Annotated in this window: 96 protein-coding genes, 1 tRNA gene and 1 riboswitch (1 of these 98 cut by a window edge); of the genes, 29 read left to right on the top strand and 68 right to left on the bottom strand. The window is 70.7% G+C overall.

All coding sequences use genetic code 11. The features are described 5' to 3' along the window. A protein-coding gene (locus ACLF6P_RS23455; RefSeq protein ID WP_415952637.1) for a peptidoglycan recognition protein family protein crosses the window boundary here: on the bottom strand, positions 1-1167 show its 5' portion. Its footprint begins 276 nt before the window's first position; only the first 1167 of its 1443 coding nucleotides appear in the window; its start codon is at positions 1165-1167; its stop codon lies beyond the left edge, outside the window. Between the two features lie 127 nt (positions 1168-1294). On the opposite strand from ACLF6P_RS23455, the gene ACLF6P_RS23450 reads away from it, so the two are divergent. From ACLF6P_RS23450 to ACLF6P_RS23440, 3 genes are all read left to right on the top strand, one after another. After that, positions 1295-2050 (top strand): TIGR03089 family protein, encoded by a 756-nt coding sequence (locus ACLF6P_RS23450; protein WP_415952635.1) that lies wholly within the window; start codon positions 1295-1297, stop codon positions 2048-2050. A gap of 270 nt (positions 2051-2320) precedes the next feature. Beyond that, the gene (locus ACLF6P_RS23445) at positions 2321-3517 is read left to right on the top strand and encodes an LCP family protein (RefSeq protein WP_415952633.1); all 1197 of its coding nucleotides are present in this window, start codon (positions 2321-2323) and stop codon (positions 3515-3517) included. Positions 3518-3756: 239 nt separating this feature from the next. After that, positions 3757-5469 (top strand): LCP family protein, encoded by a 1713-nt coding sequence (locus ACLF6P_RS23440; RefSeq protein WP_415952631.1) that lies wholly within the window; start codon positions 3757-3759, stop codon positions 5467-5469. 72 nt (positions 5470-5541) lie between these two features. Here the strand turns inward: ACLF6P_RS23440 and ACLF6P_RS23435 are convergent, their stop codons facing one another. Further along, entirely contained in the window at positions 5542-7344 is a 1803-nt protein-coding gene (locus ACLF6P_RS23435; protein ID WP_415952629.1) for an LCP family protein, read from the bottom strand. 324 nt (positions 7345-7668) lie between these two features. On the opposite strand from ACLF6P_RS23435, the gene ACLF6P_RS23430 reads away from it, so the two are divergent. Then, positions 7669-9390, top strand: a complete 1722-nt coding sequence (locus ACLF6P_RS23430) for an LCP family protein (RefSeq protein ID WP_415952627.1) — start codon at positions 7669-7671, stop codon at positions 9388-9390. A 79-nt stretch (positions 9391-9469) separates the two neighbouring features. On the opposite strand, the gene ACLF6P_RS23425 is transcribed toward ACLF6P_RS23430, so the two are convergent. After that, on the bottom strand, positions 9470-10789 hold the full coding sequence (locus ACLF6P_RS23425) for an LCP family protein (protein WP_415952626.1): 1320 nt from the start codon (positions 10787-10789) through the stop codon (positions 9470-9472). Positions 10790-11003: 214 nt separating this feature from the next. On the opposite strand from ACLF6P_RS23425, the gene ACLF6P_RS23420 reads away from it, so the two are divergent. After that, positions 11004-11552 (top strand): acyl-CoA thioesterase, encoded by a 549-nt coding sequence (locus ACLF6P_RS23420; RefSeq protein WP_415952624.1) that lies wholly within the window; start codon positions 11004-11006, stop codon positions 11550-11552. A gap of 142 nt (positions 11553-11694) precedes the next feature. Here the strand turns inward: ACLF6P_RS23420 and ACLF6P_RS23415 are convergent, their stop codons facing one another. Beyond that, positions 11695-13194: an LCP family protein gene (locus tag ACLF6P_RS23415; RefSeq protein ID WP_463315326.1), complete on the bottom strand. Its 1500-nt coding sequence runs from the start codon at positions 13192-13194 to the stop codon at positions 11695-11697. Between the two features lie 163 nt (positions 13195-13357). On the opposite strand from ACLF6P_RS23415, the gene ACLF6P_RS23410 reads away from it, so the two are divergent. Then, positions 13358-14410 carry a glycosyltransferase family 2 protein gene (locus ACLF6P_RS23410; RefSeq protein ID WP_415952622.1) on the top strand — a complete coding sequence of 351 codons (1053 nt, stop codon included), beginning with the start codon at positions 13358-13360 and terminating at the stop codon, positions 14408-14410. A 122-nt stretch (positions 14411-14532) separates the two neighbouring features. Here ACLF6P_RS23410 and ACLF6P_RS23405 read toward each other — a convergent pair whose 3' ends face one another. Further along, positions 14533-15690, bottom strand: coding sequence for an acyl-CoA dehydrogenase family protein (locus ACLF6P_RS23405; protein ID WP_415952620.1), 1158 nt, complete (start codon positions 15688-15690; stop codon positions 14533-14535). A 217-nt stretch (positions 15691-15907) separates the two neighbouring features. On the opposite strand from ACLF6P_RS23405, the gene ACLF6P_RS23400 reads away from it, so the two are divergent. Next, positions 15908-17230 carry a UDP-glucose dehydrogenase family protein gene (locus ACLF6P_RS23400; RefSeq protein ID WP_415952618.1) on the top strand — a complete coding sequence of 441 codons (1323 nt, stop codon included), beginning with the start codon at positions 15908-15910 and terminating at the stop codon, positions 17228-17230. Positions 17231-17388: 158 nt separating this feature from the next. On the opposite strand, the gene ACLF6P_RS23395 is transcribed toward ACLF6P_RS23400, so the two are convergent. The 4 genes from ACLF6P_RS23395 to ACLF6P_RS23380 form a co-directional block, all read right to left on the bottom strand. Continuing rightward, a complete protein-coding gene (locus ACLF6P_RS23395; RefSeq protein ID WP_415952677.1) occupies positions 17389-18606 on the bottom strand; it encodes a membrane dipeptidase in 1218 nt (405 codons plus the stop codon). A gap of 312 nt (positions 18607-18918) precedes the next feature. After that, positions 18919-20181, bottom strand: a complete 1263-nt coding sequence (locus ACLF6P_RS23390; RefSeq protein WP_415952617.1) for a dipeptidase — start codon at positions 20179-20181, stop codon at positions 18919-18921. Positions 20182-20344: 163 nt separating this feature from the next. Continuing rightward, on the bottom strand, positions 20345-20917 hold the full coding sequence (gene purE, locus ACLF6P_RS23385; protein WP_415952615.1) for a 5-(carboxyamino)imidazole ribonucleotide mutase: 573 nt from the start codon (positions 20915-20917) through the stop codon (positions 20345-20347). Further along, positions 20914-22053 (bottom strand): 5-(carboxyamino)imidazole ribonucleotide synthase, encoded by a 1140-nt coding sequence (locus ACLF6P_RS23380; protein ID WP_415952614.1) that lies wholly within the window; start codon positions 22051-22053, stop codon positions 20914-20916. Before ACLF6P_RS23380 ends, purE begins: the two co-directional genes overlap by 4 nt. 127 nt (positions 22054-22180) lie before the next feature. Here ACLF6P_RS23380 and ACLF6P_RS23375 point away from each other — a divergent pair, with 127 nt between their 5' ends. Continuing rightward, positions 22181-22672, top strand: a complete 492-nt coding sequence (locus ACLF6P_RS23375; RefSeq protein WP_415952613.1) for a GtrA family protein — start codon at positions 22181-22183, stop codon at positions 22670-22672. A gap of 28 nt (positions 22673-22700) precedes the next feature. Here ACLF6P_RS23375 and ACLF6P_RS23370 read toward each other — a convergent pair whose 3' ends face one another. Both ACLF6P_RS23370 and ACLF6P_RS23365 read right to left on the bottom strand, forming a co-directional pair. Next, positions 22701-23975 (bottom strand): ATP-binding protein, encoded by a 1275-nt coding sequence (locus tag ACLF6P_RS23370; RefSeq protein WP_415952612.1) that lies wholly within the window; start codon positions 23973-23975, stop codon positions 22701-22703. A 71-nt stretch (positions 23976-24046) separates the two neighbouring features. Continuing rightward, the gene (locus ACLF6P_RS23365) at positions 24047-24724 is read right to left on the bottom strand and encodes a response regulator transcription factor (protein ID WP_415952610.1); all 678 of its coding nucleotides are present in this window, start codon (positions 24722-24724) and stop codon (positions 24047-24049) included. Positions 24725-25372: 648 nt separating this feature from the next. Here ACLF6P_RS23365 and ACLF6P_RS23360 point away from each other — a divergent pair. Next, a complete protein-coding gene (locus tag ACLF6P_RS23360; RefSeq protein WP_415952608.1) occupies positions 25373-26890 on the top strand; it encodes a peptide MFS transporter in 1518 nt (505 codons plus the stop codon). Positions 26891-27265: 375 nt separating this feature from the next. On the opposite strand, the gene ACLF6P_RS23355 is transcribed toward ACLF6P_RS23360, so the two are convergent. The 8 genes from ACLF6P_RS23355 to ACLF6P_RS23320 all read right to left on the bottom strand — a co-directional run bounded on the left by ACLF6P_RS23355 (position 27266) and on the right by ACLF6P_RS23320 (position 34270). Continuing rightward, complete coding sequence (locus tag ACLF6P_RS23355; protein ID WP_415952606.1) at positions 27266-27739, bottom strand: MarR family transcriptional regulator; 474 nt, start codon at positions 27737-27739, stop codon at positions 27266-27268. Beyond that, on the bottom strand, positions 27736-28230 hold the full coding sequence (locus ACLF6P_RS23350; protein WP_415952605.1) for a MarR family winged helix-turn-helix transcriptional regulator: 495 nt from the start codon (positions 28228-28230) through the stop codon (positions 27736-27738). The genes ACLF6P_RS23355 and ACLF6P_RS23350 overlap by 4 nt, the downstream gene beginning before the upstream one ends. 163 nt (positions 28231-28393) lie before the next feature. Next, on the bottom strand, positions 28394-29749 hold the full coding sequence (locus tag ACLF6P_RS23345) for a hypothetical protein (RefSeq protein ID WP_415952604.1): 1356 nt from the start codon (positions 29747-29749) through the stop codon (positions 28394-28396). Continuing rightward, the gene (locus ACLF6P_RS23340) at positions 29746-30909 is read right to left on the bottom strand and encodes a hypothetical protein (RefSeq protein WP_415952675.1); all 1164 of its coding nucleotides are present in this window, start codon (positions 30907-30909) and stop codon (positions 29746-29748) included. The genes ACLF6P_RS23345 and ACLF6P_RS23340 overlap by 4 nt, the downstream gene beginning before the upstream one ends. 79 nt (positions 30910-30988) lie before the next feature. Beyond that, positions 30989-32035 carry a COG1470 family protein gene (locus ACLF6P_RS23335; protein WP_415952603.1) on the bottom strand — a complete coding sequence of 349 codons (1047 nt, stop codon included), beginning with the start codon at positions 32033-32035 and terminating at the stop codon, positions 30989-30991. A 101-nt stretch (positions 32036-32136) separates the two neighbouring features. After that, positions 32137-32868, bottom strand: coding sequence for an LPXTG cell wall anchor domain-containing protein (locus ACLF6P_RS23330; RefSeq protein ID WP_415952602.1), 732 nt, complete (start codon positions 32866-32868; stop codon positions 32137-32139). 317 nt (positions 32869-33185) lie between these two features. Beyond that, the gene (locus ACLF6P_RS23325; protein ID WP_415952601.1) at positions 33186-33680 is read right to left on the bottom strand and encodes an ATP-binding protein; all 495 of its coding nucleotides are present in this window, start codon (positions 33678-33680) and stop codon (positions 33186-33188) included. Positions 33681-33901: 221 nt separating this feature from the next. Beyond that, positions 33902-34270 carry an STAS domain-containing protein gene (locus ACLF6P_RS23320; protein WP_415952600.1) on the bottom strand — a complete coding sequence of 123 codons (369 nt, stop codon included), beginning with the start codon at positions 34268-34270 and terminating at the stop codon, positions 33902-33904. Positions 34271-34522: 252 nt separating this feature from the next. Between ACLF6P_RS23320 and ACLF6P_RS23315 the strand changes: the two genes are divergently transcribed. After that, on the top strand, positions 34523-35575 hold the full coding sequence (locus ACLF6P_RS23315) for an RNA polymerase sigma factor SigF (protein ID WP_415952599.1): 1053 nt from the start codon (positions 34523-34525) through the stop codon (positions 35573-35575). A 144-nt stretch (positions 35576-35719) separates the two neighbouring features. On the opposite strand, the gene hutI is transcribed toward ACLF6P_RS23315, so the two are convergent. The 4 genes from hutI to hutU form a co-directional block, all read right to left on the bottom strand. After that, a complete protein-coding gene (gene hutI, locus ACLF6P_RS23310; RefSeq protein WP_415952598.1) occupies positions 35720-36895 on the bottom strand; it encodes an imidazolonepropionase in 1176 nt (391 codons plus the stop codon). A gap of 53 nt (positions 36896-36948) precedes the next feature. After that, entirely contained in the window at positions 36949-38280 is a 1332-nt protein-coding gene (locus ACLF6P_RS23305) for a formimidoylglutamate deiminase (protein ID WP_415952673.1), read from the bottom strand. Between the two features lie 74 nt (positions 38281-38354). Continuing rightward, on the bottom strand, positions 38355-39572 hold the full coding sequence (locus ACLF6P_RS23300; RefSeq protein ID WP_415952671.1) for an allantoate amidohydrolase: 1218 nt from the start codon (positions 39570-39572) through the stop codon (positions 38355-38357). A 17-nt stretch (positions 39573-39589) separates the two neighbouring features. Then, positions 39590-41281 (bottom strand): urocanate hydratase, encoded by a 1692-nt coding sequence (hutU, locus tag ACLF6P_RS23295; RefSeq protein WP_415952597.1) that lies wholly within the window; start codon positions 41279-41281, stop codon positions 39590-39592. A gap of 135 nt (positions 41282-41416) precedes the next feature. Here hutU and ACLF6P_RS23290 point away from each other — a divergent pair, with 135 nt between their 5' ends. Then, positions 41417-42772, top strand: a complete 1356-nt coding sequence (locus ACLF6P_RS23290) for a type III PLP-dependent enzyme domain-containing protein (protein WP_415952596.1) — start codon at positions 41417-41419, stop codon at positions 42770-42772. 103 nt (positions 42773-42875) lie between these two features. Here the strand turns inward: ACLF6P_RS23290 and ACLF6P_RS23285 are convergent, their stop codons facing one another. The 3 genes from ACLF6P_RS23285 to ACLF6P_RS23275 form a co-directional block, all read right to left on the bottom strand. Beyond that, positions 42876-43250, bottom strand: a complete 375-nt coding sequence (locus tag ACLF6P_RS23285) for an LPXTG cell wall anchor domain-containing protein (protein ID WP_415952595.1) — start codon at positions 43248-43250, stop codon at positions 42876-42878. Continuing rightward, a complete protein-coding gene (locus ACLF6P_RS23280) occupies positions 43247-44500 on the bottom strand; it encodes a M14 family zinc carboxypeptidase (protein ID WP_415952594.1) in 1254 nt (417 codons plus the stop codon). Before ACLF6P_RS23280 ends, ACLF6P_RS23285 begins: the two co-directional genes overlap by 4 nt. A gap of 85 nt (positions 44501-44585) precedes the next feature. Further along, positions 44586-45419: a MurR/RpiR family transcriptional regulator gene (locus tag ACLF6P_RS23275; RefSeq protein WP_415952593.1), complete on the bottom strand. Its 834-nt coding sequence runs from the start codon at positions 45417-45419 to the stop codon at positions 44586-44588. Positions 45420-45564: 145 nt separating this feature from the next. Here ACLF6P_RS23275 and ACLF6P_RS23270 point away from each other — a divergent pair, with 145 nt between their 5' ends. After that, entirely contained in the window at positions 45565-45993 is a 429-nt protein-coding gene (locus ACLF6P_RS23270; protein ID WP_415952592.1) for a hypothetical protein, read from the top strand. 177 nt (positions 45994-46170) lie between these two features. Then, positions 46171-46857 (top strand): maleylpyruvate isomerase family mycothiol-dependent enzyme, encoded by a 687-nt coding sequence (locus tag ACLF6P_RS23265; protein ID WP_415952591.1) that lies wholly within the window; start codon positions 46171-46173, stop codon positions 46855-46857. A 51-nt stretch (positions 46858-46908) separates the two neighbouring features. Here the strand turns inward: ACLF6P_RS23265 and ACLF6P_RS23260 are convergent, their stop codons facing one another. Next, the gene (locus ACLF6P_RS23260; RefSeq protein ID WP_415952590.1) at positions 46909-48036 is read right to left on the bottom strand and encodes an SGNH/GDSL hydrolase family protein; all 1128 of its coding nucleotides are present in this window, start codon (positions 48034-48036) and stop codon (positions 46909-46911) included. Positions 48037-48218: 182 nt separating this feature from the next. Here ACLF6P_RS23260 and ACLF6P_RS23255 point away from each other — a divergent pair, with 182 nt between their 5' ends. The 3 genes from ACLF6P_RS23255 to ACLF6P_RS23245 all read left to right on the top strand — a co-directional run bounded on the left by ACLF6P_RS23255 (position 48219) and on the right by ACLF6P_RS23245 (position 52277). Then, positions 48219-49607, top strand: coding sequence for a cystathionine beta-synthase (locus ACLF6P_RS23255; protein WP_415952589.1), 1389 nt, complete (start codon positions 48219-48221; stop codon positions 49605-49607). 306 nt (positions 49608-49913) lie between these two features. Continuing rightward, positions 49914-51134 carry an acetyl-CoA C-acetyltransferase gene (locus ACLF6P_RS23250; RefSeq protein ID WP_415952588.1) on the top strand — a complete coding sequence of 407 codons (1221 nt, stop codon included), beginning with the start codon at positions 49914-49916 and terminating at the stop codon, positions 51132-51134. 243 nt (positions 51135-51377) lie between these two features. Beyond that, a complete protein-coding gene (locus ACLF6P_RS23245) occupies positions 51378-52277 on the top strand; it encodes a hypothetical protein (protein ID WP_415952587.1) in 900 nt (299 codons plus the stop codon). A 94-nt stretch (positions 52278-52371) separates the two neighbouring features. On the opposite strand, the gene ACLF6P_RS23240 is transcribed toward ACLF6P_RS23245, so the two are convergent. Beyond that, a complete protein-coding gene (locus ACLF6P_RS23240; RefSeq protein WP_415952586.1) occupies positions 52372-52776 on the bottom strand; it encodes a hypothetical protein in 405 nt (134 codons plus the stop codon). A 117-nt stretch (positions 52777-52893) separates the two neighbouring features. Between ACLF6P_RS23240 and ACLF6P_RS23235 the strand changes: the two genes are divergently transcribed. After that, complete coding sequence (locus ACLF6P_RS23235) at positions 52894-53124, top strand: DUF4287 domain-containing protein (RefSeq protein WP_415952585.1); 231 nt, start codon at positions 52894-52896, stop codon at positions 53122-53124. A 101-nt stretch (positions 53125-53225) separates the two neighbouring features. On the opposite strand, the gene ACLF6P_RS23230 is transcribed toward ACLF6P_RS23235, so the two are convergent. After that, positions 53226-54116 (bottom strand): Bax inhibitor-1/YccA family protein, encoded by an 891-nt coding sequence (locus ACLF6P_RS23230; RefSeq protein WP_415952584.1) that lies wholly within the window; start codon positions 54114-54116, stop codon positions 53226-53228. Positions 54117-54322: 206 nt separating this feature from the next. Here ACLF6P_RS23230 and ACLF6P_RS23225 point away from each other — a divergent pair, with 206 nt between their 5' ends. Then, a complete protein-coding gene (locus ACLF6P_RS23225; protein WP_381671703.1) occupies positions 54323-54397 on the top strand; it encodes a 50S ribosomal protein bL37 in 75 nt (24 codons plus the stop codon). Between the two features lie 177 nt (positions 54398-54574). On the opposite strand, the gene ACLF6P_RS23220 is transcribed toward ACLF6P_RS23225, so the two are convergent. From ACLF6P_RS23220 to ACLF6P_RS23200, 5 genes are all read right to left on the bottom strand, one after another. Further along, positions 54575-55747, bottom strand: a complete 1173-nt coding sequence (locus ACLF6P_RS23220) for a YeiH family protein (RefSeq protein ID WP_415952583.1) — start codon at positions 55745-55747, stop codon at positions 54575-54577. A gap of 135 nt (positions 55748-55882) precedes the next feature. Continuing rightward, on the bottom strand, positions 55883-56611 hold the full coding sequence (locus ACLF6P_RS23215; protein WP_415952582.1) for a hypothetical protein: 729 nt from the start codon (positions 56609-56611) through the stop codon (positions 55883-55885). A gap of 89 nt (positions 56612-56700) precedes the next feature. Beyond that, positions 56701-57321: a hypothetical protein gene (locus ACLF6P_RS23210; protein WP_415952581.1), complete on the bottom strand. Its 621-nt coding sequence runs from the start codon at positions 57319-57321 to the stop codon at positions 56701-56703. Between the two features lie 151 nt (positions 57322-57472). After that, on the bottom strand, positions 57473-59887 hold the full coding sequence (locus ACLF6P_RS23205; protein WP_415952580.1) for a hypothetical protein: 2415 nt from the start codon (positions 59885-59887) through the stop codon (positions 57473-57475). Between the two features lie 662 nt (positions 59888-60549). Further along, a tRNA-Leu gene (locus tag ACLF6P_RS23200) sits at positions 60550-60632 on the bottom strand. 374 nt (positions 60633-61006) lie between these two features. Between ACLF6P_RS23200 and ACLF6P_RS23195 the strand changes: the two genes are divergently transcribed. Together ACLF6P_RS23195 and ACLF6P_RS23190 are read left to right on the top strand one after the other, a co-directional pair. Continuing rightward, positions 61007-61819 carry an ABC transporter ATP-binding protein gene (locus tag ACLF6P_RS23195; RefSeq protein WP_415952579.1) on the top strand — a complete coding sequence of 271 codons (813 nt, stop codon included), beginning with the start codon at positions 61007-61009 and terminating at the stop codon, positions 61817-61819. 44 nt (positions 61820-61863) lie between these two features. Then, the gene (locus tag ACLF6P_RS23190) at positions 61864-64419 is read left to right on the top strand and encodes an ABC transporter permease (protein ID WP_415952578.1); all 2556 of its coding nucleotides are present in this window, start codon (positions 61864-61866) and stop codon (positions 64417-64419) included. A gap of 76 nt (positions 64420-64495) precedes the next feature. Here ACLF6P_RS23190 and ACLF6P_RS23185 read toward each other — a convergent pair whose 3' ends face one another. From ACLF6P_RS23185 to ACLF6P_RS23165, 5 genes are read right to left on the bottom strand one after another with little or no spacing between them, the layout of a single operon-like run. Continuing rightward, positions 64496-65287, bottom strand: a complete 792-nt coding sequence (locus ACLF6P_RS23185) for a hypothetical protein (RefSeq protein ID WP_415952577.1) — start codon at positions 65285-65287, stop codon at positions 64496-64498. 35 nt (positions 65288-65322) lie between these two features. After that, the gene (locus tag ACLF6P_RS23180; protein WP_415952576.1) at positions 65323-67062 is read right to left on the bottom strand and encodes an ABC transporter permease; all 1740 of its coding nucleotides are present in this window, start codon (positions 67060-67062) and stop codon (positions 65323-65325) included. Further along, complete coding sequence (locus ACLF6P_RS23175) at positions 67059-67949, bottom strand: ABC transporter ATP-binding protein (RefSeq protein ID WP_415952669.1); 891 nt, start codon at positions 67947-67949, stop codon at positions 67059-67061. The genes ACLF6P_RS23180 and ACLF6P_RS23175 overlap by 4 nt, the downstream gene beginning before the upstream one ends. 14 nt (positions 67950-67963) lie before the next feature. Beyond that, positions 67964-68803, bottom strand: a complete 840-nt coding sequence (locus ACLF6P_RS23170; protein WP_415952575.1) for a cupin domain-containing protein — start codon at positions 68801-68803, stop codon at positions 67964-67966. After that, positions 68800-69429: an RNA polymerase sigma factor gene (locus ACLF6P_RS23165; protein ID WP_415952574.1), complete on the bottom strand. Its 630-nt coding sequence runs from the start codon at positions 69427-69429 to the stop codon at positions 68800-68802. The genes ACLF6P_RS23170 and ACLF6P_RS23165 overlap by 4 nt, the downstream gene beginning before the upstream one ends. Positions 69430-69841: 412 nt before the next feature. On the opposite strand from ACLF6P_RS23165, the gene ACLF6P_RS23160 reads away from it, so the two are divergent. After that, positions 69842-70141, top strand: coding sequence for a hypothetical protein (locus tag ACLF6P_RS23160; protein WP_415952573.1), 300 nt, complete (start codon positions 69842-69844; stop codon positions 70139-70141). 137 nt (positions 70142-70278) lie between these two features. Here ACLF6P_RS23160 and ACLF6P_RS23155 read toward each other — a convergent pair whose 3' ends face one another. Both ACLF6P_RS23155 and ACLF6P_RS23150 read right to left on the bottom strand, forming a co-directional pair. After that, complete coding sequence (locus ACLF6P_RS23155; protein WP_415952572.1) at positions 70279-70563, bottom strand: DUF397 domain-containing protein; 285 nt, start codon at positions 70561-70563, stop codon at positions 70279-70281. Beyond that, positions 70523-71371, bottom strand: a complete 849-nt coding sequence (locus tag ACLF6P_RS23150; RefSeq protein WP_415952571.1) for a helix-turn-helix domain-containing protein — start codon at positions 71369-71371, stop codon at positions 70523-70525. The genes ACLF6P_RS23155 and ACLF6P_RS23150 overlap by 41 nt, the downstream gene beginning before the upstream one ends. Before the next feature lie 81 nt (positions 71372-71452). Between ACLF6P_RS23150 and ACLF6P_RS23145 the strand changes: the two genes are divergently transcribed. Beyond that, complete coding sequence (locus ACLF6P_RS23145; protein WP_415952570.1) at positions 71453-71878, top strand: ATP-binding protein; 426 nt, start codon at positions 71453-71455, stop codon at positions 71876-71878. A 21-nt stretch (positions 71879-71899) separates the two neighbouring features. Here ACLF6P_RS23145 and ACLF6P_RS23140 read toward each other — a convergent pair whose 3' ends face one another. Genes ACLF6P_RS23140 through ACLF6P_RS23130 form a run of 3 tightly spaced genes read right to left on the bottom strand, consistent with a single transcriptional unit; the run spans position 71900 to position 75030 of the window. Then, positions 71900-72409 (bottom strand): hypothetical protein, encoded by a 510-nt coding sequence (locus ACLF6P_RS23140; RefSeq protein ID WP_415952569.1) that lies wholly within the window; start codon positions 72407-72409, stop codon positions 71900-71902. Between the two features lie 3 nt (positions 72410-72412). Next, complete coding sequence (locus ACLF6P_RS23135) at positions 72413-74527, bottom strand: hypothetical protein (RefSeq protein WP_415952568.1); 2115 nt, start codon at positions 74525-74527, stop codon at positions 72413-72415. Positions 74528-74547: 20 nt separating this feature from the next. After that, entirely contained in the window at positions 74548-75030 is a 483-nt protein-coding gene (locus ACLF6P_RS23130) for a hypothetical protein (protein ID WP_415952567.1), read from the bottom strand. Between the two features lie 161 nt (positions 75031-75191). Here ACLF6P_RS23130 and ACLF6P_RS23125 point away from each other — a divergent pair, with 161 nt between their 5' ends. Then, entirely contained in the window at positions 75192-76292 is a 1101-nt protein-coding gene (locus tag ACLF6P_RS23125) for a MerR family transcriptional regulator (RefSeq protein WP_415952667.1), read from the top strand. Positions 76293-76369: 77 nt separating this feature from the next. Here the strand turns inward: ACLF6P_RS23125 and ACLF6P_RS23120 are convergent, their stop codons facing one another. Next, positions 76370-77767: a class I SAM-dependent methyltransferase gene (locus ACLF6P_RS23120; protein ID WP_415952566.1), complete on the bottom strand. Its 1398-nt coding sequence runs from the start codon at positions 77765-77767 to the stop codon at positions 76370-76372. A gap of 189 nt (positions 77768-77956) precedes the next feature. Here ACLF6P_RS23120 and ACLF6P_RS23115 point away from each other — a divergent pair, with 189 nt between their 5' ends. Further along, the gene (locus tag ACLF6P_RS23115) at positions 77957-78496 is read left to right on the top strand and encodes a hypothetical protein (protein WP_415952565.1); all 540 of its coding nucleotides are present in this window, start codon (positions 77957-77959) and stop codon (positions 78494-78496) included. Between the two features lie 123 nt (positions 78497-78619). Here the strand turns inward: ACLF6P_RS23115 and ACLF6P_RS23110 are convergent, their stop codons facing one another. The 13 genes from ACLF6P_RS23110 to ACLF6P_RS23050 form a co-directional block, all read right to left on the bottom strand. Beyond that, positions 78620-80023 carry an NAD(P)/FAD-dependent oxidoreductase gene (locus ACLF6P_RS23110; protein WP_415952564.1) on the bottom strand — a complete coding sequence of 468 codons (1404 nt, stop codon included), beginning with the start codon at positions 80021-80023 and terminating at the stop codon, positions 78620-78622. Between the two features lie 408 nt (positions 80024-80431). Further along, complete coding sequence (locus tag ACLF6P_RS23105; protein WP_415952563.1) at positions 80432-81361, bottom strand: Ppx/GppA phosphatase family protein; 930 nt, start codon at positions 81359-81361, stop codon at positions 80432-80434. After that, the gene (locus ACLF6P_RS23100) at positions 81358-81888 is read right to left on the bottom strand and encodes a DUF501 domain-containing protein (RefSeq protein WP_415952562.1); all 531 of its coding nucleotides are present in this window, start codon (positions 81886-81888) and stop codon (positions 81358-81360) included. The genes ACLF6P_RS23105 and ACLF6P_RS23100 overlap by 4 nt, the downstream gene beginning before the upstream one ends. Positions 81889-81988: 100 nt before the next feature. Then, complete coding sequence (locus ACLF6P_RS23095; RefSeq protein ID WP_415952561.1) at positions 81989-82483, bottom strand: FtsB family cell division protein; 495 nt, start codon at positions 82481-82483, stop codon at positions 81989-81991. 155 nt (positions 82484-82638) lie between these two features. Next, positions 82639-83925 (bottom strand): phosphopyruvate hydratase, encoded by a 1287-nt coding sequence (eno, locus tag ACLF6P_RS23090; RefSeq protein WP_415952560.1) that lies wholly within the window; start codon positions 83923-83925, stop codon positions 82639-82641. 313 nt (positions 83926-84238) lie between these two features. After that, positions 84239-84940 (bottom strand): transglycosylase family protein, encoded by a 702-nt coding sequence (locus tag ACLF6P_RS23085; RefSeq protein WP_415952559.1) that lies wholly within the window; start codon positions 84938-84940, stop codon positions 84239-84241. A gap of 3 nt (positions 84941-84943) precedes the next feature. Further along, positions 84944-85112, bottom strand: a riboswitch (cyclic di-AMP (ydaO/yuaA leader). Positions 85113-85318: 206 nt separating this feature from the next. Then, positions 85319-86647 carry a transglycosylase family protein gene (locus tag ACLF6P_RS23080; RefSeq protein WP_415952558.1) on the bottom strand — a complete coding sequence of 443 codons (1329 nt, stop codon included), beginning with the start codon at positions 86645-86647 and terminating at the stop codon, positions 85319-85321. Between the two features lie 216 nt (positions 86648-86863). Continuing rightward, a complete protein-coding gene (locus tag ACLF6P_RS23075) occupies positions 86864-88195 on the bottom strand; it encodes a cytochrome P450 family protein (RefSeq protein WP_415952557.1) in 1332 nt (443 codons plus the stop codon). Beyond that, entirely contained in the window at positions 88192-89211 is a 1020-nt protein-coding gene (locus ACLF6P_RS23070) for a nucleoside triphosphate pyrophosphohydrolase (protein ID WP_415952556.1), read from the bottom strand. The genes ACLF6P_RS23075 and ACLF6P_RS23070 overlap by 4 nt, the downstream gene beginning before the upstream one ends. A 101-nt stretch (positions 89212-89312) precedes the next feature. Beyond that, positions 89313-90002 (bottom strand): SurA N-terminal domain-containing protein, encoded by a 690-nt coding sequence (locus tag ACLF6P_RS23065; RefSeq protein ID WP_415952555.1) that lies wholly within the window; start codon positions 90000-90002, stop codon positions 89313-89315. 269 nt (positions 90003-90271) lie between these two features. After that, positions 90272-91792 carry a protein kinase domain-containing protein gene (locus ACLF6P_RS23060; RefSeq protein WP_415952554.1) on the bottom strand — a complete coding sequence of 507 codons (1521 nt, stop codon included), beginning with the start codon at positions 91790-91792 and terminating at the stop codon, positions 90272-90274. Beyond that, a complete protein-coding gene (locus ACLF6P_RS23055; RefSeq protein WP_415952553.1) occupies positions 91789-92592 on the bottom strand; it encodes a hypothetical protein in 804 nt (267 codons plus the stop codon). Before ACLF6P_RS23055 ends, ACLF6P_RS23060 begins: the two co-directional genes overlap by 4 nt. Positions 92593-92813: 221 nt before the next feature. Then, positions 92814-94847, bottom strand: coding sequence for an N-6 DNA methylase (locus tag ACLF6P_RS23050; RefSeq protein WP_415952552.1), 2034 nt, complete (start codon positions 94845-94847; stop codon positions 92814-92816). Positions 94848-95065: 218 nt separating this feature from the next. Between ACLF6P_RS23050 and ACLF6P_RS23045 the strand changes: the two genes are divergently transcribed. Continuing rightward, a complete protein-coding gene (locus ACLF6P_RS23045) occupies positions 95066-95839 on the top strand; it encodes a hypothetical protein (protein WP_415952551.1) in 774 nt (257 codons plus the stop codon). A 144-nt stretch (positions 95840-95983) separates the two neighbouring features. Further along, a complete protein-coding gene (locus ACLF6P_RS23040; protein ID WP_415952550.1) occupies positions 95984-96763 on the top strand; it encodes a hypothetical protein in 780 nt (259 codons plus the stop codon). A 70-nt stretch (positions 96764-96833) separates the two neighbouring features. Here ACLF6P_RS23040 and ACLF6P_RS23035 read toward each other — a convergent pair whose 3' ends face one another. Together ACLF6P_RS23035 and ACLF6P_RS23030 are read right to left on the bottom strand one after the other, a co-directional pair. Then, positions 96834-97583, bottom strand: coding sequence for an N-acetyltransferase (locus ACLF6P_RS23035; RefSeq protein ID WP_415952549.1), 750 nt, complete (start codon positions 97581-97583; stop codon positions 96834-96836). Positions 97584-97638: 55 nt separating this feature from the next. Next, on the bottom strand, positions 97639-98451 hold the full coding sequence (locus ACLF6P_RS23030) for an HNH endonuclease family protein (RefSeq protein WP_415952548.1): 813 nt from the start codon (positions 98449-98451) through the stop codon (positions 97639-97641). A 215-nt stretch (positions 98452-98666) separates the two neighbouring features. Here ACLF6P_RS23030 and ACLF6P_RS23025 point away from each other — a divergent pair, with 215 nt between their 5' ends. Further along, on the top strand, positions 98667-98834 hold the full coding sequence (locus ACLF6P_RS23025; RefSeq protein WP_415952547.1) for an antitoxin: 168 nt from the start codon (positions 98667-98669) through the stop codon (positions 98832-98834). Between the two features lie 163 nt (positions 98835-98997). On the opposite strand, the gene ACLF6P_RS23020 is transcribed toward ACLF6P_RS23025, so the two are convergent. The 3 genes from ACLF6P_RS23020 to mfd are packed head-to-tail and all read right to left on the bottom strand — an operon-like array spanning position 98998 to position 103292. Then, positions 98998-99405, bottom strand: a complete 408-nt coding sequence (locus ACLF6P_RS23020; RefSeq protein WP_415952546.1) for a hypothetical protein — start codon at positions 99403-99405, stop codon at positions 98998-99000. Next, a complete protein-coding gene (locus ACLF6P_RS23015; RefSeq protein WP_415952545.1) occupies positions 99402-99701 on the bottom strand; it encodes a hypothetical protein in 300 nt (99 codons plus the stop codon). The genes ACLF6P_RS23020 and ACLF6P_RS23015 overlap by 4 nt, the downstream gene beginning before the upstream one ends. 54 nt (positions 99702-99755) lie before the next feature. Beyond that, entirely contained in the window at positions 99756-103292 is a 3537-nt protein-coding gene (mfd, locus tag ACLF6P_RS23010; protein WP_415952544.1) for a transcription-repair coupling factor, read from the bottom strand. A 213-nt stretch (positions 103293-103505) separates the two neighbouring features. Between mfd and ACLF6P_RS23005 the strand changes: the two genes are divergently transcribed. Continuing rightward, on the top strand, positions 103506-105110 hold the full coding sequence (locus ACLF6P_RS23005; protein ID WP_415952543.1) for a DUF2079 domain-containing protein: 1605 nt from the start codon (positions 103506-103508) through the stop codon (positions 105108-105110). A gap of 63 nt (positions 105111-105173) precedes the next feature. Here the strand turns inward: ACLF6P_RS23005 and ACLF6P_RS23000 are convergent, their stop codons facing one another. Both ACLF6P_RS23000 and ACLF6P_RS22995 read right to left on the bottom strand, forming a co-directional pair. Further along, positions 105174-107747 (bottom strand): ABC transporter permease, encoded by a 2574-nt coding sequence (locus ACLF6P_RS23000; protein WP_415952542.1) that lies wholly within the window; start codon positions 107745-107747, stop codon positions 105174-105176. Further along, positions 107744-108532, bottom strand: coding sequence for an ABC transporter ATP-binding protein (locus ACLF6P_RS22995; RefSeq protein ID WP_415952541.1), 789 nt, complete (start codon positions 108530-108532; stop codon positions 107744-107746). Before ACLF6P_RS22995 ends, ACLF6P_RS23000 begins: the two co-directional genes overlap by 4 nt. A gap of 349 nt (positions 108533-108881) precedes the next feature. On the opposite strand from ACLF6P_RS22995, the gene ACLF6P_RS22990 reads away from it, so the two are divergent. Beyond that, positions 108882-110441: an MDR family MFS transporter gene (locus ACLF6P_RS22990; protein ID WP_415952540.1), complete on the top strand. Its 1560-nt coding sequence runs from the start codon at positions 108882-108884 to the stop codon at positions 110439-110441. Positions 110442-110504: 63 nt separating this feature from the next. Here ACLF6P_RS22990 and ACLF6P_RS22985 read toward each other — a convergent pair whose 3' ends face one another. From ACLF6P_RS22985 to ACLF6P_RS22975, 3 genes are all read right to left on the bottom strand, one after another. Continuing rightward, a complete protein-coding gene (locus ACLF6P_RS22985; RefSeq protein WP_415952539.1) occupies positions 110505-110933 on the bottom strand; it encodes a nuclear transport factor 2 family protein in 429 nt (142 codons plus the stop codon). Between the two features lie 143 nt (positions 110934-111076). Then, positions 111077-112000: a cellulose-binding protein gene (locus tag ACLF6P_RS22980; RefSeq protein ID WP_415952538.1), complete on the bottom strand. Its 924-nt coding sequence runs from the start codon at positions 111998-112000 to the stop codon at positions 111077-111079. 204 nt (positions 112001-112204) lie between these two features. Beyond that, positions 112205-113788 (bottom strand): SUKH-4 family immunity protein (locus ACLF6P_RS22975; protein ID WP_415952537.1); only part of this gene is annotated, 1584 nt, incomplete at its 5' end.

The following is a 113788-nucleotide window of genomic DNA, read 5'->3' as shown; positions in this document are numbered from 1 at the left end:
CGCGATGCCCATGCTGTTGGAGTTGAAGCCGAGCGTGTGCGCGCCCCGGACCGGCTTGGTCACGCCGCCCGCGCGCCCTTCGTAGATGTTGCCGCACTTGTCGACGACAAAGTTGTAGCCGAAGTCCCGCCAGCCGAGGCTCTTGACGTGATAGCGGTAGATACTGCGCATCACGGATGGGGCCTGTGCACAGCGGTAGTTGTTGCCGGTGGCGCTGTGGTGCACGAAGGCGAGCTTGACCGTCTTCGTATAGGCGAAGTTCCGTTCCCGGAGCGACTCGTCGGCTCCCCAGCCCTTGCGGGTGACGATCCGCGGGCGCGGCCCGATGTACGGCTTGGCCTTGACCTCGCCGCGCGCTCCGAGCAGATCCGCCTCGGTCTGCGCCTTGGACAGGGCGGGGATGGCGGTGGCGCCCATCGGCGCGAGTTCCGCGTTGACCGCCGAGCTGGCGGCCCCCTCCACGGTGAGCACCCCGCGCGGGCCGTCGGCGGGCGCGCCGTTCGGCGGGGCGGGTTCGTCGCCCGGGCTGATGAGTTCGAGCCGCATGTTCTCCGGCAGTGCGGGGGCGGCCGCGCGGTCGGTGGGCTTCTCCGCCGTGACCCTGAGCTCGACGCCGTCGGAGGCACCCACCCACAGCGGGGCAGTGGCGCCGCGGACCTCGCCCGAGTCGCGTTCGGATGAGCCGAGGTCCGGGGCGTGTTCGTTGTGGGTGATGAGTTCCTGCCAGTCACTCCACTTCCGGGTGCCGGCGTCGCGGGTACGGACCTGGACCTGGCCGTGCAGTTCGGCCTCGGGGTTGTCCCAGACCACGCCCACGAGGGAGAACGGCAGGACTTCGCGCCGTTGGACGCCTTGCGCGGAGCTCGCGCCGAGCGAGCGTTCGGAGCCGAGGGGCTTCAGGGGCAGCGACTGGGTCGAGCCGGCTTCGGCTGAATCGGCCGCTGCCGCTGTGTCTGCCGCAGTGCCTGCCGCTGACTCTGCCGCTGTCTCTGCCGCTGTCTCTGCCGCTGTGTCTGCCGTACGGGCGGAGGCGTCCGACGACTTGGCCGCTTCAGCCGTACGGGCCGGGACCGCCGGTGACTCGGTCGCGCTCGCGGGCACGGCGAGCGGCAGGGACAGGGCCACGGCACAGGCCACACCGATCGAGGAAGCAAGATATGCACGCATGGGTCGATGGTGGGAGGAAGGAGACGTACCCGCATGTTGTGGGCGCAAGGGAACTGACGGTCCGTCGGTCCGGACGGTGTACCGCCACGCCGGACCCGGGCCGCCGTGCGCGCGTAGGCTTGGCGCCGTGAACGCGACCGACCGCACCCCCGCCGACCTGCTGCGATCCGCGCTCGCCGCGGATCCCGGCCGTCCCCTTGTGACCTTCTACGACGATGCGACCGGTGAGCGGGTCGAATTGTCCGTGGCCACCTTCGCCAATTGGGTGGCGAAGACCGCCAATCTGCTCCAGGGCGAGCTGTCCGCCGAGCCCGGCGACCGGCTCGCGCTGCTGCTGCCCGCGCACTGGCAGACGGCGGTCTGGCTGCTCGCCTGCTCGTCCACCGGGGTGACGGCGGTGGTGGGTGGCGATCCCGCCGAGGCCGATCTCGTGGTCAGCGGGCCCGACACGTTGGAGGTGGCCTCGAGCTGTTCCGGTGAGCGGGTCGCTCTTGCGCTGCGGCCGCTCGGCGGGTGCTTTCCGCAGCCGCCGGAGGGATTCCTCGACTACGCGGTCGAGGTGCCGGGGCAAGGGGACCAGTTCGCGCCCTTCGCGCCCGTATCGCCGTCGGACGAGGCGCTCGTCGTCGGTGATACGGAGCTGACGGGGGCCGAGGTGGTGGAGCGGGCGCTCGCGGATGCGCGCGGGCTCGGGCTCGGGCCCGGGGAGCGGGTGCTGTCCGGGCTCTCGTACGGGAGCTGGGACGGGCTGTCGGCGGGGCTGTTCGCGCCGTTGGTGAGCGGGGCGTCGGTGGTGCTGTGCCGGAATCTGGACCGGCTCGGTGCGGAGGATCTGGCCAAGCGGGTGGAGAGCGAACGGGTGACGGTGCGGCGGGAAGGGTGAGGCCCGGGGCCGATCGAGCGCGGCACCGACAGGGCCCGGCGCGGATACGACCCGGCGCGCATACGACCCTGGGTGGATACACCCCGGGGTGGATACGACCCGGGGTGGATACGACCCGGGGTGGATGCCCGGACAGGTGTGCTCACTCCGGTGGCGTAGCGGGTGGGGGTGTGCGCAGGCGGAGGGTTCGGGAATCGGGCCATGGTCTAGGAAGCGCCCCGCACGGGGCGCGCCGGCTGTGCCGCCCATGCCCTGAGGGGGGACCCCGACGTGACCGACTCCGCAGGCCCGCCCGATGTTCCGGACCAGTCCGCGGAGGACGCTCACACGTCCCGGGCGACCGGTCCGCGGTGGGTTCGGTGGATCGCCCTCGCCGCCGCCGTTGTCGTGCTCGGCGTCGCGGGTGTCGGCTGGGGGATCTATCAGCGGCTGCAGGGCAACATCACCCGGGACCTCACCGCCGCCGAGGAACTGGCGCGCTATGAACGCGAGCGGCCCCCGCCCGCGAAGCACAACGCGCAGAACATCCTCCTGATCGGCTCCGACACCCGTATCGGCGAAGGCAACGACCGGTACGGCAAGGACTCGGGCACGGACGGCGGCCGCTCCGACACCACGATCCTGCTGCACTTGGCCGCCGACCGTAAGAGCGCCACCGCCGTCTCGCTGCCGCGCGATGTGATCGTGGACATCCCGAGCTGCCGCACGGAGGACGGCACGCGGACCGAGGAGCGGTCCGCGCAGTTCAACTGGGCCTTCGAGTGGGGCGGCGCGGCCTGCACGATCCGGACAATCGAGCGGCTCACCGGCATCCGGATCGACCATCACATGATCGTGGACTTCCGCGGCTTCAAGAAGCTGGTGGACGCGGTGGACGGCGTCGAGGTGTGCCTGAAGGACCCGATCGACGATCCGGCCGCCCGGCTCAGGCTGCGGGCGGGTCGGCAGAAGCTGAACGGGGAGCAGGCGCTGGGCTTCGTACGGGCACGCAAGACGCTCGGCGACGGCAGCGACACCGAGCGGATGGACCGCCAGCAGGCCTTCCTCGCCGCGCTGGCCGGCAAGCTGCGCGACAGTGGCGTCCTGCTGAATCCGGTCCGGCTCTACCCGGTGCTCGACGCGGCGACCTCCTCGCTGACCACCGATCCGGCGATCGCCCGACTGACCGATCTGTACGAGCTGGTGCGCAGCATGCGGGACATCCCCGCGGACCAGGTGCGGTTCCTGACCGTGCCACGGCGCTCCTACGCGTACGACGCGAACCGGGACGAACTCGTACAGCCGGACGCCGACCGTCTCTTCGAGCTGCTGCGCGAGGACGCCCCGCTGCACGTGGCGAAGGACGCATCCGCGACAGGAGATGACAACGAACCAGGCGAATCACCCGAAGGTGCCCCTTCCGCCGCCCCCACCTTCCGCGGCAGCACGGCCGCCGGGTCCGTCTGTTCAGTGCCGACTGCGCCATAGGTGAGTAAAGGGATCCCAAAGCACCAAGGGCCGTTGACCTTGTATTGGGGCATATTGCCCGGTTGTAAGCGGCGTGGAATGCGTCACCGCCGTCGCCCTGCGCGGATCCGGGCGGATAGTGTGAGCGATCCGGTGCACCCCTGCGATCAAGCAGCGCCCTGCACCCGTGCACCACAGATCGACCGGACGCCTTGAAGGGGGAAGGCGCCGCGTGGCCCCGACGGAGGACTCAAGCAACCGTGGACGCGCAAGGCCGCAGGCGGGCAGAGGACATCGACCCCGCAGACCAGTGGGTACTCAACCCGCAGACCGGCGACTACGAACTGCGACTGACCCCCTCCGCACCGGAGTCGGGCATCCCCTCGCCGCGGCGCATGACGAACGCCGCGCCCCCGGCCCAGGGCCGCACCCGCCAGGCACCTCCCGGGCGCCGGCCGCAGCAGCGGCCCCCCGGTGACGTACCGGGGCAGCGCAGGCGTCGGCCGGGCGAGGAGCCGCTCGGCCCGGGGCGGCGCAGACCGAAGCAGAGGAAGAAGTCCAGGGGCAAGAAGATCCTGCTGTGGACGGGCGGCACCCTGGCGTTCCTGCTCGTCGGCGGCGCGGCCACCGCGTACTTCTACATAGAGCATCTGAACGACAACCTGACCACGGTCTCCGACGACGGTGCGGGCACGGGCGGGTTCAGCAAGGACAAGGCGATCAACGTACTGATCGTCGGCACCGACAAGCGCACCGGCAAGGGCAACGAGGGCTACGGCGATGCCGGCAGCCCCGGGCACGCGGACACCACGATCCTGCTGCATGTCTCCAAGGACCGTTCCAACGCGACGGCGCTGAGCCTTCCGCGCGACATGATCGTCGACATCCCGGACTGCCCGACGACGCAGGAAGACGGCACACAGAAGAACATTCCGGGCGAGCAGGGCAAACGCTTCAACATCAGCCTCGGCCAGTCGGGGCGTACGCCGAGCTGCACGATGCGTACGGTCACCGAGCTGACCGGCATCAAGCTCGACCACTTCCTCGTCGCCGACTTCAACGCCGTCAAGACCCTGAGCAGCGCGGTCGGCGGCGTGGACGTCTGCCTCGCCAAGCCCATAAAGGACCCGGACTCCCATCTGGATCTGCCCAAGGGCACCAGCACGGTCGAGGGCGACGACGCGCTCGCGTTCGTCCGCACCCGGCACGCGGTGGGCTTCGGTTCCGACCTCGACCGCATCAAACTGCAGCAGCAGTTCCTCAGTTCGCTGATGCGCAAGATGAAGTCGAAGATGACCAGCCCGACGACGATGATGGACCTGGCCGACTCCGCCACGAAGGCGCTCACCGTCGACGACAAGCTCAGCGATGTCTTCAAGCTCCGCGATCTCGGCATGGAGCTCGGCAAGGTGGATCTGAAGCACATCAGCTTCACCACCGTCCCGGTCGTCGACAACACCGACGGCGCCACCGTCCTGGTCAACGAGGCCAAGGCGAACCCGCTGTTCGCGGCCATCAAGAACGACGTGTCCCTGACCGCGACCGCCAAGAAGAAGAAGGACGCGCAGGCCGCACGCCTCAAGGGCCCCAAGTCCGCGGCCGCGGACGTCCGCGTGAACATCTACAACGGCGGCGCCCCACAGGGCGCGGCGAGCAAGACACTCACGTACGTGCAGAACGAGCACGGCATGAACAAGGCAAGCCAGCTCGGCAACCACGAGCCCAAGCAGGCCAAGACCACCCTCGAGTACGCGCCCGAACAGGCCGACCAGGCACGCAAGCTGGCCGAGGTCCTGAAACTGCCGGGCTCGGCGCTCAAGGAAGGCGAGAGCCAGACGAACGACCAGGGCCTGCCCGCGATCGTCCTGATCCTCGGCGCCGACTTCTCCGAGCCGGGCACCGCGGTGGGCGCCCCGGCCGCGCCGAAGGACCTGGACAAGACCGAGGCCGACAAGAAGACCTGCGCGAAGTGACCCTGCCCCGCCGTCGTCGTCGACTCCCGTTGACGACGACGGCGGGGCACGGGCAGGGCAGGGCAGTCCGGGCTACCAGCGGTAGGGGGCGTATACGTCCATACACGCCCCGGAGTCGCCCCCCATGGTGAGCTTCGCCGACTCGGGCGCCTTGTTCTCCCCCGGCTTCGCTGCCTTCGGGTACGCGTTGCTCTCACGCCAGTCCGCACCGATCACCAGCTCGAGCTTCCCGGTGCCCTTCACCTGCTTGACCGCGCCGGACGGGAGACCGATCTTCTTCGCCAGCGCGAGCGCGGTCGCCCGCTCCTCCGCGCTGCCGTAGTGCAGGGTCGTGTCGGCCTGCGGCCGCGGCGTGGTGTCCACTTCCGCCTGGGTCCAGCCCAGCGTCTGCAACTGCTCCGTGATCGAAGAGGCCCTGCCCGGCACCGGCTGCTGACTGCCGGCGCCCGTGCCGTTGAACACCGCGACGGGCACCTCGGCGGCCGGCTGTGGGGTCCCCTTCGTGGTGGGGCTCTTGTCCGCCTTCTTCTTGTCCTTGCCGTCGAACGCGGTGTCGCTGCGCAGCAGCTTCCAGATCTTCTCGGCCTCCGGCTCGTTGAGCAGCAGAGTGGCCTCGGGGTTCCGCGGGTCCTCCCGGACCGGGATCGTGGTCATGGAGATCCGGTCCGTCGGCACCTTCTGCAGCTCCTGTGCGAGGCTGTACAGCTTCTTGACGCTGCCAAGTCCTTCCTTGTCCACCGTCAGCGCCTTGGTGGCGGCCTCCGCAAGGTCCATCAGCTGGCCCGGGTCGGTGAGTTTCGTGCCCTTCTTGAGCTCCCGCACCATGGCGTTCATGTACTGGTGCTGGGCCTCGGCACGCTTGACGTCGCTGCCCCAGGCGTATCGGGTACGCAGCCACTGCAGCGCCTGCTCACCCTTGACGTCGTGGGTGCCCTTGGTGAGCCGCAGACCGGACTTCTTGTCGTACACATTGTCCTTGACACACACCGGCACCCCGCCGACGGCGTCGGCCATCGAGACGACCCCCGCGAAGTCGACCATCATGAAGTGGTCGATGTGGACACCGGTGATCCGGGTCCAGGTGGCTACCGTGCACCCCGGGCCGCCGTGCTGCAGGCTCTCGTTGATCCGGGCGTAGTCCTTCGCCGGGTAGAGCCTGCCGTCCTCGTCCCTGCACTCCGGAATGTCGATCATCGTGTCGCGGGGAATGCTGACGACGGACATGTTGCTGCGGTCCGCGGACACGTGCATCAGCATCTGCACATCCGCCCTGGGCGGCTCATCCGCCGTGTCCCGGGCGCCACCGAGCTGCTGGTTCTCCTCGGACGACCGACTGTCCGATCCGAGCAGCAGAATGTTCAACTCGGTCTGGCCGAACTCGTTCGGCGGGTTCTTCTCGACCTGCGTGCCGGTCCCGAGATTGAGCGGCTTCTTCTCGATGTTGTTGTTGAGGTGCTGGTAGTACAGCCAACCGCCACCGCCCGCCACGAGTATGAGGAACGACAGCGTGCAGACGCTCCACAGCACCCAGCGGCGGCGGCGCGGGGCGGCCCGGCGCCGCCTGGAGCGGCCGCCTCCGCCTGGTGAACTCCCGCCTCGCTCAAGTGTCCCGCCGCGCTCAAGCGTCCCGCCGCGCTCATACGAACTCCCGTCGCGCTGCCGGGGTACGGAAACGGCCGGGCCGGTCGACCCTTCCGCGTAGAGACTGTCGTCCCAGCCGAAGTCGGTCGCTCTGTCGCCGGGCCCTTCCGCTCCGCCGCCGCGTATGCCGCTGCCTCCGTCACCACGCACGTCACCACGCACGCCACCGCGCCCCGCGTTCCTGGCCGGACCGGGCTTCCTGCTGGCGGCTTTGTGTCTGGTCAACCCGCGCACTCCCTTGTCATCGCCCCGTGCTCGCTGGTTTGACGCGTGAGAGTGGGCGAAGGTTGCCCTCTCGGAGCCGGCCACGGGACCGCCGGGTCGCAGGCCGCTCACATTATCCCGACGCTTCGGCTCCCTGTGGCGCCCGGTGCCCGCGGCAGCTGTGACGCCCGGTCCCCGCGGCAGCGGAGCGTTCCCCGGATCACACGGGAAGGGCCAAGATCCGGAAAAGACTCGCGGCACGTGAACAACCCTTGGGGCATCTGAGAGGTCTGCCGTTGCAGACGATTTCACAGGTGGGGGTCACATGGTGCGCCGCCCCGGGAGGGAACGGGCATGACGCAGAACGATGTGTACGGCAGGGGTGACCAGCAATCCCACGCACCGCAGCCGCCTGAGGCGGGCTGGGACGGCCCTGCGCGGGAGAAGCCCCACCCGCACGCGGAACCCCACGTACCCGGCCCCCGCAGGCCCGGCACGGACGGGAACCGCCGCCCCGGCGCCCGGGCCGGGACGCGGCCCCCCGGCCCGGGCGAGCCCGCCACCCGGCGCGACCGCCGGCTGGCGGCACGCAGGCCCCGCAGCCGCCGACGGCGGATCCTGCGCTGGGTGGCGGCGGTGTTCGCCTTCCTGATACTCGGGACGGCAACGGCCGGCTACCTCTACTACCGCCATCTCAACAACAACATCCAGACTGCGCCGATGCCCGACGAGGACGGCCGGGCGCCGAAGGCCACGCCCAACGCGGCCGGGCAGACGCCGCTGAACATCCTGCTGATCGGCTCGGACGACCGTAACTCCGCGGAGAACCTGCGGCTCGGCGGCCACAAGGAGAGCGTCGGCGCCAAGCCGCTCGCCGATGTGCAGATGCTGCTCCACCTCTCCGCGGACCGCAGCAACATGTCCGTGGTGAGCATGCCGCGGGACACCCTGCTCGACATCCCGGAGTGCAAGGACCCGGAGACCGGGGAGACCTTCCCGGCGCTGACCCGGAAGCCGACCAACGAGACCCTCGGCCGCGGCGGCGCCGCGTGCACCGTCCTGACCTGGGAGAAGTTCACGGGGATCCGTATCGACCACTTCATCGTGGTCGACTTCACCGGTGTCGTGTCGATGGCGGACGCGATCGGCGGTGTCCCGGTCTGCGTGGACGCCAACATCCACTCCCGCAACCGGTCCGGCGAGGGCTCCGGCCTCAAGCTGGAGGAGGGCACCACCTCGGTCAAGGGCGAGCAGGCCCTGCAGTGGCTGCGTACCCGCTACGGCTTCGAGGACAACACCGACATCGCGCGGGCCAAGGCCCAGCACCTGTACATGAACTCGATGGTCCGCGAGCTCAAGGCCAGCGCCCGGCTCACCAATCCGACCGAGATGCTGAAGCTCGCCGAGGCCGCCACGACGGCCCTCAAGCCCGACGAAGGCCTCGACTCGGTCGAGAAGCTCGCCTCCCTGGGCGGCGAGCTGAAGAAGGTGCCGACCAAGCGGATCAACATGACGACCATGCCGTTCAACTACGTGGGATCGAAGGTCGAGCCCAAGCCGGGCGAGGCCGAGGACCTGTGGGAACTCGTCCGCGACGACATCGCGCTCGACGGCAAGGACGCCAAGAAGAAGAACAAGGAGAAGCTCTCGGACGACCCTGCGGCCGCCCCCGCCGAGACCGGCGTCGTCGTCCACAACGCCACGGGCGGCGACGGCCTCGCTCCGCTGCCGGGCCGGGCCGGCGCGGTCGCCGAACTGCTCAAGGCCGAGGGCTACACCCTCGCGGCCGCCGAGCGGTCCGCACCCGGCGCCGATGTGGAGCAGCCCCGTACGGTGATCCACTTCCCGAGCCCCGAGCTCGAAGGGGATGCCCAGGCGCTCGCCAAGGCCCTCGGGCTGCCGCTGAGTTCGGTCAAGAAGTCCACCGAGGTCTCGGCCGTCACGCTGACCGTCGGCGCGGACTGGCGCGAGGGCGAACGGCCCGTGAAGCAGGCGCCGAAGGCCCCTCCGAGGGAGAAGATCGAGAACGGCGCGGACAAGGGCTGCATGAAGGTCAACCCTCGCTACACCTGGTAGCGCACCCCCGTACCCGCACAAGGAGAGCCCCGGCCGGATCACTCGGCCGGGGCTCTCCTTGTGCGTTCGTGCCGCGCGGCTACTCGGTGACCGTGACCTTCTCGTCGTTCTTCAGCTGTTCCACCAGCTGCTTCACCTTGGCCTTGTCCCAGACCAGGTTGCTGCCGCGGTTGCCCGAGATCGGCATGTTCATCGACTGGCCCTCACCGCCGGAGACGCTCTTCATCGCCCAGAACATCTCGGCCACGTCGAACAGGCCCATGTCCTTGTCGACGATCAGGGTGTCGAGGCCGGCGCCCATCGTGGGGTAGAGCCTGAAGGGGTTGAGGACCGTGGACGGGGTCGCCGACTGCTCGGCGAGGGCCGCGAGGAACTTCTGCTGGTTCTTCGTACGGTCCAGGTCACTGCCCGGGAAGGCCTTGCGGGTACGGACGTAGGCAAGGGCCTCCTCGCCGTTGAGGGTCTGCCGGCCCGCCTCGAAGTCCGCTCCGGCGTCCTTGTCCTTGAAGGCCTTCGGGATGTCGATCTCGACCCCGCCGACCGCGTCGACGATCTTCGCGAAGCCGCCGAAGCCGATCTCCGCGTAGTGGTCGATCCGCAGACCGGTGTTGTGCTCGACGGTGCGGACGAGCAGTTCCGGGCCGTCCTCGGCGTAGGCGGCGTTGAGCTTCACGCGGCGGCCGGTGTTCGGGAAGAGCTTGCCGGACTCGGAGCCCTTGAAGGAGGGGATCTCGACGTCCGAGTCGCGGGGCAGGGAGACCATCGTGTTCCCGTTGTCGCCGACGTGCAGCAGGATCATCGAGTCGGTGCGCTTGCCCTCGGCGGAACCGGTGTGCAGGCGCTTGCGGTCCTCGGCGGACAGGCCCTCGCGGCTGTCGGAGCCCACGATCAGGTAGTTGGTGCCCTTGCCGGCCTCCGGGCGCTCGATGACCTTGGACAGGTCGACCTCCTGGCGCAGCTTGGAATTCGCCCAGAAGTACGTGCCCACGGACCACAGCAGCATGACCACGAGCAGTGTGATCGCGCCTGTCTTGATCCGGCGGCGCCAGTCCGGGGCGCCCCGGCCGGGCCGGTACGCGCCGTCGTCGCCGCCGCGCCCACGGCCACCGCCACCGCCGTAGACCTGGCCGTCGCTGTAGCCGCTGTCGTAGCCGCCGCGTCCGTCGTCGTACCGGTCGTCGTACCCGTTGCCGTGGGACTCGCCCCGGCGGTCGTCGTAGCCGTGCGTGGGCTGCGAGGGAACGCCGTACGGCGGCGACTGCGGCCTGGGGGGCCGGCCGGGCTGGGGACCGCGCTGGACATGACGCATCGTGCGCGCGCCCTCGGGCTGCGCACTGCTCGCGCCGCGCCCGTAGCCACGGCTGCGGTCTTCATTCCACCCCTGGGGCCAGTCATTCATGCCCACAGTGTGCCGGTCCCCTTGTTACGGGGAGCAAGGGATGCGGGTAAACCGGGCCAGGGCTGTTGCATACCTGACACAAAGCGCCCGGTACGCGCGCCGGACACAGAGCGCCTGGGGGACCCGCGCCGGACACAGAGCGCCCGGAGGGAGCGCGCCGGACGCAAAGCGCCCGCGACCAGGGCTGACGCGGAGCGGACATAGAGTGGAGGACATGACAGACCAGGCCCCGCAGCCCGAGGCGGAGATTCCGGGCAAGCCGACCGCGGCTTCCCGGACCACCCTCAGCCACATCATGACCCACAACGACACCAACCTTCTGGGGACGGTGCACGGCGGGGTGATCATGAAACTCGTCGACGACGCCGCGGGTTCAGTGGCCGGCCGGCACTCGGGCGGGCCGGCGGTGACGGCCTCGATGGACGAGATGGCCTTCCTCGAACCGGTACGGGTCGGGGACCTCGTCCATGTGAAGGCGCAGGTCAACTGGACGGGCCGTACCTCGATGGAGGTCGGCGTACGGGTCCTGGCCGAGCGCTGGAACGAGTCGACGCCGCCGCAGCAGGTCGGCTCCGCCTACCTCGTCTTCGCCGCCGTCGACGCCGAGGGCAAGCCGCGCCGCGTCCCGCAGGTGCTCCCGGAGACCGAGCGCGACCGTCGCCGCTACCAGGAGGCCCAGATCCGCCGCACCCACCGCCTCGCGCGCCGCCGCGCCATCATGGAGCTGCGCGAGAAGCGCGCGGCGGAGGGCCTTGACGACTGACGGTCCCGGGGCGTGGTGCGAAAGTCGCTTCGTTCGCCCGCAGGGCAGAAGCGATCTTCGCAACACGACCCAGGCGGCCGGGGGTTCCGCTGACGGCGGGAGGGGCCGGCAGGTCCGACGACCGCGGGAGCGGCCGCCTCCCTCAGTCCTTCCCGCATACCACCTGGTCACCGGTGACAACACCGAACTCGCCCTGGTCGGCGTCCTGGGCGCGCACCTTGCGCACCCCCGCGTAGTCCGGGCCCGCCGTCACCTTCAGCGTCCCGCCGAGCCCCTTGACCGCCTTCAGCCGCGATCCGGGCAGCGCGGTGGTCAGGGCCCGGGCCGACCGGTCCCAGCGGGGGTCGTACTCGACGAGGGTCCGCTCGACCGGCGTGGCATCGAGGGGCGCGCCCGTCGTACGGAAGCCGGTCTTGCGCAGGGCCTTGTCGACGCGTCCGCCGAGCCCGTCGACGGAGGTGCCGTTGGCGACCTGCACACGAATCTGCTGCGGTGCCACATCCACCAGGATCGCCTTGTTCTTCTTGCGCAGCGGCGCGAGCGGCCGGTCCTCGCGCAGCGCGTCGAAGATCCTCCGGGAGCGCTCCGGATCCCATTTCAGGGTCGATCCGATGCCCTTCACCTTGTGGTTCATCTCGCCGATGGGCACCGAGGTGAACTCGGAGGAGGCGGGTGTGAAGCCGCGCATCGCCCGCCCGAGGTCCAGCATCTCGTCGGTGCCGAAGGAGCGGTCGGCGCGCACCGAGCCGAGGACGGTCCGGGTCACGTTGCGGAATTTGACCGGGTTGAGGAGCACCCCGGACGAGGTCGCCTTCGCGATGACGGCGGCGAGGAAGCGCTGCTGGCGCTGCATCCGGCCGAGGTCCGCGGCCCCGTCGACATGGCGGGAGCGCACGTACTGCAGTGCCTCGCCGCCGCTCAGACGGTGCCTGCCCGCAGCGAGGTCGAGGCCCGTGTACGAGTCCTTCATCGGGCTCGTCGTGCAGATCTCCACGCCACCGAGGACGTCCACGGTCTTCATGAAGCTCGTGAAGTCGACCTCCAGATAGTGGTCGATCTTGACCTTGGTCATCCGCTCGACCGTGCGCACGGTCAGCTGGGGCCCGCCCTCCGCATAGGCGGCGTTCAGCTTGATCGGGTGCGCGTGGTGCCTCTCACGGCTGTTGCGGTCGGTGTGCGCGGGCGCCACGGCGTACGAATCGCGCGGCAGGCTGACGATGCTGGCGCGGTTCCCGTCCTCCGAGATGTGCACGATCATGATCGTGTCCGTGCAGTTGCAGGGCGCCCCGCCGAGCCGGTACGCGCGCCGCTCCTGCTCGGTGATCTTGTTGCGGCCGTCCGTGCCGACCAGGAGCACGTTCATGCCGTCGCTCGCGGAGGGACGATTCTTCATGTCCTTGAAGGGGTCGACCCGGTCGATCCCGGTGTCCAGGCCCGTCACCAGGACATGCCCGATCCCGGCCGTCGCGAGCACCGCCACAGAGAACGTGGTCGCCATCCGCATCGCCCAGCGCGGCCGCCGCCCGGGCCTCCTGCGCCGCACGGGCGGCGGCTGCCGCACCCCGGACCGTACGGACTGCCGCGCTCCCTGTCGTGGTCCTCGCCGGGGAGGTCGGGCGGGGCTGGGCGGCGGCACGGGCACAGGGGGACACCTCTCCGCGGCGGTGCGTGGTGCACACAGCGGTGGTACGTGGTGCACACAGGCGCAGGGACGGTACAAACGTAGGCCCATACGAAATGCGGCCCGGGGAGGCGGCCCGGGGGCCGCACCACCGTGTCCCCCGTTCGCGGTAACGTGACGGGTGATGAGCGAGAATCCCCGGCCGGGTCGCCGGCCGACCGCCGAGCAGCCCCCCGCCGTATCCGTGATCATGCCGGTCCTCAACGAGGAGCGGCATCTGCGCGGTGCCGTCCACGCGATCCTGGAGCAGGAGTACGCGGGTGAGATGGAGGTGGTGATCGCGCTCGGCCCGTCCACCGACCGCACCGACGAGATCGCCGCCGAGCTCGTACGCGAAGACCCCCGCGTCCACACGGTGCCGAACCCGACGGGCCGCACGCCCGCCGCCCTGAACGCGGCGATCAAGGCCTCCCGGCACCCGATCGTGGTACGCGTCGACGGCCACGGGATCCTCTCACCGAACTACATCGCCACCGCCGTCCGCCTCCTGGAGGAGACCGGTGCGATGAACGTCGGCGGCATCATGCACGCCGAGGGCGAGAACGACTGGGAGCACGCGGTCGCCGCCGCGATGACCTCGAAGATCGGCGTGGGCAACGCCGCCTTCCACACCGGCGGCGAGGCGGGCCCCGCCGATACCGTGTACCTCGGCGTCTTCCGGCGCGAGGCGCTCGAACAGCAGGACGGCTACAACGAGGAGTTCATCCGCGCCCAGGACTGGGAGCTGAACTTCCGTATCCGCGAGGCCGGCGGCCTCATCTGGTTCTCGCCGGAGCTGAGGGTCTCCTACCGGCCGCGCCCCTCCGTGAAGGCGCTCGCCAAGCAGTACAAGGACTACGGCCGCTGGCGCCATGTCGTCGCCCGCTACCACGAGGGCTCCATCAACCTGCGCTACCTCGCCCCGCCGACCGCCGTCTGCGCGATCGCGGCCGGACTGGTCGTGGGCGCGGCGCTCACCCCACTCGGCTTCGTCATCCCCGGCGGCTACCTCGCCGCAATCACCGCGGGCTCCCTGCCGGCCGGCAAGGGGCTGCCGCTCAAGGCCCGCCTGCAGATCCCGGTGGCGCTCGCGACGATGCACATGTCGTGGGGCTACGGCTTCCTGACCAGCCCCAAGGCCCTGGCCAGGAAGGTCATCGCCTCGCGCCGGCCCGCTGTGCTGCGCGAGAACGCCTGAGCGGGTCCGCGGCCCGCCGCTGATCCGCGGCCCGCAGCACGCGCGGCCCCCGCAGCTGATCCGCGGCACACAAGCGTGAAGGGCGCCCGAAGGCGCCCTTCGACGGATCAGCTCGCAGAGGGTCAGGGCAGGTTGCGCGCCATGACGATCCGCTGGACCTGATTCGTACCTTCATAGATTTGCGTGATCTTGGCATCACGCATCATGCGCTCCACCGGGTAGTCACGGGTGTAGCCGTAGCCGCCCAGGAGCTGGACCGCGTCCGTGGTGGCCTCCATCGCGACGTCCGAGGCGAAGCACTTGGCGGCCGCGCCCAGGTACGTGAGGTCGGCGTCGCCGCGCTCGGAGGCGGCGGCGGCCTGGTAGGTGAGGGCGCGGGCCGCGGAGATCTTCATGGCCATGTCGGCGAGCATGAACTGGATGCCCTGGAAGTCGCCGATCGGCTTGCCGAACTGCTTGCGCTCCTGGACGTAGCCCTTGGCGTAGTCGAGGGCGCCCTGGGCGATACCGAGGGCCTGGGCCGCGATGGTGATGCGGGTGTGGTCCAGGGTCTTCATGGCGGTCGCGAAACCGGTGCCCTCCTCGCCGATCATGCGGTCGGCGGGGATGCGCACGTTGTCGAGGTAGACCTCGCGGGTCGGGGAGCCCTTGATACCGAGCTTCTTCTCCGGGGCGCCGAAGGAGACGCCCTCGTCGCCCTTCTCGACGACGAAGGCCGAGATGCCCTTGGAGCGCTTCTCCGGGTCCGTCACGGCCATGACCGTGTAGAACTCGGACTCGCCCGCGTTGGTGATCCAGCGCTTGACGCCGTTGAGGACCCAGTAGTCGCCGTCGCGTACGGCCTTGGTCTTCATGCCGGCGGCGTCCGAACCGGCGTCCGGCTCGGAGAGGCAGTACGAGAACATGCCCTCGCCCTTGGCCAGCGGGCCCATGTACTTCTTCTTCAGCTCCTCGGAGCCGGAGAGGATCACCGGGAGCGAGCCGAGCTTGTTCACGGCGGGGATCAGTGAGGAGGAGGCGCAGACTCGGGCGACCTCCTCGATGACGATGACGGTGGCGAGCGCGTCGGCACCGGCGCCGCCGTAGGCCTCGGGGACGTGCACCGCGTGCAGATCGTTGGCGACGAGCGCGTCATGGGCCTCCCGCGGGAAGCGGGCCTCCTCGTCGACGGCGGCCGCATGCGGAGCGATCTTCGCCTCGGCCAGCGCGCGGACGGCCTCGCGGAGCATGTCGTGCTCCTCGGCCGGACGGTACAGGTCGAATTCGGGCTGTCCTGCCAAGGTTGTCCACTCCCACGCTGAGTCGGGCTGAGTCGGTACGAGTCAATGCGGGCTAATGCGAGTTAATTACCGCTAAGTAGCCTGTGCAGGTTCCACGATAGCGACCGGGCGCGCTTCCGGTGCGGCTCCAGTGAGCAATGCCACCCCGGACATCCGGCTCGCGCGCGCGGATATGCTCGGGACGGCCAGCCCCCCAGCACGTCCAGGAGCACCGCGTATGTCCCTCAAGATCACTGTGATCGGCACCGGATATCTCGGTGCGACGCATGCAGCGGCGATGGCCGAGCTGGGCTTCGAGGTGCTCGGGCTCGATATCGCCCCCGAGAAGATCGAGTTGCTCGCGCAGGGCCGGGTGCCCATGTACGAGCCGGGCCTGGAGGAGCTGCTCGCCAAGCATGTCGAGGGCCTCGAAGGGTCGAGCGGGCGACTGCGGTTCACCACTTCGTGGGAAGAGGTGGGGGACTTCGGCGATGTGCACTTCGTCTGCGTCAACACCCCGCAGCGGCAGGGTGAGTACGCCTGCGACATGAGCCACGTGGACGCCGCCTTCGCCTCACTCGCCCCCTTCGTACGGGAGGGCTCGCTGGTCGTCGGCAAGTCGACGGTGCCGGTCGGTTCGGCGGCGCGGCTCGCCATGCTGCTGCCCGAGGGCGTGGAGCTGGCGTGGAACCCGGAGTTCCTGCGCGAGGGCTTCGCCGTGAACGACACGCTGCACCCCGACCGGCTCGTGGTGGGTGTGGCGAGTGAGCGGGCGGAGAAAATCCTGCGCGAGGTGTACGCGGCGCCGATCGCCGAGGGCTCGCCGTTCGTCGTCACGGACTTCCCGACCGCGGAGCTGGTGAAGACCTCCGCGAACTCCTTCCTGGCGACGAAGATCTCCTTCATCAACGCGATGGCCGAGGTCTGCGAGGCCGCCGACGGCGATGTGGTGAAGCTGGCGGAGGCGATCGGCTACGACGAGCGGATCGGCCGGAAGTTCCTGCGGGCCGGGATCGGCTTCGGCGGCGGCTGTCTGCCGAAGGACATCCGGGCGTTCATGGCGCGCGCCGGTGAGCTGGGGGCGGACCAGGCGCTGACGTTCCTGCGCGAGGTCGACTCGATCAACATGCGGCGGCGCGGGCACATGGTGGAGCTGGCGCGCGAGGCGGTCGGCGGTGCGTTCCTGGGCAAGCGGGTCGCGGTGCTCGGCGCCACGTTCAAGCCGGACTCCGACGACGTACGGGACTCGCCCGCGCTGAACGTGGCCGGGCAGGTGCATCTGCAGGGCGGCCAGGTCACGGTGTACGACCCCAAGGGCATGGACAACGCCCGGCGCCTGTTCCCGACGCTCGGCTACGCCGAGACCGCGCTCGGTGCGGTGCGGGGCGCCGATGTCGTACTGCACCTCACGGAGTGGCGGGAGTTCCGCGAGCTCGACCCGGCGGCGCTGGGCGCCGTGGCGGCCGAGCGGATCATCCTCGACGGGCGCAACGCGCTGGACCCGGAGCGGTGGCGCGAGGCTGGGTGGACGTACCGGGCGATGGGGCGGCCGGTTGCTTGAGCGGGGCCGGGTACAGCTGGACAGACCCCGCCCTCCCTGGGGGCCGAGCCCTTTTCAAGGCTACCGCTCCCCACTGACAGTCCCGGCTGACAGTCCCGGCTGACAACGCCCGCCGACAACGCCCCGCGCTCAGCCTCCCAGGCGCTCCACCGTCGCGCTCAGCCGTCCAGGCGTTCCACCGTCGCCGTCGACGGTGGTCTGCGCTGCTGGGCCGCGCGGGCCGTGAAGTCCGTGTCCCTGAGAATACGTTGGGCGTTGCCCCAGGTCAGAAGCGCGAGGTCGGGTTCGGGCCAGCCGCGGCGCAGTAGTTCGGCGATCAGGTCCGGGTAGCGCGAGGTGTCCTCGACGCCCTCGGCCGGCTGCTCCTCGGTGTCGTGCGCGCCGGAGAGCGCGACGCATGCGGGGCCCGCCACCTCGCGTACGTGGTCGAGGTGGTCCGCGACATCGGTGAGCGCCGGGCCGGTGCGGGCGCCCGCGCACGGGACCATGCACAGGCCCTTGTGCGTACGGAGGGCGGCGAGCGTCTCGTCCGTGAGGTTGGCCGGATGCGGGGTAAGGGTGGCGGCGCCCGAGCGGGAGAAGACCACCGGGGCCTTGGAGACGGCGAGGGCGCGTTCGGCCGTACGGGGTGAGCTGCCGCTGAGGTCGAGGAGGATGCCGAGGCGGTTGCACTCCCGTACGACCTCCTCACCGAAGCGGCTCAGGCCTTGATCACCGGCCCAGTGCGTCCCGTACAGGGCGAGGCTGCGGACGCCCAGCGCGTGCAGGGCGCGCAGGGTGGCGAGCGAGTCCGCGAGTGAGACGGCCTCCGCCGGGCCGAGCAGGCAGGCGATGCGGCCGTACGCGCGGGCGTCGGCGGCATCCGAAGGGGTGCGGGCCAGGCGCAGGGACTCGCGGTTGGCGTCGATGACGCGGGTGGCGAGGTCGACGAGGGTGAGGGTGGTGGGCAGGGCGCGCCCTCCGCGGTGCTCCTCGGGGAGCGCGAGGGACCAGAACATCGCGCCCACTCCGCCCATGCGCAGACGCGGGATGTCGGTGCGCAGGCTGCTTTCGCCCAGCTCCAGGTCGTACCAGCTGAGCTGGTGCAGGGCCCTGGGGAGGCCGCTGTGGCCGTCGGTGACGGGGTGGTGGGTGAGGAGGGTCTGGGCGGTTGCCCGGGGGGACGGGGGTTCTGTCGGGAGCTGTGTCCGAGGCTGTGTCGGGGGTTCGGCCGGGGGTTCCGTCGAGGGTTCTGTTCGGGGTTCGGCCGGGCCCGCGTGGGGTGCCTGCGGCTCGGGGAGCGTCTGCTCGGCAAGGGCCGGCGGTGTACCGGTCCTGGGCTCGTCCAGTTGGACGGCCTCTCCTGAGGCCGTCGAGTCAAGGTGCAGATCGGCCATGGGGACTCCGGTCACGTGGGGCGCGTACAGCCCACCGTGGCATGCGGTCGCCGGTCCGACCCGTCGGCTGGTGCGTCCGGGGTACGTGGGCTTACGCCCCACCCCCCCCCGTGGGCACCCCCCGGGGGGGTGGGGCCCAGTGGCGGGCGGGCCTTCTGTGCGAAGCACCCCACGGGTGGGTTGGGCCAGATGTGCGATGCGCCCACGGGTGGCTGAGCCACCCCGGGGGCTTCGCCCGCTGGCCCCCCTGTCGCGCTGAACGCGCTCGTCCTCAAACGCCGGAGGGGCTGGAATGCTGGACCGAGCCCGTCCTCAAACCCCAGCCGGGCTGGAGGTGCCGTCCAGGTCGGTCAGGGTCGCGTTGGACGGGCCCCGGCGGGACTGCAGGTCCTCGGCGACGGATTCTGCGTCTCGTAGGGCGCGGACCGCGTTGGACCAGGTCAGCTTGGCGAGGTCGGGGGTGGACCAGCCGCGGTGGAGGAGTTCGGCGATGAGGTTGGGGTACCCGGCCACGTCGTCGAGGCCGGACGGCGTGAACGCCGTGCCGTCGTAGTCGCCGCCGATGCCGATGTGGTCGATGCCGGCCACCTCGCGCATGTGGTCGAGGTGGTCGGCGACGGTGGCGACCGTCGCGACCGGGCGCGGGTTCGCGGCCTCGAAGGCGCGGTGGATCGCCATCGCCTCGGGGGTGGTGTCGAGGTGGTGGCGCCCGTGGGCGCGCATGTTCTCGTCGGCGGCCTTCGTCCAGGCGACGGCCTCGGGGAGGATGAACTTGGGCACGAACGTGGCCATCGCCACGCCCCCGTTCGCGGGCAGCCGCTCCAGGACGTCGTCGGGGATGTTGCGCGGGTGGTCGCAGATCGCGCGCGAGGAGGAGTGGGAGAAGATGACCGGCGCGGCGGACTCGTCGAGTGCGTCGCGCATCGTCGTGGCCGCGACGTGGGAGAGGTCGACGAGCATGCCTGTGCGGTTCATCTCGCGGACCACTTCACGGCCGAAGGCCGAGAGACCGCCGACGCCCACCGAGTCGGTCGCCGAGTCCGCCCAGGCGATGTTGTCGTTGTGCGTGAGCGTCATGTAGCGCACGCCGAGCGCGTACAGCGCGCGCAGGGTGGCCAGGGAGTTGTTGATGGAGTGGCCGCCCTCGGCGCCCTTGAGGGAGGCGATACGGCCTTCGCCGCGGGCCTTCTCCATGTCGTCGGCGGTCAGCGCGCGGACCAGGTCCTTCGGGTACGCGGCCAGCAACTGGTCCACGCAGTCCATCTGTTCCAGCGTCGCGCTGACCGCGTCCTCTCCGGCCATGTCGCTGCGTACGTACACCGACCAGAACTGCGCTCCGACGCCGCCGGCCCGCAGGCGCGGAAGGTCGGTGTGCAGCCTGCCGCGCTGGTCGCGGGCGATGTCGAACTTCCCGAGGTCGTAGCGCGCGTGCTCGCGCAGCGCCCACGGCAGGTCGTTGTGCCCGTCGACGACGGGATGTTCGGACAGCAGGTCCAGGGCCTGGGAGAGGTACGGGGAAGGATCCGGCGAGCGGTGCGGCGGGCGGTCGGCGGAGGCGGGGTCCGGGGAAGTCATGGAGACAACCTAACCGGGGCGACGTGACGTCCCCGGTCGCGGCCTCCGCACCTCCCGGGTCCATGCGTCCGCACCTCCGGGGTCCATGCGTCCGCACCTCCGGGGTCGATGCATCCGCACATACCCGAACCCGGCGTTCGTGCTTCCCCGGCCCCCGCGGCCGCTACTTCGTGAAGCCGAAGGCCCCGTTGCCCACCGCCTTGGCGCGCAGCCGGCGGCCCTTCTCGGTTGCCTGTTCGCCCAGCTCCTGCTGGAACTCGCGCATGCGGGAGAGGAGTTCCGGATCGTGCGCGGCGAGCATGCGTGCGGCGAGCAGTCCGGCGTTACGGGCGCCGCCCACGGAGACGGTGGCGACGGGAACGCCGGCCGGCATCTGCACGATGGAGAGGAGGGAGTCCATGCCGTCGAGGTATTTCAGCGGCACGGGTACGCCGATCACCGGCAGCGGGGTCACCGAGGCGAGCATGCCCGGGAGATGGGCCGCTCCCCCGGCTCCGGCGATGATCGCCTTGAGGCCGCGGTCGGCCGCTTCCTCGCCGTACGCGATCATCTCGCGCGGCATCCGGTGTGCGGAGACGACGTCGACCTCGTAGGGGATCTCGAATTCGGCGAGCGCCTGCGCGGCCGCCTCCATGACGGGCCAGTCGGAGTCCGAGCCCATGACGATGCCGACGACGGGCCCGGCGGCGCGCTCGCCGGACCGGCCGTCGGCGCCGTTCTCGCTGCGTTCGCTCATTCGGTGATCGTTCCTCGCAGGTAGCCGGCCGCGTGGTGCGCGCGCTCCAGCGCGTCGTCCAGGTCGTCGCCGTAGGTGTTGACGTGGCCGACCTTGCGGCCGGGCTTCACGTCCTTGCCATACATGTGGATCTTGAGCTGGGGGTCGCGTGCCATGCAGTGCAGGTACGCGGAGTACATGTCGGGGTAGTCGCCGCCGAGCACGTTCGCCATGACGGTCCACTTCGCGCGCGGGCGCGGGTCGCCGAGCGGCAGGTCGAGCACGGCGCGTACGTGGTTGGCGAACTGGGAGGTGACGGCGCCGTCCTGGGTCCAGTGCCCGGAGTTGTGGGGGCGCATCGCGAGTTCGTTGACGAGGATCGCGCCGTCGGCGGTCTCGAAGAGTTCGACGGCGAGGTGGCCGATGACACCGAGTTCGTCGGCGATGCGCAGGGCCAGTTCCTGGGCCTCGACCGCGAGTTCCGCAAGGAGGTCGGGGGCGGGGGCGATCACCGTGTCGCAGACACCGTCGACCTGGCGGGATTCGACGACCGGGTAGGCGACGGCCTGCCCGTGCGGGGAGCGGACGACGTTGGCGGCGAGTTCGCGTACGAAGTCGACCTTCTCCTCGGCGAGGACCGGGACGCCGGCCTTGAAGGGCTCGGCGGCGTCCGCCTCGGAGCGGACGAACCACACGCCCTTGCCGTCGTAGCCGCCGCGGACCGTCTTGAGGATGACGGGGAAGCCCCCGCCCTCCTCGGCGAAGGCGCGGACATCCGCCGCGTCGCGCACGATGCGGTGGCGCGGGCAGGGCGCGCCGAGCGCGGTGAGGCGCTCGCGCATCGCGCCCTTGTCCTGCGCGTGCCGGAGCGCCTCGGGCCCGGGGCGTACGGCGATGCCGTCGGCCTCCAGGGCGCGCAGGTGCTCGAGCGGCACATGCTCGTGGTCGAAGGTGATCACGTCACAGCCGCGCGCGAACTCGCGCAGCGTGGCCAGGTCGCGGTAGTCGCCGATGACGACATCGCCGACGACCTGCGCCGCGGAATCCGTGGGGGTGTCACTGAGGAGCTTGAACTTGATGCCGAGCGGGATGCCTGCTTCGTGCGTCATGCGCGCGAGCTGCCCTCCGCCGACCATGCCGACTACCGGGAACGTCACATCCTCCAGAGTAAAGGGCCTCCGGATACGTAGTGACCTACGAGTCCTGCGTCACATCTCACAGTCTGGTTAGCATGGCGTGCACGACCGGACGGGGGAGACCACGGAACGAGGCTGAACGACCACCATGAGCAATCGGGGCGCCCTGCGCGCACACTCCTTGCGCGCACGGCTGGACCGGCTCTGGCGGGAACTCATGAAGTTCGGCGCCGTGGGCGGGGTCGGCATGCTCGTCAACCTCGGCGTCTTCAATCTGCTGCGGCACACCACGGAGATTCCGGTGGTGCGCGCCTCGATGATCGCCACGTTCGTGGCCATTTGCACGAATTACATCGGCTTCCGGTATTTCACCTACCGGGATCGCGACAAGAGCGGCCGCACGCGGGAGATGGGTCTGTTCTTCCTGTTCTCCGCCGTGGGGCTCGTGATCGAGAACGGCGTGCTGTACGCGGCCACGTACTGGGCGGGCTGGGACACTCCGCTGCAGTCCAACGTGTTCAAGTTCGTCGGGATCGGGGTCGCGACGCTGTTCCGGTTCTGGTCCTACCGCACCTGGGTGTTCCGGACGCTGCCGCCCGAGACGGCGGAGAGCCGACCGCGCGCCTCCGCCACTCTCTGACCGTGCGAGGTCATCTGACCGTACGAGGTCATCTGACCGTACGGGGCCGGTCGTCCTCGTCCGGGGCCGGCGGGGTGTTGGACAGGAACAGGCCGAAGACCGGGGGCCGCGCCTGGAGCATCTCCAGGCGGCCGCCGTCGGCCTCCGCCAGGTCGCGGGCCACGGCGAGGCCGATGCCGGTGGAGTTGCGGCCGCTGATGGCCCGCTCGAAGATCCGCGTGCCGAGGTCCGCCGGGACGCCCGGGCCCTCGTCGGTGACCTCGATGACGACCTGGTTGCCGGCGACGCGGGTGCGCAGGGCCACGGTGCCGCCGCCGTGCATCAGGGAGTTCTCGATCAGGGCGGCGAGCACCTGGGCGACCGCGCCCGGGGTGCCGACGGGCCGCAGATGCTGCTTGCCGGAGTGGACGATGGCGCGGCCCGCGCTGCGATAGGCCGGGCGCCACTCCTCCAGCTGCTGTTTGACGACCTCGTCGAGGTCGAAGGCGACGGCGGAACCGGTGCGGGGATCGCGCGAATTGGTGAGCAGGCGCTCCACGACATCGGTGAGGCGCTCCACCTGGGTGAGCGCGATGGTCGCCTCCTCCTTCACGGTCTCCGGATCATCGGTGAGCGTGATCTCCTCCAGGCGCATGGAGAGCGCGGTCAGCGGCGTACGGAGCTGGTGGGAGGCGTCGGCGGCGAGGCGGCGTTCGGCGGTGAGCATGCGGGCGATGCGCTCGGCGGAGGAATCGAGCACATCGGCGACGCGGTCGAGTTCGGGGACGCCGTAGCGCTTGCGGCGGGGGCGGGGGTCGCCGGAGCCGAGGCGTTCGGCGGTCTCGGCGAGGTCGGTGAACGGGGAGGTGAGGCGGTTCGCCTGGCGTACGGCGAGCAGGACCGCGGCGATCACGGCGAGGGCGGCGACCGCGGCGATCATCAGGAGGGTGCGCCAGACCTCGTTGGTGACGGTGGAACGGGGTTCCTGGACGGTGACGGTCTCGCCCTGTTCGCCGCGCTCGGTGGCCTGGATGACATCGCCGACCGGCCGCTCGCCGATGACGATCGGCTCGCTGCGGCCGGGGATCTCGACGACGGCGTAGCGCGCGCCCTCGACCTGGTCGGCGAGGACCTCGGCGGTGATCTGCTCGTGCCCGAGGATCCGCGAGTCGACGATGGACGCGAGCCGCACGGCCTCGGAGTCCACGCGCTCCTGCGCACTGGTGGTGATGGTCCGCGTCTCGACGATGACGAGGGAGACCCCGAAGACGGCGATGACGACGAGCACGACGGCAAGGGTGGAGTTGATGAGCCGACGCCGCACGTTTGTCCTTTCCTACGGGGGTGGGCACCGCGCCCGACCGGCGTGGCGCCCATCGCCCCGTACAGAGGGCTTCAGCTCTTCTCGAAGCGGAAGCCCACGCCGCGCACCGTGGCGATGTAGCGCGGGTTCGCCGCGTCGTCGCCGAGCTTCTTGCGGAGCCAGGAGATGTGCATGTCCAGCGTCTTCGTGGAGGACCACCACGTCGTGTCCCAGACCTCGCGCATCAGCTGGTCGCGGGTGACGACGCGGCCCGCGTCGCGGACGAGGACCCGCAGCAGGTCGAACTCCTTGGCGGTGAGCTGGAGCTCCTCCTCGCCCATCCAGGCCCGGTGCGATTCGACGTCGATCCGTACGCCGTGGGTCGCGGGCGCCTCCTTCACCTCGGCGGCGCCGCGCCGCAGCAGCGCGCGGACGCGGGCGAGGAGTTCGGCGAGGCGGAAGGGCTTGGTGACGTAGTCGTCGGCGCCGGCGTCGAGGCCGACCACGGTGTCCACCTCGTCCGCGCGGGCGGTCAGGATGAGGATCGGGATGGCGTGTCCGTCGCCGCGCAGGCGGCGGGCGACTTCGAGGCCGTCCATACCGGGCAGGCCCAGGTCGAGGACCACGAGGTCGATTCCGCCCTGCAGGCCCGCGTCGAGGGCGGTCGGTCCGTCTTCGCGTACCTCGACCTCGTAACCCTCCCTGCGCAGGGCGCGGGCCAGCGGCTCCGAGATGGACGCGTCGTCCTCGGCGAGCAGTACACGGGTCATGCCCTGATGGTAGTCGTCCGGATCCACGGCCCGCCGGGCATCCCGCAGGGCTCCCGAGCGACCTCGCTTCTGTCTCCGGAGCGGGCTGGCGCCACCCTCCGGAGGCGGACACGTCGCGCCTGTGCGGCGGCCCGTGCGGCGGCCTGCGGGGCGGCGTACGCATCCGGAGGTAAGGCAGGAAGCAATGCCGAAAGCCGCATTCGCCGTGAAGGCCACCCGCCCCTGTGAGTCTGCGGGAGTTTTCCATGAGTTACCTTCGAATCACTGGATCGGTTCCAGAAAATCTTGTGATCCAGCTCTCAAATCCTTCCATAGGGCACCTACATCTTCTTATGGTGTCCGAACGCCTATAACTGCAGATGGGACTTATGGACTGACTGGTCAGCCAAAGTCCGCCATGCACGCGGAGCCGCCCCATCGGCCCCGTACCAGTGATTGACCTATGGGCCGGGCCCCGTACGCCAGAACGCGCACGGGGCGTGGATCCCGGAGCGCTCCGCTCACTTCCTCGCGCCGAGGCACCCTTGTGCCTGCGGCGGCGGGGCCCTCTGGCGTGGGGAGAGCCGAGCCGCACCGGTGCCGGCCACCCCCACCGGGCGCGCAGCAGGCTCATGTCTGCGGCGCGTCCCGAACGAACAAGGAACGACCATGGCGTCCAGCCTGACGAAGGATTCCGCCCCGCACGGCGAGAAGACCTTCTTCGGCCACCCCCGCGGCCTGGCCACACTCTTCATGACCGAGATGTGGGAGCGCTTCTCCTACTACGGCATGCGCGCACTGCTCGTCCTCTACCTGGTCTCCGGCGGCGCGGACGCCGCGACGGGCTCCCAGGGCGGCGGGCTCGCCTACACGGCCGCGGCGGCCACGGCGATCTACTCGGTCTACGTGTCGGTGGTGTACCTCTTCACGCTGCCGGGCGGCTGGTTCGGTGACCGTGTCTGGGGCGCCCGCAAGACGGTGGCCATCGCGAGCGTCGTGATCGTCGCCGGTCACGTCAGCCTCGCGCTGCCCACGCAGGTGATGTTCTTCGTCGGTCTGGCCCTCGTGGCCGTCGGCTCGGGTCTGCTGAAGGCCAACATCTCCACGATGGTCGGCCAGCTCTACGCCGACCCGAAAGACACCCGCCGTGACGGCGGCTTCACCATCTTCTACATGGGCATCAACCTGGGTGCCTTCGCCGCTCCGTTCGCGATCGGCATCCTCGGCGAGAAGGTCAACTGGCACCTCGGCTTCGGTCTCGCCGCGGTCGGTATGGCGCTCGGCGCCCTCCAGTTCATGATCGGTTCGCGTCACCTCGCCCCGGTCTCCAGCGAGGTCCCGAACCCGCTGACCGCCCCCGAGAAGCGCGCCGTCATCAGCAGGACGCTCACCGCCGTCGCGGTCGTCGCCGCCTTCTACCTGCTCGTCGCCTTCACCGGCGTCTGGGACCTGACCCTGAACTGGGCGCTGCTGCCCATCACGGTCATCGGTCTGGTCGTCCCGATCGCCGTGATCGCCCGCATCAAGCGCGACAAGGAGCTGACGGGCGAGGAGCAGAGCAAGATGAACGCGTTCATCTGGTTCTTCGTCGCCGCCGCCATCTTCTGGATGATCTACGACCAGGGCGGTTCGACGCTCTCGCTCTTCGGTGACACCTCCACCGAACGTTCGATCTTCGGCTGGGAGATGCCGAACACGCTGTTCCAGTCGCTGAACCCGCTGTTCGTCATGATCTTCGCGCCGGTCTTCGCCGCGGTCTGGATCGCTCTGGCGCGCCGCAACCGCGAGCCCAACACGGTCGTGAAGTTCTCCCTCGGTCTGCTGATCATCGGTGCCTCGTTCTTCGTCTTCCTGATCCCGATGGGCATGGCGGGCGACGGCAAGGTCACCATGTGGTGGCTGGTGCTGATCTTCCTGATGCACACCATGGCCGAGCTGTGCCTCTCGCCGGTGGGTCTGTCGCTGACCACCAAGATGGCGCCGGCGAAGTATGCCTCCCAAATGATGGGTGTCTTCTTCCTCGCGGTCACCGCCGGTGACTCCGTGACCGGCATGCTCTCCATCGCCGGTGCGGACCTCAACACGCAGGGCGTCGTCGCCTTCGAGGCCGCCGCCGCGGTCCTGGCCGGCTTCGCGATCTACATGTCGCGCAAGAAGGTCAAGGCGCTGATGGGCGACGTCCACTGACGTAGCTCCTCGACGTCCGTCCCGTACGGGACGAGCGAAGGGCCGCCGCACCACTCGGTGCGGCGGCCCTTCGGGCTTTCCGGAACCCTTGACCCACACCTCTTCTAACCTGTTGAAGCTGGAGGACCTGGAAGACACCGTCGCCATCCTCGAGCTCGAACTCCGCCGTGCACGCGGCGAACAGATCGAGACGCGGGCAGCTCGTGGTTCTGGTCATTCACGTCAGCCGCACCTACGGCTGATCCGCCCGGCGGTCAGACGGGAGGCCGAGCAAGCCGGTGGGAGGCCGGGCACGCCCGTGAGAGGCCGGGCACGCCCGTGAGAGGCCGGGCACGCCGGTGGGAGGCCGGGCACGCCTGCCCGCTTGCGGACTTGTCAGGCTCGCGCCGCCAGTTCCGCGTTGGCGCGCTCCGCGACCAGGGTGAGGACGCGTCCCGCGGCGGCGAGGTCCTCGGCGGGGATGCCGCCCCAGATGCGGGCGGAGACGGGGGCCGTTTCCGCCGCGACGGCGGCGAGCAGCTCGCGCCCCGCATCCGTGGGGCGAAGATATGTGCCCTCTTCGGCGAGCAACCGCTTGGCAAGGAGTGCGTCGAGAACGGTACGGATACCGGCCGGATCGGCCTTGAGAAAGCCCTGGACCTGGGCGACGAGCGCATCCCGCGTCTGCGGGGTCCCGGCGGTGAGGGCGGCACGCAGGGCGATCTGCTCCTGGAAGGTGATGCCGTGCCCGGCCAGGACGCGCTCCAGGACACCGCGGGCGGCGTAGTGGGCCAGGCCGAGGGCCCGGGCGTCGGCGTGGGGGCCGGTGGCGGATGCGGCGGTGGGCGTGGTGGCGGGTGTCATGGTCATGGTGCCGTCTCCTGAGTCTTCTCGTTGTTCGGTACGGAAGGTGCGAGAGGTACGTCGAGCAGGGTCGTCAGCTCGTCGGTGAATGCGCGCGTCCGGGCGGCGTCGAGGCCGCCGAGCGGCTCCAGGAGCCGCTGGAGCAGTTCCTGGACCGCCTCGATGGCCTGCCGCGTGACGGCCTCGCCCTGCTCGGTGAGGGAAAGCTGCACGGCACGCGGGTCGCGGGGGTCGCGGGTGCGCTCGATCAGGCCGGACGCCTCCAGGGCGCGGGCCAGTTTCGAGACGTACAGCGCCTCCAGGCCGGTGTGGTCGGCGAGCCGCCGCTGACTGGGCCGCTCGCCGGTGCGCTGCATGCCGTACAGCGAGGCGACCAGCGCGTACTGCGCGTGCGTGAGGCCCAGCGGGGCCACCGCGCGGTCGACCGCGACGCGCCACTTGTTGGCGAGCCGCCATACGAGGAAACCGGGCGTGGGGCCCGGCGAAGCTTTACCCATGAGCGATAGATTACATGGCTACTATCGCCATGGCTACTATTTTCGAGATGTCCGGAGGGCGTCGGAAGGCGCCGGAGGGCATCGGAAGACTTCGGAAGACTTCGGAAGACATACGAGGGCCGGGCACCCCTCGCTGCGGAGGGGTGCCCGGCCCGTGAAGCACCTACTGCGTGCGCCGCCGCGGCATGAACGTGAAGACCGCGCCGCCGAGCAGGATCACCGTGCCGGCGACCAGGGCGAGGGCGCGCAGGGCGCCGTCGTCCGAGGAGCCGGTGTCGGCGAGGCCGCCGCCACTCGCCGGGGAGCCGCCCGCCGCGCCGCCCGCGGCGGTGGAGCCGCCGGCCACGCCGCCCTGGTCGGTGACGTCGAGCATCAGGGAGACGGAGGTCTTCGTCGCCTTGCACGGGATGACGATCGGGTCAGAGCCGGCCGCCAGCGTGACGCTGATCGTCAGGTCACCGGGGCTGAGTTCGGCCTTGCCCTCCGCGCCCGGCTTGTACGTGCCCTTCATGGGCTCCAGGGACACCGGGTCCCCGGCCTCGATCGGCTCCGGGTTGGGGGCGCCCTCGACCTTGACCGCGCCCTTGTCGTCGCCACCCACCTTGACCTGCATGGACGACTTCATCGCTCCGGCGGGCAGTGCGGCCGGGCTGTCCATCACGCCCTCGCCGGTGGTGACGGTGAGGTCGTAGTTCTCGCCGTTCTTCTTGGCGTCGATGGTCGCCGAGCCCTCGATCTTCGCCGGTCCCGGCGAGGTGCACTCGAAGGTCGTGGCGACCTCCTTGCCCGGGAAGTCGGTCTCGCCCGGGTCGGCTCCCCCGCTGTCGCCCCCGCTGTCGCCGCCGGTGGTCGTCGTCCCACCGGCGGTCGTGGTCCCACCGGACGTCGTGGTACCACCGGATGCCGTGGTGCCGCCCGAGGTCGTGGTGCCGCCCTGTGAGCCGCCCGAGGTCGTGGTGCCGCCGGAGCCGCCGCTCCCGTCGGTCACGTCGATGGTGACCGCGACGGGCGGGCCCTCCAGCGGAACGCACTCGGTGTCCACGCTCATGCCCAATACCTTGGCGTTGATGTTGTAGTCGCCCGGCGTGAGGGTGACCTCGCCGGCGGCCGTCAACTTGAACGTCCCCTTCATGTCGGCGAGTTCCATGTCGCCGCCCTTGGGGATCGGCGGGTTCTCCCGCGGCCCCTCCATCGCGATGTCCGCCGTCTGCGCGCCGGCCGCCTTGAGGACGCCGGTCGGCTTGAGCGAGTTCTCGGGCAGGGCGATGATGTCGGGGTTCTTCGACGCGGCCTCGGTGAACTTCCAGACCACCTCGATCTCGTCGCCGACCTTCGCCTCGGCCGGGGCCGTGATGTCGGCGATGGTGGTGCCCTCGATCGGGTCCGAGCCCATGCTGGGCGTGCACTTGGTCTTCCAGCTGACCTCGGCCGCCTGCGCGGGCGCTGCGGTCAGCAGGATTCCCGCGCCGCCGAGCATGAGCGCGACGCCCAGCGCGCTCACTCTCCGTTGAGTTCTCACGTGGTGCCCTTCCTCTCGGATGCCCCGGTGACACCGGGGCTGTTGTCTGTGGGATCGGGGCGGTTCTCTTGCGGTGCGGAGTGCTGTACGGATTGCGGTGCGGAGTGCTGTACGGATTGCGGTGCGGAGTGCTGTGCCGGTGGGGCCGGCGCGGTGTCCGGGGTGAACCACGGCAGGGTGGCGGTGGATCCGCTCCCGTTCGAGGTCGCCGCGGAGTTCTGTGCGGGGACGGAGACCGGGGTGTCCGGCTCGGCCCGGGGGCGCCGCGGGGCGCGCGGCTGCGTCCGGTCGCCGCCGCCGAACGGACCGACCTTCGGCAGCTTCGCGGTGACATCCGCGAGCCACCGCGGCTTGTTGCCCTTGCGTCGCGGGCGTACGCGGTCGACGACGGCCATGCCGATACGGAACACGGCGGCCGGTACGACGATGCAGAGCAGGATCCAGAACAGCGTCACGCCCCAGGGCCGCGGCACGTCCCAGGGCTGTTCGACGAGCACCTTGTCGCCGTACTGCAGGGAGACGCGATAGTCGCCGTGCGCGCCGGCGCCGAGCTGGACGGAGAGCTCCACCCGGGCCTTCTTGCCGGGTTCGATGGTGCCCTTCCACTGCTGCTCCTCCCACTGCGGCGCGAGGACGCCGTGCGAGGTGCCGACCTTGAAGAGGGGGTCCTTGACCGGGGCCGAGCCCAGATTGCCCATGGTGACGACGAGTCTGCGGCTCTGCGGGGCGCCGAACCAGTTGAGGAGGCCGCTGTCTCCTTCGAGCCGGGCGGCGGCGAGCACGGCGAGCCTGCCGCCGTCCGTCTGCTCGGGCAGCGCCTTGACCGGGTGCCCGGCGACCTTGAACGGCACCTGGGCGTCGGCCCGCTCGCCGGTCACGGTGGACACGTTGATGACACAGGGGCAGGCCTTGGGCGGTTCGGCGACCGGGATCTTCCGTTTGAAGGCGCCCTGGCCGTCGGCGTTGAGGGCGACGCCCTCGGGGTTGGCGCAGGCGTTGGTGCCGCCGATCATGTTCTGGCCGCAGATGAGGATCATCACGAGCGCGCCGGGCTCCCAGCCCTCGCCGCTGACGGTGACGTCACCGCCCTTGCCCGCCTCCTTCTTGTCGACGCTCACGGTCGGCTTCTCGGCGGCACCGGCGCTGTGCGGGGGGAGCATGGCGAACGCCAGGGCCGCGAGGAGCACGCCCACCCACGGGCGCAGCCGCCCAGGGCGTGTGTGGTGGTCGACGTTCACTTCACTTCCCCCGTCCCTGTGGACCCTGCTGTGCGGAATCTGCGGAATCTGCGGAACCCGCGGAATCCCCGCGATTCCCGGACACGCCCGCTCCCGCGCTCACGGGCACCGGCACCGGCACCGGCCGTTCTTCGGGCTGCTGGAGCTCCGCGGCGAACCCGGCGATGGCGCGCCTGCGCCGTACGGTGAAGACGGCGAGGGCCGTGCAGCCCGCGGCCAGGGCGGCGCCGCCGAGCACGCCCGTCCACGGCACGAGGCGTATGTCGGCCCCCGCACTGTCCTGCGCGGCTCCCTCTGCGGAGACGGTGAGCTCGACCCGTACGGCGTCGAAGGCGGGGCGCTCGCTCCAGGGCTCGCGGAGGCTCACCTTGCGGCCGGGCAGCAGCTCCACGTCCAGCGGGCGCGCGGCCCGGTCGAGCACCTCGCCGAAGAGGCCTTCGGCGTGTACGGCGAGCTTCGGCGTGAGCACCGTATTGCCGCGGTTGACCAGGGCGTACGAGATCGAGTCGCCGTCGATCGTCACGTCCTCGACGGTGACGGCCGACAGGGACGGGCCGCTGACCCGCAGATGCACCCGCACCCCCGCCTTGCGTCCGGCCGCCTCGGCAATGAGCGCGGCGGGATGGTCGCCGGGCGTCGCGCCGCCCGGGACCGCGACCGTGAACGGGATCTCGGCGCGGGTGCGCGGCGGGATCCGCACCTCGTCGTCGGCGAGGCTCAGCCAGCTCTGCGGCCCCCTGCCGTCCCGCGATTCCCCCACCGCGAAGGAGCCGTCCTCCTCGTTGTAGGCCTCGGCGGCGCGCAGTCTCACCGTGAGCGGCTTGCTGTCCGGGTTGGTCACGGTGACGGTGTCCTGGAGGACGGTGCCCGGCCCGCCCTCCATGTAGAAGGCGGGCCGCCCGTCCCCGGCGGCGCGGCCGCCGCTGCCGGAGGACGGGGCGAGCGACCAGCCGTCGCCCTCGTCCGCCGCCGCGCCCGCCGCGGGCAGGCCGACGAGTCCCGTCAGGGCGAGCAGGCATACGACGGCGAGACGGTGGGCGTGATGCATCGGCGGCTCCAAGTGCTGTGCTTCACGGGCGCGTTGAGCGGTCCGTACGGCCATACCGATCCGTACGGCCGTACCGATCCGTATGGCCGTACCGACTCGTGCTACCGCCGTGCCGTCTGCCCGCGCCGGGTCAGCCACAGCACGCCGCCCGCGCCCACCAGGAGCACCGTGGCACCGAGCGTGCCGAGGGCGAGCGCGGAGTCCTCCGGGCCGGTCTGCGGCAGTTCGCTGCCGCCGTCCGGTGCGGAGGCCTTGTCGCCGCTCGATCCGCCGTCACCGGATCCGCCGCCGCTGCCGCCGCCCGAGCCCTTGACGTCGAGTTCGAGGGACGGCTTGGGGTTGTTGCTCGCCTTGCAGACGGTCTTGGTCTGCATCGCCTCGATGTTCAGGGTGCCCGCGGTGAAGGTGACCTTGCCGCTCCCCTTCGGCGTGTACGTGCCCGTCATCGGGTGGATCTTGATGGGGGTGTTCGCCGGGATCTCCGCCGGATTGCCGCCCGCCGTGGCCTTGACGGTGCCGCTCTCGGCACCGCCGAGTTTCAGCTCGATGCTGGGCTTCATCACGCCCTTGGGGAGGGCGACCGGGCTGGAGGAGACGCCCTTGTTGAAGGTGACCGTGAGCTTGTACCCGTTGCCGCTCTTCTCGGCCTTGATGTCGACGGGCGAGACGGCCTCCTTCGGGCCGATCGGCGTCTCGCACTTGTAGTCGACGTCCACCACGGTGGCGTGCGCTGCGGGGGCGGCCATCAGTACCGCCGAGCCGGCCAGGGCCGCGGCCAGGGCGGCCCTCGAAACACGCCCTGGAAGCGCGGCGGCGCTTTTCTGGTACGACACCTCGAGTTCCCCTCATGCCGGGAGTGCGGCCGCCGTTTCCCGGGGTCCTGCACCCCTGCAGGTTACTGACGGCACATCAGATTGGGCGCTCAAGGTACGCCCGGTGCCAAGACATGGGAAGACAAACAGCGAAGAGGTTTGGAGGAGGTCCGTGACCGCGCTTCCACCTGCAGGCGAGGCGGGCGGGACACCTCGCGCGGGGCGGTTCGGGCCGCGCAGGAGAGTGGAGGGGGCGCAGGAGAGTGGAGTCCGGCGCAGGAGAGTGAAGGGGAGCGCAGGAGAGGCGAGCCCTGGCCCGCAGGAGGGGCCGGACGGCGCTATACGGGAGAGGCGAGCTCGGCCCAGACGGTCTTGCCCGCGACCCCGGGAGTGCGGACAACACCCCAGTCGAGACAGAGGCGTTGGACTATGAACATGCCGTGGCCGCCGGGGCGGCCCGCCCGGTGTGGAGTACGGGGAGCGGGACTGCCCGCGCCCTGGTCCGAGACCTCCAGGCGCAGCACCTTGCCGTCGGAGCCGATCCACAGCTCACGCGCGCCCTCGGCGTGCAGGCAGGCGTTGGTGACCAGCTCGGAGACGACGAGCAGGACGTCCTCGGCGGCGGCGCGGTGCTCGGCGGTCGCGGCGGGCAGCCAGCCCCATTCGTAGAGGGTCTGCCGGGTGAAGTCGCGCGCGAGGGGTACGACACCGCTCTGGCCTTCGAGGTTGAGCCGGCGCACCTGGGCACGGGCGGGTGCGGCATCCGGGTCCGGTCCTGCGGCACCGGACTCCGGACCGCGGTCGCCCGGCGAGAGGGGCCGGGTGGTGCTCATCAGCGCTTCACCTCACCGATTCACCAGTCGTAGTTCCCGCGGGGCCTCACACCCCGCGCACAGCTGTTCTGTTCGTGGGCCGCATCGAGCGGTTCCGATGCGTCTCCTGCCCGCCCGTTCCGGACGAACACCGTTTCCCGGCCACGGAAAATGTGACGCCCATTACGTACGGGTCACAAGTGGGCCAACTGCCGATAACAGTCGCAGTACGACTGCTCGACTCACTCGATGAGCGCGTCGTCGAGCGTTTCGTGCACGGTGAAGACAGCCCCCGCACCGGTGATCTCGAAGACCCTGGCCACCGCGGGCTGCATCGCGGCCAGATGCACCCCGCCCCCCTCGGCCTCGGCCTTCAGGCGCGCACCGAGCAGCACGTTGAGCCCGGTGGAATCGCAGAAGTCCAGCCGCGAACAGTCCACGACGAGACGCGCCACCCCCTGCGAGACCGCCTGTTCCAGGGGATTGCGCAACAGATCCGCGGTGTGGTGATCCAGCTCACCCACGGGTGCGAAGACGGCGCTGCCGCCCACGCGCCGCACTCCGACCTGGAGCCGGCCCCTGTGTGCGCTGCCGACCATGCCGCGGTCCATGCCGCTCCTCTTCCGCTACGTCCCGAGCTGGTGGGTGAACCCTTCGAACATACGCCTTCGGGCACGTCACGCGGTAGCCGAAGTTCCTCCTGGTATCGGACATTTCACACGGAATCGAACTTGCCGGGTCGCGTAGGAAGCGGGTAAGCCTAGAAGGAGACATGTTCACAACGGCCGGCTTCGGAGGCGCCGCACACCGCACCGCACGTATTGGCATCGGCAGCCATATGCCGAGAACGATGGAGGACTTCCATGTCACCCCGGCTCGACGCATCGCCTACCCATCATGCGACGTCGAAACCCACACCGGACCAGTTCGACACCGCCCCCCACCTTCAGCTGCCCGCTCCACGCGAGGCGGCAGCCGCCGAGGCGGCCCCGTGCGCCGCGGACGCCGACTCCGCGGACGCCGACGTCGCGGATGCTCACGCCGCGGGCGCCGACATCACCGACGGTGACGTCGCGGACGCCCCGGACGTGACCGCGGAGGAGCTCGCGGACCTCCTGGGTCTGCCCGAGATCCCGCCGTACGACGAAGTGGCCCCGCAGGACGCCCGGGCCCTGTCGAAGACGCTCTTCGCCCGCCTCGAATCCCTCGAGGAAGGCACCCACGAGTACGCGTACGTGCGCAACACGCTCGTGGAGCTCAACCTCGCTCTGGTGAAGTTCGCCGCATCCCGGTTCCGCTCGCGCAGCGAACCGATGGAGGACATCATCCAGGTCGGCACCATCGGCCTGATCAAGGCGATCGACCGCTTCGAGCTGAGCCGCGGTGTGGAGTTCCCCACGTTCGCGATGCCGACGATCGTCGGAGAGATCAAGCGCTTCTTCCGCGACACCTCGTGGTCCGTGCGCGTGCCGCGCCGACTGCAGGAGCTGCGGCTCGACCTGGCCAAGGCCGGGGACGCCCTCGCCCAGGAACTGGACCGGGCCCCCACCGTCGGCGAGCTGGCCGAGCGGCTCGGCATCGCCAAGGAAGAGGTCGTCGAGGGCATGGCCGCGAGCAACGCGTACACCGCGAGCTCGCTGGACGCCCAGCCGGAGGAGGACGACTCCGAGGGCGCGCTCGCGGACCGCATCGGCTACGAGGACCACGGGCTCGAGGGCATCGAGTACGTCGAGTCCCTGAAGCCGCTGATCGCCTCACTGCCCGCGCGCGACCGCAAGATCCTCTCGCTGCGCTTCGTGGCCAACATGACGCAGTCCGAGATCGGCGAGGAACTGGGGATTTCGCAGATGCACGTGTCGCGGCTGTTGTCGCGGACGCTGGTGCGGTTGCGGAAGGGGCTCACTGTCGAGGAGTGAGCGTTCGTTTCTTGGAGGCGCCTGCCGTTTTACGGCAGGCGCCTCTGGCGTTCGTGGTGGATGCGGGGTGGCCCGGCTGCGGTGGTTTGCAGCTGGGTAGGGGCACGACTGCCCACAGCTGGGTAGTGGGGCGACTGCCCGCAGTTAGATGAGTGTCAGGTGGCCCCGCTGCCAGACGGCCGAGACGAGGGGGACTCCCGGCCGGTAGGCCAGGTGGACGTGGCTGGGGGCGTCCAGGAGGGACAGGTCGGCGCGGGCGCCGGGGGATACGCGGCCCACGTCGGTGCGGCGGAGGGCCTGGGCGCCGCCGGCCGTTGCGGACCACAGGGCCTCGTCCGGGGTCATGCCCATGTCGCGTACGGCGAGGGCGATGCAGAACGGCATGGAGGACGTGTACGACGAGCCCGGGTTGCAGTCCGTGGAGAGGGCGACGGTGGCGCCCGCGTCGAGCAGGCGGCGGGCGTCGGGCCACTGGGCGCGGGTGGAGAACTCGGCGCCGGGCAGCAGGGTCGCGACGGTGTTGCCGTCCGCGAGGGCTGCCACGTCCTCGTCCGTGAGGTGGGTGCAGTGGTCGGCGCTCGCCGCGTCGAGTTCGACGGCGAGTTGGACGCCGGGGCCGTACGAGAGCTGGTTGGCGTGGACGCGGGCCAGGAGGCCCTTCGACTGGCCCGCGGTGAGGATCGCGCGGGCCTGGTCGCCGTCGAAGGCGCCCTTCTCGCAGAAGACGTCGACCCAGCGGGCGTACGGGGCGCAGGCATCGAGCATCTCGCCGGTGACGAGGTCGACGTAGGCGGCCGGGTCGTCGGCGTAGTCCGGGGAGACGATGTGGGCGCCGAGGAAGGTGACCTCGTCGGTGTGCCGCTGGGCGATGCGCAGGGCGCGGGCCTCGTCGTGGGTGCTGAGTCCGTAGCCGGACTTGGTCTCGAAGGTGGTGGTGCCCTGGCGGCGGGCCTCGGCGAGGTGGCGGACGAGGTTGGTCTCCAGGTCCTCGTCGGTGGCGGCGCGGGTGGCCTTGACGGTGGTGCGGATGCCGCCCGCCTGGTAGGGCCTGCCCTCCATGCGGGCGTTGAACTCCTGGGTGCGGTCGCCGGCGAAGAGAAGGTGGGAGTGGGAGTCCACGAAGCCGGGGATGGCCGCGTGGCCGTCCGCGTCGTATGCCGTGTCGGCGGCGGGGGCCTTTTCGGCCGGGCCGACCCAGGCGACGGTTTCTCCGTCGAGGACGACGGCGGCGTTCCGGATCTGGCCCAGGGGGCCCTCGCCGAGGGTGGGGTCGTTGGTGACGAGGTTGGTGATGTTCGTGATGACCGTGGTGGTCGTCATGCTTCCCTCTCCGTGCGGTTCGAAGGTCGTGCGCGCTCCGTGCGGTTCGAAGGTCACGCGCGCAGCGCGGCCACCGCGGCCGCCAGTTCGGACGCGACGTCCGGGACCGTGACGTGGGTGCCGTCGCGGACCACGAAGCGGCCGCCCGTCACCGTGTGGCGGACATCCGCGGCCGTTGCCGCGAAGACCGCCGTCTCGGCGGCAAGACGCGGCAGGGGCCCGGCCGTACGGACCGAGTCCAGGGACACGCTCGTGAAGTCCGCGGGCGCGCCCGCGGCGAGGACTCCCCCGCCCGGCCAGCCGAGGGCTTCGTAGCCGGTCGGGGACGCCGCCCGCAGCAGCGCGGCGGCCGTCCAGTGTCCACGGGTCCGCGTCCGCAGCCGCTCGTTCAGCTCCATCGCCCGTGCCTCCTCGAAGAGGTCGATGACCGCGTGGGAGTCGGAGCCGAGGGAGAGGGGTGAGCCCGCCTGCTGGAGGGCGGCGGCCGGGCCGATGCCGTCGGCGAGGTCGCGTTCCGTCGTGGGGCACATGCAGGTGCCCGTGCCGGAGGTGCCGAGGAGGGTGATGTCCTCGGGTGTGAGGTGGGTGTTGTGGACGCCGGTGGTGTGCGGGCCGAGCACGCCGTGGTCCGCGAGGAGTCGCGTCGGGGTGCAGCCGTGGGTGGCCTGGCAGGCCTCGTTCTCGGCGGTCTGTTCGGAGAGGTGGACGTGCAGGGGCGCCTCCTGCGTGCGCGCCCACTCGGCCACCGTCCCCAGCTCCGCGGCGGGAACGGCCCGTACGGAGTGGATCGCCGCGCCGAGCCGTACGCCGTCGCGCGGTTTCAGCACGGAGACCCGCGCGGCCCATGCTTCCGCCGAGCCGTCGGAGAACCGCTGCTGGTGGGTGTCGGGGGCGGCCCCGAAGCCCGAGGACAGGTACGCCGTGTCGAGGAGCGTGAGCCGTACGCCCGCTTCCGCGGCCGCAGCGATGAGCGCCTCGCCCATGGCGTTGGGGTCGTCGTAGGGGCGGCCGCCCGGCGCGTGGTGCAGGTAGTGGAACTCGCCCACCACCGTCACACCCGCGAGCGCCATCTCCGCGTACACGGCCCGCGCGAGCCGGAAGTACGACTCGGGGGTGAGGCGGGAGGCGACCTGGTACATGACCTCGCGCCAGGTCCAGAAGGTGCCCGAGCCGACCTGGACCGTTCCGCGCAGCGCCCGGTGGAAGGCGTGCGAGTGGGCGTTGGCCAGGCCGGGGAGGGTGAGGCCGCGCAGCACGACGGCGCCCGGTGGGGGTGCTTCGACTCCGGTGCGTACGGCGGAGATCGTGCCGCCGCCGGCCGGCACCTCGATCACGACCCCGGACTCCACGATGGGGTCGAGCCAGGCGTGTTCGGCCCAGTACACGGTCGCCGCCCCGCCCGCCGGTACGGGCCCACGAGCCGTCTCCGCGCCGCCTTCCGTGCTCGATCCGCCCGCTGTCACCGACACGCCATCCCCTCCAGTACGTCCGCCAGCGCCCGCACGCCCGCCACGCAGTCGTCCTCGGCCGCGTATTCGGCCGGGGAGTGCGAGACGCCCGTCGGGTTGCGTACGAACAGCATGGCCGTCGGGATCACCGAGGAGAGGATTCCCGCGTCGTGTCCCGCGCCCGTGCCGAGCACGGGGACGGATCCACCGGATCCACCGGAACCGCCGGAACCGCCCAGGAGGCGGACGAGTTCGTCGCGCAGGGCGTGCTCGAACTCGATGACCGGTGTGAAGGACTCCCGGACGACGTCCAGGTCCACCCCGTGCCGTTCGGCGTGTTCGCGGGCCGCCTTCTCGATCCCGGCGACCGCGCGGTCGAGGTCGTCGGGCGAGGGGGCGCGCGAGTCGAGCCAGCCTCGTACGAGGGAGGGGATCGCGTTGACGCCGTTGGGCTCGACCGCGATCTTGCCGAAGGTGGCGACGGCGCCCGCGAGTTCGGCCTCGCGGCGGGCCGCGAGCACCGTCTCGGCGTACGGCAGCATCGGGTCGCGGCGGTCGACGAGCCGGGTGGTGCCAGCGTGGTTGGCCTCGCCGCGGAAGTCGAAGCGCCAGCGGCCGTGCGGCCAGATGGCGCTGGCGATGCCCACGGGATCGCCGGACAGGTCCAGGGCGCGGCCCTGTTCGACGTGGAGTTCCACGTACGCGCCGATCCGGGCGAGGCGTTCGTCGTCGCGGCCGATGGCCGAGGGGTCGTAACCCGCCGCTTCCATGGCGGCGGGCAGCGAGACGCCGTCGCCGTCCTTCAGCTCGTACGCCGCCTCGCGGGTGAGCTGCCCGGCGGTGAGGCGGGAGCCCACGCAGGCGAGCCCGAAGCGCGCGCCTTCCTCGTCGCCGAAGTTGGTGAGCGCGATCGGCTTGGTGAACTCCGCTCCCCTGCGGCGGAGTTCGTCGACGGCCGCGAAGGCGCTGACGACGCCGAGCGGGCCGTCGAAGGCGCCGCCGTCGGGTACCGAGTCGAGGTGGGAGCCGGTGACGACGGCGTCACCGGCCTGCGGGTCGCCGAGCCAGGCCCACTGGTTGCCGTTGCGGTCGACCTCGTAGGTCAGTCCGCGGGCCTCGGCCTGGGCCCGGAACCAGGCGCGGCATTCGGCGTCCGCGCCGGTCCAGGCGTAACGCCGGTATCCCTTGGATTCGGCGTTGCGCCCGATGGGCGCGAGTTCGGCCCACATTTCATGGAAGGAGGAGCTCACGCGTCAGCACCTTCGCCCGTTTCAGCACCTTCGTTCGTTTCGCGCATGGGGACGCGTACGCCGCGCTCGTCCGCGACCGTCTCCGCGATGTCGTATCCGGCGTCGACGTGGCGGATGACGCCCATGCCGGGGTCGTTGGTGAGGACGCGGCGGATCTTCTCGCCGGCCAGTTTGGTGCCGTCGGCGACCGAGACCTGGCCCGCGTGGATGGAGCGGCCCATGCCGACGCCGCCGCCGTGGTGCAGGGAGACCCAGGAGGCGCCGGAGGCCACGTTGACCATGGCGTTGAGCAGCGGCCAGTCGGCGATGGCGTCGGAGCCGTCGAGCATGGCCTCGGTCTCGCGGTACGGGGAGGCCACCGAGCCGCAGTCGAGGTGGTCGCGGCCGATCGCGAGCGGGGCCTGGAGTTCGCCGGAGGCCACCATGTCGTTGAAGCGCTCGCCGGCCTTGTCGCGTTCGCCGTAGCCGAGCCAGCAGATGCGGGCGGGCAGGCCCTGGAAGTGGACGCGTTCGCCGGCCATCTTGATCCAGCGGTGCAGGGACTCGTTCTCGGGGAAGAGGTCGAGGATCGCCTTGTCGGTCTTGTGGATGTCGCTCGCCTCGCCGGACAGCGCGGCCCAGCGGAAGGGGCCCTTGCCCTCGCAGAAGAGCGGACGGATGTACGCGGGGACGAACCCGGGGAAGGCGAAGGCGCGGTCGTAGCCGGCGAGCTGGGCCTCGCCGCGGATCGAGTTGCCGTAGTCGAAGACCTCGGCGCCCGCGTCCATGAAGCCGACCATGGCCTCCACGTGCTTGGCCATGGATGCGCGGGCGCGGGCGGTGAAGCCCGCCGGGTCCTTGGCGGCGGCGTCGGCCATGTCGTCGAAGTCGACGCCGAGCGGGAGGTAGGCGAGCGGGTCGTGCGCGGAGGTCTGGTCCGTGACGATGTCGATGGGGGCGCCTTCGGCGAGCATCTGCGGGAGCAGTTCGGCGGCGTTGCCGAGCAGGCCGATGGAGAGCGGCTTGCGCTGGTCGCGGGCCTCGGTGGCGAGTTGGAGGGCGTGCGCGAGGTTGTCGGCCTTGACGTCCAGGTAGCGGTGTTCGATGCGGCGCTCGATGGCGCGCGGGTCGCAGTCGATGCAGAGGGCGACGCCGTCGTTCATGGTGACGGCGAGCGGCTGGGCGCCGCCCATGCCGCCGAGTCCGGCGGTCAGCGTGATGGTGCCGGCCAGGGTGCCGCCGAACTTCTTCGCGGCGACGGCGGCGAAGGTCTCGTAGGTGCCCTGGAGGATGCCCTGGGTGCCGATGTAGATCCACGAGCCGGCCGTCATCTGGCCGTACATGGTCAGGCCGAGCTGCTCCAGGCGGCGGAACTCCTCCCAGTTCGCCCAGTCGCCCACGAGGTTCGAGTTCGCGAGAAGCACGCGCGGCGCCCACTCGTGGGTCTGCATCACGCCTACGGGGCGGCCCGACTGGACGAGCATCGTCTCGTCCTGCTTGAGCGTCCTGAGCGTGCGCACCATCGCGTCGAAGGAGCGCCAGTCACGGGCGGCCTTGCCCGTGCCGCCGTAGACGACCAGCTTGTCCGGGTGCTCGGCGACCTCGGGGTCGAGGTTGTTCTGCAGCATCCGCAGGGCGGCCTCCTGCTGCCATCCCAGGGCGCTCAGCTCGGTGCCGCGGGGGGCGCGGACTGGGCGGGGTCCGGACATGGGGGCCTCCTCGTGAGGGGTACGGATACGTGATGCGACTTCATGCAGCTATTCACATCCTGTCCATCTGAATAGAACTAGTCAATCCCCTCGCGTGTCCTGCGGGGCGTGGCGGGCGGTGGTTGTCTGGACCACATGGGGATACGGGAGAAGTCGTACGACGACGGACCGGCTCGCGCGGAGCGGCGGGACGCGGCGGTGCGCGCCGCGGTCGAGCAGGGGCTCGTGGGCGCGGACGTCCCGATCGCCGCGTTCCTGGACGTGGACGGGATCCGCCGGTCCGCCGCCTCGCTGATCTCGGCCTTCGCGGCGGCCACGCAGGCCCCCGTGCTGCATGCCTTCGCGGTCAAGGCGACCCCGCTCGTGCCCGTTCTGCGGCTGCTGCGCGAGGCGGGCCTGGGCGCCGAGGTGGCGAGCCCCGGCGAGCTGGCGCTGGCCCGCGCGGCCGGGATCGGGCCGCGCCGTACCGTCCTCGACTCCCCCGCGAAAACCGCCGCCGAACTGCGCGAGGCCCTCGCGCTCGGCATCGCGGTCAACGCCGACAACCCGCAGGAACTCACCCGCATCGACGCGCTCGTCCGCTCCGCCCCGACCACGTCCCCGATCGGCGTCCGCGTCAACCCGCAGACCGGCGGCGGCGCCATCGAGGCCCTGTCCACCGCGACCGCCACCTCGAAGTTCGGGGTGGCGCTACGGGACGAGGGCGCCCGCGACTGGCTGGTCCGGGCGTATCTCGACCGCCCCTGGCTGACCCGCCTGCACATCCACTCCGGCTCCCAGGGCATCCCGCTCGCCCTGCACACCGAGGGCATCCGGGCGCTGTACGACCTGGCGGAGGAGATCAACACCCGGGTGGGACGCCGTCAGATCGACACCCTCGACATCGGCGGCGGGCTCCCCGTCAACTTCGTCTCGGAGGAGGAGGCACCCACGTACGACGACTTCGTACGGGAGCTGCGGCGCGGCGTGCCCGGCCTGTTCAGCGGCGCGTACGGCCTGGTCACGGAGTTCGGCCGCTCGCTGCTCGCCAAGCACGGCACAGTCCTCGCCCGCGTCGAATACGCCAAATCGGCGGGCGGACGGCCCGTGGCCGTCACCCACGCGGGCGCCCAGATCGCGGCCCGCACGGTCTACGCCCCCGACTCCTGGCCGCTGCGGATCACCGCGTACGACCCGAAGGGCCGCCGCAAGACGGGCCCGGACGTGCCCCAGGACGTGGCGGGCCCGGCCTGCTTCGCCGGCGACCTCCTGGCCACCGGCCACCCGATGCCCCTGCTCGAACAGGACGACTGGGCGGCCGCCCTCGACACGGGCGCGTACTACTTCGCCCACCACTACGCGTACAACTCCCTGCCCCGGCCGGCCGTCTACGGCTACGCGGCGGACCCGGACGGCGGCGCGCGCTTCGCGCTGGTCCGGGCGGCGCAGACGGTGGAGGAGATCGTGGCAGAGGCAGGTGGGGGGCGGGCGGGAGCGCTGGACGGGTTTTGAGGAGGCAGACCCGTCGCCTACGAGAACGGGAGGCTCCCCTGCCGTGCGGAGGGGAGCCTCCCGTCTCGTTCAGCTGTCGTCCAGCTGTCGTCGCGGCCGCGGCTCAGTTCTCCGTGGCCCTACGGCGGCGCGCGAGGTACACGGCACCGGCGCCCAGGGTCAGCGCGCTCGCACCCCCCAGGGCGAGGGCGGTGGGTGAAGTGGACGCGCCGGTCGAGGCGAGGTTGCCGCCCGTGTTCCGGTCCGTGCCGCCCTGCGGCGAGGCGTCGTTGTTGCCGCCTCCGTTGCCGTCCCCGTCACCGCCCTGGTCCTTCTCCTTGTCGCCCTTGCCGTCGCCCGAGCCGTCGGCGCCGTTGCGCGGGTCGTCCGCCTCACCGGGCTTGCCCGGCTTGGCGTCCCCGGACTCGCCCGGGTCGGTGCCTGCGCGCAGCAGCGTGAGGTCGTAACGCTGAATGGGGGGGCAGTTGCTCCTGCTCACCGAATCCCTTCTGTGACACATGTCACCGCACGCTTCATCACGCGCGTCTGCAACGCCACTTGGGCGCGGACGGGCACCCACCGCGCCCGGAACGCCGACTCCGTCTCCGCGCACCACGCCCGCACCAGCCACTCCACGTCCCGGGCCGCCTCGCCCTGGCCGTCGGCGCGCAGCGCCCTGCGCATCATCGCCGCCGCGCGCAGCGGGATGCGGCGGGCGGCGATGCCCAGGGAGGCGCAGTTCCCGGCCGTGGCCGCGATGCCCGCGGTGCCTGGTGCGTACTCCTGCCAGGTGACGGCCACCTCGGGTGCCGCTTCGAGGAGTTCGCGGGCGGCGGCCTCGTGCGGCGAGGAGGACGCCCGTACGGAGGTGAGCGCGTCGGAGAGTTGTCGGGTGCGGTCGAGCAGCAGCTCGGCCACCTTGTGCAGTTCCCCCGCCGGGTCCGGCACCGGCGTGGGGTCGCTCACCGCGCGCACCGACCACATCGGGGCCTCGATGATGAGGGATACGGTGCCGTGCCCGGCCGGGTAGGTCCAGGTGGCCTCGGAGAGGAAGCCGGAGGGGTCCATCTCCTCCTTGTCCTCGCCGTCCGTGGGGAGTTGGAGCACGCCCGGACTGTCCACGAGCCAGTCGATCCCGTCGAAGGGGCGGTACTCCAGCGGCACGTCCAGGTCCGCCGCCACCTCCCGGAAGGCCTGCGCCGCCCCGGGCATCGGGGCGGTCAGCTGCAGGAAGGATCCGCCGACTTCGATCCCGTGCAGCGAGAACTGGAGCTCGGGCCGCAGCTCGTCGAGCACCCGGACCAGCGCCTGCGATTCGGGCATGGGCGGGCGGTCGTCCCCCGCACCCGGCAGGAACTCGGGCTGGCGGCGGAAGCTGGGGCGGTGGAAGCCGAGGTGGTAGTCGAGGAGCGAGGGCCCTTCGCGGCCCTCGTGGAGGCCTGCTCCGTCAGGGTCGAGGCAGAGCAGCAGGTGCCAGGTGCAGTCGAGCGCTTCGAGCCACTGCGGGTCCTCGGCGAACTGCCGCGCGAGCGCTTGTACGGAGGCGGGGCCGACGGGCTCGTTGGCGTGCGCCCCGGCGACGGTCAGCACATCGCGTGTGCCGTGTCCGGCGGACAGCAGGAGCAGCGGGCGCCCGCTTCGGGATCTCCCCACCTCCCGCAGGCGGAAGAGGCCGGGGTGGGTCCCGGCGAGGTGGCGGGCCGTGCGGTGCACCTCGTCGACGGTCGGATAGGTCAGCTGCACCGGCACCCGCCCCCTCCATCGCCCGCCCCGGCCATTTCATCTCACCGGTCCGCTCGATGAAAAGACCGCGCCGCTCGACGCACCGGCCGCGCTACTCGACGAAGAGTCCGCGCTCCACCGCCCGCGCGTCGAACGCCTCCAGGCGGGCCTGGGCCTCGGGGAGGGCGTCGCACATGGCCTCCAGGAGGACGCGGCCGAGGAGCATCGGGGCGCAGACCGTGTCGAAGGAGAGGCCCGTGCCGACCGCGGCCGGGAGGAGCAGGTCGGAGGACTTCGCGACGGGGGCGAAGGCCGAGTCCGCGACCGTGACGACGGTGAGGCCGAGGGACTTCGCGTAGGCGAGGGCGTCGACGACCTCGCGCGGGTGGCGCGGCAGGGCGAAGCAGATCAGGGCGGTGGCGCCCGCGCGGACCGCGGCGTCGAGGCGGTCCGCGAGCATGGTGCCGCCCTCGTCGAGGAGCCGGACGTCCGGGTGCACCTTGGCGGCGAAGTACGCGAAGCCGTAGGCCTGGGAGGCGGCCGCGCGCAGGCCGAGCACCGGGAGCGGGCTCGAGGCGGCGAGCAGGGCGCCGGCGCGTTCGACAGGGGCTGGGTCGGCGAGGACGGAGGCGAGGTGGCGCAGGTTCTCGATCTCGGCCTCGACGGCCTGCTGGTACTCGTTGAGCTCGGCCGGGGCGTCCGCGTCCGCCGGGACCACCTCGCGCAGGTGTCTGCGCAGCGCCGGATAGCCGTCGAAGCCGAGTGCCACCGCGAAGCGGGTGACCGAGGGCTGACTGACGCCGGCGAGCTCGGCGAGCTCGACCGAGGACAGGAAGGGCACGTCGGCCGCGCGGCGCACCATGCAGTGCGCGATGCGGCGCTGGGTGGGCGTGAGGCGGTGGCCCTCGAACAGCCGCTGCAGGCGCGTGGCCGGGTTGTCGGTCATGGTCGTCAGGTCCCCTCGTACAGCCCGGATATTCAGCGCTCACGCACTCTGCATGAGCATATGCAATCGGGCAAGGGGAAGCCCGAGGGCGAACCCGGGGGTTAGCCCCACTGCGCCCGGTGCCCCCGCTTCGTAGCGTGGGGGCATGGATGCCCGAGACGCTGAGCTGAAGAAGGAACTCCAGGCGACCCTGCACACCCGCAGGGAGCTCGGCGAGGAGTACGAGCACGCCCTGGTCGACTCGTTCCTGGGGAAGATCGAGGACCGTCTGGACACGACGGTCGACCGCCGGATGCGACGGCTGATGGCCGAGCAGCAGATGACGGTCGCGCGCGAGGCCCGCACGCCGCGCGGTCCGGTGGACGCGTGGGGCGAGCGCTTCGGCTTCGCCGTCGTCTCGCTCCTCCTGGCGATCCCGCTCTCGGCGATCGCCGTGGCCAACGCGGGGCTCGCCGGGCTGTTCGTGGCATGGCTGGGCATCGTGGGCGTGAACACGGTGCACGCCCTCCACAGGTTCCCGAGCTTCGGGCGCGGGCGCCGGGAGCGCCGCGAGGAGCCGGACTGGGAGGACTGAGCTCCGGGGGCGGTAGGGAGTTTGGGGCGGTACGCACTCGGCGCGGTACGGAATCGGGGACGGTACGGAATCGGGGGCGGCACGGAGTCGGGTGTGACCGATGAGTTCGAGGGCGAGCGATGAGTTCGGGCGGCGGCTGGGGTCTGAAGCAGGACACCGGATCTCTGGAGGCCGCCCATGGCTGCATCTGAACCACACATCCCGGAAACCCGCGAAGCCCTGGAACGGGCGGTCCACGTCGAGCGAGAGGCGCTCGCCCGGGATCTCGCCGGGCTCGACGAGGCCCGGTGGGCGCAGGCCTCGCTGTGCGGGCGCTGGACGGTGGAGGAGGTCGTGGCCCATCTGACGGCGGGCGCCAGTACGCCGATGTGGCGCTGGCTGCTGAGCATGCTGGCCGCGCGCTTCGACCCCGATGTGCACAACGAGCGGCGGCTCGCCGAGCACCGCGGCGCCACCCCTCAGGAGACCCTGCGTCGGTTCCAAGAGGTGGTCTCCGGGCCCGCGGGACCGTCCGGCCATACGGCCGCGTGGCTGGGCGAGATCGTCGTCCACGGCGAGGACATCCGGCGGCCGCTGGGGCTCGTACGGACCCCTCCGGTGGCCACGACGACCGCCGTGGCCCGGTTCTTCGCGGGCCGCGACTTCACCGTCGCGAGCAGGACCGCCGTCGAGGACCTGCGGGTCGAGGCGACGGACGGTCCCTTCGCCGCCGGTTCGGGGGAACTGCTCCGGGGGCCGACCCTCTCGCTCGTGATGGCCATGGCGGGCCGCACGGCGGCCTGCGAGGAGCTCGAGGGGGACGGGGTGGCTGTCCTGCGCACCCGCCTGAGCTCGGGGTCGAGGAAGAAGGCCCGGCGGAGCTGACGGGGGCAGGTGGCGGAGGCCGGACGCCCGCCCCCGAGCCGAGGCGAGCCGTCACCCCTGGACCGAGCCTGCCGGTCCCGCCGTCCCCCGGGCCGCTTCCCGGGCCGTCCCCGGTGCCGTCCCCTGAGTCGCCCCCTGGGCGGTCGCCGAACCTGGCTCCGGCTCCGGCTCCGGCCCCGGCTCCGGTTCCGGTTCCGGTTCCTCGATGCGCTGACGGCGGCGGCGCTTGAGGAGGGCCCATGGGCCGCGGCGGCCGGTCGGCATCGCCGCCGTCACCTCCGTACCGCCCTCCGCCGCGGCCTGTACGGCGGCGCGCGCGACCGGCAGGAAGCCCTCGTCGCGGGCGGCCTCCGGCCGCTCCTCCGCCTCCGGCCACAGGCCGAGCGAGGCACACACCGTGGGCAGCACGGCCATCGCCGCGGTCGCGTACCCCTCCGCCGAGGGGTGGTAGTTGTCGAGCGAGAACATCTCCCGCGGGTTCGCCGCGAACTCGGGGCCGAGCAGATCGCCCAGGGACACGGTGCGGCCGCCCTGTTCGACGACGCCGATCGTCTGGGCGGCCGCGAGCTGGCGGGAGACGCGGCGGGCCAGCCACCGCAGCGGCTGGTACACCTGCTCCACCGAACCCAGGTCGGGGCAGGTGCCGACCACCACCTCCGCACCGGCCGTCCGCAGCCGCCGTACCGCCGCGGACAGGTGGCGGACGGACTGGGTGGGCGGCATCCGGTGCGTGACGTCGTTCGCCCCGATCATGATCACGCAGACGTCCGGGGCGGGTCCCCGGTTGGCGAGCACGAGGGTCACCTGGCGGTCGAGGTCGTCGGAGCGCGCGCCGGGCAGCGCCACGTTGAGCAGGTCCACGGGCCGTTCGGCGACCGCCGCGAGCCCTTGGGCGAGCAGGGCGCCCGGGGTGTGCCGCGCCCGCCGTACGCCCTGGCCGGCCGCCGTCGAGTCGCCGAGCATGGTCAGCCGCAGCGGCGTACCGCCCGCGTCGTACGAGCGCCCGTACAGGCCGCCCGCACGCGGCGGGATCGGTGCGACCCCGTTGCCCACCGTCCGCTTGGCCAGCTGCACCTCCGCGAGCACCACGCCCACGGCGGCCGCACCCACGAGCCCGATCCCGCCGCCGCCGAACGCCGCGCCCGCGGCGATACGCCGTGCCACTCTCGCCCTCGACATGGACCGCCGCCACCTCCCGTTCCCACCGCTGCGTCACGCGGCGCCTCACAACAACTGCTTGCCCCGTCCGCCCGGTCCCCCAATCTCCGCAGGCCGGTGCGCACGAGTGACACGCCGCCCCTCCGCCGGACGCTTAAGCTGACGCCGACCCAGGCAGAAGACCGGAGAACCCGGAGACAACGGTGCAATTCCACGACTCGATGATCAGCCTCGTCGGCAATACCCCGCTGGTGAAGCTCCACAAGGTGACCGAGGGCATCAGGGCGACCGTCCTGGCCAAGGTCGAGTACTTCAACCCGGGCGGGTCCGTGAAGGACCGCATCGCGTTGCGCATGATCGAGGCCGCCGAGCAGAGCGGCGAGCTGCAGCCCGGCGGCACGATCGTCGAGCCGACCTCCGGCAACACCGGTGTCGGACTCGCCATCGTGGCCCAGCAGAAGGGCTACAAGTGCATCTTCGTCTGCCCGGACAAGGTCTCCAGCGACAAGATCAACGTCCTGCGGGCCTACGGGGCGGAGGTCGTGGTCTGCCCGACCGCGGTCGACCCCGAGCACCCCGACTCGTACTACAACGTCTCCGACCGTCTCGTCCGTGAGACCCCCGGCGCCTGGAAGCCCGACCAGTACTCCAACCCCAACAACCCGCGCTCGCACTACGAGACCACGGGCCCCGAGCTGTGGGAGCAGACGGAGGGGAAGATCACCCACTTCGTCGCGGGCGTCGGCACGGGCGGCACCATCTCCGGCACCGGCCGCTATCTCAAGGAGGTCAGTGACGGCCGGGTCAAGGTCATCGGCGCCGACCCCGAGGGCTCCGTCTACTCGGGTGGCTCCGGGCGCCCGTATCTCGTCGAGGGCGTCGGCGAGGACTTCTGGCCGACCGCGTACGACCGGAACGTGACGGACCGGATCGTCGCCGTCTCCGACAAGGACTCCTTCCAGATGACCCGCCGCCTCGCCAAGGAGGAGGGCCTCCTGGTGGGCGGCTCCTGCGGCATGGCGGTCGTGGCGGCGCTCGAGGTGGCGCGGGAGCTCGGCGAGGACGACGTGGTGGTCGTGCTGCTCCCGGACTCCGGGCGCGGCTACCTCTCGAAGGTCTTCAACGACGAGTGGCTGGCCCAGTACGGCTTCCTGGAGGAGTCCGGGCCCTCGGTCGGCGACGTGCTGCGCGAGAAGGAGGGCGGCATCCCCTCCCTGCTGCACATCCACCCGGACGAATCGGTCGAGCAGGCGGTCAGGGTGCTGCGCGAGTACGGCGTCTCGCAGCTGCCCGTCGTCAAGTCGCCCGGCGAGTCGGACGAGGCGCACACCGACATCAAGGCGGCCGAGCTCATCGGCTCGATCTCCGAGCGCGCCCTGCTCGCCGCCCTGGTGGCGGGCTCGGCGAGCCTGAAGCAGACCATCGAGGAGCAGATGGCGCCGCCGCTGCCCGCCGTCGGCAGCGGTGAGCCGGTCGCCCGCCTCAGTGAGGCGCTCGCGCAGGCGAGCGCCGTGGTGGTCATGGACGGCGGGGAGCCGGTCGGGGTGCTCACGGCGCAGGACCTGCTGGCGTTCGTGGGGTCTGCGAAGTAGCGAGGGCTGCGGAGTAGCGGGGACCGCGAAGTAGCGGGTCCGCTGAGTAGCGGCGGTACGGCGTGCCGGGCCGGGGGTGTCCGCATCGCGGTGACGCGGTGCGGACACCCCGCCCGCGGCACCCCATACCGAAATCGGGGCGCTGAGCGTACGCTTAGCAACAGGATTCCTAAGCGCATGCTCAGAAAGAGGCGGGCGTCACAGGCCGTAGCCGGTGAACTTGACCGTACGTACGGGTAACTTCCCACTCGGCCGCGCCGAAACGACGCCCAGCTCAGCCGCCGTCCCCGAGAACCGGAGCCCGTGATGCCCGAAGCCGTGATCGTCTCCACCGCCCGCTCCCCGATCGGCCGCGCCGGCAAGGGCTCCTTGAAGGAGCTGCGCCCGGACGACCTCACCGCCACGATCATCCAGGCCGCCCTGGCCAAGGTCCCCGAGCTGGACCCGAAGGACATCGACGACCTGATGCTCGGCTGCGGTCTGCCCGGCGGCGAGCAGGGCCACAACCTGGGCCGTATCGTCGCGGTCCAGATGGGCATGGACCACCTGCCGGGCTGCACCATCACCCGGTACTGCTCCAGCTCGCTGCAGACCACCCGGATGGCGCTGCACGCCATCAAGGCCGGCGAGGGCGATGTCTTCATCTCCGCCGGTGTGGAGACCGTCTCGCGTTTCGCCAACGGTTCCTCCGACGGCATGCCCGGCACCCACAACCCGATCTTCGCGGACGCCGAGGCCCGTACCGCCGAGGTCGCCCAGTCCACCGGCTCCACCTGGCACGACCCGCGCGAGGACGGCCTGCTGCCCGACGCGTACATCGCGATGGGCCAGACCGCGGAGAACCTCGCCCGCCTCAAGGGCGTGACCCGTCAGGACATGGACGAGTTCGGCGTCCGCTCGCAGAACCTCGCCGAGGAAGCCATCAAGAACGGCTTCTGGGAGCGCGAGATCACCCCGGTCACCACCCCCGACGGCACGGTGGTCAGCAAGGACGACGGCCCGCGCGCGGGCGTCACCATGGAGGGCGTCTCCGGCCTCAAGCCGGTCTTCCGCCCCGACGGCCTGATCACCGCCGGCAACTGCTGCCCGCTGAACGACGGCGCCGCGGCCCTGGTCGTCATGAGCGACACCAAGGCCCGTGAGCTGGGCCTGACCCCGCTCGCCCGCGTCGTCTCCACCGGCGTGACCGGCCTGTCCCCCGAGATCATGGGTCTGGGCCCGGTCGAGGCGAGCAAGCAGGCGCTGAAGCGCGCGGGCATGACGATCGACGACATCGACCTGGTCGAGATCAACGAGGCCTTCGCCGCGCAGGTGATCCCCTCGCAGCGCGACCTGGGCATCGACATCGACAAGCTGAACGTCAACGGCGGCGCGATCGCCGTCGGCCACCCCTTCGGCATGACGGGCGCCCGCATCACCGGCACCCTGATCAACAGCCTGCAGTTCCACGACAAGCAGTTCGGTCTGGAGACCATGTGCGTCGGCGGCGGCCAGGGCATGGCGATGGTCATCGAGCGCCTCAGCTGACCGGCGGCCTCCCGCGTACGGCCACCGGGCGACACAGCTGACACCCGTACGTGACTCAATCTCCCCCAGGATGTGACCTACGTCCTGGGGGAGTGCCGTTTGCGCAGGTCAGCGACGTACCCCCATTCGGGTGAGGTCAAACGACCCGCCCGATTCGTGACCTTCTCCACTGACAGGGTGAGGAACCGGGCGCCAAGCTGTTGTAGGAAGTCGGGGGTCGACTTTGAAATCAGGAGTACGTCAGTGAGTGCCACCTTGAGTGTCCTGCTGCTCGCCGCCGCCGCTGCCACGGCGCTGGCCGGCGCCACGGCGCTGCACACCGTGCGGGGCCTGCGGCGGGAGATATCCGCGCTGCGGTCCGAGCTGGCCGCCGACCGCACCGCCGCCGAGGCGCGCGTGCCCGCGGCCCGCACGGCCTCGGACCGCCCCGACACGGCCGCCATCCGCAGCGCCGTCGCCGAGGCCCTGGCCGAGGAGCGCGAGCGTGAGCTCGCCGAGGCCCGCGCGTTCTGGGCCGCGCAGGAGGCGCGGGACGCCGCCGACGCCCCCTCGCTGCTCGGCGGACTGCCGCCGAACCTCGCCGAGGAGCTGTTCCTGCCGCGCCAGTCGGACTTCGCGGGCCTGGAGCGCCAGGTCGGCGAGCTGGACCTGGAGGCGCTCGAACGCGATCTGGAGTTCCCGGAGACGGCCGAGGAGATCGCCGCCTCCGAGGAGCTGGCGCGGATCGAGGAGTACCCCGGCGACTCCCCCGAGCTGGCCGCGGCCCGCCGCCGCCACCCCTCGCACCCCGACTTCGTGCCCGTGCAGTCGATGGGCCCCGCCCAGGAGAGCACCTCGCTCTCCGGCGACCACGAGCACACCGTGGACCGCCTGGCCGCGCTCGCCGACGCCCGTACCGCGCTCAGCGACGTCCGCCCCGGCCCGCTCGGCACGCTCGACGTCTACGTCTTCGCCGACGGCACCACGCTCTGCATGACCCCCGGCCACCGGGAGACGGCGGAGCGCCTGGCCGCGGCGCTGCAGGGCGGTGACACCCCGGTGCTGCTCGGCGGCTCGGGTGTCTCCGGTGCGTACTCGCTGACGTTCGCGTGCGGGGACGAGAACGTGTACATCCTGGCGGACCGGGTCATCGCCTCCGCGTAGGTCCGCAGAGTTCGACCCGTACGGCGAGTGCGCCGGGGTGCCCGTCCTGGGCACCCCGGCGCACTCGCACTGTCAGATCACACGCGCTGTCAGATCACACTCCCGCGCGCCGCTGCGCCTCCTCCACGAGCGCCACCGCTTCCGCGAGCGCCTCACGCGTGGCCGAAATCTTTCCCGGCCCCGCGCCCGATCCCTCTTCCGGCCCCGCGCCCGGTCCCGCGCCCGGTCCCTCTTCCGGGGCCTTTTCCGCACCCGTCAGAGCCACCGCCAGATCCCGCCCGGCGACCGTCACCTGATCGGCGACGGCGAACATCCCGGCATCGTTCATCTCGCGCAGCCCGCCCTCGACGCCCTCGATGATCTGGGCACGCCGCGCCAACTCCCTGGCCAGGGCAAGCGCCTGGGCCGCCGCACCTCTCTGCAGCCTGCTCTGCGGCGCGGCACGCAGCCGGTCGGCGAAATGGTCCACGGCAGCGTCGAGCGGCGTCGTATCAAGCACGGAACGAGCCTATGCGCCGCTCACGGGGCATTGCCAATGCCCCCGCACTCAGGCACGGTGGCCTGAAGAGGACTTCCGACCCCATATCGCCAGATACGCCAGCGTCCGGAGGCGCCGATGTCCCTTGTCAGCTCCGAGGAGACCCACCGCAATCTGCTCGCCCGCATCCCCCACGCCACCGGCCGCGAAGTCGCCGACTGGCTCCGCGCCGTCGAGGAAGGCCCCGCGTTCCTCCGCTTCGACGACAAGGTCAGCTGGCTCCGCCAGGAGTACGACCTCGCGCACGGACACGCCAAAGCGATCATCCACGAGTACGACATGAGGAAGGCAGCGCGCAGGCTCCGCTGAGAAGCCGCGGCTGCGCATACGCCGAAGGGGCTCCCGGCCGGACCGGGAGCCCCTTCGCGTACTGCCGTTCACGGCAGGCGCCGCCTACGACAGGCGTACTGCTAGTCGTCGCCCTGCAGGATGGCGATCAGTCGCAGCATCTCCAGGTAGATCCACACCAGGGTCATGGTGAGGCCGAAGGCCGCCATCCAGGACTCCTCGCGCGGGGCGCCGTAGGTGATGCCGTCCTCGACCTGCTTGAAGTCGAGGGCGAGGAAGAAGGCACCGAGCAGGATGCCGACGATGCCGAAGACGATGCCCATCGGGCCGGAGCGGAAGCCCAGGCCGTCACCGCCCGCGAACACCATGAACAGCAGGTTCACGGCGGTCAGCATCAGGAAGGCGCTGGCGGCGATGATCAGGTAGCGCGTGAAGCGGGCGGTGACCCGGACGATGCGCGTCTTGTAGAGCACGAGCATCGTCACGAACACGGCCATCGTGCCGAGGACGGCCTGCATGGCCGCGCCCTCCGCCACGAACGTGTTGACGTAGTTGCTGATGGCGCCGAGGAACAGGCCCTCTAGAGCGGCGTACGTCAGGATCAGCGCGGGCATCGGCTTGCGCTTGAACGACTGGACCAGGGCGAGCACCATCGCCACGAGACCGGCGCCGATGGCCAGGCCGAGGCTCAGGTCGGTGATCCAGGCGAAGGCGGCGCCCACGATGACCAGACCGAGCGTCATGCCCGTACGGGCCACGACGTCGTCCATCGTCATCCGGCCGCCGGTGGTGACCGGGGCCTGGGGCGCGCCCTGCTGCGGCGCGTAGGGGTTCTGCGCGTACGGGTTGGTCGGCGCTGCGGTGGGCTGCTGCGCGTAAGGATTGCCGCCCGCGTACGGGTTGCCCTGGGTGCCTACGGCGGGGCCCCCGGCCTGCGGCCCGGCGTTGAATCCTGCCTGGCCGTTGTCGCGGCTGAATCCCCGTCGCGAGAAGACCGGGTTACTGCTCCTCATCTCACTCCTCCGTGGCCACCCTGCGCGGCCTTAGGTCAAGAGTAATGCGTTCGCAAAAGACGCACCCTAATGCTCAGGGAGGATCTTTTCCTACCCCCTGAACGACGTGGCATCCCCCACTGTTCCTCGCGCCGGGGACGGGGCGCGAGCCTAGACTCGGCACGACGGGGCAAATCACCCCGAACCACATGAATCAGGGAGGCCTCATGTCGACGCGTGGCAACAAGCGCAGGGCCCGCAAGAAGAAGAAGGCGAACCACGGCAAGCGCCCCAACACCTGAGCCGCCGTCGGCCCACCGACGGACACGGCCCGCCGCCCGTACGCGGAGGACCGCCCCCGCATCACGCTGACCGCCGGGAACGGCCCTCCGCGCACGAACAACCGCCCGGAACCGCCTCCGCGCACGAACCGGCCGCCGACAGCGGCCCTCCGCGTACGTCGGCGGCGGGTTCGCGCCTCAGGCCGTGAGCAGCACACCCGCATACGAGGCCGAGGCGACCAGAACCCAGGAGCCCAGCCCCAGGGCGGCGAGCTTCGCGCCGGAGCGGGTGAGGGCGGGAAGGTGCACGGCGGTGCCGAGGCCGAAGAGGGCGGCGGCGAGCAGCAGTTCCTGCGCGACATCGGCGGCATGGAGAAGTCCCGGCCCGATCAGCCCGCTGCTGCGCAGCACGACCATCGCGAGGAACCCGACGACGAACAGCGGCACCAGAGCCGGCCGCCGCTCCCGCCGCCGCCCACCCTCGCCCCGCACGGGGCCCGCTCCTCGCACGGGGCCTGCCCCCCGCACGGGGCCTGCTCCCCGCAAGGGATCGCGCCGTCCGCGCCGAACCGCGATCCCCACCCCCGCGACCAACGGCGCGAGCATCGCGACGCGGATCAGCTTGACGAGCACGCCCTCGGTCAGCGCCTCCGGCCCCGCGGTCTGCGCGGTGGCGACGACCTGCCCGACGTCGTGCACCCCGGCCCCGACCCACCGCCCGAACTCCACGGCATCGAGCCCCAACGGCCCTTGCAGCAGTGGCAGCACGAGGATGGCGAGCGTGCCGCAGAGCGTGACGAGCGCGACAGCGGCGGCGACCTCCGCCTCGAAGCGTTCACGGCCCTCGGTTTCCCCGCACCGCTCCCCCTTGCCGAGCACACCCGCGACCGCCCCGATCGCCGATGCCCCGCAGATCGCGTACCCGGTGGCGACGAGCAGCGACTGATCCTCGGACAGCCCGATGCGCCGCCCCAGCCACCGCGTTCCGAAGAACGTGGCCATGACGACCCCGGCCACCATGACCAGGCTCTCCCAGCCGAGCGCCACCACATCACCGAGCCCGAGCTTGAGCCCGAGCAGCACGATCCCGGCCCGCATGAGCCGCTTCCCGGCGGCCGAGAGCCCGGCCCGCCCCGCACCCCGCACGAACCCGCCCACGTACGGCAGATGCGCCGCCACGATCCCGAGCACGACGGCGGCGGTGAGACTCGGCACCGCGGGCCACAGCGCATGCACCGCGTACGCACCGCACACCCCGCCACCGGCCAGCGCAAGGCCGGGCGCGTTCCGCCGCATCACCGATCCCACCGGGCCGCGGCCGCCCCGCGGGGCGCCGCGCAGCTCGGAACGTTCAAGACTCCTGAGAACCATGAGCCCAGCGTGCGCCGGGCACAAAGCCGCCGGTAGACGCGTCCTGGATGGGTGGTCATAACCCGCACTTATGACCACTGCACGAACCGCGGCGGCCACTCCCCCGCGCGACCGGCGGCGAAGGTACGGCGGCGCTCAGACGGAGCGCGCGACCGTCGCCGCCGCGGTGACGTCGGCGACCGGCTCGATCGCGTTCGGGCCGTACGCCTCGGAGTCGACGACCTTGAGGAGGAGGCAGAACGTGCGGTTGCGGTAGGTGGCGGCCAGCCTGGCGTGGTGGCGGGCCAGGTAACGGGCCGCGGCGTGGTTGGCATTGGAGTGCTGGCCGCAGATGAGGAAGGCCGGCCGGGTGTGCTGCGGGTCGGCGTGGTCCGACAGGCGCGCAAGGAGGACGTACTCCACGCTTCCCGGGTCCATGCGGTACGTATGGCCGTCGACGGTGATGGCTCCGCAGTCCGGGCCGGAGGCGTCCGTCGTGTTCATGGTGAAGCCGGGGAGCCGGTTGCGCAGATGGGCCGCCATGCGCCGGCTGGAGACCGGGCCGCCGATACAGAACTCGGTCATCGCGCCGAGCCCGCGGCGGGTGGTGTCGTGCTCGACGATCTCCGCATCGGCGCCGCACTCCTTGATCAGGGTGGACAGTTCGAGCAGCGCGAACACATCACGCCGGGCGACCGACCAACGGGAGTCCCCAGCCTTGCCGTTGACCACGAGCAGACACTCCGCCCCCGACGCAAGACCGAAGAACCGTTGCCTGCGCCGCAGCGCCCGGCGCCACAGATACGTGCGTGTGAACCATCCGAGACCGGCGCTGATCGCCGAGGCCGCTATGCCGAGCAGTACGTTGCGCACGTCGTCGTTCATGGACGCGGATCGTAGCGATGTTCGACATGCCCTCACGGACCGCGCGCGGTCCAGCAAGCTTGGCGTGGGGCAAGGGCGCGCCGGTCTCGTCAGCCTTCACTCCGCGCATCGTCACAATATGCCCGAATGTCATCGTCTCCCACGGCGTCGCCGCAGAGAACCATCTTCCCGTTCAGGTCAATCGTGTACTGCCCCGAATACCCGCCGACAACATAGTCGATTCGCACTTGATCGATAACAGCTCCGCTTCGATCGGCCTTCACAACGAAGAGGAGCTCGGTGAATCCGTGCTTGTAGCGGGGACCTTCACACGACCGCTCGATACGCTGCTCTGCACGCAGCGGCTTGAATGCCCCGTTCAGCTCATGGCGCGTGCCACCTTCCGGATCAACGAAATCCGGAGGCTCTCCCGCTGCCGATACGAGGACGCTCGCATCACTGCCCACTTCACGCAGCACCAGGCCGACATCAACCGGACGAACGTGTGTTCGGTAGCGCACTCGCTTGATGGTGACCGCATGGTCGCCCGTTTTACACAACAGATATGAACCGAATGTCGCCACCCAAGGATGGCTGTCCGGTTCGCTCATCACGACGTAACCGCCGGCATTCTGTGCACTCAGAATACCGGCGGCGGACCGCGGCGCATCCGCGGCTGTCGCGAAGAGAACAACTCCTCCCGCAAACACGCCGACAGCGATGCGCAGCAACGGTCGGATGGTCCGCCGACGACGTGATCGAGACACACATTGGCGGACCATCTCAACGACCATGGAACGGCTCCTCGGCGCTACGGGCGGGTTCCTGCATCGAAGTCCAGCTGCGAACGCGCCAGACTTTGCAGGGGTCAACCTGCAGGAGTCAATCTGCAGGAGTCAGCCGGAACGAAACGAAACGTGGCCTGTAGATGCTCGGATCACGGTAGTGCGCACCTTCGGGCCCAACGGTCGAGTCGAAGCTGTTGACGTTATAGGACAACGTCCAGCGACCGCCGGCCGTCAGCGTTGGATGCACATGGGCATTGTAGGCGAAGATGTTCTCGTCGCCGTAGCTACCAAATAGGCCAACTTCCGGCATCTGATAGAGAACATCCCGGTCCAAAGCCCGTCCGAACGCCCACGGCCGACAGTTGGACCACATTCTGATCTTGGCGCTGAAGGCGTCAAGGCTGTCCTGACTGATCAAAACAAACCCATTCCCTTCATCCCACTTGGTGACGCTGAATTCATTCGCGACGCCGACCGTGGAGTTGGTGCCGTCTTCCCAGTCCGGCTCCCACGACATGAGATTCGCGTTGTAGTAGACCCATTTGTCCACTTTGGACAGGTCGCTACCCTTCACCCGCGCAATCCTGAGAGCCTTGTTGGTCGGAGCGTCATCGATGCCGTAGATGTAGGTATACCCGTCCCCGCTCATCGAGGCAGGCAGGACGGCGGCGCCCCATTGGATGCGGCTCTCCCGGTCGGACGCAACCGGGATTTCCTTCACTGACATCGGGCTCTTCAGATTACTCAGCGAGAAAGTCGCGACAACGACCTTCTCCATCCCGAAATCCCAGCCTCCAGGACCGTATTTCTCCCACTGATGGTAGATCACCTGAAGACGCTTTTCTTTGTCCACCGTGGCGATCATTGCGTCACCGAGCCAGTACCAACGGGGGTGCTCGGGAGTGGAGGTCGCCGGCGGAGGCATGATCGCGGCCGGGGAGCTACTGGTTCCTCCGTGGATGGTCGAGAGTGAACTCCCGTCCTGGATCACGAACGTGTTGTTCACCATCGGCGCGCTGGTCGGCCGGGTTCCGTCGGAGTTGAGCGGCCCCAGGAAGGTGTCCGAGTAAAGCCAGAGGATTCTTCCGTCGGGCAAGCGAACGGAGTAAGTCGAGTCACCTCCGGTCCAGCCGTTCGGGGTGGTCTTTGCGTAGTTGTTGAAAGTCGCCTCGGGTGAGGCTTTGGCTTGCACATCAGTCGCCACAGGGGTCTTGAGGTCGGAGCAGTCCTCCGGAAGAATCTTGGAGAACTGACCTATCTGACTGGCAAGCCCCGGCTTTTCATCCGATCCACAGAGCCAGTTGGCGCCTTCCGCTCCACCCATTTTATAGGTGATCGTGGAGTCCTTGGACCATTCCCGCTCGGTCTTCAGATCAAAGCCGCCCGCCCAGCCACCGAGTTCCGTAATTCCCTTTGACGCTTTCCAGGTGTTTCCCTGCGAACCCCCTTCACCTTCGGATCGGCTCCACAGCGATGACGTCACCGGACCGCATTTCGTGAAGTCGCGGCCGATCCAATCCGGTCGCTCCACGACCTGATGCCTCGCCAGACCCGTGTAGTCACTCGGATACAACACGTGCCAGGACTTCATGTTGTACGGCGGAACGCTGCATTTGATGAGCTGGTATCGCACTTCCACCTGGTACTTGCGCGGCTTTCCGACGTCTGCATCTGCGGCAATTCCCCACGACGGCCACTCGTACGTCTTCTCCGTCGTCATGGTCGAGCTGCTCTCATCGGACCAGCTACCGGTGGGGAAATCGAGGTTCACGGCGACACTGAACTTCGCGGAGGCCCCCGTGGAAAACTTCATGCCGCCTCCCCCGTCATCGACAGGGTAGGTTTCTCCGATTTCCGACCAGGCGTCCCACTCGTCCAACACCTTCTGAGTTCCGCAGTGGTCGATGTCCGCGTCGAGCGCACTGGGCGCTTGCTGCAGGGTGACATCGAGCACGACCGGTTCCAGCGCCGCGAGTCGCGGCCGAGGGCCCGACTGTGGGGTGTTCAGCGGATCCGCCCATTTCCGCCCACTCAGCTTGTCCCCGACGGATCGAACCGAAGCAGTGGTGAAGGCCGTCTTCTTGGTCTTCGGGTCGTATATCTCGACCTCCAGCTGAACGATGTCGCCGGCCCAGATGAACTTCTTCTTCAGGGTTTTACGGTCGAGGGTGATCGCGAATTCGTCACCTTCTGCCGTCACGGCCGACCGCGGCAACTTGAAGCGAGGGACCGTGTCGCCCTTCTTGAGCTTCCGTTGGACATCTTGGTTCGGCCGCGCCCAGACACTGATGCGCGCGTCCTCAAGACGAACGTCATCACTCACTCGGCCGGTAAGGGCCACGGGCCCCTTGACGTCGAGCGACACCGGCGCAGGTGCGGATTTCCTGCCATCCGTGTCAGCGCTCGGCTCCGGCGCCTGAGCCTTCGCTGCCCGCGGAGCTTGATCACGGGTTTCCGCCTGAGTCGCTCCCGCGCTCAGCAGCAGTGCGCCGGCTGTGACCAGCGGCAACGAGATCGAACGGAAGGTTCGGTTTGCTGCGCGTCTCCAACGCACTACATTCCTGGTACGCCTCACTAACGCCTCCAGACAGGATCGGTACGTGGGGTGTGAGGGGCGCCCGACGGCCAGGTGGGGCGCCCCTCAACCTATTGAGGCATGCATGTGCTGCGAGCAGATGCGACGGGCTTTACCCGACTCGCCCGAGCGCGCCGAGATTAGCATGCACATATCAACTCGAGGTAGTGAAATGAGCCGATACCCCTGGGAATTACTCATATGCTTGAGCATTTCTTGAGGTAGCAACCATTCCGGATCACTGACCGTCACATTTCTCAAACTTGACGGCGCTGCCGGCGAATCACGAGCAGGCAAGGAGGGGCAATCCCAACCTTCGATGCCCGAGCCTGCCGCCGCGATCCGCGGGCACTGGACCGTGGAGGTTCAACACCACGTCCGACTGACCACGGGCCTGCGGCGGTGCGGTCGGCCGCCGCACTCCACGACGCCCCCGGCCACCGGCCCGTACTCGCCCTCAGCCGCGCCACCTACTTCCGCCGTCTGCGACGCGGCGTCCGCGCACTCGCCGCACGCCATACCGACGAGTGTGGTTGACAACGGCTTCCGACCCGCCAGGGTCCCGGCGCATGACGTTGAGCCGCAGTCGGAGAAGGTGCCCGGAACCGGACTCGAACCGGTACGCCCCCGAGGGGCAGCGAGGTTTAAGCTCGCCGTGTCTGCATTCCACCATCCGGGCAGGCCGCGGGATCGCTTGAGCGGAGTCCGAGCCTATCCGGACACATCCCCCGAACAGCGCAACCCCAGGCCGATGTTGTCTTATTTTATTGACGCCTGATGGAGTATCAGAAGTGGTCGGGCGGGTGAGCGTGCCTGGTGTGTGCGGTCGGGGCGTGGTGGGACGAGGTGTGCCGGTGGGTACAGGATTGACGGAATTCCGCCCCTCGGGTGAACGCAACCACCGCGGGATCTCCGTCCTCGGCCCCTCAGCGGCCCGCTCATCCCGGGGTCCCCCTCATCCCCAGGTATGACACCGGGGTGCGGCAGTCAGTCTGAAGACGGCCGTGCAAACCGGAGCTGCGGCTGACTACACGGCGCGGATCGGCATCGACGATGGAACGGTCCCGATCCCCGCCCCGACAGGAGCCAGCCCCCGTGACCACCACCCCCCTCACCGCCCAGGCCACCGCCGTAGCCGCCCGGGCCTCCGAGCTGACCAAGGTCTACGGGCAGGGTGAGACCCAGGTGGTCGCCCTCGACAAGGTGAGCGTCGACTTCCGGCAGGCGCAGCTCACCGCGATCATGGGCCCGTCCGGCTCCGGCAAGTCGACGCTGATGCACTGCGTGGCCGGCCTCGACAGCTTCAGCAGCGGTTCCGTGCGCATCGGCGAGACCGAGCTGGGTTCCCTGAAGGACAGGCAGCTCACCAAGCTGCGCCGCGACAAGATCGGCTTCATCTTCCAGGCCTTCAACCTGCTGCCCACCCTCACCGCGTACGAGAACATCACGCTCCCCATGGACATCGCGGGCCGCAAGGCCGACAAGCAGTGGGTGGAGCAGGTGATCGACATGGTCGGTCTGAGCGGGCGGCTCTCCCACCGGCCCGCCCAGCTCTCCGGCGGGCAGCAGCAGCGGGTCGCCGTGGCGCGGGCGCTCGCCTCGAAGCCGGACATCATCTTCGGTGACGAACCGACCGGAAACCTCGACTCGCGCTCCGGCGCGGAGGTGCTCGGGTTCCTGCGCAATTCGGTACGGGAGCTGGGGCAGACGGTCGTGATGGTGACCCATGACCCGGTGGCCGCCGCGTACGCGGACCGGGTCGTCTTCCTCGCCGACGGCCGCATCGTCGACGAGCTGTACGAGCCGACCGCCGACTCGGTGCTCGACCGAATGAAGCGGTTCGACGCCAAGGGCCGCACCAGCTGACACGTCGGCAACCGACTCCGTACAAACACACAGGACTTCACACCATGTTCCGTACCGCCTTGCGCAACGTGCTCGCGCACAAGGCCCGGTTGCTGATGACCGTGCTCGCCGTCATGCTCGGCGTGTCCTTCGTCTCCGGCACCCTGGTCTTCACCGACTCGGTCTCGAAAGCCATCAAGAACAACGCGTCGACCAACTACCAGGACATCGACGTCGTCATCACGCCCAGGGAGGGCCGCAACAACGCGGAGGGCAAGCCCGGTCAGGCGCCGAAGCTGACGCAGGAGCTGCTCGACAAGGTCGAAAGCACGAGCGGCGTCGCGTCCGCGACCGCCTCCGTCTCCGGTTACACCGCCGTCGCAGACAAGAAGGGGAAGCTGGTCGGCGACGGCTGGGCGTCGACCGGCACCAACTACCTGCCGGGCAAGGGTGGCGAGGACAGCCGCTACCCGATGGAATCGGGCCGCGGACCGAGGAACAGCGGCGAGATCGCGCTCGACTCGAAGACCGCCGAACGCGCCGGATACAAGGTCGGCGACACCGTACGGCTCTCCGTCGACGGCCCGGTGATCACCCCGAGGATCGTGGGCATCTTCGACGCCGACGACAACGGCTCGGTCTCCGCGGGCGGCACCCTCGTCGCCTTCGACAACGCCACCGCGCAGCAGCAGTTCGCCGCGCCCGGCGAGTACGACCGGATCCTCGTCACCGCCGCCCCGGGCACCGGCCAGGCCGAGCTGCGCGACGCGCTCGCCGCCTCCGTGCCGAAGACGGCGGACCTGGACACCGCGGACCGGCTGATCGCCGACGAGGAGAAGGCGATCGACGAGGGGACCGCCGGCATCAAGACGTTCATGCTGGTCTTCGCCGGGATCGCGCTGTTCGTCGGCATCTTCATCATCGCCAACACCTTCACCATGCTGGTCGCCCAGCGCTCCAGGGAGATCGCGCTGATGCGCGCGGTGGGCGCGAGCCGCAGGCAGGTCACGCGTTCCGTGCTCGTGGAGGCCTTCTTCGTCGGCCTGGTCGCCGCGGTCGTCGGTCTCGCCGCCGGTATCGGCATCGGCGTCGGCCTGCGCGCCTTCCTCGGTACGAACGTCGGGCTGCCCGACGGCCCGACCGTCATCGCCCCGGCCACCGTGATCTCCGCCTTCGCCGTCGGCATCGTCGTCACGATGCTCTCGGCCTATCTGCCGGGCCGCCGCGCCGCGAAGATCCCGCCGGTCGCCGCGATGAACGCACTGCACGCCACGCCCACCGCCAAGGGCCTGGTGGTCCGCAACACCATCGGCGCCGCCTTCAGCGGCCTCGGTATCGCCGCCGTACTGTACGGGCGCACCATGGCCGCCTCCGACGCCAAGCTGCCGATGGGCCTGGGCGCCGCGCTCCTCGTCATCGGCGTCTTCATCCTCACCCCGCTGCTCTCCCGCCCGGTCATCGGACTTGCCGCGCCGCTCCTGAAGGCCTTCGGCGTCTCCGGCAAGCTGTCCCGGCAGAATGCGGTCCGCAACCCGCGCCGTACGGCCGCGACCGCCTCCGCGCTGATGATCGGCCTGACCCTGCTCACCGGCATCACGGTCATCGCGGGCACCCTGCAGAAGTCCATCGACAAGATGGCCACCGAGGCGCTGCGCACCGACTACGTGGTCTCGATGGCCAACGGCGCCCCGCTCTCCCCCGAGGTCGAGAAGACTCTCGCGAAGACGGACGGCGTCACGGCGACCTCACCGCTGCGACAGTCGCCCGCCAAGGTGTTCACCACGGACGGCGGCTCACGCGCGGACCAGCTCTTCGGCGTCAACGGCAGCACCATCTCCGAACTCGTCCAGCTGGACTTCGAGGCGGGCGGCTGGAACCAGCTGACCGGCGACAGCGCGGTCGTCGACACCGAGACTGCCGAGGCGTACGGCTGGAAGCACGGCCAGAGCATCGAAGCGGTCTACGAGGACGGCGAGCGCGGCAAGCTCAAGATCGTCGGTGTCTACGAGGGCAACGAGATGATCAAGGGCCTGATGGTCGACACCTCCGTCCTCACCCCGCACGTGAAGACTCCGTCCGACTCCCAGATCATGCTCAAGACCTCGGACGGCGCCTCGGCGGCGACCAAGGACAAGCTGGTCAAGGCGCTCGGCCAGAACCCGGCGATCTCCGTCGATGACAAGGAGGACATCTCCAAGGCCATCGGCGGCATGTTCACCATGGTCCTGAACATGCTCTACGGCCTGCTGGCGATGGCCGTCCTGGTCGCCGTCATCGGCGTGATCAACACCCTCGCCATGTCGGTCTTCGAACGCCGCCAGGAGATCGGCATGCTCCGCGCGATCGGCCTCGACCGCTCCGGCATCAAGCGGATGGTCCGCCTGGAATCGGTGGTGATCTCCCTCTTCGGCGGCGTCCTCGGCATCACCCTCGGCGTCTTCTTCGGCTGGGCAACCGGCGAACTCCTCCGATCCCTGCTCTCCACCTACACCCTGGTCATCCCCTGGACCCGTATGGGCATCTTCCTTGCCCTGGCCGGCGTGGTCGGCATCCTGGCGGCCCTGTGGCCGGCCCGGCGGGCGGCGAAGCTGAACATGCTGGAGGCGATCAAGGCGGAGTGAGGTCCGCTCCGGTACGCCGGTGAGGGTCCGGTTCTCCATGACGGGGAACCGGACCCTCTTCGCGCCCGCCGCCGGTTCAGCGGCGGCGCCCCGGCGCACATGGCAGAAGCAGCGCTGCGGCGCTCAGGCAGGCCACTGCGGTCAGGCGCCAGCGGTCGGCCGCGCTGTCCCAGTGCGTCGTGTCCTCGGGTGTCGTGAAGAACGTGGCCTCCTGAGGCAGCGATGTCACGGCCACCACCAGAACGAGCAGCCCGGCGGCCGCGACCGGCCCGCCGCCCTGCCCCTCGGTGAGGCGCAGGCCGAGGAGGCCGAGGGTGAGGGCGAGCAGCATCAGGGCCAGGGCCTCCACCGACAGGTCGCCGGCGGGGAGGGCCGCACGCAGTTCCGGCGGTAGCGCATGGCGTACGAGGAGGAGGTCGAGCCCCCAGAAGGCGGCGAGGACGGGGAGCACCGCGGCCAGGCGCAGTGTCCGGCGCAGCCACCACGGTGTGGGGCATACCGTCGTGGTCGCGCCGGCGGGGTCGTCGAGAGTGAAGGCCACGCCCAGGGCTGTCAGAGCCGCGGCGATGTGCAGGAGGACCGCCGCCGCGGCCGGGTCCAGGTCGGGGCCCGCCATGGCGGGTACCGCGCAGACCGTGGTGGCCAGGGCCGCCGCGCACAGGGCGGGGAGGGTGCGGGCGGCCCGGATCTCGTGGCGGGCCAGCGCGGCCGAGCGGGATGCGGAGCGGGATGCGGAGCGAGATGCGGAGCGAGATGCGGAGCGAGATGCGGAGCGGGACGGGCGGCAGGGTTCCGGGCCCGGACGGCCGTCGGCTTCCGGGCCCGGACGGCCGTCGGCTTCCGGTCGCGAACGGAGGGCCGGTGCCACCTCCTTCCGGGCTCCCCGCCCGCCTTCGCCGCCGCTCACCTCGACCCGCACAACGAGTCGGCCGGGTAAGGCTGTTCGGGGATGTCGAGGCCCAGGAGGCGGGTGGCCTCGGTCGAGGTCGTGGTGGGGGAGGTGAGTTTCGTCCAGTGGGTCTTCGCGCGTGCGCCCACCTCCTCGGCCGGGAGGTTCAGGAGGCGGAGCGCCAGGTCGAGGTCGGTGCGTTCGGATTCGACGGTCGTGACGTTGCCGAAGCCGATGAGGCCGCCGAAGCTGCGCTCGGCCCGCGAGCGCATCGCCGCGGCGGTGTGCTCGGTGGCCTGGGCCGCGAGCCACAGGGTCAGTACGCTCCGGCCGCCGCACAGCAGTGCGTCCTGCGGCCCCGGGCGGGCGGGTTCGCCGGTGACGACGCGTGCGGCGAAGGCGGTGGCGAGGCCGCTCACCGTGTCGTGGGCGAGGTCGGATCCTTCGCCCCAGGCCGTGCCGACCGCGATGGCGCCGGGGGTTTCGGCCCGCCGGTCGTCCGCGGCCCAGGCTTCGAGGGGCGCGGTGGACTGGCCGAGGCTGGACTCGGATACCGGGGTGATGTGCTGGCGCACGGTGTAGTGCGGTTCCCGCGCCTGCCGCGGCACCCATCGCAGGATGCCTTCGGCGACCTGCTCCCACTGCGGGGCCCGGTCCGCGAACTCCGGGAAGAAGCAGGAGGTCAGCACCTCTGCCTCCCGGCACTGCTGCTGCGCCGCCGGTGCTTCGAGCGCCTGCTGCCGCGCCGTGGCGAGGCTGTCCGGTGCGGGGCGGGTGTGCCAGGCCCCGATGAGGACGGCTCCGGCAAGCCCTGCCGCGAGGATGACTCGTACGAGCGGGTGCTTGAGCCCGGCCCGTAGGACCGCCGTCGCGGCGCAGGCGGTGCCGAGCAGCAGGAGGTAGAGGAGGTGCTGGCCGGCGGGCCGGTGCAGCAGGCCGGCGGGCAAGGCGGCGTGCAGTTCGTCCTCGGCGGCGACGAGGCCCCACCAGCGCCAGGACTCGAAGGGGAAGAGCGCGCCGATGACGGTGCTGATCGCGAGGAGGGCGAGGGCGATGGGCCCCGCGGCCACCGAGCGGCTGACGAGTCCGAGCAGCACGGCGAGCACGCCCGCCACGAGCACGACCACCGGTCCGGTGGCGACTTCGGCGGGCGAGGGGCTGCCCGCGGCTCCGGGCTGCGCGGCCAGCCACAGCATGCGGCCCGCGGCGAGCGCGGCGGTGAGCAGCACCGCCGGGAGGACGGCGAGCAGCAGTGCCGCCGCGCGCTGCCACGGCAGCAGGACGAGGCTCAGGAACCAGTCCTCGGTGCCGTCGCGGGCCGTCCGCACCATCGCCAGGTGTACGGCGAGGAAGGTGCCGGCGGCCGGGAGCAGCAGCTGGTTCTGCAGGTGGCGGTCCTCGTCGTGGAGTACGGGGAAGCCGGTGCTGCCGGATACGACGGTGGCGTGGATCCACAGGGCGACGCAGAGGAGCAGTGAACCGAGGAACACGGGGTGCCGCAGCAACCGCCATCCCTCCGCCATCGCGAGCGCCCGTACTCCGGCCACACGCCCGGGGCCGGGTCCGGCTCCGGGTCCGGGTCCGGCTCCGGCTCCAGGGCCGAGGTCGGAACCGAGGTCGGAACCGAGGTCGGGGTCAGGGCGGCCGGGTGCCGCGGAGGCATCCGCACCGGTCCCCCGGCCGCCCGCACCCGGACCTGCCTGGACACCACGCTCCGACCGGTCGACCGTGCCCATCGCGTCATCCCGGCTCATCGTGTCATCCCGCCTTCCGCCGCGGAGTTGAGCAGCAGGTAGCCGTCTTCGAGGGTGGGTTCGGCGAGCTCGGCCCCGTTGGGCGGCGTACCGATGTTGCGGAACCGCCCCGTGCCCGTACGCCATCCCGCCACCGCGCGCGGATCGCGTTCCGCGCTGAACCAGACGTGTCCGCGGGCGAGTTCGCCGAGTTCGGGCGGGGTCCCGTCGTGGCGTACGCGACCGGCGGCGAGGACGATGACGCGTCGGCACAGGGCGCTGACGTCCTCGGTCTGGTGGGTGGAGAGCAGTACGGTGCGGCCTTCGCCGAGGTCGGCGACGAGTTCGCGGAAGCGCAGCCGCTGCTCGGGATCGAGGCCGACGGTCGGTTCGTCGAGGATCAGCAGGTCCGGGTCGCCGATCAGCGCGGAGGCGAGGGCGACGCGCTGGCGCATGCCGCCGGACAGGGATTTGAGTTTCTTGCCGCGTACGTCGCCGAGGCCGACCGCGTCGAGCACCCGGCGCACCTCGTCGTGGCGTGCCGCGCGGACGGTGTGCTCCTTGAGGATGGCGACGTAGTCGACGAACTCGAAGGCGGTGAAGTGCCGGTGGAAGCCGGGTGCCTGCGGCAGGTAGCCCATCCGGCGGCGGATCTCCTGGCGCGGGCGCGGGGCGAGCGGGTCCAGGCCGAGGACCCGGATGCGGCCCTCGGTGGGCGCGAGGACGGTGGCGAGGGCGCGCAGCAGAGTGGTCTTGCCCGCGCCGTTGGGGCCGAGCAGCCCCGTGACGCCCTTGCCGAGCCGGAGGTTCACGGTGTCGAGGGCGATGGTCCGGCGATAGCGCACGGTGAGTTCGTCCACGCGTACCGTGGGTTCTTCGCGCCCGGCACCGGTACCGGCGCTCTGCACGGAGCTCTCGTAAGTCACGCGCTGATTCCCTTCTGGAAGTCGAAGCTCGCCCGCACGGACACCAGGGCGGGAAGCGCCACGAGCAGCAGCGCCGCGAGGACGGTCTGTCCGGCGGCGGTGGAGAGCACCTCGGAGCGGTGGGTGAGCGCCATGACGCCCAGCCAGGCGCCGCCCGCGGCCGCGGGCGCGGCGACGGGGCCGAACCGGGGCAGGAGCAGCAGACTCACCACGGTCAGCAGGCACATCGGCAGCAGCCAGCCGAAGGCGGCGAGGCCGGGCCGCGGCAGGACGAGGGAGGCGAGCGCCGCGAGCGCCGCGCTGCTGGCGAGGACGGCGCTCGCCCGCAGCAGTACCGGATGGAACGCGCTGGGCGCGGCGACCTGCCCGATCTCGTACGCGGGATCGCAGCGCCTGCTCGACGAGACCGCCACCCCGAGCGCGGGCAGCAGCGGGGCCGCCGCGAGATACGTGAACGGGGACTGCGCGTCGGGTTCCACGAGCCGTGCGGTCAGCGCGGTGAACAGCAGGGTCAGGAGTACGCCGATGAGCCAGGTGGTCCGCAGGGCGGGCGTGGCCGACAGGAGGCGTGCCATGTGGTCCGGGACGCGCAGGGCGAGCAGGCCCCGCTCGATCGGGCCCGGCACGGGCACGTCGGCTTCGTGGTCGATGCGCTGCCACACCCGGTGGAGGGCTTCGGGATCGGTGGCCCGCAGGAGTGCGTCCCGGCAGAAGCCGCAGGTGTCGAGGTGCGGTTCGACGTGCCGCAGTGCGGCGGGCGGGAGGCTGCCCCGCGCGTAGCGGCGCAGGGTGTCCGGGGTGATGTGATGCCGTTCCTCGCCCTGTCGTCCGTTCACGCTTCCTGCCTCCCTCTTCCACCGCTTGAGCCTCTTCCACCGCTTGAGCCGCTTCCGCCGCTTCCGTTCTCCTCCGCGCGGGCCAGTTCCTCCCGCAGCCGTCTGCGGGCCCGCATGGCCCGGGTCTTGACCGTGCCGGCGGGCACGTCGAGCAGCTCCGCGGCCTGCTGGGTGGTCAGCCCGTCGAGCACCGTCGCCTGCACCACCGCGCGCAGGTCCGGGGTCAGCCGGTCGAGCGCGGCGTACACGCCGCCGAACCCGCCCTCGTCGAGCACCTGTTCCTCCGCGGACTGCCACGGCGTGATCCGCAGACCGGCGAGAAGCCGCCACAGCCGGTTCTGCGCGGCCCGGGTCCGGGCCGCATCGGCGGTCCGGCGAGAGGCGATCCGCCAGAGCCAGCCGGCGAAGTCCTGCACCTCTGGCTGGCGGCCGTCGACGCAGCCGCGCCACACCGCGAGAAACGATTCCTGGACGATGTCGTCCAGTTGGGCGGGGTCCGCGACCCGGTACCGCAGCCGCGCGATGAGCCACGGCGCGTAACGGAGGTACAGATAATTGAATGCTGTGCGATCGCGATCGCGCAGCGCAGCCAACAACTCGGCATCCGTGGACTCCTCCCCTGCCATCCGGCTCACACCCCTTCGTCGGATCGGACCGCCCCGCCGGTTCACCCCGTGAATGTGATCTGCGTCACCGGCCTGCGCGGCCAAACACACGAACTTCACATTCCGCTTAGCCCTCGCGCGCGGCACCGGAACCCCCGGGGTCGCATCGCACCCGCACAGTTCAGGAGCCGTGTCCCTACCCGTCGCAAGTGAAACCGGATCACCATCCGGCGCGTCCGCTTAACGGAACCTCACCGTCAACTGACTGAAATCATCCCCCTGTTCAGGAGCGGACAGCCACACATAGCCTGGCCGCGCCAGACCAGTTGACTCCAGAGAGGAGAAGGATTTGCGAAGCGGAAGAAAGAAGAAGAGGAGAAGAAGAAGATGCACGGTCGTCGCCGGGGCCGTGATAGCTCTCGGTGTAGGCGCCATGGGCGCGGCACCGACCGCCGGCGCGGCGGATACGCCCGCCCGGGGTTCCCTCCCCGCCCCCGACGCGACCGCCCCGGACAGCGACTTCGGCACGCTCGCCGCCCCGCCGAGCTGCGTACGGTCCTGGACCACGAGCAACTACGCGTATGCGAAGAGTAGTTGCTCGGGCTCGTATACGATCAAGTTCGTCTGGTCCTACGGCCGCGACAGTGACTGTTTCACGATCCGCCCCGGCGAGCAGTGGCACCACGAGCGTCCGAACCCGTGGTCCGGCTTCGACGGACTGCGCAAGTGCTGACGCGGACCGCTCACTGAGCGGCTGACGGCCGCCGGCGGAACCAGGCAGCACAGGAAACGTGCGGCTTCCCGAACTCGACCTCCGGGAAGCCGCACTTTCCTCAGCGTAATGCGCCGGGGTACACCCTGGGGAGGGCGTCAGTCCCAGCTGGGGTCCGCCGCCTTGGCCGCGTCCACGAACGCGGAGAAGGCCTCCGGGGTGAGGAGGAAGGCGCCGCGGGCGGGGTCCTTGGAGTCGCGGACGGCGATGTGAGGGGTGAGGTCTGCGACCTCTACGCACTCGCCGCCCGTGTCGCCGCTGTAGGTCGACTTCCGCCAGGTGGCAGCGCCGAGGGGAGCGCACTCCACACACTCGCCGCCGGTGTCGCTGCTGTACGAGGACTTACGCCATGCCGCCCTCGTCAGGTTCGGGTGGGTTGCCATAACGCTCCTCCATCACGCGGGCGATCCGTACCGCCGAGCCCTCCACCGAGAGGGCAGTGGCCTGCAGGTGATCGTAACGGAGCGAACCCTCCCTGACGGCTTGCGGGTTGGCGGTCATGTGCCCCTGGACAAAGTCCTCGGTGTAAATGATGTCGGGGTCGGCGTCGAAGCGCATATGGGTAAATGTGCCCGGCAACCCTGCATGCGCCCCCGCCTCAAACGGCAGAATCTGAATCTTCAGCCACTCCCGGTCATGCAGATCCAACAACCGGCCGAGTTGACTCCGCATCACCTTCCGGCCGCCGATCTCCTGATGCAGCACCGCCTCGCTCAGCACCACCCAAACCAACGGCGGCTCCTCGCGCTCCAGGATGCGCTGCCGTTCCAGCCGGGCGGCCACCTTGGCATCGAGGCCACCCTCATCGCGTACACCCAGAACCGCCCGCGCGTACTCCTCTGTCTGCAGCAGGCCGTACACCAGCTGCGCCTGGTACGTGGAGATGTACGCGGCCCGAGCCTCCAACTCCGCGTACGGCTGGAACCAGTTGGGCAGCTGGCTGCGCAGGACCAGGCCCACCAACCGCGAGAACACGCCACCCGTCATGAGCGCGGCGTCGAGCCGTTCCGACAGTTCACGCGTCGGGACCTTGCGCGCCGTTTCGATCTGGCCGATGAGCGAGGCGGTCACGAAGACCGTCGCACCCAGCTCCACCTGCTTCAGGCCCGCCGCCTCCCGCAGGCGACGCAGTTCGGAGCCGTAGTAGTCCAGGGCGGAAGCCCCGGGGTCAAGGTCACGGATGTTGGTCATGGTGCCCCCAGAGACCGCACGGAGTGACGGGTTACGTTCAACCCGTAGCCGAGGGTAACGGTCGGCGGCCACGCTGCGTACATGATTCGCGCAACTGACCTCTCCTCGGCGCCACTTGAGGACACCGGAGCCGCCCCCTCGTACCGCCTGTGTCTCACCCTGAGCGAGCACTCGGCGGTACACCTGCGCCGCATCCTGCGCGCCCACCTGTACGCGTGGGGCATGCCGCACCTCGCCGACGCGTCCTGCCTGGCCCTCACCGAACTGGCCGCGAACGTCGTCCACCACGTACGGGACCGCCGCTGCACGGTCCGCATCCTGCGGCGGCCGGCAGGCGTACGCGTCGAGGTCACGGACACCTCACCGTGCCTGCCGCACCTCCCGTGCGAGGAGAACCCGCTGGCCGAGGGAGGCCGCGGCCTCCACCTGGTCGAGGCGGTCACCGACCGCTGGGGCGCGCGGCGGTCGGGGGCGGGCAAGACGGTGTGGTTCGAGTGCGAGGCCTGACCGCCGCCACCCGATCACCGCCTACTTCACACAGCCCATGCTCTTCAGGCCGACAGGAATATACGAATCGGCGAACTCTTCGAGCGCTTCCCTATGGTCCGAATCGGCACCCGAAAGGACCAGATGCAGAGTATAGAACTTGCCGCTCCGGCACGGATTCATGGAAGTCAGCGCATTTTCCGCCGTTGCCGTTTCGTAGCCGACCTCCGATCTCATGGGCCGCCCCCCCGGATGCAGCTCAGCGATCTGCCCCATGACATCGATTCGGTTCTGATCACGATACTCGGTGAGTGAGACTTTCAGTGAGCCGTCCACTCGCATCTGACATGCTGAATTCACCTCGTCATCAATCACCAATTCGGCCTTGAAGTTTTCACCTGAAGGCAGGAGTGCGGCAAGTTCAGAGCTCGGCATGTCACGTCCGCAAACCTCGTCAGGGATCGCATACGATCGCGACTCGGCACACCCAGCGAGGCTCACAGCCAGGACTCCGGCCAGCAGCGCAATAAACCCGTTTCGCTTCAATTCCATGACTCACTTCTGCGAATAGCGATTCGCCAGGCCATTGCCCAGGGATGCCGCTACGTTCACTTCATGCTGACGCAGGTCCGCGTCATTGGGGACGGACAGGTCATGGTCAGGGTTTACTTTAGACCACTCGTCTCCAAGCGCCTTCAGATAGCGCTGCCGAACCTCAGAAACCTCACCTTTGTCGACGGCGATACCCTCATCGATACGTTCCTGCTCGTTGAGTTGCCAGGCGTAGGCTCCCGCATCCACCCCGCGCTGCACGGCGTCCCCTACTACCGGTATGAAATTCGCGATGCCGCCGTATCCGTGATACGCCCACTTCGCACTCCAGGACGGATCCTCTTTGTCCGTGTCAATGGCTTGATACCGGACAGCTTCCATGAATCCCACCGTCCGCCCCGCTTTGACGAGTTCCTCCTTGGCGTTCTCCCTGGGGTCTCCATCAGTTCCTGCGTGAATGTCGGCGATTATCGCATGATTGACACCCTCCATCAGGATCCCATAAGCATCCTGGTCTCTGGAGACCTGCTTGGAAACCTGAACCAGGCTCTGGTAGTCGAGATCGGCATCAGTAGCATCCAGGGCACTCATGGACTCATGAACCGTGGCGCCATGGTTTGCGAGGAGTGCGGCCATGTCATCGCGCAGTTCCGGCGGGAAGTCGTTCTTCTGCTCGGCGAGTCGTTCCATGATTCCCCTGAACGCGCTGTCCTGCCCCTCCGTGTGCTCGTAAGAATCCACGAAGTGCGGGACATCCGGGTTCAGGCCCGTGCCGGCTGCCAGCATCGCCTTGCCCAGGGAGTCGCGGGACTGGGTCGTCCCGTCGCCCCTGCCGCGGGGGGCGTCCTCGTCGTAGAACTCGCGTTCCGACAGGAGGTAGTCGGCCCAGCTGTCGTCGTTGAAGAGCTCCGTGGCGAAGTCGGGGTTGTGGGATACGGCTCTCAGGTAGCCGGACATGGGATCGCTGGCGGGTACGGGCTCCTTGCCCGTGTAGTCGAACGGTGCGCCGATGCCCGGGTTGCCCCACGTGCCTGCGGGTTCGCCGTATCCCCTCGTCTCCTCGAACTCACGAACGCTGTTCCCGTAGTCCCGGAGGAAGCCGGACTCGAACTCGCCCTTGACCATGAGGCTGCTCATGACCTGGTAGCCGTACGCCTTGCCGATGACACCGGTGTCGTTGCCGAACTGCTTGCCCCCGGCGGCGATGACCTCCTTCTTCCACGTATCCATCGCCTCACTGTCGACATGCGTCGCCGTGGCAAGTGACAGGCTCAGATTTTCCTGGATCCTGCCGAGGAGTTCGGCGCGCTCGCCCTCGTACGGCGTCGACCTGCCGTTGCCGGGGACCGTGAGGTCGCCCCAGAAGTCGAGCATCCCGTCCGCGCCCATGCCGGTGGCGAAGACCTCGGCGAACTCCGGGTTGTCGTGCTGGATGGCGAGGGTTTCCTGGAAGCGCCGGAGCTCATCGTCGCTCCAGTCCTCGACTCCGCCCCTGGTGATTTTGTCCGTCCAGTACTTGGCGTCGGCGGCGCCCTGGCTCTTGTCGGCCCCCTTGAGCCCCGTCACTTCCTTGTCGGTGAAGTCATGCTTGTTCTTGGCCAGCGCACGCAACGCCCGAGCCGTCACCCTGTCGGTGTCGTCGGCTTCGCGCAGGATCCGGGTGACGGTGTTCTCCGCCTGCAGGAGCTCCCCTTCCGTCGGGAAGTTCTCCCGGGCCTTCTCACCGGCGACTCCGGGTGGGGCCGACGGCGGCACCGCACCGCCCTTGTCGTTGATGTAGATGCCGCGCTTGGTGGCGTCCGCGATGGCGAGGTTCAGCTCGTCCTTGTGACGCAGAAACGCGGAGTGCGCATCCCGCAGCACCGCGTGGACACTGGTGGCGGCGGTGACGGCATCGTTGAACTCCCCAGCCGTCTTGAGGACGAACTTCTTGTTCACGGTGGCGTTGACACCGCTCCAGTCGGCACGCCGCGTCTTGTCGCTGAGCTCGGTGGCGCTCACGCCCTCGCCCTGGCCCGTCGCGAGGCGGCGCAGTTTGGCCACCATGTCGTCCCAGTCGTCGACCGCGGTCTTCAGATCGGCCAGCCGCAGGTTCAGCAGCTCCGGTACGTTCAGCACAATTCTCCCCGCTCACACGCCTACTTGATGTATCCGCTGATGACGGAGGCCTGGATCGATGTGGCGATGTCGTCCTCGTCCTTGGCGTGCTGGGAGCGTGTGAAGTCCAGGTGGTTGGAGACGTGCGCGCAGGCGTCGAGGAGGGTCCTGGCCTGTGAGTTCCAGGCGTCGTGCAGCTCGGTGAGCGCCGGGCCCGTTTCGAGCCCTTCGTTCTGGAGGGTGATGGCCGCTCTGAAGGTGCTCGGGCGGGCGTGGTCGGCGTCCTTGCTCAGCCGCTCGCGCAAGTCGAAGGCGAGATTGCCGAGCCGACCCAGCTCGTCATCGCGAACGACGAGATCCTTGGTGGCATCGATGCCCCAGCCGCCGGTCCCTCCAGGGCCACTGCCGCTGTCCGGAACCCCGTTGAGCTGCATCCCGCCTTGCTGTCTCGCCAAGGCGTCGGCCTTCAGCTGTGCCCACTCCTCGCCCCATGCCATGACCTGATAGCCCCCGTTTCTTCGCACCTCGGCCAGGAACTCACTATGCCAGCTGCCTCTCGGCGCGATGTGAGGAAGTCGTGCCTCTTCGGTCCTCCGCCACCCGGGGGTCCTGAGCGTGGCCGTCGGGGCTTGACCCTTACGTGGCGTCAGGGCCGATAGTCGGGGGCGTGGAAGAGCACTGGACTGTGGGGCGGGTGGCCGGGCTGGCCGGGGTGAGTGTGCGGACGTTGCATCACTACGACCGGATCGGGCTCGTGTGTCCGTCGGCGCGGACCGGCGCCGGGTACCGGGCCTATTCGGCGGGTGACGTGGAGCGGCTGCGTGAGGTGTTGGCGTACCGGCGGCTGGGGTTCGGGCTGCGGGAGGTCGCGGAGCTGGTCAATGATCCGGCCGTCGATGCCATGGCTCATCTGCGGCGGCTGCGTGGGCTGTTGGTCGAGCGGCGCGATCGGGCCGACGACATGGTGGCGGCCATCGATCAGGAGTTGGCAGTGCGGGCGAGAGGGGTACGGGTGACGCCGGAGAAGCAGCTCGAAGTGCTGAGCGGAGCGCGGCTCTACGACGAGATCGGCGGCGCGTACACGGCGACGCGGCGAACCGAACCGCGGATCGCGGAGCAGATCTGGGACGCGCTCGGGGATGCGCGGACCGTGCTGAACGTCGGGGCCGGTACCGGTTCGTACGAGCCGGTGGGCCGTGAGGTGACGGCGGTGGAGCCTTCGGAGGTGATGCGGGGACAGCGGCCCGCTGGTGCGGCGCCGTGCGTGGCCGCCGCGGCGGAGCGGCTGCCCTTCGAGGACCGGTCCTTCGATGTGGCGATGGCCGTCTCGACCGTGCACCACTGGGCGGATCCGGTCGCGGGGCTGCGGGAGATGCGGCGGGTCGCGCGCCGGGTGGTGGTGCTGACGTTCGATACGGATGAGGCGGGGTGGGAGGACCGGTTCTGGCTGACGCGGGACTATCTGCCCGAGTTCGCCGGCGTGCTCGCGGGTTTTCCTTCGCTCGGCGTGATGGCGGAGGCGATCGGGGCGCGTGCCGAGCCGGTGCCGGTTCCGTGGGACTGCGCCGACGGGCTGTTCGAGGCGTACTGGCGGCGGCCGCAGGCGTATCTGGACGAGCGGGTGCGCCGGGCGGCGTCGGTGTGGACGAAGGTCGGGGCGGCCGCCGAGGAGCGGGCGGTCCGCGGTCTCGGCGAGGATCTCGCCTCCGGACGGTGGGCCGAGCGGAACGCCGGACTGGTCACGTCCGATGCGGTCGATCTCGGGCTGAGGCTGCTCGTGACGTGAGCTGCTTCCGTACGAACCGGGCCCCGGCCGCGTTGTACTTCGCGCCCAGGGCCCGGCTGGGGGTGCGGGTGGCCGCCTCAGCCCGACCAGGTGCGGGGGCGCAGGGGCAGGCCGGAGGTGCCGGAGGTGGGGGTTCGGGTGGCGAGGACCTGGTTGACGCCGATGCGGTTGCGTTCGAAGGCGAGGGCGCTGGCCGCCATGTAGAGGCGCCAGACGCGGGCGCGGCCCGGGGAGGCGAGGCGGACCGCGGCCGACCAGTCCGCCTCCAGGTTCGCGACCCACGCACGCAGGGTCAGGGCGTAGTGCTCGCGCAGGGTCTGCACATCGCGGACCTCGAAACCGGCCGCTTCGAGGTCCGTGACGGTGCGGCCGAGCGGGGCGAGTTCGCCGTCGGGGAAGACGTACGCGTCGATGAAGTCGCTGAGGCTGTACGCCGATTCGTCCTCCTGGGGGCGGCGGGCGATCTGGTGGTTGAGGAGGCGGCCGCCGGGCGCCAGGAGACCGTGCAGGGTGCGGGCGTACTCCGAGTAGCGGGCGGAGCCGACGTGTTCGGCCATACCGATCGAGGAGATCGCGTCGTACGGGCCGTCGGTCACGTCACGGTAGTCCTGGACCCGGATCTCGATCTGGCCGGTCAGGCCCTCGTCGGCGATGCGTTTGCGCGCGTACGCGGCCTGTTCGCGCGAGAGGGTGATGCCGACGACCCGCACGCCGTGCTCGCGGGCGGCGTGGATCGCCATCGAGCCCCAGCCGCAGCCGACGTCGAGGAGGCGCATGCCGGGCGCGAGGGCCAGTTTGCGGGCGACGAGTTCGAGTTTGTCGCGCTGGGCGGACTCCAGGGTGCCGGTGTCCTCCGCGGTGACCGGCGGCCCGCCCGTCTTCGCCTGCGCCCCCGGCTCCGCCCGCGTCCCCGGCTCCGCCCGCGTCCCCGGCTCCGGCTCCGGCTCCGGCTCCGGCTCCGGCTCCGGCCAGTACGCGCACGAGTAGACCATCGACGGGCCGAGCACCAGCTCGTAGAAGTCGTTGCCGACGTCGTAGTGGTGGCTGATGGCCTGGCGGTCGCGGATCTTCGTGTGCAGGGCGCCGGTGCGGCGGCGCACCTCCTCGCGCGGCGGGGGCGGCGGCGGGAACGGGCCCGCGAGGCGGAGGAGTTCACGGACGGCGGCGCGGGTGACGGGATCGCGCAGCGACGGGCCCGGCAGGTCGTCCCGCTCCCATACGAGGCCGGCGATCGCGCCGAGCGCCTCGTACAGGTCGCCTTCGACGTCGAGCTCACCGGCGACCCAGGCGCGGGCGAGGCCCAGTTCGCCGGGCCGGAACAGGATGCGGCGCAGGGCACGGCGGTGGCGGATGACAAGGACAGGGGTGTTCGGGGGGCCGTACTCGCTGCCGTCCCAGGCCCGCAGCCGAAGCGGGAGCCGGGCTCCCAGGAGCTGCTCGGCAAGTCTGGTCAGCCGCTGCGCGGCATCCGGCATGGTGGATCACCTTCCCTGGCTCGGAGTGGTCCCTCCTTCACGTAAACACCAGGGGCGTCGATTTCAAGCCCGAGGGGGCGGTCTTCGGCCCGGATCCTCCTTCGGAGCACGCCGTCTCCCCCATGAGGCGGAGGCGGTCCGCCGCCACGGACGACGCCCGGCGGCCCCGCCCCGAGCAGCATGAAAGCCATGACCTCGGCGAACGCACCCCTCCCCGCATCCCAGTCCGCGCTCCTGTCCACACCGCCGCCCGGACCGCTGCCCACGCCCGCCCCCGTCTGGGCGCGCCGCGCCGCGCACGCCATCGCGCTGTGCGCGGTGCCCTCGGGCCTGTGGCGCATCGCCATGGCCTCGGGTGTGTACGTCGGCTACAGCGAGCAGGTGCTGCGCGAGGTCTACGGCATCCCGGGCTGGGGCATCGCGTACGTCGTCGGCCTCTCCGTCCTCGCCGAACTCGCCGCCCTGTTCCCGCTGCTGCTGGTCAGCGAGCGGTGGCGGCCGCTGCGCCCGGCGGTCCTCGCGCGGCTGTCCTGGACCGCCTCCGGGGTGCTCGTCCTGCTCGCGCTCGGGCAGCTCGTGGTCGCCCTCACCGTGGAGAGCCGGACGTATCTGGCGGACGGCACGGCACAGACCGTCTGGGCTCTCGCCTTCACGCCGCTGCTCGCCATCCCCGTGCTACTCACCGCGGTGACCTGGTCGTACGCGAGGCGGCACCGCGTACGGAACTAGGAGGCGGAGGTGTCCGGGCGCCCGTACACACGGCAGCGCCCGCGCCCGTACACACCGCAGAAAGCCCGAAGGGGCCGCCCGCACCACGGATGGCGGGCGGCCCCTTCGGGCGTGTTGCGGTGCCTACGAGGCCTTGGCCTTCTCGGCGGCCTTCGGCTCGGCGGACTTCTCCGCGGCCGGCGGGGCCACCGGGGCGGGCCGGGCCGCCTCGAAGAACTCCTCGCGCGGGGCCTCCAGGGCGCCGAGCGAGACGACCTCGCGCTTGAGGAACATCGCGAGCGTCCAGTCCGCGAAGACGCGGATCTTGCGGTTGAACGTCGGCATCGCCATGCCGTGGTACGCGCGGTGCATGTACCAGGCGAGACGGCCCTTGAGCTTGATCTTCATCTTGCCCATGACGATCATCGCGACGCCCTTGTGGAGGCCGAGGCCCGCCACCGCACCCTTGTTGGCGTGCTTGTACTCCTTCTGCGGGAAGCCCCGCATGCCGGAGATGACGTTGTCGCCGAGGATCTTCGCCTGCCGCAGCGCGTGCTGGGCGTTCGGCGGGCACCAGGCGTTCTCGTTGCCGGCGTTGCGGCCGACGACGTCCGGGACCTGGGCGTTGTCGCCCGCGGCCCAGATGTAGTCGCTGCCCTGGACCTGGAGGGTGGTCTGGGTGTCGACGTGGCCGCGCGGGCCGAGCGGCAAACCGAAGCGCTGAAGCGCCGGGTTGGGCTTGACGCCCGCGGTCCACACGATCGTGTTGGAGTCGACCTCGAGGCCGTTCTTGAGGACGACGTGGCCGTCGACGCAGGAGTCCATGGACGTCGAGAGGTAGACCTCGATGCCACGGCCTTCCAGGTGCTCCTTGCCGTACTGGCCGAGCTTGGGGCCGACCTCGGGAAGGATCTTGTCGGCGGCGTCGACGAGCACGAAGCGCATGTCGTCACGCGAGACGTTGTTGTAGTACTTGGCCGCGTCGCGGGCCATGTCCTCGACCTCGCCGATCGTCTCGGCGCCGGCGAAGCCGCCACCGACGAAGACGAAGGTCAGCGCCTTGCGGCGGACCTCCTCGTCCTTGGTGGAGTCGGCCTTGTCGAGCTGTTCGAGGACGTGGTTGCGCAGGCCGATGGCCTCCTCGATGCCCTTCATGCCGATGCCCTGCTCGGCGAGGCCGGGGATCGGGAAGGTGCGGGAGACGGCGCCGAGCGCGATCACCAGGTAGTCGAAGGGCAGCTCGTACGCCTCGCCGACCAGCGGGGCGATGGAGGCGACCTTGCGGTCCTGGTCGATGGTGGTGACGCGGCCGGTGAGGACCTCTGCCTTGGGCAGCACGCGTCGCAGCGGGACGACGACGTGCCGGGGCGAGATGCTGCCGGCGGCGGCTTCGGGGAGGAAGGGCTGGTACGTCATGTACGACCGCGGGTCGACGACCGTGACGGTCGCCTCGCCGTAGCGCATCTTCTTGAGGATGCGCCGGGCTGCGTACAGGCCTACGTACCCGCCACCTACTACGAGGATCCTGGGACGCTCCGTGGTGCTCATGCCATCGAGTATCCACCCGGGTGGCGGGGGTCGCTCGTGCGCCCCTTCACAAGGTTACCCAAGGGCTCTGCTACACTTCGCCGCCCGCGTGACGCAGGTCATGACTGTTCAAGGGAACCATGAGCGGCGGGAGAACGTTGTTCACCCCGCTTGAGCTGGGTTTCCCGAGCGTTCACGGGCTGGACCACCGGCCGTGCGCGGCCCGCCGGGACGAGCGGACGAGGCGAGGGAATCGACGGGCGAGCAGTCCCGGCGTCCCCGATTCGGGTTGTCGGGGCGCCCCCTTCACCCGCAGGGCGCCATTTCCTTGTGAAGAACTTCACGAAGTTTCCGCGGCCCGCGGGCCGGAGTGAGTCATTCCGGCCCGCTGCCATGGATTCCAAGGCACCCGAAACCATCGATGCCGGCTTACGCCACCGAGAAGGCGATCCCGTCGAGGATGTCGTGCTCGGAGACCAGCAGCTCCCGCGCACCCGTCCGCTCCATGATCGCCAGCACGATCAGGGCACCCGCGCAGATCACGTCCACCCGGCCCGGATGCATCACCCCGATCGCCGCGCGCTCGTCGTGCGTGGCGTGGATCAGGCGGTGGGTGACCGTCCTGACCTGCTCGTACGAGAGAACGGAACGGTGGATCGCCGCCGAGTCGTACTCCGGCAGGCCGAGCGCGATCCCCGCCAGCGTCGTCACCGTGCCCGCCAGGCCGACCAGCGTGTGCGCCTCGGTCAGCGGAACCGTCTCGGCCGCCTCGTCCAGCGCCTTGTCGATATCGGCCCGTACGGCCGCGATCTGCTCCTCGGTGAGCGGCTCACCGGTCAGCTGGTGCCGCTCGGTCAGCCGGACGCAGCCGATGTCGACGCTGCGCGCCGCCTCCACCCGCTCGCCGCCGAGCACGAACTCCGTGGAGCCGCCGCCGACATCCACGACGAGGCAGTGCTGGGGGTGCGCGCCGCCGAGCTGGAGCTCGGCGGTGGCGCCCGTGAACGAGAACGCCGCCTCCTGCTCCCCGGTGATCACCTCGGGCTCCACGCCCAGGATGTCCACGACGCCCCGTACGAAGTCGTCCCGGTTCTCGGCGTCGCGGGAGGCGGAGGTCGCCACGAAGCGGAGCTTCTCGGCACCCAGCTCCTCGATGACATCCGCGTACGCGCGGCAGGCGGCGAACGTACGCTCCAGCGCCTCGGGCGCGAGACGGCCCGTGCGGTCCACGCCCTGGCCCAGGCGGACGATCGTCATCCGCCGGTCCAGATCGGTGAGCCGGCCCGACGTCGGGTCGACATCGGCGACCAGAAGGCGGATCGAGTTCGTACCGCAGTCGATGGCGGCAACCCGGGTCACTGGCCCACCTCCTCGGAAACCGTGACGCACGCGCCCTTGCGCCACCACTCCGGCAGCATCGCGAGCGCCTCGTCGCCGAGCGGGTTGACGCCGGGACCGGCCGCGAGCGAGTGGCCGACCAGGACGTGCAGGCACTTCACGCGGTCCGGCATGCCGCCCGCCGACGGGAAGCCCTGAAGCACCTCGATCTCGTCGCGGCGCCGGATGTAGTCCTCGTGCGCGCGGCGGTAGGCGGCGGCGAGCTCGGGGTCCGTCTTCAGGCGCTCGGTCATCTCCTTCATCACGCCGTTCGCCTCCAGCGTGCCGATGGCCGATGCGGCCTTCGGGCACGTCAGGTAGTACAGCGTCGGGAAGGGCGTGCCGTCGGGCAGCCGGGGCGCGGTCTCGACCACGTCCGGCTGACCGCAGGGGCAGCGGTGCGCGATGGCCCGCAGCCCGCGCGGCGGACGGCCGAGCTGCTGCTTGAAGGCCTCGACATCGGCGTCGGTGGGCTCGGTGCGCGGGGTGGAGGGCGGCGGGGTTTCCATGCCTGGTCTTTCCAGTGAAGGGTGAGAGGGAGAGGGGGCGGGGTGGGGTGAGGTGAGGTGAGGTGAGTGCAGCGAACGGTGGTGGTGGAGGAGGAGTGGGTCAGTCCTTGCCGCGGCGGCCTGCCTGGTCCATGGTGTCGACGCCGTCGAAAAGATTCACGTACCAGGCGCGGTCGGCGGTCGGCTCGGAGCGCGTACGGGGCTCACGGTCCGCGGAGGGATCGGCCGCCATAAAGCCCTTCTCGCCCGGCTTCACCATGTGCAGCCGCTCGCGGGCCTGCCGCTCGACATAGGCCGGATCCTGCCAGCGGGCCTTCTCGTCCCGCAGCCGCTCGGTCTCGGCCCGCTCCTCCTCGAGGAGCCGCTGCTGCTCGGCGATGTCGGCGCGCTGGGCCACGTACTGCCGTATCGGATACGCGAGCGCCACGATCAGCGAGCAGAGCACGAGCGCGAGCAGCGCCGCGCGGCCGGTGAGCCGGGAGCGGCGGGCTTGGCGGCGGGTCTGCGAACGGTAGACGCGGGCCGCGGTCTGCTCGCCGAGCAGCCGGATCCGGGTGGTGGTGGAGAACCGGTCCCGTTCCCTCGTCGCTCCCATGCCCTCGCCTCCCCTACGCGCGTACGTCCCCGCACACGGTACGGGACCGGGTACGGGGACGTACGTACGACTGGCTCAGCCGCTGCCGTTCGGCGGGACCGCCGAGCCCTTGGACTCAGCCCTCAAGCGAGGTGCTCAGCCCTCGATCAGGGTGCTCAGCCCTTGAACCGCGGGAACGCGCTGCGTCCGGCGTACACCGCGGCGTCGTCGAGGATCTCCTCGATGCGCAGCAGCTGGTTGTACTTGGCGACGCGCTCGGAGCGGGCCGGGGCGCCGGTCTTGATCTGGCCGCAGTTGGTGGCGACGGCCAGGTCGGCGATGGTGACGTCCTCGGTCTCGCCGGAGCGGTGGGACATCATGCACTTGTAGCCGTTGGACTGCGCGAGCGAGACGGCCTCGAGGGTCTCGGTGAGCGAACCGATCTGGTTCACCTTGACCAGGAGGGCGTTCGCGGAGCCCTCCTCGATGCCGCGGGCCAGGCGCTCCGGGTTGGTGACGAAGAAGTCGTCGCCGACGATCTGGACCTTGTCGCCCAGCTTGTCGGTGAGGACCTTCCAGCCCGCCCAGTCGTCCTCGAACAGCGGGTCCTCGATGGACACGAGCGGGTACGCGGAGACGAGCTCCTCGTAGTACGCGGTCATCTCGGCGGCCGACAGGGCCTTGCCCTCGAACTGGTACTTGCCGTCCTTGTAGAACTCGGAGGCGGCGACGTCGAGCGCGAGCGCGATCTGCTGGCCGGGGATGTAACCGGCCTGCTTGATGGCCTCGACGATCAGGTCGAGGGCCTCGCGGTTGGAGTCCAGGTTCGGGGCGAAGCCGCCCTCGTCCCCGAGGCCGGTGGCCAGGCCCTTGCTCTTCAGAACGGACTTGAGGGTGTGGTAGACCTCGGTGCCCCAGCGCAGCGCCTCGGAGAAGGACTCCGCGCCGATCGGGGCGATCATGAACTCCTGGATGTCCACGTTGGAGTCGGCGTGCGAACCGCCGTTGAGGATGTTCATCATCGGAACGGGCAGCAGGTGCGCGTTCGGGCCGCCCAGGTAGCGGAACAGCGGCAGGTCGCTGGCCTCGGAGGCGGCGTGGGCGACGGCAAGCGAGACACCGAGGATGGCGTTCGCGCCCAGCGAGCCCTTGTTGTCGGTGGCGTCCAGGTCGATCATGGCCTGGTCGATGAGGCGCTGCTCGGTGGCGTCGTAGCCCACGAGCTCCGGGCCGAGCTGCTCGATGACGGCCAGAACGGCCTTCTCGACACCCTTGCCCTGGTAGCGGTTGGCGTCCTTGTCGCGAAGCTCAACAGCCTCGAACGCACCGGTGGAGGCACCGGACGGAACAGCAGCACGACCCGTGCTGCCGTCGTCGAGGCCGACCTCGACCTCGACCGTGGGGTTACCTCGGGAGTCCAGGATTTCCCGGGCTACGACGACGTCGATGGACGGCACGAGCATCTCCTTCTGGGATGTGACGCAAGATGTGACGCGGTGGCGCAGGGGCTTCTTCGGCCTTGCGACAAGAGCCTAACCGCCCCGGAGCCTTCGGCCAGCCGACCGCCCGTCCCCTGGGACGAAAACTGGACCGAAGGCCTGCAATACGGGACAGGCGACCTCGCCCGGGAGAATCGTTACCGGCCAGTAATGGCGAGAGAGACCCGCCCCGGCGCGCACGGGGGAAGCGCGCCGGGGCGGGAGTATGGGGGAATCCGCCGGGGGGAAATCCGCCGGGGCGGGAGTGCGAGGGGGGAATCCGCCGGGGCGGGTCCGGTCAGCTCAGGTGGAGCTGCTGGCCGGGGTAGATCAGGTCGGCGTCGTCGATGATGTCGTCGTTCAGCTCGAACAGCTTCTGCCAGCCGCCCTCGACGTCGTGCGCCTCGGCGATCTTCGAGAGGGTGTCGCCGGTCTTCACCTTGTACTCGCCGTCACCCTTCTCGACCTTCTTGCCGGCCGGGGTCTCGACGGTCTTCTTCGCCTCGGGCTTCGGGGCGGACTCCTGCTCGGGGGCAGCCGAGGCGGCCTCGGTGGCCTCCTGCTGCGGAGCCTGCTGCTGGGCGGGCTGCTCCGCGGCGCCGCCGTTGTACGCGGCGCCGGAGAGGCCCACGCCGCAGCTCGGCCAGGCGCCCTTGCCCTGGCCCGCGAGGACCTTCTCGGCGATGGCTATCTGCTGGCTCTTGGTGGCCTGGTCGGCGGTGGGCGCGTACGCCGTGCCGCCGTAACCGGCCCAGGTGGAGGCCGAGAACTGGAGGCCGCCGTAGTAGCCGTTGCCCGTGTTGATCGACCAGTTGCCGCCCGACTCGCACTGCGCGACCTGGTCCCACTCGGAGGCGGTGGCGGCGGAGGCGGTGCCCGCGGCCATCAGCGGTGCGGCGACAACGGCGCCCGCGGCACCGGCCAGCGTGACGGCGCGGACGGCCTTCTCGCCCTTGGTCAGACGACGGTGCTTGCCGGTGCCTTTGCCCGAAAACAGCATGGAGTTTCCCCTCACCGACGCCTGCGAGGTGAGCTGTCGGGTTCGGGTGCAGTGAGTACCCGGTGCCCGATCAAATCGGACACTTCACCCCAAGCCGGGCCGACGGTCTTTCAACCGCCGCCCGCGGCGCAAACCTTGGGTCCCCCGCTCCTGCCTACGGCGCATGACGCGACGACTGTTCCCGTGCGACCGCCGGCAGGATTCGGCGTGCGGTCACCGGGGCCCACCAGTGGCGAGCGGTCACGACCGTAAACAGGCAAACCCCGGAAAGACAAAGAGAATCGGGGGACGTGAGACCCATCTCTCACTTCCCCCGAAGCTCCTTTATTACGGACATTCACGGCCGAACTGACCCGCGCCCGCACCGCCGTTACGGCATCACTTCCCGCCGAGGCGCAGGCCCTGACCGGGCACGATGAGATTCGGATCATCGCCGATGGCCTTGCGATTGCCCTCGTAAAGGGAAGCCCAGCCACCCTCGACTTGCTGCTCGTCGGCGATCGTTCTGAGAGTGTCGCCGGGGCGCACGATGTACGTGGCGTCCTTGGCGCCCGTGGCGTCCGACCCACCCGAAGCGCCCGCGGTATCCGAGGTGTCCGTTTCGTCGGCGGCGTCGTCGCCACTGTCGCCCGCGTCACGGGTGGAGTCATCGCCGGACGAGGCATGGCGGCCCGAGGAAGTGCGCTCGGCGTCGGCGGAGTCGTCGGCGGCGCGATCGCCGCGGTGGCGACCGCCGGCGGATGCGTCAACGGGGCCGTCGGGGGAAGCGGTCGGGTCCTCGGGGGACTTGCCCGGCTCGGCGCTCTCGCCGGTACCGTCGGTCGCGCCCGCCTCACCGGAATCGCCGGATCCGCCAGCCCCGCCCGATGCGCCGGAATTGGGCAGGTCCTCCGGAATGTCCAGGCCTCCCGAGGCGCCACCGCCAGGGGCGTCGAAGCCCCAGTCGCTCTCGATGCCGTACAGCGGGAAGCCGGGCAGAGACGGCGTGACCGGCACGGACGGCTCGGACGGCTCGGAGGCGCCGGGGAGGTCCTCGGCGCCTGAGGGAGCAGAAGGGTCCAAGGAGCCGACAGAGCCGGAAGGACCGAAGGGATCGAAGGGCGTGGAGGGATCCGAGGGGCCTGAGGGGGCTGAGGGATCAAAGGCATCAGAGTCCGTCGCCCCTTCGCCGCCGGAGCCACCCGGCTCACCCGAGCCCTCCGGCCTCCCCTCGTCGGGCCGGTCGGACCGGTCGGACCGGTCGGACGCGCCCGCGCCGCCCGACGTACCGGACTCACCGGCCCCGGCAGCCGCCCCGGAGTCACCAGAGCCACCGGAACTTGCGCGACCGGCCCCTTCGCCACCGCCACCGGGCACATCCCGGGCCTCAGGACTCTGCGCCCCCAGCCCGAGCCCGGCGATCGGCCCGCACGTGGCCCACGCCTGGTCGCCGCGCGCCGCAAGTGCCTGCTCGGCGACGGCTATCTGCTCGGAGCGGCTGGCCAGGTCAGCGCTCGGCGCGTACGCGAGTCCGCCGAACTCCTCCCAGGTCGCCTGGTCGAACTGCAGCCCGCCGTAATAGCCGTTGCCGAAGTCCGCACTCCACACCCCACCGCTCTCGCACTCGGCGAGCCGGTCCCACTGCGCGCCGTCGGTGGCGCTCGCGCTCGTCGCGGCGAGCAGCGGCAGGGCGAGCGCGGAGCCGGTCACACCGGCTGCGACGACCACGGCGGGGGCCTGGCGGGGGCGACGGTGACGACCGTTCCCGGAAAGCATCTGAACGCCTTTCGCGTGACTGCACTGCTTCGACCGCACTGCTGCGACAGCCGAGTTGAGCCGTACTGCTGTGACAGCTGAGCTAAGCCGTGAACGTAGCCGCAATCGAACGTCAGTCACAAGTCGATGCAGCACAGATCACGCGAACATCACAATTCTGATGTCGCGTCACACGCGAGAGGGTGACTGCACGTTGGAACTGCGGCCGCCTTCCGGCGTGAACTCGACGGGCAGAGCGCGCAATCCACGCATGATGAGCCCCCCACGCCACCGCAGATCGCCCTCATCCCCCGCAAGCCGGAGATCCGGCAGTCGCGTGAGGAGCGTGGCGATGGCCGCCTGCCCCTCCAGGCGGGCCAGCGGTGCGCCGAGGCAGTAGTGGATCCCGTGTCCGTAGCCGAGGTGCTGGTTGTCGCGGCGGGCGAGGTCGAGGGTGTCGGGTTCCGTGAAGCGCGCCGGATCGCGGTCGGCCGCGGCGAGGACGACGAGGACCGGATCGCCGGCCGCGATCTCCTGGCCGCCGATGGTGAGCGGCTCGGTGGCGAACCGCCAGGTGGCGAGCTCCACGGGCCCGTCGTAGCGCAGCAGCTCCTCGATGCCGGTCTCCAGGAGGCCACGCTCTCCGGCGGCCAGCGAGGCGTGCAGGCGGGCGCGTTGCTCAGGATGACGGAGAAGTTGGAATGTCCCGTTACCGACCAAATTGACCGTAGTTTCGAAACCTGCAAAAAGGAGGATGAACGCCATCGCTGCGGCCTCGTTCTCCGTGAGGTGCTCGCCATGGTCGCTCGCCCGGATCAGACCCGAGAGCAGATCCTCGTCCGGAGCCGGATGTTCGGGCAGTTCGGCACGCTTGCGGTGGATCAGGTCGGCGAGATAGCCGCGCATCTTCTTGACCGAGCGGGCCACCCCGCCGCGCGGCCCGCCGCCGTGGCGGATCATCATGCCCGCCCAGTCGCGGAAGTCGTCCTGGTCCTCGGCCGGAACACCGAGCAGATCGCAGATCGCGTAGATGGGGAGCGGGAAGGCGAAATCGTGGATCAGATCCGCGCTGCCCTGCTGCGCGAAGCCGTCGATCAGCTGATCCGTCAGCTCCTGCACACGCGGCGCGAACGCGGCGATCCTGCGCGGAGTGAACGCCTTCGAGACCAGACGGCGCAGCCGGGTGTGGTCCGGCGGGTCGATGTTGAGCAGATGGGTCATCAGCTCGGCCTTGCGTTCACCCGGGATGCCCGTCTTGCCCTTGGCGTGCGAGGGCTCGTCGTGATGGGCCGGGTTCTTGCTGAGCCGCTGGTCGGCGAGCGCCTGCTTGGCATCGGCGTACCGGGTGACCAGCCAGGCCTCCACCCCGCTGGGCAGAGTCGTGCGGTGCACCGGCGCATGCTCGCGCAGCCACGCGTACGCCGGGTACGGGTCGGTGGCGAACTCCCAGGTGAAGAGCTCGGGGCGCGCCGGGGCGGTGCGGGGACAGGTGGCGGTGTCAGGGTGGGCGTTGCTGGTCACCCTTCGACCGTATCCGGCCCCTGCTCCCCCTTCTCCTCGGCCTCCACGAGCCGGATCGCGTCCCGGTACGCCCGGCCCGCCGCCCGCAGTGCCGCCTCCGGGTCGGCTCCCTCGGATTCTGCCTGGACGGCGAGGGCGAGGAGGTCGTAGCCGAGGCCCCGGCCCTTCGGGAGGGGGACGGTGAGGCCTGCGGTGCGGACGCGGGAGGCGAGTTTCGTGGCGAGGGCCAGGGCGGGCTGGCCGAGGGGGATGCCCTGGGTGAGGGACGTGCGCTGTTTTTCCTCGGCCTTGGTGCGGCGCCAGTGGGCCTTCACTTCTTCGGGGGTCTGTGCGGTGTCCTCGCCGAAGACGTGGGGGTGGCGGTGGATGAGCTTTGTGACGATCGTGCCCGCCACGTCGTCGATGTCGAAGGGCTCGCCGGTGTTCTCGGGGTCTTCGGCGGCGATGCGGGCGTGGAAGACGACCTGGAGGAGTACGTCGCCGAGTTCCTCGCGCAGTTCGGCGCGGTCGCCGTCCTCGATGGCCTCGACGAGTTCGTAGGCCTCCTCGATGCCGTACTTCGCCAGGCCCTTGTGGGTCTGCTGGGAGGACCAGGGGCATTCGCGGCGGATGCGGTCCATGACCTGGACGAGGTCGAGGAGGCGGGCGCCCGGGAGGTCGTACGAGGCGGGCAGGAGCTCCAGGTCCGGCATCTGCAGGCGGCCCGATCCTGCGAGGCGGGCGAGGCCGTCCGTGAGGGCCGGATCGCCCTCGCCGCTTGCCACGACGACCACACTGCGGCCGCCCGCGCAGGCGTCCACGAGGTCCTCGGCGGTGGCGGCGGTGTGCTCGACCGTGATGCCCGCCTCGCGCAGGTACGGGAGTTGGGGATGAGCGGGGTCCGCGCACAGGACCCGGTCGGCGGCGTGCAGGGCCTGCCAGGCCGGCCAGGAGAGGAGGCCGGGGGCCACGCGGTGGGTCGTGGTGAGGAGGATGATGCGGCCGGGGGTCTCGGCGGGGGCGGCGGGAGCGTTCACGTCGGTCAACGTACCTCGCCGCCCACCTGGGGCGACCCGAGGGTCGGTCAGGCCTGGTGCACGGGTCAGGCCTGGTGCACGGGTCAGGCCTGGTGCACGGGTCAGGCCTGGTGCGTGGGTGTGGAGACCTGGCGCAGCCACGGAGTCGCGGCGTCGGCGCGGCGGCTCTTGGTCACGTCCCAGGTGCCGTAGCGCGGGTTGATGTCGATGTCGAGGCCGCGGGCCGTTTCGGAGAGCTGCTGCCAGAAGGCCTCGCGGCCCTCCTGCGTCTGCGGGTCGGCGCCGAGGGCCGCGTACAGCTTCTCCGCCTCGATGTTCGTGCGCAGGGAGGCGTCGATCTGCGAGGGCGGGACGCTGAACTGCCACAGGTAGCCGGATTCCAGGGCCTCCTCGCCACGTCCGCCGGTCATCTCGGCACGCCGCTCCTGGACCTCCTTGCGGCTGACGGTGATACCTGCGTCGACGGCGGCCTCGTGCAGGATGCGGTCGAGGACCATGGTCTGGAGGGTGGCGCGGGTGAGGCCGCCGGAGTTCTCGACCGCCTTGGCGTATTCGCCGGACTCCTGAGTCGCCTCCTGCTGTGCGGCGCGCACCTCGCCCACCCGTGCCTGGAGCTGCGCCATGGTGATGCGCTCCTGGCCGATGACGGCCGCGGCGCCGGGATGGGCGTCGTTGGAGCAGGCGGCCAGGAGGGGGGCCGCGACGAGAAGGGCGGCGGAGACGGTGAGTGCGGTGCGACGGCGGCGGTGCAAGTGGGCCTCCCGGCGGCTGCGGCGGGCGAGATTGTGCATCGGTGCACAAGCCTGCGGTGATCGATGTTAGGGAGTGGCGCGGGGTTCGGCCACTGGTTCGACCAACGATTCGTGGGTTGTTCGGGATGCGCTTCGGTTCGGGGGTGCGTCGTGGGGGGGGAGGGGCGCCTGCCCGGCGGAGGGTGCCTGCGCCCACCCTTCCCCAAGCTCTCCACTACGCCCCCGAGCTCTTCGAGCAGGGGGTACCCCCTGAGCAGGGAAGACCCCACTCGCCCTGCGGCACGACTGCCCGCAGGCAGAAGCCGAGATCAGCCGTGGACCTGGTTGAGCCAGTGCAAGGTGCGGCGGATTTCCGCGGGGAAGGGGTGGGACGGGCCGTGGTGGTGTTCTGCCGCGGTGAGGAGGGTGTGGAGGATGTCGTGGGCGGCGGTGTGGTCGCCGAGGGCGAGCAGCAGGTGGCCGATGCGGCGGCGGACTTCGAGGGCGAGTGCGGGGTCCGTCGTGGCGTACTGGTTCTCGTAGTACGGGAGCAGCGCGCGGTATTCGGTGAGCGCGGCGGCCGCTTCGCCGAGCTGTTCGAGGCACTGGGCGGCGTCGTAGCGGAACTGGAGGGCCGCCGGGTCGGCGGCCCCCGCCTCGGTGGCGCGTTCGTCGGCGAGGCGGCGCAGTTCGGGCAGGGCACGGCGGTACTGGCCGTCGTCCATGAGGGTGGCGGCGTACTGCTTGCGCAGGGTGCGGACGACGGGTGAGTGCTCGCCGTGCTGTTCGGCGGCGGTGGGCAGGATCGAGCCGAGGATGTCGACGGCCTGGGTGATGCGGCCTTCGCCGAGGAGGCGCTTGACGTCGTCGACGGCCTGGGCGACGTCGGCGCCGCGTCGGCCGGCGGGCGTGGCCGCGGGCATGGGCGGTGCGGCGGGTGTGCGGGCGCGGTCGGGCCAGGGGGCGCTGGGGCGCAGGAAGGGGCGGGTGGGGTCGAGGGGGCCGCCGGGGGTGCCGCGGGTGGGCAGCAGCGGGACGAGGGCCTCGTAGACCTCCTGGGTGGAGGCGGGGCGGTGCTGCGGGTCCTTGGCGAGCATGCGCAGGACCAGGGTTTCGAGCGCTTCGGGGGTTTCGGGGCGCAGCTGGCGTACCGGCAGGGGTGGTTCGTGGAGGTGGCGGTGGAGGACGCCGAGTGCGGTGGTGCCGGCGAAGGGGACGTTGCCGCTGAGGAGTTCGTGCAGGAGTACGCCGAGTGCGTAGATGTCGGTGTACGGGCCGACGGCGCCGCCCATGGCCTGCTCGGGTGCCATGTAGGCGGGGCTGCCGATGGGTGAGCCGGTGTGGGTGAGGCGGGTGGTGTCGGAGTCGAGGACGGAGGCGACGCCGAGGTCGAGGACGGTGAGGGTGCCGTCGGGTTTCACCATCACGTTGCGCGGTTTGAGGTCGCGGTGGACGATCGGCACGGCGTGCACGGCGGAGAGGACCGCGCAGAGCTGGGCGGCCGCGGCGACCGCCCAGGGCCAGGGATACGGGTCGTGTTCGGCGAGGTGGTCGGAGAGGTCGGCGCCCTCCACGTACTGCATGACGAGGTAGAGGTCGTCCTCGGCGCTGCCCGCGTCGTGCACGGTGACGAGGCCGGGGTGGTCGACCTGGGCGGTGACACGGCATTCGCGGACGAAGCGGCGGCGCAGTTCGTCGGCCTCCTGGCCGGCGACCTTGTCGGGGCGCAGCAGCTTGACGGCGACGCGGCGGTCGAGGCGCTGGTCGTAGGCCGTCCAGACCTGGCCCATGCCGCCTTGGCCGATGAGGGTGGAGAGTTCGTAGCGGCCGGCGATGACGCGTCCGCTCACCTGTTGTCCTCGGGGTGGCGCTCGCGGGGCGGGAAGTCGCGTCCGCTGTGTCCGTTCGTGGTGTCGTCGTTCCCGCGCAGGAAGCTGCTCAGTTCGTCGAGTTCGGCGCGCACCTGGTCGATACGGGCGGGCGCGGGGCGCCGGCCTGCCGGGGGTTGCGGTGCCGGAGGCTGCGGTGCCGGAGGCGGGGTGGGTATCGGGTGCTGGGTGATGGACTGGTGCTGCTGGTGCTGCTGGTGCTGGTGGTGCTGGTTCGGTACGGGCTGCTGTACGGAGTGCGGGCCGCCCGGTGACTGCGGGGCGGCCGGCGGCTGCGGGGCGGCCGGCTGCTGGGTGAGCGGCCGGTGCATCGGGGCGGTGATGCCGGGGTGCGCGGCGCTCCGTCCGTACGGGGTGGGGGCGCCGGGGTGGTACCCGTAGCCGACGGGCTGGTGGTGGCCGAGTGCGGCGGGGCCCGACCAGCTGTGGAAGTGCTTGATATCCGCGTACAGGTAGTACGTGATGCCGCCGATGAGGCTGCCGAGCAGCAGGATCAGCCCGATCGCTTCCTGGGCGGTGTCCAGGTCGTCGGTGGGCTCGCTGCCGATCAGGGCGATGGACAGCGCCACCGCCACCAGGGACGCGCCGAACAGCCACCAGTCCCGGGGCTTCCTGGTGACGATCGCGAGGCGCAGGAGCGGTGCCCAGGCGAGGAATCCGAAGGACGCGACGGCGAGTGCGACGAAGACCACGCGCAGTGCCACGAGTGCCGCGTCGGATGGGCGGCTGGGTGGCGGTGGTGCATAGCCGGGGCCGTGCATGGGGCTGCTCCTGGAACGAACTCGGTGCCGAAGAGGCGTGTGGGGACGAGCGTATAAGGCCTCGGTGACAACCGGCTCCGGGTTGTACGTGATCGAGGAACTCGATCCGGTCACGGACGGGACGGCTCCGCTTGTGCGCCGCCCCGGCCAGGTCGGTCGGGCCCGGTCACTCGGCCCTTGGCCACCTGCCCCGGCCACTCGGACCCCCGTCCCCGGGCCGGTCACTCCGGCGCGATCGTCCCGTCCGCGAGCCCGTCGTACGTTCCCTGCACCAGCTGCTCGCCGAGCCGGGTGGCCTCGCGCAGCGCCTCCTCGAAGCGGGCGAGGGCACGGAACCGCACTCCGTACGCGCGCTGCTGCTCCAGCGGCAGCCGGGGCAGTTGCAGGCGGCGGACGTCGAGGCGGGTGGCGGTGGAGGCGTAGCTGCTGGCCTGGCGGTGGTTGGCGGTGCCGCGCAGGAAGCCGGCCAGGAACCAGGGGTCGAGGGCGGCCGGGTCGGGGCGCAGGAGGCAGAGGTTGCGGCCGAGTGCGGCTCCGGCGGCGGCGGCGTCGATGACCCGGGCCACGCCGGCGGCGCCGAGGACGGGCACGACCACATCGCCTTCGGCGGTGAGTTCGGGCGTCTCGTGGTCCTCGGGGAGGGTGCCGGAGGGTGCGGCGGCGGTGAAGACGTCGTGGTCGGTGAGGACGGGCACGGTGCCGCCGAGTGCCACGGGTGCGGTGCCGGTGGTGAGGCTGAGCGCTCCGGCGCGGGCGAGTTCACCGACGGTGGTGAGGGGGCGGCGGGCCGGGGCGGCCGGTGCGGCGGCGGGCGGGGTGAGGTCCGCGGTGAGCCGCAGGGTGTCGCCGAGGCGTTCGCGTACGGAGGTGAGCTGCTCGGTGCCGCCCGCGGCCGTGGGCGGCGGGAGGTGACGGGCGGGGGCGAGGTCGACGTCGTCGTCGAGGAGTTCGATCAGCGGGACGGTGCGGGCGAGGCCCGGCCGGTCCTCGACGGCGCCTTCCCGCTCGTAGGCCTCCCAGGTCTCGGCGACCGCGGACTGCACGGAGGGCCAGGGGAGTTCGCTCTGGCCCAGGGGGGCGAGGCCGGCGGTCTCCATGAGGAGCAGTTCGCCGGGCGGGCGGGTGGCAGGTCCCGGGCGGCGCAGGATCCACAGGTGCAGCGGGATGTTGTGCGGGGGGGCGGCGCCGGCGGGCAGGGCGATGACGGCGCGCAGGGCGCCGCGGCGCAGCAGGTCTGCGCGGATGCGGCGGCCCGAGCGGCGGGATGCGGCGGCGGGCGGCATCAGGACGACGGCGATGCCGCCGTCGGTGAGGCGGGCGAGGGCGTGCTGGACCCAGGCGAGCTCGGATTCGGTGCGGGCCGGGAAGCCGTACTCCCAGCGCGGGTCGTAGGCGAGTTCGTCGTGGCCCCAGCCGCGTTCGTTGAACGGCGGGTGGCAGAGCACGGCGTCGGCCCTGAGCTGCGGATAGGCGTCGGCGCGCAGGGTGTCGCCGGTGCGGGTGCGGATCCGGGTGGTGCGGGTGAGGGCCAGGCGCAGGGCGGCCAGGGCGGCGAGTTCGGCGGCACGGTCCTGGCCGTACAGCTCGAGCTCGGGGTGCGGCGGTACGGCGTGCAGCAGGGCGCCGGTGCCGCAGGCCGGGTCGAGGATGCGGCGGGCGGGTCCGGCGAGGCGGGCCATGAGGCCGGCGGGTCCGGCCGGGGTGGGCGTGTACTGGCGGGTGTTGGCATCGAGGTGGCGGGCGAGCAGGAACTCGAAGGTCTGCCGGGTGCCCTGCTCGGCGGCGAGTTCGGCGGCGGCGCGCAGGAGCGGCAGGGAGGGCCGGAGTTCCTCGCCGGTCGGGGTGTGAACGGCGCGGGCGCGGCCGAGCCGTTCGCTGAGCACCTTCTCGTACGCCTCGGGGAGCCGTTCGGCCAGGAGCCGGTCGGATACGGCGGCGAGTTCGAGCCAGTCGGTGGGGCGTTCGTGGACGAGCAGCAGGGTGCAGCCGGTGTGCAGGAGGGCGGTGGCGGCGCCCGCGGGGTGTCCGGCGAGCTGCTGCCAGACGCGTTCACGCAGCGGGACCTCGGCGAGTTTGCCCTGGCGGCGCAGCCAGTCCTCGACCTCGGCGAGCGCGAAGGCGGGGCTGGTCTCGGTGCCGCCGACGGGCTTGGGGAAGTCGGCGTGGCGGCGGCGCCAGTTGCTCACGGCGGCCCGGCCGACCCCGGCGAGCCTGGCGATTCCGGCGGCGGTGACCTCTGTGGCGTTGTCCGGCACCGGCTGGCTCCCCTTCTGCAGACGCGTGTGCGGCGCAGCCTACCGCTCACAGGCGTGAATCGACCAATACCCGTGAACGGTGTTGACTCGGTTCACAGGGTCTGTTCTTATTGACCCAGCGGTTCACGGGCCACTGAGTTCACGGGCTCACGGGCTCACGGGCTCACGGATCGCTCTGCACTCCTCTCTTCTGTCTTTGTGCTCGAAAGGTGCTCCAGATGTCTCAGCAGCAGATGAACGGCCAGTACGACCCGCAGCACGCTGCCCGCCGGCCGCAGGGCAGGCGGAACCCGTCCACGCGGCACCGGATGCTCAGGGCCGTCGGGGCGGTCGTCGCGGTCGCCGCGATCGGCGGGGCGCTCGGGGCCTGCGACGCGGAGGGCTCGGACGGTTCGAAGGACACCGCATCCACCTCGACCGGTGGTTCGGGGGGCAAGGACGGCGGCGACGGCAAGAAGGACGACGGCAAGAAGAAGGAGGACAAGCCCGAGGTCGCCATCAAGGGCGACGGCGACTTCGAGGTCGGCTCCGACGTCAAGCCCGGCACCTACAGGACGACCGGGAACGACGACGGCATGTGCTACTGGGAGCGCCTCAACGACTCCGCGGACGAACTCGAGGCGATCATCGCGAACGACAACGTGACCGGCACCTCGTACGTGACGATCAAGTCCGGCGACAAGCTGTTCAAGTCCGAGAGCTGCAAGGGCTGGACGGCGGTCGACGAGAACGCGAAGGGCGCGCCGAAGGCCACGGAGATAGCCGGCGACGGCGGCATGTTCAAGGTCGGCGTCGACATCGCACCGGGCACGTACAAGTCCGCCGGCAACGAGGACGACCTGTGCTACTGGGAGCGCGCGAAGGACGCCGAGCACGGCATCGACTCGATCGCCGCCAACGACAACGTCAACGGCACGGGCGTGGTCACCGTGACGGCAGACGACGCGTACTTCAAGACCAGCGGCTGCAAGGACTGGAAGAAGACCGGCTGACACCGGAACCCGGCGGGCCGCTCACCGGCGCCCGCACTTCCTCGCGCCCCACCCCCTCACCCCTCCCCCCACTCCCCCGCACGCTCAGCCACTCCCCACTCCCCCGCACGCTCAGCCACGCCACACCCCCTGGAGAGAACCACCATGCGCCGCACCGTCCTCACCACCGCCGGTCTCGCCCTGAGCGCCGCCCTCGCGCTCACGGCCTGCGGCAGCGAAGCCGCGGACAAGCCGTCCGACAAGGGCGCGGACACCAGCAGGAGCACCACGCAGAGCAAGAAGCCCGAACCTTTCGCGGACGCCTCCGGACCGGAGATAGCCGAGCAGGCCATGAAGGCCACGGGCAACGCGAAGTCCCTGCGCATCAAGGGCACCGTGCCCGACGAGGAGATGGGCGCGATCACGCTCGACATGGCGATGGATAGGGGCGGATCCTGCGCGGGCTCGATGTCCGTCGGCGGCGGGGGCCGGGCCGAGATCGTCAACGACGGGAAGACCGTCTACATGAAGTACGACGAGGCGTTCCTGCGGGCCCAGACCAAGGACGAGTCCGAGGCGGAGGTGGACGCCGCCGTCGAGATGCTGGGCGACCGCTGGCTCAAGACCTCCGCGACCGGCGACGGCGCGGAGGACCTGGAGGCCTTCTGCGATCTCGACCAGCTGCTCGCCGAGTTCACGGGCGGGACCTCGTCGGTCGGCAAGGGCGAGCGCACCACGGTCGACGGTCAGGAGGCCATCACGCTGACCGAGAAGAACGGCAAGGACACCTACTCGATGTACGTGGCTACCGAGGGCAAGCCGTACATCCTCCGGGTCACCGACGACGGGGCGGAGGACGGCGAGAACCTGGTCTTCACCGACTACGACAAGCCGGTGGACGCCAAGGCTCCGACGGGGGACGTGCTGGACCTGGACGCCCTGTAGCCGGACCCACGACGGGTGGGGCGGCCTTCGCATGGAGGCCGCCCCACCCGTCAGCACGCGTACGCGGGGCTCAGAGCGCGTGCCGCACCCACACGTTGGGCTCGACGTACACGGCGTAGTCCCGCTCCGGGACGCAGTGCACGGGCACGAGGGCGCCGGGGACTTCGATCTCGCCGGCCTCGTCGAAGGGCTCGCCCGTCCACGCGCGCCACTGGTCCAGCGTGCCGGTGACGCACATCGACGTCGGCGCGACCCGGGCGATCACCCCGCCGGCCCGTACGTGCACCCGCAGCCAGGGGTCGGCGGGCAGGCCGTCCTCCTCGCGCACGCGGAAGGCGTACTCATCGATCGGGGTACGCGGCTCCAGGTGCTTGGCATTGGGCCGCACCGGCGCGACCACCTCGGCAAAGCCGCGGGCGCGGGCGTTGTCCCGCATCGCCCCGAGCATCGTGTACGACAGGCCCCTGCCCTGCTGCCCGTCGGCCACGCTGATCTCGATGGCGCTCACGGTGTCGGGCGTACGACCGTACTTGAGGTCGGAGAACGCCCACTGCAGCACCCTGCCCCAGCCGCCGGCGGGCAGTTCACCACGCGCCGGGATGCCGAGCGCGAAGGGCACGCTCATGGCCTTCGCCACCACGGTGCCGTCCGCGTCGGTGGCGACGAAGGTGTACTCGGGCAGCTCGTCGGCGATCCGCGGGTAGTGGCTCCAGCCGATGAGGTCGTTGCGCACGAACTCGTGCCAGGTCTCCGGCATGGAGTCCATGGCCCCCTTCAGGTGGGGGCGTTCGGCGAGGGTGGAGACCGTGATGTCGCTCATGCGGGCACCGTAGCCGGGGTCCTGAGCTGCGCCAACAGGGTTTTCGCCGCCCGGCTCAGGAGGCGCACTGGTTGAGCATCATCGCCTTGTCCGCGGCCGTGACCGGCAGTTCGTACTTCTCGGCGACCTGGGCGAAGCGGACGGCGTAGGCGCAGCGGACGGCCTTGTTCGGCGGGAGCCAGGAGGCGGGGCCCGAATCGCCCTTGGCGGCGTTGGCGCGTCCCTCGACCGGCAGCAGGTTGAGCGGGTCGTTCGCCAGCCGCCTGCGCTTGTCCTCCGGCCAACGGGCGGCGCCCAACTGCCAGCTGTAGGACAGCGGGACCACATGGTCTATCTGCACCTCGGCGGCCTTCGACTTCTTCCAGGCGATGTCCTTGCCGGTGTACGGGTCGTGGAGGTCCATCGAAACGACCACGCAGTCGGAACCGGACCGGAACTCGACATTGCGCCCGTGGAGTTTCAGCAGGTCGTTCCGGGTGTCACAGCCGTTCCTCGCCAGCGGCACTCCGTCCGCCGTGTCCATCCACGCGTAGCCGAACTCGTCCCTGTCGTAGCCCGTCTTCGGGCCGCGGCCCTTCGTCTCCAGGGCCTCGACGAGACCTCGGGCCCGCTCCCGGTCCTCTTCCGTACGCAGCGGAGCGAGCCCCGGTTCGATCCCTTCGGGATTGTCCAGCGGGCTCACCGCCCGGCCGTCGCCCCCGGCGGGCTCGGCTCCGGTCGCGGTGGGCCCGGCGTCCGGGGACGTGCCGTCCGCGTCGAGGTCCGTACATCCCGCGAGCGGCAGAGCCAGGGACAGCGCGAGGCCCGCGCCCAGCACCCGCCCTACCCGCCGGCCGCTGCTGACAGCCCCTCCCACGGTGCCTCCCATGTCTTGCCTCCACCCTCTGCGTACCCCTCGAAGCCGGGCCCGACCCTACCCGCGGGCCTCCGCGGGGCGGTGCCATCGGTGGGCATGCGCCCGGATGCGGGCGTATCGTCGAAGCCGAGGGGGCGATATGCGGCATATATGACCGCCTTCCCCTCGCCCCCGCCACCGCCCCCGAAGGGAGCCCACGGATGGGTCTCGGCGACAAGATCAATGAGATGAAGGAAAAGTTCGGCGGCCAGGCCGAGGACAAGGCCAAAGAAGCCGTACAGAAGGTCGGCGACGAGGTCGACGAGAAGACCGGCGGCAAGTACTCCGAGCATGTCGACAAGGCCCAGGAGGCCGCGACGGAACAGATCGACAAGCTCGACGGCCGGCAGGACTGATCCCGCCGTCTCCTCCCTGACCCCCTCCGCACACCCCTGAACCACTCCGCAAAACAGCGCCGTCCGCGGTCCAGCACCACCGCGGACGGCGCTCCGCGCGCACCCGCCGCCGCCATGCCCCCCCGGGCCCGTCCGACTTCCCCAGGACCTGTCCCGGATCCGGTCAGACGGCGACGATCTCCCCTTTCCAGCCGACCGTCGCGGCATAGGCGGCGATGTCGTCGGGGTCCGACGTGACGACGAGTCCGGCGTGACACAGAACCGCCGTGACCACGACTAGGGCGTCCACCGCATCCGGCCGCTTCTTCGCGGACAGTTCGACCTGCCCGAGCATCCAGCCGGCGCGACGGTAGTCGTCGACGGTGTAGCCGAGATGAACGCGGCACTGCTTCAGGGACTCCGCGAGCCGGTACTGACGCGCCCCACCCCGCCACACCTGTGTCAGCACGGGACCGGGGACGACCGGATGCACACCGGCCGCCCGCCACACTCCGTGCAGGTAGCGCATATCGGCACTGCCGCGCTCGACGGCGATCAGCGCACCGCTGTCGTAGACAACCTGGGGCGTCATGCCGTGCGGGACTCCCCGCCGAAGAACCGGCCGAGCGCGCCGTCCAGTTCGGCCCTGCGCTCCGGCGACAGCGGCTCGGGGTCGGGCCAGATGGCGGCATCGGCGGCCGCGTGCGCCGCCCGGGTGGCCGCGTCGGCGTCACGGAACATGCGCTCTATGGCTTCGTCCCGTTCCACCGCCCCCAGCACCCTGGCCTCGATGTACGCCGACACGGTCACCTGTGCCCGCTCGGCAGCCCGGCGCAGCCGCTCGGCATCGGCGGGGTCGATGGTGAACGTCACCCGAGTCTTCGCCATGCGACAAAGGTAACACGGCGTATGAACTTCGGGCTCGGCGTCCCGGAATCGTCGTCAGGACCCCAGAACCGTCGTGAGGAACTCACCGGTCCAGGCCAGCAGCTCGCGGCCGAGCAGCGGCTTTCCGCCGACCTTCGCCGTTTTCGGGCGGGGGACCAGGAGCTGGTGGGTGGCCGGCTTGAGGACGGTACCGGGGTAGAGGCGCCTCAGGCGGAGTTCCTGGGATTCGCGAAGCTCCACGGGCCCGAAGCGGATGTTGTTGCCCTGCAGGACGATCTCGCCGACGCCGCAGGCGCGGGCCAGCATCCGCAGGCCCGCGACCAGGAGGAGGTTCTCGACCGGCTCGGGCAGCTTGCCGTAGCGGTCGGTGAGTTCCTCCCGTACCGCCTTGATGTCCTCCTCCGAGTTGGCGGTGGCGATGGAGCGGTAGGCCTGGAGGCGGAGCCGCTCGCCGGGTGCGTAGTCGTGCGGGACGTGGGCGTCGACGGGCAGCTCGATCTTGACTTCGAGGGGGGCCTCCTCCTCGATCTCGCCGGTCTCCAGCTGGCGGCGGTAGTCGGCGACGGCCTCGCCGACCATGCGTACGTAGAGGTCGAAGCCGACGCCCGCGATATGGCCGGACTGTTCGCCGCCGAGCAGATTGCCCGCGCCGCGGATCTCCAGGTCCTTCATCGCCACGTACATGCCCGCGCCCATCTCGGTGTGCTGGGCGATGGTGGCGAGGCGTTCGTGGGCGGTCTCGGTGAGCGGCTTCTCCGGCGGGTACAGGAAGTAGGCGTAACCGCGCTCGCGTCCGCGGCCGACGCGGCCGCGCAGCTGGTGCAGCTGGGAGAGGCCGAAGTTGTCGCCACGCTCGACGATCAGGGTGTTGGCGTTGGAGATGTCGATGCCGGATTCGACGATCGTGGTGGAGACGAGGACGTCGAACTTCTTCTCCCAGAAGTCGACCACGACCTGTTCGAGTGCGGCCTCCGACATCTGCCCGTGCGCGGTGGCGATCCGCGCCTCCGGCACGATGTCGCGCAGCCGGGCGGCCGCGCGGTCGATGGACTCGACGCGGTTGTGGATGTAGAAGACCTGGCCCTCGCGCAGGAGTTCACGCCGGATCGCGGCGCCGATCTGCTTCTCCTCGTACGGTCCGACGAAGGTCAGGACCGGGTGGCGCTCCTCGGGCGGGGTGGTGATCGTGGACATCTCGCGGATGCCGGTGACCGCCATTTCGAGCGTACGGGGGATGGGCGTCGCGGACATGGTGAGCACGTCGACGTTGGCGCGGAGCTTCTTCAGCTGCTCCTTGTGCTCGACACCGAAGCGCTGCTCCTCGTCGACGATGACCAGGCCCAGGTCCTTGAACTTGGTCTCCGAGGAGAAGAGGCGGTGGGTGCCGATGACGACGTCCACCGAACCCTCGCGCAGCCCTTCGAGGGTGGCCTTGGACTCGGTGTCGGTCTGGAAGCGGCTGAGCGCCTTCACACTGACCGGGAACTGCGAGTAGCGCTCGGAGAACGTGCCGAAGTGCTGCTGCACGAGCAGCGTCGTGGGCACGAGGACGGCGACCTGCTTGCCGTCCTGGACGGCCTTGAAGGCGGCCCGTACGGCGATCTCCGTCTTGCCGTAGCCGACGTCGCCGCAGATCAGGCGGTCCATCGGGACCGACTTCTGCATGTCCTCCTTGACCTCGGCGATGGTCGTCAGCTGGTCCGGCGTCTCCGCGTACGGGAAGGCGTCCTCCAGCTCGCGCTGCCAGGGGGTGTCCGGGCCGAAGGTGTGGCCGGGGGCGGCCATGCGGGCGCTGTAGAGCTTGATGAGGTCGGCGGCGATCTCCTTGACGGCCTTCTTGGCGCGCGCCTTCGTCTTCGTCCAGTCCGCGCCGCCGAGCCGGTGCAGGCTCGGGGCCTCGCCGCCGACGTACTTGGTGATCTGCTCCAGCTGGTCGGTGGGGATGTAGAGCCGGTCGCCGGGCTGGCCGCGCTTGGCGGGCGCGTATTCGACGACGAGGTATTCGCGGGTGGCGCCCTGGACGGTGCGCTGCACCATCTCGATGTAGCGGCCGACGCCGTGCTGCTCGTGGACGATGTAGTCGCCCGGCTCCAGGGTCAGCGGGTCGATGGACTTGCGGCGGCGGGCCGGCATCCGGGCGCCGTCCTTGCCGGCGGCCTTCTGGCCGGTCAGGTCCGTCTCGGTGAGGACCGCGAGCTTCAGGCGCGGGTCGACGAAGCCGTAGTCGATGGAACCGCAGGCCACATGCACGAGCGACGGCTGCAGGTCGGCGAGGTCCTTGTCGAGGCGGGCCGCGATGCCCTCGCCCGCGAGCACCTCGGCGGTGCGGGTGGCGGGGCCGTGGGCCTCGGTGACGAAGACCGTGCGCCAGCCGTCGGCGTTCCACTGCTTGGCGTCCGCGAGGGCGCGGGCCGTGTCGCCGCGGTAGGTCTCGGGGGCGTGCATGCCGAGCTTGAGGGTGTCGCCGTCCTCGATCGCCTCGTCGGCGGCGAACGGGGAGAGGGACCACCACATCATGTCCAGCTCACGGGCCCGGTCCCGTACGTCCGCGATGCCCCACAGGGAGGCCGCGCCCACGTCGATCGGGGCCTCGCCGCCGCCCGCCGTGGCGGCCCAGCTCGCCTGCAGGAACTCCTGGCTGGTGGCCACCAGGTCACTGGCGCGGGTGCGGACGCGCTCCGGATCGCAGACGACCGCCATGCTCTGCTCCGGCAGGACGTCGACGAGCAGTTCCATGTCGTCGACGAGCACGGGCGCCAGGGACTCCATGCCCTCGACCGCGATGCCCTCGGCGATCTTGCCGAGCAGTTCGCCGAGCTCCGGGTGCTGCTCGGCCAGCGCGGCGGCCCGCTGCCGTACGTCCTCGGTGAGCAGCAGCTCACGGCAGGGCGGGGCCCACAGGCCGTGCTCGGCGATCTCCAGGGAACGCTGGTCGGCGACCTTGAAGTACCGGATCTCCTCGACGTCGTCGCCCCAGAACTCGATACGGAGCGGATGCTCCTCGGTGGGCGGGAAGACATCGAGGATGCCGCCGCGCACGGCGAACTCGCCGCGCTTCTCGACCAGCTCGACGCGGGCGTAGGCGGCGGCCGCGAGGGCCTCGACGGTCTCGTTCAGATCGGCGCTCTGGCCCTGCCTGAGGCTGACGGGCTCCAGCTCGCCCAGGCCCTTGACCTGCGGCTGCAGTACGGAACGGATCGGGGCGACGAGCACGCTGACCGGCCCGGTCTCCGGGTCGTCGGTGCTGGGGTGGGTGAGCCGGCGGAGCACGGCGAGGCGGCGGCCGACGGTGTCGCTGCGCGGGCTGAGGCGCTCGTGCGGCAGGGTCTCCCAGGACGGGTACTCGGCGATGCCCGCCTCGGGGAGGAGGGAGCGCAGCGCGGCGGCCAGGTCCTCGGCCTCGCGGCCGGTGGCGGTCACGGCGAGGACCGTACGGCCCGTCTCGCGGGCGAGCGCGGCGATCGCGAAGGGGCGGGCGGCGGGCGGGCCGACCAGGTCGACGTGCATCCGGTTGGCGTCCCGCGCGGCCTGTACGGCTTCCACGAGGGCGGTGTCTTCGGCTACGGCGTCGAGCAGACCGTGCAGGCTCATGAAGGGATTCCCGTCCGGGTGGGTCGGTACCTGGGCAACGCGAACACCCGGCTTCGCAGGTGAGCGGCGGCCGGGGACGCGTCCAGGGTACGCCTGCGGGGTGGGGCGTGCTTCCGGGTTACGGGGCGGTGGGCGGGGTGTCCTGCCAGGTGGGCGTGTTCGAATATGCGGGACGAGGGCGGCCGCCCTCGGAGCGCGAACCGGAGGACCCGCATGTGCGCCGCCGCCGTCGACACGTCCGTCAGGGACGCCACGGACGCCACGGACACCGGGAGCGGTGGTGTGCCGCCCTCCGGCCGCCGACGTGTGTCGGCGCCGTTCCGGCGGGCGGCGCACCGGGCCCGCGGCCTGGCCCCCTGGGGGCTCGCCGTGGGCTTCTTCCTCGCCTACACCACCGTGTCCGTGCTGCGCTGGGCGAAGTTCGGGACGAAGTCCTGGGATCTGGGGATCTTCGAACAGGCCATCCGCGGCTACGCGCATCTGCAGGCGCCGATCGCCGATCTGAAGGGTCCGGGCGCGCACATACTCGGTGATCACTTCAGTCCCGTGACCGCGCTGCTCGCCCCCTTGTACCGGCTGTTCCCGGGGCCGGTGACGCTGCTCGTGGCGCAGGCCGCGCTGTTCGCCCTGTCCGTGGTGCCGGTGACACGGGCCGCGGGCCGGCTGCTCGGGCGCGCTGGGGGGCTGTGCCTGGGGCTCGCGTACGGGCTGTCCTGGGGGCTGCAGAAAGCCGTCGACTTCGACTTCCACGAGATCGCCTTCGCGGTGCCGCTGATCGCCTTCTCGCTGGAGGCGCTGCTCGCCCGGCGGTGGCGGGCGGCGCTGGGGTGGGCGCTGCCGCTGGTCCTGGTCAAGGAGGACATGGGTCTGACGCTGACGGCGATCGCCCTGATCGTCGCCTGGCGGGCGCGGCAGGCGGCGCGGGCCCGGGCCGGTGGCGAGGATGCCGGTGACGTGACGCCTGGTGCCGGGGAGTCCGGTGCCGGGGAGTCCGGTGCCGGGGAGTCCGGTGGCGCGCGGGCCGGTGGCGAGGGTTCGGTGGCTCGGTCACGGCGGGCGGTCGCGTATGCCTACGGGGTGGCCGCCTTCGGGGTGATCGCCGCGCTGCTCACGTTCGTATGGATCGTTCCGGCCTTCAACACCGCGGGCGCCTACGAGTACTGGAACCGCGTGGAGAGCGGTGTACCGAACCCCTTCGCCGGCGTCGACGTCAAGCTGCGGACGCTGGCCTGGCTGCTGCTGCCGACCGGCCTGTTCGCGCTGCGCTCCCCCATCGTGCTGGCCGCGCTGCCCACGCTGGGCTGGCGTTTCGTCTCCTCGGACGATTCCTACTGGGGCATCGACTGGCACTACAGCGCCGTCCTCATGCCGATCGTCCTGCTCGCCGCCGTCGACGGGCTCGCCCGGGCCCGGGAGCGGGGTGCACGGTCCCGGCTGCGGGCCTACGCCCGGCAGGTACCGCTGGCCGCGGCGGGCGCGGCGGTGGCGCTCAGCGTCTCGCTGCCGCTGGGGACGCTCACGGAGCCCGCGGTGTACCGGCTGCCCGCGTCCGCGCGTGCGGCCGACGCGCTCCTCGACCGGATCCCCGACGGGGCCACGGTCGAGGCGAACATCGGGCCGATCAGCCGGCTGGCCGGGCGGTGCCGGGTGCTGTGGATCGGCAACTCCCAGGGGGTCGTGCCGGACTACGTGGCACTCGACAACCGCTCCGGCCGCTACGAGGACCCCGAGGCCCACGCCGCCCGCCTCCACCCCGGGGAGCGCTTCTCGGAGCTGGGTTCGGCGGGTGGGTTCGTGGTGCTGCGGCGGGTGGGCTGAGCGGGCAGTGGAGCAGGGGGCAAGGGGCGGAGCCCCTTGCCCCCCCCTGCGGGGCGGGTTCTCCTAGTCCGTCGCGATCGCGTTCAGCACGTTCATCCTCCCGGCGCGGAACGCCGGGATGAGCGCCGCGAGCAGGCCCACGAAGGCCGAGCCGATGAAGACCGTGATGATCGTGGACCAGGGGATCTGGAGGACCTCCAGGCCTTCCAGGGCGAGCAGCCGCTGGGCCGTCGCGCCCCAGCCCATGCCCAGGCCGAGGCCAAGCAGGGCGCCGAAGAGGGCGATCACCACGGATTCGAGGCGGATCATGCGGCGCAGCTGGCGGCGGGACATGCCGATCGCCCGCATCAGGCCGATCTCCCGGGTGCGCTCCACCACCGACAGGGCCAGGGTGTTCACGACGCCGAGTACCGCGACGATGATCGCGAGGGCGAGCAGCCCGTAGACCATGTTGAGCAGCTGGCCGACCTGGTCCTTCAGTTCCTCCTTGAAGTCGGTCTGGTCGCGGACCTGGTACTGCGGGTACTCCTTCAGCGTGTCCTTGAGTGCCGCGTACGCGGCCTCCGCCTTCCCGTCCTCCGCCTTGGCGAACATGATCGTGTTCGGCGGTATCGCATCGGCCGGCAGGTACTTCTCCAGCGTCGCGATGGACAGGTAGCGCGCACCCTGGTCGATGGTCACATCGTCGTCGGTGATCGCGCCGACCTCGAGCTTCGCCGTCTCGCCGCCCTTGAAGGCGACGGTGAGGGTGTCGCCGAGCTTGATCCCGTTGTCCTTCGCGTACTCGGTGCCGACCGACATGGAGTCCGTGGCGTACGCGTCCTCGATCGCACCGGCCGTGGTCTCGCGGCGCAGGTCGCTCACGTAGCTGGGGTCGGCCGCGGTGACCTGGGTGTTCTTCTCCACCTTGCCGTTGGGTGCCGTGAGGGTGGCTTCGGCGAGCTTGTAGCGGGTGACGTGCTCCAGGTCCGGGCTGTTGCCGATGGCCTGCTCGGCCTGCGGCACGATGCGCTGGCGGCCCTGGATGATGAAGTCGGCGCCGACCGACCTGTCGAGCTCGTCGGTGGCGGAGGCCACCATCGAGGAGCCGACCACGGACAGGCAGGCGACCAGTGCGAGGCCGATCATCAGGGCAGCTCCGGTGGCCCCGGTGCGGCGCGGGTTGCGCAGTGCGTTGCGCTCGGCCATCCGTCCGACGGGGCCGAAGAGCCGCAGCACGAGGGCGCTGATGACCCGGACGACCACACCGGCGAGCACCGGACCGATGATCACGAAGCCGATGAGGCTGAGAACCACACCGCCGCCGAGCCACTTCGAACCCTCGCCGGCCGAGTCGGCGGTGGCGGCCATGACGAGGGCGAGGACGCCCGTGCCGGTCAGGGCGAGGCCGATGAGGGCACGGACGAGTCCGGCCTTGCCGTCCGCGGGGGTTCCGGCATCGCGCAGTGCGGCCATCGGGGAGACCTTGCCGGCCCGGCGGGCGGGCAGGTAGGCGGCGAGGACGGTGACGACGATGCCGAGGAACAGGCCGACCGCCGGGGTCGTCCACTTCACCGTCAGATCGTCGGTGGAGAGGTTCATGCCCATGGAGGACATGAGCTGCATCAGGCCGATCGCGAGGCCGAGGCCCGCGCCGACGCCGAGGACGGAGCCGATCACGCCGAGCAGGGTGGCCTCGACGAGCACGGAGCGGTTGACCTGGCCCTGCGAGGAGCCGATGGCGCGCATCAGGCCGATCTCGCGGGTGCGCTGGGCGACCAGCATCGAGAAGGTGTTGATGATCAGGAAGATGCCGACGAGGAAGGCGATCCCGGCGAAGCCGAGCATGGCGTACTTGATGATGTCCATGAACTCGCCGACGTCCTCGCGGTTCTCGTCGGCGGTCTCCGTCTGCGTCTGCAGCTTGTAGGTGCCGGCGCCGAGCTCGTCGGCGACGTTCTTCTTCAGCTGGGTGTGACTGACGCCGGATTCGGCGGCGACGGCGATCTGGCTGAACGCGTCGGTCCCGCCGAGGAGCTGCCGCTGTGCGGTGGGGGTGTCGAGGTAGAAGACGGCGGCGCCGGGGTTGGTGACCTCGAAGGAGGCGATGCCGCTGATCTTCGCGGTGAAGTCGCCGCTGACGCTGATGGTGCGCAGTTCGTCGCCGAGCTTCAGGCCGTGCTTGTCGGCGGTGTCGGCGTCGACCATCACCTCGGTGGGACCACGGGGCGAGTGGCCCTCGGTGATCTTCATGGTGCGGGCGTCGGTCTCGGTCCAGTTGGCGACGATGGTCGGGGCTCCGCTGGTGGGGCCCAGGTTCTCGTTCTCGGCGTCGACCACGGTCACGTCCATCGAACTGACCATGCCCTCGGCGGACTCGACGCCTTCGGCCCGCTTGACCCGGTCGAGCACGGAGGCCGGGAGGGCCTCGGGCTTCCCGGACTGCGGGGCCTCGTCGTCGGCGCGCGCGGACTTGGGGCTGACGGAGACATCGGGCGAGGTGGCCGCGAAGAGCTTGTCGAAGGTCGTGTTCATGGTGTCGGTGAACACGAGCGTGCCGCAGACGAAGGCGACGGAGAGCAGGACCGCGATCGCGGAGAGCGCCATCCGGCCCTTGTGCGCGAAGAAGTTGCGCATCGAGGTCTTGAGTACGGTCACGACGTACGCCCCCGGGCGTCGAAGTCCTTCATCCGGTCGAGGACCTGCTCGGCGGTGGGGCGGCTCATCTCGTCGACGATCCGGCCGTCCGCGAGATACAGCACCCGGTCCGCGTACGAGGCGGCGACCGGGTCATGGGTGACCATCACGATGGTCTGCCCCAGTTCCGTCACCGAGCGGCGCAGGAAGCCGAGCACCTCGGCGCCCGCCCGCGAGTCGAGGTTTCCGGTCGGCTCGTCGCCGAAGATGATCTCCGGCCGTGCGGCCAGGGCGCGGGCGACCGCCACGCGCTGCTGCTGGCCGCCGGAGAGCTGGCCCGGCCGGTGCCGCAGCCGCTCGGCCAGGCCCACCGTCTCCACGACGCGCTGCAGCCACTCCTTGTCGGGCTTGCGGCCCGCGATGTCCATGGGCAGCGTGATGTTCTCGATCGCGTTCAGCGTCGGCAGCAGGTTGAACGCCTGGAAGATGAAGCCGATCCGGTCGCGGCGCAGCCGGGTGAGTTTCTTGTCCTTCAGGCCGGTTATCTCGGTTTCGTCGAGGAAGATCTGCCCGGCGGTCACCGTGTCGAGGCCGGCGAGGCAGTGCATCAGCGTCGACTTGCCGGAGCCCGAGGGCCCCATGATCGCGGTGAACTGCCCGCGGGCGATGTCCACATCGACATGGTCGAGGGCGACGACCCGGGTCTCCCCGCTGCCGTACGCCTTCACGACCTGCCGCGCCCGGGCGGCCACAGCCGTACGCCCTCCAGTCACCCCGGTCCCCGGGGTGGTCACAGCCGTAGTCACGTGAAGTCTCCTTGGTAAGAGCAGCGGTTGGCGGAATTCAGTGGCTCAAGTCTGCTGGGAGGAGGGGTCGTCCACGATGAGGTACAGCGCAGTCTTCGACCTGGGGCAAACCCCACCCCGGCCTTGAAGTCCCCCTCAGCACCGGCCTGTGAACAGGCTAGAAGCGCGGGCGGCGCGGCTCGTCCTTCACGAGGACGAAGCCACCCCGAGCCGTAGTGCGGACCCACCCCTAGGGGCTCTCCACCTCCCGGTGGAGAGCGGCTCAGGGCCGGTCCACCCTTCGTCGCGCCCGGCCTCCACCCTCCCCAGTGCAAGGAGCAGATGAGAGGGTGTCCCCCGACAGAAATAGATGCACGGGGAAAGGATCTTCGTGGGCGGCACCGGAGACAGCGTCACGGGCGGCACAGCCGCCCCGCGGCGGCGCACCACCGTGGTCGCCGCCCTGATGCTGGCCATGACGCTGGCCTCCCTGGAGGCCACGATCATCGCGACGGCCGTCCCGCAGATCGTCGCCGACCTCGGCGGCTTCTCCGTCTTCTCCTGGCTGTTCTCCGGCTATCTGCTCGCGGTCACCGTCACCCTGCCCGTCTACGGCAAACTCTCCGACACCTTCGGCCGCAAGCCCGTCCTGCTCACCGGCATGAGCCTCTTCCTGGCCGGCTCACTGCTGTGCGCCACGGCCTGGAACATGGCCGCCCTGATCGCCTTCCGCATCCTGCAGGGCCTGGGAGGCGGCGCCATCCAGGGCACCGTCCAGACCCTCGCCGCCGACCTGTACCCGCTCGCGCAACGCCCCAAAATCCAGGCCAGGTTGTCCGCGGTCTGGGCCCTGTCCTCGATCGCGGGCCCGGCGATCGGCGGCCTGCTCGTGGCGTACGCGCACTGGCGCTGGATCTTCCTGGTGAACCTGCCGGTGGGCGTGGTCGCCGTGTGGCTCGTCGCCCGCCATCTGCAAGAGCCCGTACGCGAGAAGGGGCCGCGCCGCCGGATCGACTGGCCGGGCGCGCTCGCCGTCTTCGCCTCCGGCGGTGTGCTGCTCACCGCGCTCGTGCAGGGCGGGGTGGCCTGGCCCTGGCTGTCCGCACCCTCGCTCGCGCTGTTCGCGACGGCGGCCGCGCTGCTCGCGGCGACCGTGCTCGTGGAACGCCGCGCCGCCGAGCCGATCATCCCGGGCTGGGTGTGGCGGCGCCGCACCATCGCCGCGGTCAACCTGGGCCTGGGAGCGTTGGGCCTGGTGATGGTCGCGCCGACCGTCTTCATGCCCACGTACGCCCAGTCGGTGCTCTCGCTCTCCCCCACCGAGGCAGGCTTCGTGCTCTCGGCGATGATCCTGAGCTGGCCGCTCTCGGCGGCGCTGAGCCAGCACCTCTATACGCGGATCGGTTTCCGCAACACCGCCCTGATCGGCATCACGGGCGCAGCCCTCGTCCTGGGCTCCTTCCCACTGCTGCCGTACCCGGGCTCGCCCTGGCAGCCCGCGTTGCTCATGCTGCTGCTCGGCGCGGCACTCGGCCAGGTCCAGCTGCCGCTGATGGTGGGCGTGCAGTCGACGGTCGGCTGGGCCGAGCGCGGCACGACCACCGCATCGGTCCTGTTCTGCCGTCAGATCGGGCAGACCCTCGGCGCGGCGGCCTTCGGCGCGGTGGCCAACGGGGTGATCGCCGGACGCCTGGGCGCGGACACCGATCTGGACACGGTGGCCCGTACGCCCGGCGATGAGACGGTCCGCCGCGCGGTCGACGCCGCCGTGGAATGGGTCCACGTCGGCGCCGCCGCCGCGGCGGTCCTCACCCTCCTGGTGCTGCTCTTCCTGGCACCGCGCCGCTTCCCGGTGCTGCGCCAGGAGGAGTCGCCGGCGCAGGACGAGCCGGGAGAGCTGGGAGTCCAGGGCGAGGGCACCCGCACGTGATGCCCCCGCCCGTCGGCCTCCCGCGTCTCCTGGAGGTTGTCGCCTCCTAGAGGTTGTCGCCTCCTAGAGGTTGTCGCCCCAGCCGCCCTGGATCATGGTCTGGAACGCCCACTCGCCGTTCCGCCTGAGCAGGATGTCGGCGTACCGCAGCTGCTGGGTGTGACCGTCCATGGTCATGGCCGAGTCCGTGAAGACCACGGCCATCGAGGAGGACAGGAACACCGGAGTCCGGGTGGACTCGAAGGTGATGTCCTGGCTCCCGTCACCCATCACCTGGGTCATGGTCGCGACGAACTGCTCGCGGCTCCACTGCGCCGACCGGCCGTCGCCCGCCGAGTCGTCACTGACGAGGTTCAGCGGGAAGACCGCCATGTCCGCCATGCGCTCGATGTCCCGCTTGCCGCTCGCCTCGTCGTACCGGGCGAACCAGGCGTCGAGGCTTTCGCGGTCTTCGGTGGTGGGGGTGTATCCGGTGTCGGGCAGGTAGGTCATGCAGTCTCCCTCGGTTTCGACTTCGGGTGCGGCTTCGGGTGCGGCTTCAGCCGCAGAGCCGCTAGTCAAGTTTGTCTAGCGGGTCACGCAAGAGAAGCTATACCGCCCGACGCGACTAGTCAAACTTGATTAACGAAGATTTCTCAGGAATCCGCCCCGGACGCCGGCCCCGGCACAGTCCCCGACCCCGGCCCGTCCGGCTCCCGCCCCGCCACACCCAACGACGTGAGGCTGGAGCGGACATGCTCCATGTGCGCCCGCAGCCCCTCGGCCCGGTCCGCGTGCTCCCGCCGCAGCCGCTCCGACTCGCGCTCGATCCGCTCGGCCCGCACCCGCGCCCCGGCAAGCACCTCCTCGGCGCTCGCCGCGGCCTCCTCCGCGCCGCGCCGCGCGGCCTCCTCGGCCTCGGCGAGCTCCCGCCGGGCCGCCGCAAGTCCCGCCTCGGCCTGCGCCGTCAGCTCCGCATGCCGCGCCTGAAGCGCCTCGGCCTGCGCGGCGGACGCCTCCTCCGCGGCCTCCCACGCCTCGGCCTGCTCCTTGCCGAGATCGGTGAGCATCGCCTCCGTACGCACCCGCATGTCCCGCAGCACGCCCAGCGACGCACCGCGCTGCTCCTTTACGTAGCGGCGTGCGGAGACCCGCTCCTCGTCGGCGGCGGCCCGCGCGGCACCCATCACCCGGCCCGCCCGTTCCTCGGCGGCGCCGCGCACCTCGTCGGCGGCGGTACGGGCGGCCTCCCGCACCTCGCGTTCATGGGCGTCGGCCTCGTCGGCGAGGCGCTGCGCCTGATGCCGCGCGTCCTCGCGCAGGGCGGCGCACTCCTCCTCGGCGGTCGCGAGGATCAGCAGCGCCCGCTCGCCGAGCACCTCGTACGTCTGCGGCTTGAGCCCCGCCACCTTCTCGCGCAGGCGTACGGCCTCGGCCTCCATGTCCTTGGCGAGCACGGTCAGCCGCGCGGCCCGCTCCCAGGCCTCGTCCCGGTCGCGCGAGAGCCGCCGCACGGCGCCGTCGACCTGCTCGGGACGGTAGCCCCGCCCGCGTACGGTGCTGAATTCCGAGCCGCTCATCCTGCTACCCCTCACATGCCGCCAACGGACCCGGCGCACATCCTGACGGACCGCCCCGAACACCCCATAATGCGACACTCCGCACACCCTTCCGAAATCCGGGTGCGGGTACGGAGTCAGGCCGAGGCATGCGAAAGGGGCCGCTCCTCTCGTACGGCGCCGATCAGCGTCGTACGAGAGGAGCGGCCCCTCCCGGGGAACGGGTCAGAGCAACCCGTCCCACATCTGCTCGAGCAGCACCGACCACCAGGTCTCCGGCGACGACAGCGCCGCCGGGTCGAGGGCCGCGAGCTGGGACTGGAAGTCGACCGTCCAGCGGCCCGCCTGCTCCTGGTTGAGGCCGAAGCGAAGCCGCCACATGCGGCCCAGCATGGCCAGGCAGCGGACGAACTCCGGCAGCGAGGAGTTCACGAACTGCGGCGGTACGGGCGCTCCGCCCGGACCCGCCTCGACGGGCACCGCGACGATGTGCGCCGTGCCGTACTGGACACAGATCGCGCGCCCGAAGTCGCTGCCCATGACGAGGTACGAGCCCGCGTCGGAAGCCGGCTGCACCCCCCGCTCCTGCGCCAGCTCGGCGAGCGTCGGCACCGGGCGGCCCGGCTGGGCCTGCGCCCAGAAGAACGGGTTGAAGTCCACCGGCAGACCGGCCCACATGAGCGTCTGCGCGACGACCTCAGGCACCCCCTGCCGGGAGACCGCACGCTGGTCGAAGCGGAACACACCCTGCGGCCCGAACGCCCCGGCCAGCTCCTGCGCCACCGCCTCCGGACCGACCGGCGGCGCGGGCTGCACCGGCTGCAGCGGCACCCGGACCGGCGCCGGACGCGCCGGACCGTCGGCGACCTGGTGCAGCTCGCCCTGGTGCGAAAGGAGCTGCTGCATGCCCTGCTGGCGCGAGGCGTGGTCGGTGCCGTACGGGGCGACCGTGGTGATCCGCGCCTGCGGCCACTGCTCCTTGATCATGCGAGCGCAGTAGGCACCCGGCAGATCGCAGGACTCCAGCTCGGTGTGGATCTCCAGGACCTGGTCCGCGGGCACGTTCATGCCGCGCAGCTCGTGGAAGATCTGCCACTCCGGGTGCGGAGTACCGGGCGCCGAGCGGCGGATCAGCTGCTGCTGGCTGCCGTCGGGCGCGCGGTAGCTGAGCACGACCTGGTAGCCGGGGCCGACAACCGGCTGCCCGGCGGGCGGCTGCGGATAGCCGTACGAGAGCTGCGCACCGCCGGCCGGCGGCTGCGGCGCACCCGGGGGCGCACCGGGAGGGCCGGGCGGCGCGGGCGTGCTCGGGCCGCCCGCGCCCGGGGCCAGCATCGTCGCGGCCTGGTGGGCCCCGCCGGCGGGCGGGGTGCCCGGAGCGCCGGGAACGCCGGGGGCACCCGGCGGACCGGGGGGCTGGGGCGCGCCGGGAGCACCCGGGGCGCCGGGCGGGCCGGGCGGCTGCGGTGCGCCGGGGCCGCTCGGGTCGGCGAACATCGTGGCCGCGTGGTGCACACCGCCGGGCGGAGTGCCCGGGGCGCCGGGCGGACCGGGCGGCTGCGGCGCACCAGGCGGGCCGGGCGGCTGGGGTGCACCGGCGCCCGGGGTGCCGGGGGCACCGGGCGGGCCCGGGGGCTGGGGTGCGGCCGGACCGCTCGGGTCCGGCGCGGCCAGCATCGTCGCCGCGTGGTGCACGCCACCGCCCTGACTGCCGCCCGCGGGCGGGGCGGGCGGGGCGGGCGGCTCCGGCCCGTCGGGGCCGAGCGAGGACACCAGCTGCGTCGGTACGTACGCGTTACCCGCGCCCGG

Source organism: Streptomyces lothianensis (assembly GCF_047779955.1).
Lineage (GTDB): Bacteria > Actinomycetota > Actinomycetes > Streptomycetales > Streptomycetaceae > Streptomyces.
Note: the sequence above shows the minus strand (reverse complement) of the source record. Positions and strands in the feature narration are given on the sequence as shown.

What these genes read in the sequence shown, in the direction of transcription:
- ACLF6P_RS23430 (WP_415952627.1), top strand. Translation starts at nt 7,669, where the DNA reads ATGACGCAGAACGATGTGTACGGCAGGGGTGACCAGCAATCCCACGCA.
- ACLF6P_RS23425 (WP_415952626.1), bottom strand. Translation starts at nt 10,789, where the DNA reads ATGAATGACTGGCCCCAGGGGTGGAATGAAGACCGCAGCCGTGGCTAC.
- ACLF6P_RS23420 (WP_415952624.1), top strand. Translation starts at nt 11,004, where the DNA reads ATGACAGACCAGGCCCCGCAGCCCGAGGCGGAGATTCCGGGCAAGCCG.
- ACLF6P_RS23410 (WP_415952622.1), top strand. Translation starts at nt 13,358, where the DNA reads ATGAGCGAGAATCCCCGGCCGGGTCGCCGGCCGACCGCCGAGCAGCCC.
- ACLF6P_RS23400 (WP_415952618.1), top strand. Translation starts at nt 15,908, where the DNA reads ATGTCCCTCAAGATCACTGTGATCGGCACCGGATATCTCGGTGCGACG.
- ACLF6P_RS23395 (WP_415952677.1), bottom strand. Translation starts at nt 18,606, where the DNA reads ATGGCCGATCTGCACCTTGACTCGACGGCCTCAGGAGAGGCCGTCCAA.
- ACLF6P_RS23390 (WP_415952617.1), bottom strand. Translation starts at nt 20,181, where the DNA reads ATGACTTCCCCGGACCCCGCCTCCGCCGACCGCCCGCCGCACCGCTCG.
- purE (WP_415952615.1), bottom strand. Translation starts at nt 20,917, where the DNA reads ATGAGCGAACGCAGCGAGAACGGCGCCGACGGCCGGTCCGGCGAGCGC.
- ACLF6P_RS23375 (WP_415952613.1), top strand. Translation starts at nt 22,181, where the DNA reads ATGAGCAATCGGGGCGCCCTGCGCGCACACTCCTTGCGCGCACGGCTG.
- ACLF6P_RS23365 (WP_415952610.1), bottom strand. Translation starts at nt 24,724, where the DNA reads ATGACCCGTGTACTGCTCGCCGAGGACGACGCGTCCATCTCGGAGCCG.
- ACLF6P_RS23360 (WP_415952608.1), top strand. Translation starts at nt 25,373, where the DNA reads ATGGCGTCCAGCCTGACGAAGGATTCCGCCCCGCACGGCGAGAAGACC.
- ACLF6P_RS23355 (WP_415952606.1), bottom strand. Translation starts at nt 27,739, where the DNA reads ATGACCATGACACCCGCCACCACGCCCACCGCCGCATCCGCCACCGGC.
- ACLF6P_RS23350 (WP_415952605.1), bottom strand. Translation starts at nt 28,230, where the DNA reads ATGGGTAAAGCTTCGCCGGGCCCCACGCCCGGTTTCCTCGTATGGCGG.
- ACLF6P_RS23340 (WP_415952675.1), bottom strand. Translation starts at nt 30,909, where the DNA reads ATGCTCCCCCCGCACAGCGCCGGTGCCGCCGAGAAGCCGACCGTGAGC.
- ACLF6P_RS23335 (WP_415952603.1), bottom strand. Translation starts at nt 32,035, where the DNA reads ATGCATCACGCCCACCGTCTCGCCGTCGTATGCCTGCTCGCCCTGACG.
- ACLF6P_RS23325 (WP_415952601.1), bottom strand. Translation starts at nt 33,680, where the DNA reads ATGAGCACCACCCGGCCCCTCTCGCCGGGCGACCGCGGTCCGGAGTCC.
- ACLF6P_RS23320 (WP_415952600.1), bottom strand. Translation starts at nt 34,270, where the DNA reads ATGGACCGCGGCATGGTCGGCAGCGCACACAGGGGCCGGCTCCAGGTC.
- ACLF6P_RS23315 (WP_415952599.1), top strand. Translation starts at nt 34,523, where the DNA reads ATGTCACCCCGGCTCGACGCATCGCCTACCCATCATGCGACGTCGAAA.
- hutI (WP_415952598.1), bottom strand. Translation starts at nt 36,895, where the DNA reads ATGACGACCACCACGGTCATCACGAACATCACCAACCTCGTCACCAAC.
- ACLF6P_RS23300 (WP_415952671.1), bottom strand. Translation starts at nt 39,572, where the DNA reads ATGTGGGCCGAACTCGCGCCCATCGGGCGCAACGCCGAATCCAAGGGA.
- hutU (WP_415952597.1), bottom strand. Translation starts at nt 41,281, where the DNA reads ATGTCCGGACCCCGCCCAGTCCGCGCCCCCCGCGGCACCGAGCTGAGC.
- ACLF6P_RS23290 (WP_415952596.1), top strand. Translation starts at nt 41,417, where the DNA reads ATGGGGATACGGGAGAAGTCGTACGACGACGGACCGGCTCGCGCGGAG.
- ACLF6P_RS23275 (WP_415952593.1), bottom strand. Translation starts at nt 45,419, where the DNA reads ATGACCGACAACCCGGCCACGCGCCTGCAGCGGCTGTTCGAGGGCCAC.
- ACLF6P_RS23270 (WP_415952592.1), top strand. Translation starts at nt 45,565, where the DNA reads ATGGATGCCCGAGACGCTGAGCTGAAGAAGGAACTCCAGGCGACCCTG.
- ACLF6P_RS23265 (WP_415952591.1), top strand. Translation starts at nt 46,171, where the DNA reads ATGGCTGCATCTGAACCACACATCCCGGAAACCCGCGAAGCCCTGGAA.
- ACLF6P_RS23260 (WP_415952590.1), bottom strand. Translation starts at nt 48,036, where the DNA reads ATGTCGAGGGCGAGAGTGGCACGGCGTATCGCCGCGGGCGCGGCGTTC.
- ACLF6P_RS23250 (WP_415952588.1), top strand. Translation starts at nt 49,914, where the DNA reads ATGCCCGAAGCCGTGATCGTCTCCACCGCCCGCTCCCCGATCGGCCGC.
- ACLF6P_RS23235 (WP_415952585.1), top strand. Translation starts at nt 52,894, where the DNA reads ATGTCCCTTGTCAGCTCCGAGGAGACCCACCGCAATCTGCTCGCCCGC.
- ACLF6P_RS23230 (WP_415952584.1), bottom strand. Translation starts at nt 54,116, where the DNA reads ATGAGGAGCAGTAACCCGGTCTTCTCGCGACGGGGATTCAGCCGCGAC.
- ACLF6P_RS23220 (WP_415952583.1), bottom strand. Translation starts at nt 55,747, where the DNA reads ATGGTTCTCAGGAGTCTTGAACGTTCCGAGCTGCGCGGCGCCCCGCGG.
- ACLF6P_RS23215 (WP_415952582.1), bottom strand. Translation starts at nt 56,611, where the DNA reads ATGAACGACGACGTGCGCAACGTACTGCTCGGCATAGCGGCCTCGGCG.
- ACLF6P_RS23195 (WP_415952579.1), top strand. Translation starts at nt 61,007, where the DNA reads ATGGAACGGTCCCGATCCCCGCCCCGACAGGAGCCAGCCCCCGTGACC.
- ACLF6P_RS23190 (WP_415952578.1), top strand. Translation starts at nt 61,864, where the DNA reads ATGTTCCGTACCGCCTTGCGCAACGTGCTCGCGCACAAGGCCCGGTTG.
- ACLF6P_RS23180 (WP_415952576.1), bottom strand. Translation starts at nt 67,062, where the DNA reads ATGAGCCGGGATGACGCGATGGGCACGGTCGACCGGTCGGAGCGTGGT.
- ACLF6P_RS23165 (WP_415952574.1), bottom strand. Translation starts at nt 69,429, where the DNA reads ATGGCAGGGGAGGAGTCCACGGATGCCGAGTTGTTGGCTGCGCTGCGC.
- ACLF6P_RS23160 (WP_415952573.1), top strand. Translation starts at nt 69,842, where the DNA reads ATGGGCGCGGCACCGACCGCCGGCGCGGCGGATACGCCCGCCCGGGGT.
- ACLF6P_RS23155 (WP_415952572.1), bottom strand. Translation starts at nt 70,563, where the DNA reads ATGGCAACCCACCCGAACCTGACGAGGGCGGCATGGCGTAAGTCCTCG.
- ACLF6P_RS23150 (WP_415952571.1), bottom strand. Translation starts at nt 71,371, where the DNA reads ATGACCAACATCCGTGACCTTGACCCCGGGGCTTCCGCCCTGGACTAC.
- ACLF6P_RS23145 (WP_415952570.1), top strand. Translation starts at nt 71,453, where the DNA reads ATGATTCGCGCAACTGACCTCTCCTCGGCGCCACTTGAGGACACCGGA.
- ACLF6P_RS23140 (WP_415952569.1), bottom strand. Translation starts at nt 72,409, where the DNA reads ATGGAATTGAAGCGAAACGGGTTTATTGCGCTGCTGGCCGGAGTCCTG.
- ACLF6P_RS23120 (WP_415952566.1), bottom strand. Translation starts at nt 77,767, where the DNA reads ATGCCGGATGCCGCGCAGCGGCTGACCAGACTTGCCGAGCAGCTCCTG.
- ACLF6P_RS23115 (WP_415952565.1), top strand. Translation starts at nt 77,957, where the DNA reads ATGACCTCGGCGAACGCACCCCTCCCCGCATCCCAGTCCGCGCTCCTG.
- ACLF6P_RS23110 (WP_415952564.1), bottom strand. Translation starts at nt 80,023, where the DNA reads ATGAGCACCACGGAGCGTCCCAGGATCCTCGTAGTAGGTGGCGGGTAC.
- ACLF6P_RS23100 (WP_415952562.1), bottom strand. Translation starts at nt 81,888, where the DNA reads ATGGAAACCCCGCCGCCCTCCACCCCGCGCACCGAGCCCACCGACGCC.
- ACLF6P_RS23095 (WP_415952561.1), bottom strand. Translation starts at nt 82,483, where the DNA reads ATGGGAGCGACGAGGGAACGGGACCGGTTCTCCACCACCACCCGGATC.
- eno (WP_415952560.1), bottom strand. Translation starts at nt 83,925, where the DNA reads ATGCTCGTGCCGTCCATCGACGTCGTCGTAGCCCGGGAAATCCTGGAC.
- ACLF6P_RS23085 (WP_415952559.1), bottom strand. Translation starts at nt 84,940, where the DNA reads ATGCTGTTTTCGGGCAAAGGCACCGGCAAGCACCGTCGTCTGACCAAG.
- ACLF6P_RS23065 (WP_415952555.1), bottom strand. Translation starts at nt 90,002, where the DNA reads ATGCACAATCTCGCCCGCCGCAGCCGCCGGGAGGCCCACTTGCACCGC.
- ACLF6P_RS23055 (WP_415952553.1), bottom strand. Translation starts at nt 92,592, where the DNA reads ATGCACGGCCCCGGCTATGCACCACCGCCACCCAGCCGCCCATCCGAC.
- ACLF6P_RS23045 (WP_415952551.1), top strand. Translation starts at nt 95,066, where the DNA reads ATGTCTCAGCAGCAGATGAACGGCCAGTACGACCCGCAGCACGCTGCC.
- ACLF6P_RS23040 (WP_415952550.1), top strand. Translation starts at nt 95,984, where the DNA reads ATGCGCCGCACCGTCCTCACCACCGCCGGTCTCGCCCTGAGCGCCGCC.
- ACLF6P_RS23035 (WP_415952549.1), bottom strand. Translation starts at nt 97,583, where the DNA reads ATGAGCGACATCACGGTCTCCACCCTCGCCGAACGCCCCCACCTGAAG.
- ACLF6P_RS23030 (WP_415952548.1), bottom strand. Translation starts at nt 98,451, where the DNA reads ATGGGAGGCACCGTGGGAGGGGCTGTCAGCAGCGGCCGGCGGGTAGGG.
- ACLF6P_RS23025 (WP_415952547.1), top strand. Translation starts at nt 98,667, where the DNA reads ATGAAGGAAAAGTTCGGCGGCCAGGCCGAGGACAAGGCCAAAGAAGCC.
- ACLF6P_RS23020 (WP_415952546.1), bottom strand. Translation starts at nt 99,405, where the DNA reads ATGACGCCCCAGGTTGTCTACGACAGCGGTGCGCTGATCGCCGTCGAG.
- ACLF6P_RS23015 (WP_415952545.1), bottom strand. Translation starts at nt 99,701, where the DNA reads ATGGCGAAGACTCGGGTGACGTTCACCATCGACCCCGCCGATGCCGAG.
- mfd (WP_415952544.1), bottom strand. Translation starts at nt 103,292, where the DNA reads ATGAGCCTGCACGGTCTGCTCGACGCCGTAGCCGAAGACACCGCCCTC.
- ACLF6P_RS23005 (WP_415952543.1), top strand. Translation starts at nt 103,506, where the DNA reads ATGTGCGCCGCCGCCGTCGACACGTCCGTCAGGGACGCCACGGACGCC.
- ACLF6P_RS22990 (WP_415952540.1), top strand. Translation starts at nt 108,882, where the DNA reads ATGCACGGGGAAAGGATCTTCGTGGGCGGCACCGGAGACAGCGTCACG.
- ACLF6P_RS22985 (WP_415952539.1), bottom strand. Translation starts at nt 110,933, where the DNA reads ATGACCTACCTGCCCGACACCGGATACACCCCCACCACCGAAGACCGC.
- ACLF6P_RS22980 (WP_415952538.1), bottom strand. Translation starts at nt 112,000, where the DNA reads ATGAGCGGCTCGGAATTCAGCACCGTACGCGGGCGGGGCTACCGTCCC.